The 115343-nt window shown below is 52.7% G+C and carries 97 protein-coding genes, 1 tRNA gene and 2 riboswitches (2 of these 100 cut by a window edge); of the genes, 49 read left to right on the top strand and 49 right to left on the bottom strand.

What is annotated here, in order from left to right; translation table 11 throughout:
• On the top strand, positions 1–636 hold the end of the coding sequence (locus WCK51_05730; GenBank protein ID MEI7576373.1) for a hypothetical protein. 1122 nt of this gene lie to the left of the window's left edge; 636 of the gene's 1758 nt are visible here — the last part of the coding sequence; the start codon falls outside the window, past its left edge; it ends in the stop codon at positions 634–636.
• Positions 637–782: 146 nt separating this feature from the next.
• Here the strand turns inward: WCK51_05730 and WCK51_05735 are convergent, their stop codons facing one another.
• Positions 783–1544, bottom strand: a complete 762-nt coding sequence (locus WCK51_05735) for a prepilin-type N-terminal cleavage/methylation domain-containing protein (protein MEI7576374.1) — start codon at positions 1542–1544, stop codon at positions 783–785.
• A gap of 61 nt (positions 1545–1605) precedes the next feature.
• Positions 1606–1710: riboswitch (TPP riboswitch) on the bottom strand.
• 110 nt (positions 1711–1820) lie between these two features.
• Between WCK51_05735 and WCK51_05740 the strand changes: the two genes are divergently transcribed.
• Entirely contained in the window at positions 1821–3500 is a 1680-nt protein-coding gene (locus WCK51_05740) for a hypothetical protein (GenBank protein MEI7576375.1), read from the top strand.
• Between the two features lie 385 nt (positions 3501–3885).
• On the opposite strand, the gene WCK51_05745 is transcribed toward WCK51_05740, so the two are convergent.
• From WCK51_05745 to WCK51_05755, 3 genes are read right to left on the bottom strand one after another with little or no spacing between them, the layout of a single operon-like run.
• Positions 3886–5877, bottom strand: coding sequence for a DUF4965 domain-containing protein (locus WCK51_05745; GenBank protein ID MEI7576376.1), 1992 nt, complete (start codon positions 5875–5877; stop codon positions 3886–3888).
• Between the two features lie 59 nt (positions 5878–5936).
• On the bottom strand, positions 5937–6548 hold the full coding sequence (locus WCK51_05750; protein MEI7576377.1) for a DUF4230 domain-containing protein: 612 nt from the start codon (positions 6546–6548) through the stop codon (positions 5937–5939).
• 38 nt (positions 6549–6586) lie between these two features.
• Positions 6587–8077 (bottom strand): DUF1800 domain-containing protein, encoded by a 1491-nt coding sequence (locus WCK51_05755; GenBank protein MEI7576378.1) that lies wholly within the window; start codon positions 8075–8077, stop codon positions 6587–6589.
• 94 nt (positions 8078–8171) lie between these two features.
• On the opposite strand from WCK51_05755, the gene WCK51_05760 reads away from it, so the two are divergent.
• A complete protein-coding gene (locus WCK51_05760; protein MEI7576379.1) occupies positions 8172–9047 on the top strand; it encodes a hypothetical protein in 876 nt (291 codons plus the stop codon).
• A gap of 239 nt (positions 9048–9286) precedes the next feature.
• Positions 9287–9796 (top strand): hypothetical protein, encoded by a 510-nt coding sequence (locus WCK51_05765; protein MEI7576380.1) that lies wholly within the window; start codon positions 9287–9289, stop codon positions 9794–9796.
• Positions 9797–9908: 112 nt separating this feature from the next.
• Here WCK51_05765 and WCK51_05770 read toward each other — a convergent pair whose 3' ends face one another.
• Both WCK51_05770 and WCK51_05775 read right to left on the bottom strand, forming a co-directional pair.
• Positions 9909–10190: a hypothetical protein gene (locus tag WCK51_05770; protein ID MEI7576381.1), complete on the bottom strand. Its 282-nt coding sequence runs from the start codon at positions 10188–10190 to the stop codon at positions 9909–9911.
• Positions 10191–10871: 681 nt separating this feature from the next.
• On the bottom strand, positions 10872–11171 hold the full coding sequence (locus WCK51_05775) for a hypothetical protein (GenBank protein MEI7576382.1): 300 nt from the start codon (positions 11169–11171) through the stop codon (positions 10872–10874).
• Between the two features lie 442 nt (positions 11172–11613).
• On the opposite strand from WCK51_05775, the gene WCK51_05780 reads away from it, so the two are divergent.
• The 7 genes from WCK51_05780 to WCK51_05810 all read left to right on the top strand — a co-directional run bounded on the left by WCK51_05780 (position 11614) and on the right by WCK51_05810 (position 21344).
• Positions 11614–12495: a hypothetical protein gene (locus WCK51_05780; GenBank protein ID MEI7576383.1), complete on the top strand. Its 882-nt coding sequence runs from the start codon at positions 11614–11616 to the stop codon at positions 12493–12495.
• Positions 12496–13635, top strand: a complete 1140-nt coding sequence (locus tag WCK51_05785; protein ID MEI7576384.1) for a hypothetical protein — start codon at positions 12496–12498, stop codon at positions 13633–13635.
• Between the two features lie 43 nt (positions 13636–13678).
• Positions 13679–14545 carry a type II secretion system protein gene (locus tag WCK51_05790; GenBank protein MEI7576385.1) on the top strand — a complete coding sequence of 289 codons (867 nt, stop codon included), beginning with the start codon at positions 13679–13681 and terminating at the stop codon, positions 14543–14545.
• A 2354-nt stretch (positions 14546–16899) separates the two neighbouring features.
• The gene (locus tag WCK51_05795; protein ID MEI7576386.1) at positions 16900–17793 is read left to right on the top strand and encodes a hypothetical protein; all 894 of its coding nucleotides are present in this window, start codon (positions 16900–16902) and stop codon (positions 17791–17793) included.
• Positions 17786–18448 carry a thioredoxin domain-containing protein gene (locus tag WCK51_05800; GenBank protein ID MEI7576387.1) on the top strand — a complete coding sequence of 221 codons (663 nt, stop codon included), beginning with the start codon at positions 17786–17788 and terminating at the stop codon, positions 18446–18448. The genes WCK51_05795 and WCK51_05800 overlap by 8 nt, the downstream gene beginning before the upstream one ends.
• A 423-nt stretch (positions 18449–18871) precedes the next feature.
• Positions 18872–19969 (top strand): MauE/DoxX family redox-associated membrane protein, encoded by a 1098-nt coding sequence (locus WCK51_05805; protein MEI7576388.1) that lies wholly within the window; start codon positions 18872–18874, stop codon positions 19967–19969.
• Positions 19970–20432: 463 nt separating this feature from the next.
• Positions 20433–21344, top strand: coding sequence for a hypothetical protein (locus WCK51_05810; protein ID MEI7576389.1), 912 nt, complete (start codon positions 20433–20435; stop codon positions 21342–21344).
• A 1660-nt stretch (positions 21345–23004) separates the two neighbouring features.
• On the opposite strand, the gene WCK51_05815 is transcribed toward WCK51_05810, so the two are convergent.
• Entirely contained in the window at positions 23005–23142 is a 138-nt protein-coding gene (locus tag WCK51_05815; GenBank protein ID MEI7576390.1) for a hypothetical protein, read from the bottom strand.
• Between the two features lie 226 nt (positions 23143–23368).
• Here WCK51_05815 and WCK51_05820 point away from each other — a divergent pair, with 226 nt between their 5' ends.
• Complete coding sequence (locus WCK51_05820) at positions 23369–23506, top strand: hypothetical protein (protein ID MEI7576391.1); 138 nt, start codon at positions 23369–23371, stop codon at positions 23504–23506.
• A 37-nt stretch (positions 23507–23543) separates the two neighbouring features.
• Here WCK51_05820 and WCK51_05825 read toward each other — a convergent pair whose 3' ends face one another.
• Positions 23544–23684, bottom strand: coding sequence for a hypothetical protein (locus tag WCK51_05825; protein MEI7576392.1), 141 nt, complete (start codon positions 23682–23684; stop codon positions 23544–23546).
• A gap of 1133 nt (positions 23685–24817) precedes the next feature.
• On the opposite strand from WCK51_05825, the gene WCK51_05830 reads away from it, so the two are divergent.
• The 4 genes from WCK51_05830 (at position 24818) to WCK51_05845 (ending at position 28689) form a co-directional block, all read left to right on the top strand.
• Positions 24818–25729, top strand: coding sequence for a hypothetical protein (locus WCK51_05830; GenBank protein ID MEI7576393.1), 912 nt, complete (start codon positions 24818–24820; stop codon positions 25727–25729).
• A gap of 144 nt (positions 25730–25873) precedes the next feature.
• Positions 25874–26239, top strand: coding sequence for a tyrosine-type recombinase/integrase (locus WCK51_05835; protein MEI7576394.1), 366 nt, complete (start codon positions 25874–25876; stop codon positions 26237–26239).
• Between the two features lie 669 nt (positions 26240–26908).
• Complete coding sequence (locus WCK51_05840; GenBank protein ID MEI7576395.1) at positions 26909–28228, top strand: hypothetical protein; 1320 nt, start codon at positions 26909–26911, stop codon at positions 28226–28228.
• Positions 28228–28689, top strand: coding sequence for a hypothetical protein (locus WCK51_05845; protein MEI7576396.1), 462 nt, complete (start codon positions 28228–28230; stop codon positions 28687–28689). Before WCK51_05840 ends, WCK51_05845 begins: the two co-directional genes overlap by 1 nt.
• Before the next feature lie 429 nt (positions 28690–29118).
• Here the strand turns inward: WCK51_05845 and WCK51_05850 are convergent, their stop codons facing one another.
• The 4 genes from WCK51_05850 to WCK51_05865 form a co-directional block, all read right to left on the bottom strand.
• The gene (locus WCK51_05850) at positions 29119–29535 is read right to left on the bottom strand and encodes a hypothetical protein (GenBank protein ID MEI7576397.1); all 417 of its coding nucleotides are present in this window, start codon (positions 29533–29535) and stop codon (positions 29119–29121) included.
• Between the two features lie 332 nt (positions 29536–29867).
• On the bottom strand, positions 29868–30626 hold the full coding sequence (locus tag WCK51_05855) for a hypothetical protein (protein MEI7576398.1): 759 nt from the start codon (positions 30624–30626) through the stop codon (positions 29868–29870).
• A gap of 68 nt (positions 30627–30694) precedes the next feature.
• Entirely contained in the window at positions 30695–33700 is a 3006-nt protein-coding gene (locus WCK51_05860; GenBank protein ID MEI7576399.1) for a lantibiotic dehydratase, read from the bottom strand.
• Positions 33697–34950, bottom strand: a complete 1254-nt coding sequence (locus tag WCK51_05865; GenBank protein MEI7576400.1) for a lanthionine synthetase C family protein — start codon at positions 34948–34950, stop codon at positions 33697–33699. Before WCK51_05865 ends, WCK51_05860 begins: the two co-directional genes overlap by 4 nt.
• A 329-nt stretch (positions 34951–35279) precedes the next feature.
• Here WCK51_05865 and WCK51_05870 point away from each other — a divergent pair, with 329 nt between their 5' ends.
• Entirely contained in the window at positions 35280–36149 is an 870-nt protein-coding gene (locus tag WCK51_05870; protein ID MEI7576401.1) for an LLM class flavin-dependent oxidoreductase, read from the top strand.
• A 998-nt stretch (positions 36150–37147) separates the two neighbouring features.
• Here the strand turns inward: WCK51_05870 and WCK51_05875 are convergent.
• Both WCK51_05875 and WCK51_05880 read right to left on the bottom strand, forming a co-directional pair.
• The gene (locus WCK51_05875; GenBank protein ID MEI7576402.1) at positions 37148–37519 is read right to left on the bottom strand and encodes a hypothetical protein; all 372 of its coding nucleotides are present in this window, start codon (positions 37517–37519) and stop codon (positions 37148–37150) included.
• A 90-nt stretch (positions 37520–37609) separates the two neighbouring features.
• Positions 37610–39178 carry a recombinase family protein gene (locus WCK51_05880; protein MEI7576403.1) on the bottom strand — a complete coding sequence of 523 codons (1569 nt, stop codon included), beginning with the start codon at positions 39176–39178 and terminating at the stop codon, positions 37610–37612.
• Positions 39179–39433: 255 nt separating this feature from the next.
• On the opposite strand from WCK51_05880, the gene WCK51_05885 reads away from it, so the two are divergent.
• Genes WCK51_05885 through WCK51_05895 form a run of 3 tightly spaced genes read left to right on the top strand, consistent with a single transcriptional unit; the run spans position 39434 to position 40783 of the window.
• Entirely contained in the window at positions 39434–39862 is a 429-nt protein-coding gene (locus WCK51_05885; protein MEI7576404.1) for a hypothetical protein, read from the top strand.
• The gene (locus WCK51_05890; protein MEI7576405.1) at positions 39859–40374 is read left to right on the top strand and encodes a hypothetical protein; all 516 of its coding nucleotides are present in this window, start codon (positions 39859–39861) and stop codon (positions 40372–40374) included. Before WCK51_05885 ends, WCK51_05890 begins: the two co-directional genes overlap by 4 nt.
• On the top strand, positions 40364–40783 hold the full coding sequence (locus WCK51_05895; protein ID MEI7576406.1) for a hypothetical protein: 420 nt from the start codon (positions 40364–40366) through the stop codon (positions 40781–40783). Before WCK51_05890 ends, WCK51_05895 begins: the two co-directional genes overlap by 11 nt.
• A 225-nt stretch (positions 40784–41008) precedes the next feature.
• Here the strand turns inward: WCK51_05895 and WCK51_05900 are convergent, their stop codons facing one another.
• The gene (locus WCK51_05900) at positions 41009–43318 is read right to left on the bottom strand and encodes a hypothetical protein (protein MEI7576407.1); all 2310 of its coding nucleotides are present in this window, start codon (positions 43316–43318) and stop codon (positions 41009–41011) included.
• Positions 43319–45142: 1824 nt separating this feature from the next.
• Here WCK51_05900 and WCK51_05905 point away from each other — a divergent pair.
• A complete protein-coding gene (locus tag WCK51_05905) occupies positions 45143–45301 on the top strand; it encodes a hypothetical protein (protein MEI7576408.1) in 159 nt (52 codons plus the stop codon).
• Positions 45302–45817: 516 nt separating this feature from the next.
• Here the strand turns inward: WCK51_05905 and WCK51_05910 are convergent.
• Positions 45818–46972: a hypothetical protein gene (locus tag WCK51_05910; protein MEI7576409.1), complete on the bottom strand. Its 1155-nt coding sequence runs from the start codon at positions 46970–46972 to the stop codon at positions 45818–45820.
• 25 nt (positions 46973–46997) lie between these two features.
• On the opposite strand from WCK51_05910, the gene WCK51_05915 reads away from it, so the two are divergent.
• Genes WCK51_05915 through WCK51_05935 form a run of 5 tightly spaced genes read left to right on the top strand, consistent with a single transcriptional unit; the run spans position 46998 to position 50763 of the window.
• On the top strand, positions 46998–48353 hold the full coding sequence (locus WCK51_05915) for a type IV secretion system DNA-binding domain-containing protein (GenBank protein MEI7576410.1): 1356 nt from the start codon (positions 46998–47000) through the stop codon (positions 48351–48353).
• On the top strand, positions 48350–49018 hold the full coding sequence (locus WCK51_05920; GenBank protein MEI7576411.1) for a replication-relaxation family protein: 669 nt from the start codon (positions 48350–48352) through the stop codon (positions 49016–49018). The genes WCK51_05915 and WCK51_05920 overlap by 4 nt, the downstream gene beginning before the upstream one ends.
• Positions 49019–49020: 2 nt before the next feature.
• Positions 49021–49371, top strand: a complete 351-nt coding sequence (locus WCK51_05925; protein MEI7576412.1) for a hypothetical protein — start codon at positions 49021–49023, stop codon at positions 49369–49371.
• 4 nt (positions 49372–49375) lie between these two features.
• Positions 49376–49579 (top strand): helix-turn-helix domain-containing protein, encoded by a 204-nt coding sequence (locus WCK51_05930; protein ID MEI7576413.1) that lies wholly within the window; start codon positions 49376–49378, stop codon positions 49577–49579.
• 47 nt (positions 49580–49626) lie between these two features.
• The gene (locus tag WCK51_05935) at positions 49627–50763 is read left to right on the top strand and encodes a tyrosine-type recombinase/integrase (protein ID MEI7576414.1); all 1137 of its coding nucleotides are present in this window, start codon (positions 49627–49629) and stop codon (positions 50761–50763) included.
• Positions 50764–50810: 47 nt separating this feature from the next.
• On the opposite strand, the gene WCK51_05940 is transcribed toward WCK51_05935, so the two are convergent.
• Entirely contained in the window at positions 50811–52454 is a 1644-nt protein-coding gene (locus WCK51_05940) for a hypothetical protein (protein MEI7576415.1), read from the bottom strand.
• Between the two features lie 438 nt (positions 52455–52892).
• On the opposite strand from WCK51_05940, the gene WCK51_05945 reads away from it, so the two are divergent.
• Positions 52893–53504, top strand: coding sequence for a hypothetical protein (locus WCK51_05945; GenBank protein ID MEI7576416.1), 612 nt, complete (start codon positions 52893–52895; stop codon positions 53502–53504).
• A gap of 220 nt (positions 53505–53724) precedes the next feature.
• Here the strand turns inward: WCK51_05945 and WCK51_05950 are convergent.
• Positions 53725–53799 (bottom strand) — tRNA-Val (locus WCK51_05950).
• 191 nt (positions 53800–53990) lie between these two features.
• On the opposite strand from WCK51_05950, the gene WCK51_05955 reads away from it, so the two are divergent.
• Positions 53991–55007: an NF038122 family metalloprotease gene (locus WCK51_05955; GenBank protein ID MEI7576417.1), complete on the top strand. Its 1017-nt coding sequence runs from the start codon at positions 53991–53993 to the stop codon at positions 55005–55007.
• Here WCK51_05955 and WCK51_05960 read toward each other — a convergent pair.
• Genes WCK51_05960 through WCK51_05970 form a run of 3 tightly spaced genes read right to left on the bottom strand, consistent with a single transcriptional unit; the run spans position 55004 to position 57143 of the window.
• Positions 55004–55759 (bottom strand): prolyl oligopeptidase family serine peptidase, encoded by a 756-nt coding sequence (locus tag WCK51_05960; protein MEI7576418.1) that lies wholly within the window; start codon positions 55757–55759, stop codon positions 55004–55006. The genes WCK51_05955 and WCK51_05960 overlap by 4 nt on opposite strands.
• A 57-nt stretch (positions 55760–55816) precedes the next feature.
• Complete coding sequence (locus WCK51_05965; protein ID MEI7576419.1) at positions 55817–56383, bottom strand: PEP-CTERM sorting domain-containing protein; 567 nt, start codon at positions 56381–56383, stop codon at positions 55817–55819.
• Between the two features lies 1 nt (position 56384).
• Entirely contained in the window at positions 56385–57143 is a 759-nt protein-coding gene (locus WCK51_05970) for a type II secretion system protein (protein MEI7576420.1), read from the bottom strand.
• 89 nt (positions 57144–57232) lie between these two features.
• Positions 57233–57373: riboswitch (cobalamin riboswitch) on the bottom strand.
• A gap of 52 nt (positions 57374–57425) precedes the next feature.
• On the opposite strand from WCK51_05970, the gene WCK51_05975 reads away from it, so the two are divergent.
• From WCK51_05975 to WCK51_05990, 4 genes are all read left to right on the top strand, one after another.
• Entirely contained in the window at positions 57426–60530 is a 3105-nt protein-coding gene (locus WCK51_05975; GenBank protein MEI7576421.1) for a S41 family peptidase, read from the top strand.
• Positions 60531–60594: 64 nt separating this feature from the next.
• Entirely contained in the window at positions 60595–61047 is a 453-nt protein-coding gene (locus WCK51_05980; GenBank protein MEI7576422.1) for a DinB family protein, read from the top strand.
• A 12-nt stretch (positions 61048–61059) separates the two neighbouring features.
• Positions 61060–63285: a prolyl oligopeptidase family serine peptidase gene (locus WCK51_05985; GenBank protein MEI7576423.1), complete on the top strand. Its 2226-nt coding sequence runs from the start codon at positions 61060–61062 to the stop codon at positions 63283–63285.
• Complete coding sequence (locus WCK51_05990; GenBank protein MEI7576424.1) at positions 63282–63986, top strand: carbohydrate-binding family 9-like protein; 705 nt, start codon at positions 63282–63284, stop codon at positions 63984–63986. The genes WCK51_05985 and WCK51_05990 overlap by 4 nt, the downstream gene beginning before the upstream one ends.
• On the opposite strand, the gene dapB is transcribed toward WCK51_05990, so the two are convergent.
• Positions 63983–64732, bottom strand: a complete 750-nt coding sequence (gene dapB / locus WCK51_05995) for a 4-hydroxy-tetrahydrodipicolinate reductase (protein MEI7576425.1) — start codon at positions 64730–64732, stop codon at positions 63983–63985. The two genes, WCK51_05990 and dapB, sit on opposite strands and share 4 nt — an antisense overlap.
• 82 nt (positions 64733–64814) lie before the next feature.
• On the opposite strand from dapB, the gene WCK51_06000 reads away from it, so the two are divergent.
• Together WCK51_06000 and WCK51_06005 are read left to right on the top strand one after the other, a co-directional pair.
• The gene (locus tag WCK51_06000) at positions 64815–66146 is read left to right on the top strand and encodes a Gfo/Idh/MocA family oxidoreductase (protein MEI7576426.1); all 1332 of its coding nucleotides are present in this window, start codon (positions 64815–64817) and stop codon (positions 66144–66146) included.
• Positions 66143–67348 carry a Gfo/Idh/MocA family oxidoreductase gene (locus WCK51_06005; GenBank protein MEI7576427.1) on the top strand — a complete coding sequence of 402 codons (1206 nt, stop codon included), beginning with the start codon at positions 66143–66145 and terminating at the stop codon, positions 67346–67348. The genes WCK51_06000 and WCK51_06005 overlap by 4 nt, the downstream gene beginning before the upstream one ends.
• A gap of 56 nt (positions 67349–67404) precedes the next feature.
• Here WCK51_06005 and WCK51_06010 read toward each other — a convergent pair whose 3' ends face one another.
• Genes WCK51_06010 through WCK51_06040 form a run of 7 tightly spaced genes read right to left on the bottom strand, consistent with a single transcriptional unit; the run spans position 67405 to position 74132 of the window.
• A complete protein-coding gene (locus WCK51_06010) occupies positions 67405–68565 on the bottom strand; it encodes an FtsW/RodA/SpoVE family cell cycle protein (protein ID MEI7576428.1) in 1161 nt (386 codons plus the stop codon).
• Positions 68566–68568: 3 nt separating this feature from the next.
• A complete protein-coding gene (locus WCK51_06015; protein ID MEI7576429.1) occupies positions 68569–69132 on the bottom strand; it encodes a hypothetical protein in 564 nt (187 codons plus the stop codon).
• A gap of 16 nt (positions 69133–69148) precedes the next feature.
• Positions 69149–69844 (bottom strand): hypothetical protein, encoded by a 696-nt coding sequence (locus WCK51_06020; GenBank protein ID MEI7576430.1) that lies wholly within the window; start codon positions 69842–69844, stop codon positions 69149–69151.
• Positions 69844–70548 carry a hypothetical protein gene (locus WCK51_06025; GenBank protein MEI7576431.1) on the bottom strand — a complete coding sequence of 235 codons (705 nt, stop codon included), beginning with the start codon at positions 70546–70548 and terminating at the stop codon, positions 69844–69846. Before WCK51_06025 ends, WCK51_06020 begins: the two co-directional genes overlap by 1 nt.
• A gap of 27 nt (positions 70549–70575) precedes the next feature.
• On the bottom strand, positions 70576–71673 hold the full coding sequence (locus WCK51_06030; GenBank protein ID MEI7576432.1) for a hypothetical protein: 1098 nt from the start codon (positions 71671–71673) through the stop codon (positions 70576–70578).
• Positions 71674–71724: 51 nt separating this feature from the next.
• On the bottom strand, positions 71725–73407 hold the full coding sequence (locus WCK51_06035) for a putative ABC exporter domain-containing protein (GenBank protein MEI7576433.1): 1683 nt from the start codon (positions 73405–73407) through the stop codon (positions 71725–71727).
• Positions 73407–74132, bottom strand: a complete 726-nt coding sequence (locus WCK51_06040; GenBank protein MEI7576434.1) for an ABC transporter ATP-binding protein — start codon at positions 74130–74132, stop codon at positions 73407–73409. The genes WCK51_06035 and WCK51_06040 overlap by 1 nt, the downstream gene beginning before the upstream one ends.
• 79 nt (positions 74133–74211) lie before the next feature.
• On the opposite strand from WCK51_06040, the gene WCK51_06045 reads away from it, so the two are divergent.
• The 12 genes from WCK51_06045 to WCK51_06100 all read left to right on the top strand — a co-directional run bounded on the left by WCK51_06045 (position 74212) and on the right by WCK51_06100 (position 90171).
• Positions 74212–75159 carry a MoxR family ATPase gene (locus WCK51_06045; protein ID MEI7576435.1) on the top strand — a complete coding sequence of 316 codons (948 nt, stop codon included), beginning with the start codon at positions 74212–74214 and terminating at the stop codon, positions 75157–75159.
• Between the two features lie 53 nt (positions 75160–75212).
• Entirely contained in the window at positions 75213–76091 is an 879-nt protein-coding gene (locus tag WCK51_06050) for a peptidylprolyl isomerase (protein MEI7576436.1), read from the top strand.
• 10 nt (positions 76092–76101) lie between these two features.
• Entirely contained in the window at positions 76102–76725 is a 624-nt protein-coding gene (locus WCK51_06055) for a nitroreductase family protein (GenBank protein MEI7576437.1), read from the top strand.
• A 58-nt stretch (positions 76726–76783) separates the two neighbouring features.
• Complete coding sequence (locus WCK51_06060; GenBank protein ID MEI7576438.1) at positions 76784–78610, top strand: hypothetical protein; 1827 nt, start codon at positions 76784–76786, stop codon at positions 78608–78610.
• A complete protein-coding gene (locus WCK51_06065; protein MEI7576439.1) occupies positions 78607–79473 on the top strand; it encodes an ABC transporter permease in 867 nt (288 codons plus the stop codon). The genes WCK51_06060 and WCK51_06065 overlap by 4 nt, the downstream gene beginning before the upstream one ends.
• Positions 79466–80386, top strand: a complete 921-nt coding sequence (locus tag WCK51_06070; protein MEI7576440.1) for an ABC transporter ATP-binding protein — start codon at positions 79466–79468, stop codon at positions 80384–80386. The genes WCK51_06065 and WCK51_06070 overlap by 8 nt, the downstream gene beginning before the upstream one ends.
• Before the next feature lie 6 nt (positions 80387–80392).
• Entirely contained in the window at positions 80393–82024 is a 1632-nt protein-coding gene (locus WCK51_06075) for an ABC transporter permease (GenBank protein ID MEI7576441.1), read from the top strand.
• Positions 82021–83721, top strand: a complete 1701-nt coding sequence (locus WCK51_06080) for a hypothetical protein (GenBank protein ID MEI7576442.1) — start codon at positions 82021–82023, stop codon at positions 83719–83721. The genes WCK51_06075 and WCK51_06080 overlap by 4 nt, the downstream gene beginning before the upstream one ends.
• Positions 83722–83727: 6 nt before the next feature.
• Complete coding sequence (locus tag WCK51_06085) at positions 83728–84717, top strand: AAA family ATPase (GenBank protein ID MEI7576443.1); 990 nt, start codon at positions 83728–83730, stop codon at positions 84715–84717.
• A gap of 5 nt (positions 84718–84722) precedes the next feature.
• The gene (locus tag WCK51_06090) at positions 84723–85583 is read left to right on the top strand and encodes a DUF58 domain-containing protein (GenBank protein MEI7576444.1); all 861 of its coding nucleotides are present in this window, start codon (positions 84723–84725) and stop codon (positions 85581–85583) included.
• On the top strand, positions 85580–87358 hold the full coding sequence (locus WCK51_06095) for a BatA and WFA domain-containing protein (GenBank protein MEI7576445.1): 1779 nt from the start codon (positions 85580–85582) through the stop codon (positions 87356–87358). Before WCK51_06090 ends, WCK51_06095 begins: the two co-directional genes overlap by 4 nt.
• An 83-nt stretch (positions 87359–87441) precedes the next feature.
• On the top strand, positions 87442–90171 hold the full coding sequence (locus WCK51_06100; GenBank protein ID MEI7576446.1) for a VWA domain-containing protein: 2730 nt from the start codon (positions 87442–87444) through the stop codon (positions 90169–90171).
• Here WCK51_06100 and WCK51_06105 read toward each other — a convergent pair.
• From WCK51_06105 to WCK51_06120, 4 genes are all read right to left on the bottom strand, one after another.
• Positions 90163–91002 carry an ATP-binding cassette domain-containing protein gene (locus tag WCK51_06105; GenBank protein ID MEI7576447.1) on the bottom strand — a complete coding sequence of 280 codons (840 nt, stop codon included), beginning with the start codon at positions 91000–91002 and terminating at the stop codon, positions 90163–90165. The two genes, WCK51_06100 and WCK51_06105, sit on opposite strands and share 9 nt — an antisense overlap.
• Entirely contained in the window at positions 90999–92075 is a 1077-nt protein-coding gene (locus tag WCK51_06110; protein MEI7576448.1) for a Xaa-Pro peptidase family protein, read from the bottom strand. Before WCK51_06110 ends, WCK51_06105 begins: the two co-directional genes overlap by 4 nt.
• On the bottom strand, positions 92075–92530 hold the full coding sequence (gene aroQ, locus WCK51_06115) for a type II 3-dehydroquinate dehydratase (protein MEI7576449.1): 456 nt from the start codon (positions 92528–92530) through the stop codon (positions 92075–92077). The genes WCK51_06110 and aroQ overlap by 1 nt, the downstream gene beginning before the upstream one ends.
• Positions 92531–92674: 144 nt before the next feature.
• A complete protein-coding gene (locus WCK51_06120) occupies positions 92675–93751 on the bottom strand; it encodes a glycosyltransferase family 1 protein (GenBank protein ID MEI7576450.1) in 1077 nt (358 codons plus the stop codon).
• An 83-nt stretch (positions 93752–93834) separates the two neighbouring features.
• On the opposite strand from WCK51_06120, the gene WCK51_06125 reads away from it, so the two are divergent.
• Complete coding sequence (locus tag WCK51_06125) at positions 93835–94215, top strand: hypothetical protein (protein ID MEI7576451.1); 381 nt, start codon at positions 93835–93837, stop codon at positions 94213–94215.
• On the opposite strand, the gene WCK51_06130 is transcribed toward WCK51_06125, so the two are convergent.
• The 7 genes from WCK51_06130 to WCK51_06160 form a co-directional block, all read right to left on the bottom strand.
• Positions 94187–94960, bottom strand: a complete 774-nt coding sequence (locus WCK51_06130; protein MEI7576452.1) for an ABC transporter ATP-binding protein — start codon at positions 94958–94960, stop codon at positions 94187–94189. The two genes, WCK51_06125 and WCK51_06130, sit on opposite strands and share 29 nt — an antisense overlap.
• Positions 94953–96821, bottom strand: coding sequence for an ABC transporter ATP-binding protein (locus WCK51_06135; GenBank protein MEI7576453.1), 1869 nt, complete (start codon positions 96819–96821; stop codon positions 94953–94955). The genes WCK51_06130 and WCK51_06135 overlap by 8 nt, the downstream gene beginning before the upstream one ends.
• Entirely contained in the window at positions 96822–98213 is a 1392-nt protein-coding gene (asnS, locus tag WCK51_06140) for an asparagine--tRNA ligase (protein MEI7576454.1), read from the bottom strand.
• 60 nt (positions 98214–98273) lie between these two features.
• Positions 98274–99764, bottom strand: a complete 1491-nt coding sequence (locus tag WCK51_06145) for a sulfatase (GenBank protein MEI7576455.1) — start codon at positions 99762–99764, stop codon at positions 98274–98276.
• Between the two features lie 34 nt (positions 99765–99798).
• Positions 99799–100299 (bottom strand): uracil-DNA glycosylase family protein, encoded by a 501-nt coding sequence (locus tag WCK51_06150; GenBank protein MEI7576456.1) that lies wholly within the window; start codon positions 100297–100299, stop codon positions 99799–99801.
• An 82-nt stretch (positions 100300–100381) separates the two neighbouring features.
• Positions 100382–101212, bottom strand: a complete 831-nt coding sequence (locus tag WCK51_06155; protein ID MEI7576457.1) for a polyamine aminopropyltransferase — start codon at positions 101210–101212, stop codon at positions 100382–100384.
• Positions 101213–101242: 30 nt separating this feature from the next.
• Entirely contained in the window at positions 101243–101905 is a 663-nt protein-coding gene (locus WCK51_06160) for a TMEM175 family protein (GenBank protein ID MEI7576458.1), read from the bottom strand.
• An 88-nt stretch (positions 101906–101993) separates the two neighbouring features.
• Here WCK51_06160 and WCK51_06165 point away from each other — a divergent pair, with 88 nt between their 5' ends.
• Positions 101994–102737 (top strand): hypothetical protein, encoded by a 744-nt coding sequence (locus WCK51_06165; GenBank protein ID MEI7576459.1) that lies wholly within the window; start codon positions 101994–101996, stop codon positions 102735–102737.
• Here WCK51_06165 and WCK51_06170 read toward each other — a convergent pair.
• The 8 genes from WCK51_06170 to WCK51_06205 form a co-directional block, all read right to left on the bottom strand.
• Positions 102734–104089, bottom strand: a complete 1356-nt coding sequence (locus WCK51_06170) for a DEAD/DEAH box helicase (GenBank protein MEI7576460.1) — start codon at positions 104087–104089, stop codon at positions 102734–102736. The two genes, WCK51_06165 and WCK51_06170, sit on opposite strands and share 4 nt — an antisense overlap.
• A 63-nt stretch (positions 104090–104152) precedes the next feature.
• Positions 104153–104458 (bottom strand): hypothetical protein, encoded by a 306-nt coding sequence (locus WCK51_06175; protein ID MEI7576461.1) that lies wholly within the window; start codon positions 104456–104458, stop codon positions 104153–104155.
• A 5-nt stretch (positions 104459–104463) separates the two neighbouring features.
• A complete protein-coding gene (locus WCK51_06180) occupies positions 104464–105996 on the bottom strand; it encodes an alpha-amylase family glycosyl hydrolase (GenBank protein ID MEI7576462.1) in 1533 nt (510 codons plus the stop codon).
• Positions 105997–106061: 65 nt separating this feature from the next.
• Entirely contained in the window at positions 106062–107249 is a 1188-nt protein-coding gene (locus WCK51_06185) for a metallophosphoesterase family protein (protein MEI7576463.1), read from the bottom strand.
• A gap of 101 nt (positions 107250–107350) precedes the next feature.
• The gene (locus WCK51_06190; protein MEI7576464.1) at positions 107351–108253 is read right to left on the bottom strand and encodes a menaquinone biosynthesis protein; all 903 of its coding nucleotides are present in this window, start codon (positions 108251–108253) and stop codon (positions 107351–107353) included.
• A gap of 34 nt (positions 108254–108287) precedes the next feature.
• Positions 108288–108689 carry a DUF3052 domain-containing protein gene (locus tag WCK51_06195; GenBank protein MEI7576465.1) on the bottom strand — a complete coding sequence of 134 codons (402 nt, stop codon included), beginning with the start codon at positions 108687–108689 and terminating at the stop codon, positions 108288–108290.
• Positions 108686–109411: a class I SAM-dependent methyltransferase gene (locus WCK51_06200; GenBank protein ID MEI7576466.1), complete on the bottom strand. Its 726-nt coding sequence runs from the start codon at positions 109409–109411 to the stop codon at positions 108686–108688. The genes WCK51_06195 and WCK51_06200 overlap by 4 nt, the downstream gene beginning before the upstream one ends.
• 35 nt (positions 109412–109446) lie before the next feature.
• Positions 109447–112023 carry a M14 metallopeptidase family protein gene (locus tag WCK51_06205; protein ID MEI7576467.1) on the bottom strand — a complete coding sequence of 859 codons (2577 nt, stop codon included), beginning with the start codon at positions 112021–112023 and terminating at the stop codon, positions 109447–109449.
• Between the two features lie 100 nt (positions 112024–112123).
• Here WCK51_06205 and WCK51_06210 point away from each other — a divergent pair, with 100 nt between their 5' ends.
• On the top strand, positions 112124–114157 hold the full coding sequence (locus WCK51_06210) for a TIM-barrel domain-containing protein (GenBank protein MEI7576468.1): 2034 nt from the start codon (positions 112124–112126) through the stop codon (positions 114155–114157).
• Positions 114158–114160: 3 nt separating this feature from the next.
• On the opposite strand, the gene WCK51_06215 is transcribed toward WCK51_06210, so the two are convergent.
• A protein-coding gene (locus tag WCK51_06215) for a VIT domain-containing protein (GenBank protein ID MEI7576469.1) crosses the window boundary here: on the bottom strand, positions 114161–115343 show its 3' end. The gene runs 2588 nt beyond the window's last position; the window shows 1183 of its 3771 coding nt (coding positions 2589–3771); its start codon lies beyond the right edge, outside the window; its stop codon occupies positions 114161–114163.

Raw genomic sequence — 115343 nt, forward strand, 5'->3', positions numbered from 1 at the left:
CTCCTCAACCTCACCTCCGACTTCACCCTCCGAGTCCCCGCCTATCTCGAACTCGCCGCCCGCGCCACCGAGCGCGGCGATTACCAGCGCGCCGACACCTGCTACGAGCATGCCCTGCTCTTCAACGGCGACGACCCACTCGCCTGGTGGGCAAAGTCCGTCAATCGACGAATCGGAAACCTCGACGACGAAAACGCCGAGCGCACCGAGCTGCTCAACGCCCACTACCTCTCCCCGCTCGAACCTTGCCTCCGCGCTGAGGCGTTTCTTGCCCAGCCCCGCAACCACGGAAAAGACCCCTCACCACTCCTTGCCAGCTTCAACGACGTCCCCGAAAACTTCGTCGAAGTCGCCTGCCAGCTCATCCAAGCCCGCTTCTTCGAAGAAGCCGCCTACTTCATCGACGAAGCTCTCCGCCACCAAAACCTCGGCATGCTCCACTACCTCCACGCACACCTCCTAAGCCGAAAAGGCGGAATGGAAATGGAAGTCGCCAGCCGAGTCCAAATGGGAACCAAAGCCAAATTCCCACCCATGCCCTACCGCGACCTAGAACGCGAAATCCTCTCGAAGCTGGCCGAAACCCACAAACTTCCTGAGCCCATCATGGACTGGCTTAGCGACAAACTTCCTTGAGCAAAACTCCCCTGAATTAGGGAGTTTGAAAACACAAACCCCCGCTCGTCGGGGGTCGGTGAGCAAAGGCGAACCGGGGGCAGTGGTAATTGTTGAAGCCTTTGGCATCTGCAGACGGGCTGACGGCTTTAGCCTAAAGACTATCCTCAGTCACAACGCCAGTACCAAGTGTCGTCATAGGCCGCCCCAGTCCCGGTCGCTTCACCCGATCGGTGCCCTGCCGGATCGACGATCGTGTTGTCAAACTGCCCCGCAGAAGTCACCGACTTGGCGTGTCCATCCGCAAAAATCACCGAACCCCCGATAGAAGACCATTTAGCGAAGTAACCGCAGTCGTACCCATACCGAGTACAAGACGGATCATTCTTCGCCTCAAAGAACGGCATCATCTCAACCCGAATCGTCCGAGTCCCCGCCGGGTCAACGAACGAAGTCTCGGAAACCGACCAGTTCTCGGTTCGCACCGTGTCGTTCTGCATGCTAAAGCCCGCGACCTTGCTAAAGGCGCAACCGCCAAAGCGGTACGACGAGCCGTACGCGGCCCAGTAGGTTGGCGAAGGCCGTCCAGCTAGGCCGGGGTCAGACGCCAAATACGGTCCACCGTTATCAAGCGGAGATTTGAAGACATCGCGATTCTTGCAGTAGGGAAGGAGTAGCAGCTCTGTACCAAAGTGCCCGTCCACCCAAGGCGCCGGAGTCGTGTTATACGCATGAAAAATCGGCATGACATCGTCCGCATCCCCCGAATACATCTTCTGCGCCAAGCCAATCTGCCGTGCATTGGAAAGGCAAGCCGTCCTCTTTGCCGCCTCCTTGGCTTGAGCAAAAACTGGGAATAGAATCGCGGCAAGAATCGCGATAATCGCAATAACGACAAGGAGTTCGATGAGCGTGAATGCCTTCTTCATGTTGTTCTCCCAAACTGCCGCAGGTGGTTTCGCGGCAGATTTCGGAAGCCTAAAGAGGCATCCAAATCAGCTCACGCATCCCTCCGCTGGTGTTAACCAGATCAGGTTCAAAGGGTCTGTGGAAACCTCCACACTCTCAGCCACTCAGGCTCCCCTTGCGAGCAATTTGTTACACTGGATTCTACTCGAACTGAGCAAGTGTCGTTAGCCGAAGTGATTTCAATAAGCCGTTAAAGAAACACTGCTATTGGCAATGTGGCATAGTACAATAGCCCGATGAGAACCAAGACTAACTTCTGTGCCCTCGCCATACTGATTTACGCCCTACAAGGTTGTGGTGGATCTTCCGGAAGTGAGGCAGTTGGTCCATCAGTGCTGCCAAAGGTCACCATCAATTGGCCGGATACTACGAGGCAGTTTGAGGCTTCCAAGTTTGCGATGTCGGCTCGAATTGGCGTCTCCCCGGCGAGTAGTCTGGGTGCTGTTGCGAGCTGGACAGTCGATCGGCCGAGCTCGACGGCGCAAGCGATGAGAACTTACGCGGGCACTGACATCAAAGTTTCTGGCCCCGTGACGATTTCAGTGGGCTTCTACACCGGCACCGGCGCAACCGGTTCACTTGTGTCCTCGGCCGTAATCTCGGGCAGAGTCGCTTTGGATGGTTCACTCTCCGATTCCGAGGGGAACCCGATTGGCAGTATTGCCTCACAAGGAAAATTGCGAGGCATTATCGCAAGTGCTTCGAGCAGTCAGTTCGCATCGCTGGAAACGACGGTCAATAGCACAGCGCAAATATTGGTGACCGGACTAGGAGAGGCAAACTCGTTCATCGCACTCAACCAAGAGCAACTCGCGCCAAGGCTTAGTTCGCGAGTCGTCTTGGGGTCCGACATCTTTTCCGTGAATGGTGCGACGATACAAGGTCTCTCAGAAGGTTCCGGACTCGTGAGCGTTGCGCTGGATGGATTGGCTACCGATGCACAAGTTAAAGTCTCACCCCGTATTGCAACTGTACGAGCGTTAGACGTAAAAGCAAGCGCGATAGCGTTTGACGGTACAAGAAACACCTTCTGGGCCGCGTTCGGGCCGACGGGGACAAATGCGAATCGCTTTGCGAGTGTCAACCCAACGACGGGCGTGGTGAGCTCGGGAGTTTCCTTGGGCAGCGAAGCGAATCTCGTATCGGTAAGCTCCGACGGGACCGCTGCTTACGTTGGACTACCTTCGACAAGCAGCATTCGAAAGATTTCGCTAGCAAGTGGGACAATCGGTCCCGCCGTGAGCGTCGGACTCGAAGGACCGGGAGCACCATCTTCGATCGCGATCAATCCCAATAACTCTGACGAAGTAGCGGTGACGGTCCAGGGTTCAGTGTCCTCTGGGAATTGGGGTCCGGTCATCGTTCGCTCCGGAGTCGCCCTGCCGGACTATCTGCGAGGATCGTATAGCGAAATGAGTCGAGTGATCTATCTGGACGATTTCACGTTGGTTGGAGCCAGCGGGCAAACGACCCAGTTTCCCACTGCACGTGCCAGCGTAACGCCAACGGGCTGCAACCTGTTGGCGAGTGAGTCCGACGTCCTTTCGACCTTCGGGTTGACGGGATTGGTTCTCAAGAACGGACAAGTCTTCACCTCGGGCGGTACTGTATTCGATCCTGTGACGTTACGGAGAGTCGATGAGTTAAGGCACCCAGAAGATTCGAATGCTAATCTACGAACGACATTCGTCGTAGGGGATGCTTCGAGTTCAACGGTCTGGATGTTGGTTGCCGCCTCTGGTGGGAGCACCTATTTGCTCCGTTCAGTTGACTCGACAAGCCGGAGTTTTACCGGCGCAGTGACTGTTCAAAATATCCTGGGTACCGTCAAAGGACTGTATCGAGTTGGACCCACTGGCATCGCAATCCATACGGACCAATCGATCTACGTAATCGACAACGCCCCAGGATTCTGATCCACGAGCCAGTTACGTGGGCGGGGTAAGAAGAAGTAGCTTGGGTGGCACTGGTAAGCCCGTCAAGAGATGGTATGAAGATTCTAAGGATTTGCTTACCAGTGAACCAATTTGGAGATATGTGTACCTACGAATCATGCAAGAGGCTGACAGGTCAGGAGAATGCGATTCGTAGCATCCACTTTAACCCAGTTCGCAACGGACTTTTTTCAGCCCCGCAGCCCCGCGCGGCTCCCGCCAAGACACTGTCACCGCGCGGCCTAAACGGTTCGCTGGAAAAATTCCCCAGCGAATTGACACACGAAATCCAGTTTTGGGGCTGATTTGTACCTAGAAATGACACATCTTTTGGCGGACGTCTCCCCAAAGATGTGTCACAAACCGTTCACCGTAGCTTTCCGCTGTCCCGGAGCAGCTTGGCAAACACACCGCCAATCACCGTCCGCGAGTTCATGCCCATCTCCTGGCCCTTCTTCGTATCGTACCAATCCGTGAATGGCACACGCGAAGTGGTCTGACCGAGCCACTTCGCCACTGGAGCGATCAATGCGTTGAATTGGTCGTTCGAACCCATCGAAGCAGCCCAAACGAGCCAGTCGGTTTTTGTGTAGTCGCGCCGAGAATCCAGTGGCACTCCGAACACATTTTGGACCTTGATGTAATAGTTCAACTCCGTATCCACCACCGAGCGAGGGAAGAGTTTGAATCCGAAAAGATCGTCCCAAAGGAGGTTGTACTTGAGGCTCCAGGTTCCCGCCTTGTCGAAGACGAGTCGGTAGTGATCGCCGTCTGCCGCCTGCTTGACCCACTCCTTCGCCCACTTCTCGGCGAGGGCCCTTCGAGTCTTGTTGCCGGTCATCTCAGCATGAGCTCGCAAAGCGACGATCGCCTTGATCGACAAGTTCGTGTTGTGCGCCAGGTGCCCGGCGAAGTCGTCGGTGCAAAGCTGAAGCTCGGGGTCAAAGCCTTTGGTCTCTAAGTAAGTCGCCCACTTTTCGAGAACCGCCGCATAAGGCTTGAAAAACTCGCGGTCCCCGCTCGCCCGCTCGTAGGCGAGAGCCAGAATCAGCATATTCGCCGACTCCTCAACCGGCATCTGGTTCTCCTCTGTCCGCTCGCCGCCACCATACACCTGGCCGTTCGCCTTCGGATACGTGCCCAAGTCATGCGGCGCAAACGGGAACTTCCAGCGGCTCGACTTCGAGTAGTCCATTAAAGGCAGCATCTGAGCCTTTAGCATCGCCGGGTTGAAGTAAAGATAGAACGGCGCCGCCGGGAACAGCACGTCAACGGTGCCGATGCACCCATTCGAAGTGTTCTCCTTGCTAAACATCAAGGTGTCGCCATTGATGTCCTCGGCAACTCCATGGCCCGCAATGGTCTGCCGGTACGCAAGGGTTCCAATTGTCTGATACTCGGCTGAGACCTTGCCAAGATCGTTCCAAAGCTTGGTGTCGAAAGCCTCGGCTTGACTCTCATAGGAAGCCTGATTCGCATCAGCTTCCTTCAAAAGCTGAGCAACCCCTTTCTCAGCGCGGTTCCAATGGGGTCGAAGCGGACGTCGGAAGTATTCCAGCCCGAGGTCTTCGTCATAGGTCACCATCAAGGTCTTCTTCGCCGGCTGCGAGCCTGCCGACAAAGAAGCTTGGAAACCAATAACCGGCCAATCATCATTTGCCGACCGAGGGAAGCGAATATCATCCGCCTCAGGCGGCTTGCCATCCGTGAAAGACTGTCGAGCCTCATCGTGCGGAAGAATCAAACTGTTCCAGCCCTCGCTCTGTCGCCCCGTGACCCAAAGGGCTCCCCAGTCGATCGTGACCCGGTCCCCGACCCGGTTCAAAGGCGAAGTTCCAGTCGCCCGCATCGAAAGGGCTTCGAGCGCCGGAAGCCGGTGGCGTGAAGCCGTCACCTGCTGGCCTGTGTTCGAAACAGACCACTCGCCAGAGAAATCGACGTGAACCTTGACGTCGTGATCGCGTCCATCGACCGATTTACTCAGGAACGAAACGTAGCTGACCGGCCGAGTCATGATGTCCAGATCGTGGGCAAGAAGTGGCGAGAAGAAGTGAACTTGGAGCGCGACGCCATCTTTCTCGAACTCGAAAACGGTTTTGGTTGCCGTGATCGTCCGAGTTGTCTGAGGCAGGTTCTCCGCCTGAACCTGTGGGTTGCCGCAGAATTTGTAGGTCTTCCCGTCGATGCGAACCAGACCCGCCATGGCTTGAATCGCCTGCGTCCAGTGGCGAGGCCATTGATCGGTAAGCTTGTCGCCCATCAGCCAAGCGCTGAAGTAAGGGGTGTGGGTGAAGAGCGGAGTCGCTGGAACTCGGCTCGTGATCCCGTTCATTGAGGCGGCGGCAATCCATTCGATCATGGTTGCCGAGAGCTTATCTGGGTCCTTGACTCAAGTCAACACTAGATTTGGTACGGCAATTACTCGACGATGATTTCTTTGGATGTCACCTTGGCCAACATCTTCCTGATGCTGTTGCTCGCGCCGACGAATGCGGTCCGCTCGATTCCCATCTGATCCGAAGAATCTGCGAAACGTCGCCTTGCTTCGCGGATCGCCCTCAGAAGGATTTCGTCGTCCTTCCAGAAGATGCCCTTTTTGTCGTCTAAAAGCTTCAGGTCGACAGATGGGCTTTGGACGACCGTCTTTGGAAGACGAACATGCACGCTATCTCGTTCGATCCGAATACTTGCCTTAGAAAGGTCAACTCCGGCAGTCACCGTCCCGCTGGCCTGGACCCAAACGGAGTTGGCGGTTGTGGCCCGAACTAACTCGTCCAGCCCCGGCACTGCCGCAACCGAATCGCTCGCGGCTTTGCTGGTAGCAAACTGGAAGGCGTCGCTCAGGTTCATTTCGGCCGACTGCAAGAAACCCAGTTCTCGAACCGAGTTGACGATGAGCGGTACTTCGTTGCTCACCCTTTCGGTCGGTTCTGCCGAAGTGCCTTTGGTTACCCAAAGGGTTCCAAAGACTCCGACCAGGATCCACGGCAACGCTCGTGAGCGGTTATCAGCCACGGATCCTTTGACCATGTTAACAGTATAAGCGTTCCGTAGTCCGGTATAAAGACCTACGCCATCTGGAACTCGGGACTCGCGAAGATCACCTTGGTGATCGCTCGCGCGACAGCCGAGGCATTCTGCTGGTTAATCCGACTTGAACCAGCTGCTTTGGAGGCAGCATCAATCAGGTTTGCGTACTTCGCTCCGGTCAGTTCGATGTCGAAGATGGAGCAGAGCGACTTAACCGCACCGTCGGGTGTTGGGTTGTCCTGGAAGAGCGGGAAGGGCTGCGCGCCTACGCTTGGCCCGGCTCGGTTGGCACCGGCATTCCCTCCCAGATTCGCGGCTGGAGCAGGTTGCCCGCCGACAAAAAGACGTTCGGCCCACTTGATCCGTTCAACCATTGTTGCGGAGGTGATCCAGTAGGAGCCGGTTCGCCAGCCGGAAACGTCTGGAGGCGACATGATCTCCATTCCCATCGAAGTAGCAGAGGCCATCATGGCAAAACACGGCCCCAGCGCTCGAACAAGTCGAACATTCACTTTGATGTCCCCAGGAGATTCGATCGGGTTGGCGCTTCCCTCGGCAATCTGATCTAGGACCCTTTGGCCAACCCCGAGCTGCCGAACGGTAGCGACCGTGAAGTCGATTGGATTCTTGATTGCTCGGCGAACGACCTTATCTGAGTAAAACTCGGGCGATTCCATAATGGCTCGTACAAGGGTTTTGATCTCGTATCTCGAGTCATAAAACTTGGCGGCGATGCGATCAATGACCTTGGGATCAAGTTCTTCGCTGGCGAACCACCTCCACGCCTTTTGCGCGATATAAATCGACGTTTGCCGTTTCTGGCAAAGTAAATCGAGCACGTCGTCGCCGTTCCAAGTTCCAGTCTGTCCAAAAATGGTCTTCTTGGTGTAGTCGTGGTCCTTCGAGCTAAAGATGAACTGATCGCGCTTCCCGGGTTCTTTATCGCGAGCAAATCTGCCGATTCCATACCTCCAACCCGTGAACGCTCGGGCAGCTTCCTGGATGTCTTTTTCCGTGTAGCCGTTATCGACTCCAAGTGTGAACAGCTCCATGACTTCTCGGGCAAAGTTCTCATTGGGCTTTCCAACATTGTTCTCTTGATTATCGAGCCAAAAGATCATGGCCGGGTTCTTGCTGATTCCAAGGAGCATTTCTCGGAAGTTTCCGAGTGCATTTGCCTTTAGTACTTCAATGTGCTCCATCATCGCAAATGAGTTCGTTACCTTCTGGCTGCTAGTGGCAAAGTGGTTGTGCCAGAAAAGGGTCATTTTTTCGAGCAGGGGTCGCTGAGTACAGACTAGTTGAGCCATCCAGATGTTCTGCATGACCTTGATGTTAACTGTGCCTTTGCTGTTTGCAAAGATCATCGGGTCCCAGTTGGTTACATCAGGGGCTTGCTCATAGTTGAGGAGCAGATTGATAGCACCGGAAAGACCGTTCTTGCCGTAGTATTCAAGTTCCGCTTCGCTTGCGCCGAGTCCAAATCGTCGAAGAAGGTGGGCTATTTTCTGCTTCTCATTGAGTTCCATGCGCGGTTCAAACGATACCGATTACGCTAGGTTCAGTTGCATGGGTCTTTTGGCTGAAACCTGCCGGTATTGCGCCCCCGTATACTTCTACAAAGTGCTTGAACAGTATTCCAGGGAACATATCCATCCTTCGATTTTTGAAGCGATCGATCAGTTGAATTCAGCCGCCATTTCGGGAGAGAACCCACAAGCGAGCGCAAACATGAAAGCGTACAACGCCTACAACTCGGCTTGGTTCTCGGCGCACTGGAAGGGGTTCACCGCCTGGATGGCGGGTCTGGTACCGACAATTGCGACGATTCCATTCCTGCGAAACGTTTTGGAAGTCCCCAAGCCAGCCAGTGCTGCACTTTTCTTTGTAGGATTATCCGTTTGGATCGGAGCGGGGATTTACGGTTGGGAACGGACAAAGAAGGACGTGACGATCAGGGAGCTAGAAGCAATAATCCCCGCCCTTGAACTGACCGAATCTCAAAAGCAGTATCTTGCTTCGGTCGTCGCGGTGCTTGGTTCAAAGATCCTCGATAGTGATCAAAAGCAGTCATGGCTCAAAGCGCTTTATCAGGCTTTGGACAATGCAGTTGGGCTAGAAAAGATTCACCGAGAAATGCGCCAGATGATTGGAGGCGCAACCCACTCCGAACTCATCACAGAGGTGGAGTCCTTGAGAGGAAGAGTAGGCTCGGCCCAAGACGAGCAGGCAAGGCTAACGTATGCCGAGAGTCTTCGATTAGCAGAAGGTCGACTCTCTCGAAGTGAAGGCATGGCCGCTCAGTCTGAGCGCATCGAAGCCCAGCTTGAGCTCACCCGCCAGACCTTCTTGCAAACCCACGAGTCTCTGAGCGGCCTGACAATCGGCGCACAGAAATCTATTCATGTATCTTTGGACCCGCTTAGAGCAAACCTGAGCAGGGTGCAAAACGAATCTGAGTCAATCTTGAGGGCGATCGAAGAGCTGAATCAAGCGTGACTCAAGGATGGTGGGCGGTACAGGACTTGAACCTGTGACCCCTACAGTGTCATGGGAGTTCAGAGGGCTGAATCGTCCTAGTTTTGAACCTAAGGACGTCCCTCCAGGTCTCTCACTTTTTAGTCAAACTGAGAGACCTTTGAGAGACCAAATAGACCGTTCAACTTGCGGGAATTGTTCTAGGTTTGTTCGTCAGTGAACATTCTGTTTGTGTGGTGCAGACGGCTATCCGTCTCATCATGTCATCACTAACCCTACTCCAACCACTCGAACTCGTGCCGTTTTCACCGGTATCACCGGTGAGAATCCCGGCTGATGCGTTCGCTCTCGACAAACCAGTTGTTCTCAAACTGAACGAACTCTACATGTATGGAAACCTGAAGCTTCTGGCATCAGACAGGTTCACACTACCAATCCCAGTCTTGGAAGAAGTCACGAGACAAGACACCTTGGAAATCCACGTTCCCGTCGCCGCTGAGATTTTGAAGGGTCGAACACTCGTAACCGGCGTTTACTCGCTGCTTCACGATCAAGCAGCCGTGTTACCGCTTCGTTGGGGTGCGCCGCGTATCCTTGTCCTCACTTCAGGGTTTCTGGAGTCTCTTGGTGCAAAGCTGGACCAGGAACTGACACCACTTTCAAGGAGGTGGTGGTACGAGTTCGACCCTCTCACAGACCTAGTCGTCTCACCATTTGCTCCTGAAGATTCAGGGGCAAATAGCCACAAAAGAATAGAGCTGGTCGAGTAAATTGTGCTGAAAATCGCAAATTCAGATTCAGATGCACTTCTCTCGGGAACAGTCAGACTCTTCCCTAGCTATACCGAATAGAAAATAGGCGATCCCATATGGGATCGCCTTCTTAGTACTCCTCTGGGAGAAGAATGGTTGTTGAGGAGCGATCGGCCTCCGTGATAATCCAGAACTTGGTCCCGGATGTAGAGACATAGCTAGAGAGGATTCTGTTTCCAACGATGACCGCATTGTTATTCAGAGCCTGGTCTTCAGAGCAGACTTCACCCCAGTCGCCTCTTAGGTGAGATGAAAGAGCTGAGCTGACGTCCTCCGCAGAGAGGACTTCACGAGCGATCATTGTGATGAGAATCGAGCCGGGAGAGAAAAGTGGGTTTGCTAGTAGTTTCATGTGTGCACCGCAAGTGGGTTCACGTCCGGGTCACTCAGGACTCCTGTTTTCTGATGACGCGAACCCACCCAGGGGCACGGGCACAATATCTCACACCCTTAACTTGGGACACAAACCCCGACGCTTTCAAGCAAGGATTGCACCAATCAGGAAGTCTTGGCCCTACCAGCGCTTAACTGCTGAAGTTGAAACATGAACTGCTATACCTGCGGGAGATACTTCCTCCCCGAAGAAGCCCATCTGAGACGCCGGGTCAAGACCGGTGAGAAGTACCGGAAGCAATACAAGTCAAACAACGTCGAACTGATTCAATCTAGCTACGGGATGCGAATCGTATGCAAGAACTGTGCGAGTTACATTGACAGACTAGAGGCAAAAAAGGAACTGATGAAACACATTGGGACGCTAACTTTTCTTTGCGCAGTTACGCTCACGGCGCTCCTGTTTCGCATCTCGCGCTAGCTAGTAGCTGTGATCCAGCGGGCTTTCCGAAAGAGACTGCAACAATGCAAGAAAGACCTAGTGGCAAGAAACATCCTCGCTTGCAACGAATACAACAAGATAGGGGGCATGCGAGGGCATGATCGACTCCTAGGATATGGTCAGAACTGGATAACAAAGAAAGTAGGGTGCGGTAGAAACCGCAAGAATCGGTAGTTAGAGTTTGAACCCTACTGGGTCTTACTCTAGCGACCCAATATAGCGGTCAAGCAAAGACTGGATGTAGGCCTCTTGCTCACGATGAAAGTGGCGATCTGCCTTATCTTGCTCAAGCTTCTGCCGGAAGGCTGTGAGGTTCTTGTCAGTAGACCTTCTCATGTCAATCAGAACGGCTTGCTCAAACGCAGCAAAAGCTCGGATCGGATCGGATTGTCTGAGGAAAAAATCGTGAAGTTCCAAGCAGGATTCGGGGTCTTGTAGGACTTCGGCCACGCGTATAAGCACTGCGACTCGCTCCAAATTTTGAGAATCCGATTTCATACGTGCTCTATAATTCACGGCGGCTAGGTCTGTGAGGAGTTCGATTTCTGAATTCGCACGCCGTTCAGATCGAGCCTGTTCCGACATTGAAGCAACTCTGGAGCTAAGGGATAGGGAAAGTAGACGCTTGTAGGTCGGACTTGAAGAAGTGAATTCGCCGTTCTCAGTCAGTTTCCGTACCGTAGCAACTAAGATATCTGCTCTCTGCTCTGCGGATAGAAACAAGGGCGTCCCCTCATTCCTCGAATCTGAAGACCAAGCCTTCGAAAGCTGCTTCTCATATTCGAGCAATAGCTGTTCTTCACTGATGTTACGAGAAGCTGATTGGAAGATACTGCCCTGCTCGGACCTACAAGCGAAGGTGGTTGACCATCCTAAACTGAGGATCACAAGTGCACGTATGTTCATAATGGTGTAAGTTTGTACGCAGTGGAGATCAAGAATGTCTGTAAAAAAACAAAACGATCCTCAAATTCAAGCTGATGCTCTACCCTCAACCTCACACCTCAGAAATTTTGGTATGGCTCTACTAACCACTGGGCTTCTCACACCGGCAGTTATTCTGGGGGTGAAATTCACGTGGTTTCGCAATGATCTCGATGCTTGCCTTTCGAACGTGCAACGGCTTGGAAACGCGTTGGCATTATATTCGGCTGACTTTGACGAGACGTACCCTGCCTCGATCCGCCTGCAACAGGGCGAGACGTGCCTCGTAGACGAGAGACGGACAAATGAGGGGGTGAACGTCTATCAGTTTAAAAAGAGCGGCTTATGGAACGTTGTCATCGGGGGATACTTGAAGGGATCCAAGCCCTTCAAGTGTCCGGGTGAGCCGACGGGTTTGTACAAGCTTTATTCCAGTCTCAGCTACACCCCGCTTGTTGGCCCAACATCGCTTATCGATCCGAACACCTGCGAGCAGCTCAACGGCATTATGGGGAGAAACTGGGGTGCACGCACATCCCAGATCACAACCCCATCCGGAACGGCTCTCCTATTTGAGATGATTAGTTCCATGAGTAAGGACTATCAGCTACCCGCCGGAACCACAGAAGATCATCCGTGGCGGGTTTACGCATCAAACACCTGGTGCGGCACCTTATCGGGAAGCGCGGTATTTCCCAGGCGTGACATCGTTTTCCATTATGACGAGGGCAACGGCTTTCAAGGTCCGCATCTTGGAAAGTTTTCAGTGGGATTCGTTGATGGGCACGTTGCAAGTCTTGGATGGGAACAGGCCACCTCGGGTGGAAGTGACAACTGTTCCAGTTTGGCGTTGAAAAGCGTGTTCGACAGGCGCTTCCCAATGGGGGATGCAAAGTAGATGAAATTTGTGACTGTTCGCATGATCTTGGGCGGATCGACGTTGGTATCTTTGTTAGTTATCCTTGCGCTCTGGCCGTATCGATCTTACACGCGTCAACGATCCCTCTGGGGCTATGAGGTTCATGATTTCGGTCGATCTCCTGGTGCTGACTATGAGGTCCTGTACCTCGGAGCACTTGGTGGGAAGCACACGGTTTATCACGGCGGATGCATCTCAAACGGGGTGGTCGGTGTTTCAATCAACCTTCCCAACAGATCAGAGGCTTATGAGCCGCGGCCTGCAATAGCTAGTTATACGGTTCTGCCTGTAAATCCTCAAGTCCTAGATATTCAAGATCAGCACATTGGAGGGATAGTGTATGGGATCAATAGCCAAGGGCAAGCGACAGGCGTTATTGGTAAGAATGCGTTGTACTTCAGCGGAGGAACGGTTACTGCACTAAAACCTCCTCCTGGATTTGAGAAAGCCGAGGCGCGAGGGATTAATGCCGGCTCTGTTGTTGCGGGCTTCTGTGATCCAAGCGGTGAAGAGGCGTATCTCCGGCAGCATGCCACTATTTGGAAGAGCGGAACTCCGACCGATATTGGTGTTCCGGAAGGATGCGTGAGTAGCCGGTGCAATGGAATAAATGACGCCGGGCAAATAGCAATCACAGCGATAACAAAGGCAAAGCGCACAAGATCTTATAGATGGCAAGACGGGAAGTTTGAAGATTTAGGCTCCCTTGGAGGAGTTGCCACAGTAGCTCAAGCGATAAACAATCGCGGCCAGATTGTTGGCACCTCCGAGGTCTCGCCGAAAATTTTCCACGCATTCTTGTGGGAAGAGGGCGCGATGGTTGATTTGGGTTCTCTGAGCAAAAATCATACGTATGTGAAAGCCACTTCGATTAACAATAAAGGTGAGGTTGTAGGCTGGTCCGGGATAGGCGAGGGTTGGAACAGCACGACCCGTCCCTTTGTCTGGGACAAAGTCAATGGAATGCGAGACTTGACAAAACTCGTCGGCTACATGTCCCCGTTTCAGCCTAGAACGGCCTACAGCATCGATGAGAACGGGGACATCCTTGTTTATGGGTACCGAAAACAGTTTTGGAACACGGTGCAGGCGTTGGCAATTTTACGAAAAACTCCCTAAATCACAGCTATTGCATATATAATGCTCTCGTTCGGAGCTAGAGGTGGTTATTAAGTCGTCGGCGTTCACACTGATAGAGTTGCTTGTCGTGATTGCGATTTTATCAATCCTTGCTGCGCTACTTTTTCCGGTGTTTGCCCGCGCGAAAGAGAGTGCGTTCAAATCAACAGATTTGTCCAATTTGCGTCAGATGGGAATGGCTACAGTCATGTACGCAGGGGATAGTGACGATACCACTCCATTCTGTGTTTGGCCTAATTTCGAAGCAACTGCTGCTCGAATACTGCCTTACGCCAAGTCAAAACAGATTTTTGTTCATCCCAAGTCTAAGTTCGAAATAGGCGCTTGGAACTACCGGAATGGGTGTGGAAATGATCCAACTTGTACAATTGGAAACACTATGTATGCGCCTGACTCTGGATGCGTGGGAAGCTTTGCAGTATCTGTGCTCGGTAAGCTGAATCTCTTTGCCGATATTTACTTTCCGTTAGACTACGAGTGGAATGATTCCCTCACCGAGTCTGGCCGAAAGTCGGTTAAGTGTCAACCTGAATCGGGACTGCCCGAGGCACTGATTGCTGACGACGGGATCAGTTTAACAAGCACGAATTTTAGCAGCGTAGCCAAAGCGGTGATGTGGGCAGACTTTCCGACGTCAGGTGGACGATGGCCAGGAGGTTGTGTGGACAGCAATTGCGACAACGGAGGCCAATCAGACTTTTGGGGTAACAATTTCAAAGGTTACTTCTCAGGTGGTAGCAACGCAGTCATGGTAGATGGTCATGCAAGGTGGTTCAACTACTCTAAAATGCACCCATGTAGGCACGAGATATGTAGAGAAGGTGGCGATGCAAAAGCAACAGATTGGAAAGCATGGGGTTTTTCATGGGCGGACTCGAGCGTTCGATAGGGCCCTTCAGAGTTTACTGATCTAGATCGCTGTGGATTCTCTACTTACTAAGTCTAGGATCTAGGCACAACAATTCTAAGACTCTAAGCTCCAGAGTCATAGATTGAGGACCTTAAGAATCTTCCTGCCATCGGGTAACTCAATAAGTAGCGAAAGAGGATTTGAGTGATTCGTTCGCATTGAGTGCCTAGAGATGGTAGTAGGCAGCATTGGCACTAGGGTGGTGTCGGGAACATCTTCCATGGAACAGGTTTCGTGCGGATGGATATGGAGGAACTTACGTGTGAATCCTAAATTGACCACAGTTACTTGCGCATCATAGGACTCACCTGATGGATCAATATGCTTTGTTGCGGAGACCAGCAGAACTCCTTCCGGAGAGTTTAGATAGAGACACCACCAAAGCATTGCAAGCGCAAGAATAGAAAACAACCTGGAAAGCCGTCGGGAGGCAAGTCGCAACGCTGCTGATCGCCCTTCAACTGCCATCTCGACTCACCCTTAGCAACAAACTTGAAAACAGACCCAGAAGTCCTGTGAGGACTTCTCGACCGACGACGAAGAATGCCGTGTCGACTAACAAAAAGACACCTAATGTTATGAATACTCCTAGCAGTCCCGGTCGATCAATTGTATCCAAGGCGCAAAGTGTTAAACAAAGCATCGCGCAATAAATAACTGCAACAATTCCACCGATGACTCCAAAGGCTGCGAAAATTTGAAGGAACTGATTCTTTGTGTCCACGGCCTGGACAATTCCGGATCTTCCGTCTGAGAGTTTCGCGGAAATGGGAAAGGAAACACCGCCCGCACCCAAACCCTCTGGTCTGGACCAAATTAGCCTTACCGCTTGTTTCCACTGTTGAATGCGGCTACTGTTTGCCCTTGAGGTCGATTGAGCGCGTTCAAAGCTTGATACTCTCATGAAGAATGGGGACGACAGACAAGATAAGACAATCAGCCCAGTCAACAACTGTTTAGGTTGCCGTATTTCTTTGAATGAACCATAAAGTGTACTAACTGCCCCGATCGCGCCAGCCAAACAAGCTATGCGAGACCAAGTCAGTATGAGTGCGGAACCAATGAACAGCACCCTAATCCATGGGAAAATCCCTTGAATCCCCTTTAACTCCGCAACAGCTAGCGAAAAACTGCACGCCAACACTAGGCTTGCCACCTGTGGCAAGCCTAGTGTCCCTCCTGGCCGCAACATATCTGCAGAATAGACTGCCCCAGTCTTGGTCACGGCTTGGTACAGAACGACCGAACTTTGGATCAACGCGAGGCCAAGAAGAAGTCTAATAGTCGATTTTCCCGAAATCAGAATGCCACAAATTATCCCAGCAAGAAGGTAGAGAGCCATAGCCACAACCGAGTCGTGTCTCACGGATGGCTTCAACAACTCAAAACTTAAACAAAACGTTGCCGCGGCCCAAGGGCAAAGCACAAGTACTAGCTCGCTTGAAAACTCTGAAACTCGTCGACGAATCAGATATAGCGACCACACGAGCATCAAAGCACAAACACAGACTTTGATCCAAGACGGACTCCGAGTCGTGAGTTCAAACTGTCGGAGAGGTACGATCAATAATCCAAGCAGAAACACGCAGATCGCTGTTTTAAGTGTATTTTCTTTGAGTGAGTTTAGGTTCATACACGACTGTCTTCAACTCTGAGGGGCAAGCACTAACTTTCCCGGTTTGCTTATCCCCTTTGCAGGATTTGATCCATGAGACTAGCACCATTCAAAGCGTAATTGTCAAAAGAAATGACAAATTCAAAACTCCTATTGACAAGTTTGCTTCGAGAGGAGTAATTTTGACTCGTGGCTGAATTGCACGCAGGTAAGAGAAGCAGCATTCGCGCCAATAAAGGAATCGCAAAATGAAATCTCGTCTAGCCAACCCCGCCGCTTTCCTCGCCGTCCTATCGTTTATCAGCGGCAGTGTCGCTGTTGCACAGGGTTGCCCTGGGAATATGCCTCCAAGATGTGCATCAAGTGAAGGCTATTTGTGTACGGTAGAACCTTGCGGGCCAACAAATGTGATCGATGGAGCTTGCACACCCTTTGTTCCATCAAGCTACGGCCCTGCTAGCCAGAACAGCACTTTTATTGATTGTCCGATAGTGGACTGTATCGACCACGGTGTTTTTAAAGTCTGTGAAGGAAATCCCAACGCAGTCGAGCGATACTCGACATTCGATTGCTACTTGGATCATTATCCTTGTTCAGGCGGTTGGGGCGGCTAATGCTCTCCCAGGGGTTGAGCCGATTCGGAGCAGTTTTTGTAGTAACGTACTTGGGATCGTCGGCACTAGGTGGGCTTCCACCTAGTGCCCCCTCTACTTATGTTTTGAATTACCGAATAGAAATCTCCAATCCTCTAAGTGGTACCGGGAAAGCAATAGGCACTCTTCATTTCTGGGAGAAGAAGGGTTCGCTCGGTTGGCTTGTTACAATCCCGAACGAGGATCCGAAGTGCTTTATCTTTGACGGTAAGAAAAGCTTCGTGTATGCCTCAAAAAGTTCGATATGGCTAGTAGAGGGGTTTAGTTTCTATCAGGCTTACATACCTCTAGTCTTCCCATTTAACTTCGCAAGTTATAGACTGTTTATCGATGTGCCGGAAGGTGCAAAGTACTTACCTCCGGGGGTGCCTGCTTCTCAGTTAGAAGAGTTCCCCTTTGTGCTGCATAGTAGAATTGGGTCTACTGATATTGTGGATGGTGTTAGTCTTACTGAAAGAAGCGCTGCTGGGGTTCAGAGTCTAGAAATTGGGGCAAAAGATGCTCCACTTGTAAAGGCGACTTACTCTAAATTTCAACAACTTGGCACTTTGGCTATCCCCCGCGAAGTAACAATTAGTTCGATGAAGCAAATTTTTGATCACAAGACGAAAACCACTCGTTCTGAGTCACGAGGAGAATTCAAGTTAATTCTCCTAGATTGCTCGTTGAATCTTGGACCCAAGGCGGCTTTAGCACCCGAACAGTTCCTTGGTAAAGGATCGCTCATCCAGTGCTCGGATAGTCAGGCTCGTTGGTCAGTCGCGTTCGACCCAACTTCGGGTTCGCTCGACAAGCAGAGTGCTGCATTAAAACAGTCACGAATGTTATTCGAAGCTGATAAGAAGCGAGAAGGTGGGTCCGCCAAATCGTCACGACTCACGATACCGGTTATTCTGACCGTAATCTTTGGTGGACTTTCTATCTTTTTCCTCATCAAGGGACGCAAGGAAATTGAATAGTTCTTTTATCAAGCAAAAGAAGTTTCCGTCCTCCGGTGAATTGTTAGCATCGGTATTCTTGGCAGGTTCTGCCATTTGCTTAGCGCTTTTTATGTCAGGGATTCCAATCGGCACTCGCTCTCCAAAAGGTTCCGAATCGGAGCGGGTGGATATTGCGCCCAATTTTCTCATAAGACGAGAGAGCCTCTTACTTGGGAGCGAAAGTGCATCGGTGAAGTTGGTGGTTTTCGGGGACTATGAGTGTCCTCCGTGCCGCGCGGAGTGGCCTCATGTTGCCGAACTGTATGCGAAGAATCCCAACCGAATAGCTGTTTATTTCAGGCACTTCCCCCTCCGGCAAATACATCCACTTGCGCTCAGTGCGGCGTTATTGGTTGAAGCCGCAAAGAAGAAAGGAGCATTCCTTGCAATTCACGAGCAGTTATATGCTAGTCCACTTACGCAAACTGGCATGAGAAGAATAGGAGTTTCTCATCAGATTCAGGGGTTAACCAACGATGAACGTTTTGAGTATATGAAGGAAGTAGTCGCTGATTTGAATGCAGCGGAACGACTTGGGTTGACGGGCACTCCGACTATGTTCTTAGTAGAACAAGGAGCCGTTTTCCGCGTTTCGTCGACGAAAAATGTCAGTGAAGTCTTGTTTAACAAGTAGAGCATCCGTATTCATAGCTTTGAATTTCTCGGTTCGGCCGTTGCAGACGAATGCCTCAGTAGGTGTCTTTTGTTCAGAATCTAATCCAGACAATCTCCTCGATAACTTCTTCGCAGAGCTGTATCGACTCGATGCAGTCGAGAGAATACGCGGAACCCAGCTGGAAAGGAAAACACTTTGGCATGATCAGGATCCCTTTGCCCAAGTACTTTGGGAAACATTGCAATTCCGAGATCAATGGCTGTGAATGTGACAGATTGGAGCATTCCGGTGATGATAAGAGGAACGACTTGAATATTCACACGACCGTCTGATAGAATTTTGACGCTTGACACGTAAGTCAGAGGAGCAATATGCTTCGTTAGCGTGAGTATGCAAAGCGGCCCCTGTTTTCGCTTGACAATGTCCAGGAAAATTTTTGGTATGAAGTTAACTGAGAACAGCTGGAGGCATCTCTCTTCGGTAGAGAATTTATTGAACCCGCTAAGGGTTGCCGCTTGGCCCCTAGTCTGCACCTGTCTATTCGTTGCGGTCACGACGAAACTTCAGAGCTATGATCTCTTTTGTCGGTTTGTTTCAGCCTCGCTCGGACTGAACCCCGCTTTCTCTCGCCTCCTAGGCTGTGCACTGATTGTCATTGAATTGGCAATTCCGCTGGCCTCCTTGCACAAAGCAGTTGCCCCTCTAGCCTATCTGAGTGCTACAGCACTGTTCTGCTGCTTTACCGTGTTTCACTTGAGTCGGGCATTTGCAGGAAACTACTTGCCCTGTTCGTGCTTTGGCGAGCTTTTGAAGTTATCTCCATTCGCATTTGCAATGATAACGGGAATGTTGGCGTGTGCCTCCCTGCTGAGCTCTTCCGGAGTCGTTGTTCTGGCGCGCTCAGGATCAGAGCAAAAGCTCCCAGCAGTTGCTCGAGCATTCTGGCTGTGCACCGTCCTGTGCCTCATCGGTGTTGAAGCAAAGTATGTTTATCGCTTTGCCAAACCTGCACCATCGGGGCAAATTATGAAGATTTCTACCTCTTCGGCAGCCCTACTCGACGATGCTGAGCTTCTATCAGGTTCGCGATCGAGAACAAATGCAATTGTGATGTTTGGAGACTATCAATGCCCTTTTTGTCGAAATGCGGTCACAGATTATCATTCATATTCTGGAAAGAAGCCTTGCATTTTTTGGAGAGAATTGCCTCTAGAGTCGATACACCCGGGATCACGTGGATTAGCTCTCGTGAGTCAGATCGCTTCTGCCCGTGGCATACTACCAAAAGTGGCTCCCGTTATGTTTGACGCTGGCTTAGTGCGTGCAGTTCAAAGTGATATCGAGAAGCACGTTCTTGGATCATCGATAAGCCGAGAAGAAAAACAGTCTGCGTCCTTGAAACTCGATCTTCATTTTAAGTTGGCCAAACATTTGAAGGTTACCGGAACACCTGCAATATTTGTAATACAGGGCTCCAAAGTCTATCGTGCTTCGGATATGATTAGTGCAATAAAGTTTTCTCAACCGCTTCGCAACTGACCTCGATTAGAACCATGAAAAACAGATCAATATTGTCCGCGTGTGCGGCCTTCGTCATATCAGCAATCGCTCTTGCCGCTACACCTTGTGGGTATCCTGACGAACCCGTTTGGGATCCCAACGAGGGAACTTGTCAGGGGTCCTTCTCACCGAGTTGCCAGGACACAAACCTACTTACGGATGGAAAGTGTTCAGGATCAGGTAATCCAAAGGAGTGCGTTACCGTGACACGCTATAAGAGCAAAAAAACATACGTTCCTCGGTACTCTAATAGGGGTTGTGGGGCCAGTAACCCATGTGTCCTGTTGAATGAACCGCATCCGCCATTAATTACATACAAAAACCCAGGAACGACTGACTGGGACTGCATTAATCAAGAGTCTGGCACTCCGGGCTCTCCTCAATAACTCAAATCCCGACTAAGAAATTGCCGTCGAGGCATGCTCTCGACGGCAGAAGCACTATGCGCACACTATCCCTCATTATCTTTACGATCGCACCGTTCATACTGCATGCGAACCAGTTACCGTTTACCATTACGTATGAAGTAGCTGTTGATCAGCCACGATCAGCCAAGCTTGGATCAGTTTCAATCACCACAGGGGGCGGCAATACTTTAATTGCCATTACGAATTCCGGGATAAACTCCAGCGTCTTCTATTCAAAAGAACTATGTGTTATTCAGGAAGTGGAAAATCAATCTATCCTTGCCGAAATCAGACCGAGCCAGACAACAGGAAAATCAACGCTTTTGCCTCTACTTCCGTCTGAAATAATAACGCTCAATTTAGTGAAACCTGAAAAGCGATCCACTGGAACTTCTTATTCGATTGCTGACCCAAGCGTAGTTGCATACGATGATGGGATTCCTTTCGAGCCAGCCGAGATCAAGCATCAAGTACTGTTGGGCGCGAAGCGGATGACTGAGATTCGCGTTTTACACGACAAAAAGTTATCAGAAACATGGTCTTACCTAGACTACAGAATTGTAGGCGGAGTGGCTGTTCCTGGAAGAATCACTCATCATCGATTCAAAGCCGGAGGGTTGAACATTTCCGAAGATGATACTACGGAATGGCGACTAATTCAGGCAGATCAGATTCCTGCTAACAAGATTCCGACTGCGGAATCCTTTCTAATTGATGATACCACCGTCCAAGACAATCGTAACCCAGCAGAGCCATTCGCGTTTGCATTTCAAAAAGGAAGAGGTACACTCGAAGAACAATTACAACTAGCTCGTAGATTGAAGGTCAGTCGACAGGGGGATCGGAATTCTCCTGCGTCAGCGAGCCCGTTCGTTCCCATCCTGGTCGGCATCATTGGAACAGCGATAGGAGTAGCATCTTATCGTCGGCATCAGAAGCGAGCATGAAGGCTTTCAAATCATGGAGAGCAAAACCTTTCTCACTTGTACTAATCATAAGTCTCTTGCTAGCATTCGGAGTAAGAGTTCCATCGACAATATCATTGTCTCAGCTTTCCAAGTATGTGCTCTTTCTGGGGGTATTGGGGACAGTTGCCACAATCGCCCTTCGATCTAGAGGGGATCCTAAACGGATAATCGCAGTCACCGCTCTCTCGAGTTACCCCATCGCATTGTTGCTAAGTGTCCTCACAACAGGTAAAGTTGGTCAGAGTGTGAGCGGTAGTTTTCTTCCGCTTCTTTGGATGCTGGGCCTGATATGTGGATCCCTTATTCCAAAAACTGTTGCTGAGCTTCCACTGATATGTGGAGCATTGTTCTTGTCGGTTTTTGCTGTATATGGGTGGTTAACCAAGACGAATGTTTTCGTCTCGGGTGATCTTTATCGAGCCCAAGCACTTGACGGGGGACCCCTTTCGCTGAGTTTCTTTGCGGGAGTCGCCTGCCTGACCGCCTTTAGTGTTGTCCGAACTAAACCGGAGGCGACGTCCTACGGAATAATCGGCTGGGTGTTGTTGAGTGTCGTCATAATCACCTTTACTCGGGCCGCGCTGCTTGGACTCACGGTAGGCGGTTTGATCTTGCAACTTGGTGCGTCGAAAGGGCAAAAGCTTCTCTATTATTCAATTGTGCTTGCATTGATATCTATATCGCTTCTTCGGAGCCAAGGAACTGCAAACGGCAGAAGTGCCATGGATTCTGCTCTAAGTCGCCCTCGCATTTGGTATTCAGCCGTATGCGCATTCATAAAGAGTCCAGTCACCGGAGTCGGTGCCGGGGAGTTCACGTATGCATACACAACCGAGGTCGGGGAAACAAAAACGCAACATGGATTGGCAGAACCGAAGAGCCTATACTTGTTACCCATTGTGGAACTTGGATTAGTCGGACTCATTGCCGTATCTATTGGATCAGGCTCGCTTTACCTGCTTGCGCGTTCGCATTTGAACTTGGGAGATACCTTCGTGCCTGCGACGCTGTCATTTGTGGCTACCTATAGCTTTTTTGATACACCTGCATTTGCACTAGGAACATATCAAGGCACGGTCGTCTTAGGGTACTTGATTGGAGTCTCTTGCCAGCCGCATATCCAAGCTGAAACTTCTAACCAACAAGCCCCGCTAGTTTGATCCTTGTATCCACATGGAGAAGTGCAGGAAGTAAAACATAATCGTGAAATCTAGTCCTAACAATCTCGCTCAGCTTAAGCCTGGTTGCCCTTTGGTCATAACCTTTGGTTGTCCTGTCGTCAACGTGTCCCGCTATTCTCTGAGCTGTCTCGAGCTGACAGCCATCCTCCAGAAACGTAGTAATCCCAGTCGCCCGGAAGCTGTAGTTGGAGAACAAAAGTGGAAGCCCCGCTCGCTTCAGCCTGCGCTTCACCATCTTCAGGCACTCGTCTCACTGAATGGGCTCCGTGCTGAGCTGGTCATGAGCCGGTCCTGAGAATGCCGGAAAAAGGGGTACATTCCCTGAAAACCCGCTGACCCTAGCCGCTCATTGGGATACAATGTGAATGGAGGGTGGCAGGGGATCTCTCTCTCCACTCCGCCCTTTTCCCGCAGTCTGGGAAAAGTCTGTCTTCCAAGATCGATATAGTCAGATGCTGTCAACCGGCAAGCTGCCGCAACTTTTCAAAAGCGTACGCCATGACTCCGATAAGATCTTTGTCTCGGAGGTCAATGAGTTTCTCATTCCCAATGCACTCAAACAGAATGAATATCCGCACCGGAGAAAGCGCGGGCATTTTCCCTCAGTCCTGCGAATCGGATGCCTCTTCAATTCTCCTGCAAAGTTGTAAGTCATGGCGCCGGTCGCGACCATGTATGAAAAAAGCATCCTTGGAGCTGACAGGTGCCGCTTAATGGAGGCCGCGCTCACCCGCTCCCTCGGCAAATGGTCCCGGTAGCCAGCGACTGGCACTGGAGAAATTGCTACAAGATTCGGGTAGTTTGCTGAGTTATGAGGCCGCAATGCGAAATGCATCGCGCGTGTACGCTTTACGGGCGTTCTCGTGGCAGATCCGAGAGGCTAAGAGTTCCTCAACCGCCCTTTGGGCCATCTCGCAGATGGGAATGCACGGAACGACCTTAGCGGCTTACTCGATCTGAGTGATGTCGCGCCTGGCCCGAATATCTAGCAAGTGGCTCAGTTGGTCTGAGATACCGTGAGTGCTCCAATGTCTAAGGCGAAGTACGCCATCTGCTGAGCCCAAACATCGACCTCATTGGATGTCAGCGCGTCGATCGAGTCGTTGGCCAACCCCTTTCTGCCAATGGTCATTTGCATCGCAAGGAACTTCTTGCGAAACTCCGGCTAGAGATGCTCGGGATCTTTTCTTGAAAAGTGATCGAGCCACGCTCTTAGCAGTCTCCCTTTGAGAGGAAGATCCCCAGCCGCCAAAGTGATTAGGGCTGCAATGACTCGTTCTGCCGCCGCTCTGCTCGACGGGCCACTTTTTTCAGTACTGGTGTCTCCTCTCCTACCGGCGGCGGCTACCTTGGATTTGGCTCGCATAAATGGAGTTATGAGAGGCGGTTAGGGAGAATTTTGGAGAATGACTCCTAAATGGGGTTATGAGGCATAAAATCAAGGGTTGAATACCGAGACAAATGGTGGAGCCTCGTTAAGCACTGCCGTGAGGCGAGATCATCAACTTAAGAAGGTAAGGACCGAGTAGCTCCATGATCCAAGGATTGTTCTGGAGGATAGACCCAAAGCGTGCCAACCCGCTATGAACAAGGGTCGGCCTAGTCTCCATGGCTTATACCTCATTGACCAGTTCATGAAGTTGCTCTGTGTCCTGGCGCCTCTAATCGATCTCAGCATGAAGAGATGCAGGATCAAAACTGATAAACTGAGTCGCACTTGATTGGTTTCCGACGATGCTTTGCGATACAGGAGTTTTAAAGGTGTAATTCGTAACGGGTGATACCGTTGCACCTGCACTCGCGTAGTAGGCATCTTTGCCAACGGTCTGCTGTCGAAAAACGGCTATTTCAACATTCTCGATCCGAAACCGCTTACCTGTTAACTCTGCCGTTAAAAGATCTCAAGAAAGCACGTCTGCTCCAGAAGGCAGCAGCAGACAGGATTCTTCTTTGTGATCACGTTCAAGTACGGAACCAACCACTTGTCGTTCTCGGACAATGGTGTGCTCGATTCCATGATGTTGGAGTGTCATTGAGAGTGGATTCATAGAACTCCTGACTTGTCGTTGGGAGAAGAACTCGCTCGCTCCAAAGACCAAGCCTGCAATCTTAAGATTATAAATATTGAAGATCGATAGCCTTAATCCATGACTGCAACTAATGAGCTATCTGTACGGTCTTCTTTGTCTACACTTCTATCGAACACATAGTAGACCTAAGGCGTCATACTATCTAACCGGGATCAATCAGAAAAACTTGGTGCTCAGTCAAATGAAATTATCGAAGAAGCGAATCCGAACTCTTGAAGCCAACATTCCGGCTCAATTAACCAACGATCAGGTTGTCATCGTTAGCGATCCGCTCAGTGCCGAAGCATTGCACAAACTGGGATTCCCCAACGCAGTTCAGCCTGGGATGTCTCTGCTGCCGGCGATTGTCGGCCCAGTCTCTCGCTACAACGCAGAAGGCAAGTGGGATATCCATCGAGACCAACCAAAAGAAACCTGCTACCGACAGGTCGAGTGGAAATGGATTGAAAAGCATGGCCAAGATGAAGTCGAGCAAAGTCGAACTGTTGATGTGCCCTATCAACGGTATCCGAGAACTCTTATCCCTCCACCTTGTCTCGCAGTCACATTAATTGAGCTTGAAGAGGGCATGGCGGCCGCCCTACAGCCACTCAAGGTTGACTTCCAGAATGGAACAACGTTGAAACATGCTCTGAACTTGTTCCTTGAGATGTTTGGCTCATGTACGCTTTTAAGGCTGTCCTTAGAGCCGGTTCAAGTAGCAGTAACTCACCAGCTCAACTGGTCGATTCTGCCTCCAGGGGAAATGCCGTGGGGAAATCTCAAGAAACATCTCGCGCCTCTCTACGAAGGGCAATCTAAAGGGCGAAAGCCGATTACCCAGGAGCGTCTCGAATTCATTGCGAAGTTCACTCCGTCATTCACGGCCGTTGGAACGGGAGGCTTCTCCGGCTACATTGTCTTCGGGTTCCCAGATAGAAATCTCTACATTGTTGAGTGCACCAACTACGGGAATGCAACCTACGTCTTTAGACAAAATTGGGAGACTCTTTCACAGCTGACCAAGGCCGAAATCTTGGTTGGCGAACTTCAAGAGGCGCGGTACATCCATCGAGAAAAGTGGCACGACCACGTCCGAGACCTGTTCAAATAACTTTCCACTAGCGCAACAGTTAGGAAGCCTGAATGAAACAGCATGGTCATCACAAAGAGAAGGTGAGAGTGAGAGATCAGTGGCGATGTAGTCGGCTCGAAGCTCGTGCTCAAGCCCCTTGAAATGTAGAAGAGCGCTTGCTCGATGCCTGTTATCGGACATTCGTTGGAGGCGATCCTGGCAGAACGAGCGCGTCAAGAGTCGGGCGAATTGGACAACGAAATGAACCTGGTCTTCCTGAACCCTTGGGGACGCCCATTTGACGGCAAGTGCGTAAGCGACCGTCTGCACGCAGCTCTCGAGGTGGTTGGACAACCAAAAACCGGAATGCACTCGCTCAGTCACTCTGCCGCTACGTTCATGCTCATGGCCGGGCTTAACCTTCACCAGGTCAGTCGATACCTTGGACATAGCCAAATCGCGTTGACCTCCAACTTGTACGGACATGTGTTGGAAGGGGCAATGCGCGATGCCGCCCAGAAACTTCAAGATGCTTACTTAACACTGTGAAGTTGACTGCGCGGTTTTTCAAACCAGCTGGAAAGAAGACGGTCGAAGCCAAATCATGTTCAACTTCGGCGGTAAAGACTAACATTACAAAGGTACTTGGACGCTCCTGATGTAGTTTCTTGTCCTCGAGGCGGAGTTCCAGCAACTTTTGAAGCGGCGGGGAGAACAATCAATTCACCTGTAGCTAGCCGACTTGATTGAGAAGGCGCCCAAGGCGAGAATCTCGGCGTTAACAACTTTGCAGACGACTTTGAAATAGAGGTGAATATTTTGCAGAACGCCCTAACGTGGATTATCTCTGCGACTTTCATGTGTGACAACCGAACACTGACATTTCAGCGCTCTTAGGTGATGAGTCATTGGAGTCGAGGTAAATCGCAAAGATCACTCTTCGTTGATGGCTCACCATTGGAGAATTAACTAGTATTTCAATCGAGAACCACTCAGATTAGCATTGGTTTGCTCTAGAGAACCCATAGCATGTCACCCGCCCGTCGAGACGAAAAGTCCACCAGCACCAAAGCTTTTCATGAGCTGCCCTTCAATGGAGTCTCATGCTCCCGCGCCCCAGGATTCACATCTTTTTAGAAGCGATTCTGCAATGAGTTTTCCCACAACCTATTGTTTCAAGAGCAATAATTCAATCCTTTCAGGCATTATTATGTAACTATGCTCGCGGCCACACTCGTATTGGTTTGTTGCCTTGGTCAACCTTTGGAGATCGGTCCGCTTGCTATGGGGATGAGCCCGTTAAAAGTTGAGAGTGCGATTGGCCCGCTTGATTTAGATGTTTCGGGCACGATCCAATACCTTCAGGGCTATAGGATCTTCAGACAACCAGACGGGGCAGATACGTTATTCATTTTGGGTTTCTACAACGATAAATTGGTTTTTCTACGAAAGCAAGATGAGTTCCCGGAATCGTCGGTGTTTATGAAACCTAGAGGTGGGATCCGAAACTCAGATACCCAACTCAGTTCTCCTATCGACAGTAGTGGGAATCGTTATGAAGACACAGAGATAGCTGGCTTTGGTCCAGTTTCACTTTTTGCGGAAAGAATGAATGCCAATCCGTTCCAGTTTCGAAGCAGATCCTTCGGCAGTTATAAGCAATATGTTTCAACCCTGACAGTTCCCGAAGATCTCAAAAGTAACCTGTTGAGAACCACGCCCACGTTAGACATCGCGAGCATCACAAACGGACCTTATACCGTCACAGCCCAACTTCCGGGATCTCTTATCGTCTACGATCAAAGCGCTCGCGCTGAGATCGAAAGGGAACTTGATGAATTAAATCTCAAGCATCAAACAAATGCTGCCATGTCCAATAGTACGAACATATGGTCATTAGCTCCACTTGACGCAAGTTCACCCCGGTTGGCACTATATGTTCGACCAGGAACTAACGTCCAAGAAATCGTTGACGATGTAAAAGCAATGGGGGCCGTCGTTCTTTATTCTGGAAACTCGGCTAGGGGTGGGGTAGTACTAATCGCTGTCCCCGCAAAGTGGTTGGATGCTTACAGAGGCTCGTTTTCCAAGCTCTCTTCAATCTTGCAGGTGATAAGAGTCAACCCCATAACAGCCAGTACTGACCCGACCACAATTTACTTTCCGCCACAATCAAACGGCAAACAAATCGCCGTCCAGTCGAATGTCGATAAGCTTCAGAAGTTCCTAAAGAACTACTACCAAAAACCTGCTTTGACGATTACTCTTCTTGGTCGGCAATGTGTGCGCGCCCAAATCTCCAAATTCAGGGGAGTCGTTATAGAGAACCGTAATTACTGGGAAAAACTTGACATTACGTTCTTTATTGAAACAGGGAGCATAGTTATGCTTCCGCAAGGCGAATATGCAACCGGGGCTGGCACAAAGCCCCCGTCTGATGATGGCTATCATCCAATTACGGAGGAATATCCCAGAGCTTTTGCAAATTACCAGAATAAGCTTGTATCTGCGATTCAAAACTACATGAGGCATAACTAATGAACGAATATAAACTGCGAAATGGAACTTGTGGAATCCTCGTCCTAGGTCACGTTGCGACTTGCCTTGCGTTGATTGTAATGTTTGCTCAGAGTGGCTTTACAGAAAGTGAATTCACGACGAGCTTAGCACTTATCACTCCAGTGACCGGAACCCATGTTGCGGCCGGGATCCAATTTATTGTAAGGAACCGCCATAGAATTTCAATTCCCAAAAAACGGATTTCAAAGGCATTTGCGGCTTTGACCCTCTGTTTAGTTTTTGCCGTAACGGCATGTCTCATTTTACTGGTACTTGCAAAAGGCGCGAATATAGTCCCCATGAAATTCGAAACTTTTAAAAACATTTTGCTGGCCTTTGAGACAACTTTTGGAGTCTATTTGACAACGGTAATCACAGGGCTCTATGATCTACCCGAACCTCAAATCGTAGCCCATGGCAGTGAGAACAACGTACTGTAGAGACAATGGCTAAATCTGACTAGCTACTCACGGCATAAGCTAAGTTTCTACCACTTTCCGTCGGTCGTCATGTTCTCTTGCCGAAAGTTACAGACAAGGTCGCTTAAACGCCGCAGACTTGCATTTCCTACATGTCCAGTCTATTCTGTCTGCATCCGGTTCCGGATCGAGAGTTATTCGTACCTCTTCGAAATCTTATGCTACTCTGACTTACTAGAATCCGAACTCGCGCGGCTTCTGCTCATTATCATTGGTTACGTTGATCGAAGTGCAATCACTGAAACTTATTCAACTTCGAGAAACATCTCCTGCACTCGAGTTCGCATCTCCATCGTCAAATCTTGTCTGAATCCGGCCTATGGATTTGAATACATGTCTTTTCTCTGTGAACCCTTTTCAGCAAACGACTGTTGGAAACCTAACCTGCACTCACTGCTTGCCGCCAGTGAAGTTAAGAACACCAAAGCTTTCCATCAAACCTCGCTGACGAGACAAGAAGTGCAAAATGTTTACCCCTTTCTCCTGAGCCTCCGCAATAGAGTGAAAAGCTCTTGGCCTGGCGTTCCATACATATGGCAATTCAGCAACTTTAACTCGCTGACTTGCCAGTGCTCTCACAAGTGCTAGTTGGTCTTCGGCTCCAAACTTTTGCCACTCAGAATGCCATGCACGAAACAGGCGTTCTATCTTCTTACTTTTTTTAAAATAGAGAACCCCGCTGTTATAGTAGGGGTGTTCCAGCAAATTCAATTCCTTGGTGTAACGATACTCTGGCTCTCTACGCACGGGATCATTTGAGCTGTACTCAAGCACATGAGCTACCGTCGGATGGAGATCAATTGCCATTGCGATATCCGTGTACCACTTGATCGGAAGAGTCGCTACATTTGCAAGCGGTACTGTGTCACTATCTAGGAAGAGCGTCCTCCTAAATCCATATGTGTATAGTGATGTCTTAAATGTGCGCGACTCGAAGCTACCAGCTCCACAAGAACTGTTGACGACTTCTATGCTCAAAGACTTCAGTTCCACATTGCAATTGGTAACTAATCTGACAGGGCCGGTATAGCCTGCTTTTCTAAGGTACGAAATACTATTCAAGCACAGATCAGTGTATTCGGCACCTATGCCAAGATAGAGCACCCCAAACCCAGCTGTACTTTGTTTAAGTAGTGTGTTCATTTTGATCGCGTAAACATAGGCTTCCAACCGAGAGTAGAAACATGGCTTATTGCGGCATTTCTTCGATCCAAATGATCAATTCGTCGCGAAAGCGCGAAGTCTGCTGGTAACTCTTCTTTATCGACCCGGGTCTCTGGATCGTCCGAAGAGGGCGTGAGAAAACATCCAAGTTGGTTGTACATCTGCATCGCTGCCGCCAACAGTATATCGTCCTCAGAATCTGCTTGAGAGGGAATCCCCATGCGCCAACGCAACTGCCCCAAGGCAAAGAGCATCTCAGTTCGTACAAAATATGCGCGAATTACGACGTCAACTTCCTCGAAGTGGCTGGTGCGTGCTACTCTTCGGGGACGATACTCGCCATCGGTGTCCAACCGGCGACCAAGCTGACCCAGCACTCCGAATTCTTGCCTTGCCGACATCTCAAGGAAGTGCTCTATGCACCGCTTCCCGGGGAGTAGGTCGTCATCCAGGAAAAACGTGTACTCTCGATCAAAGGCGAATGTAGGGACGTAACGGCTGTATGCTCCCAAGTTTTGATTCCAACGAAAGACCCGCCTGACCGAATCAATCACCGAATCTCTTATTGCGTATTCCGGTTCGGGGTGGCAGTCGCAAAGAGTGATATCGCAAGCTACTGACTGGTCTTGAAGTGCCGAAATAATTGCCTCTACGTTTCGGGGCCTCTTCCAGTTGATTATCACGGCCTCAACTCGCGTCGTCGAAGTACTACATGTCTGATTAGAGGGTTTCATTGGTTCTGTTCACAAAGATGTCTCTCAGTCGGTCCTAGCATGTGCAGCTTTTCGCACGATGCGGAAGTTTAAGAAAATTGCATTAATTTTAGCAGAGCAAGAGTTCTCCTGCATAGCCGTAGGTAACTCTCCTCTGTTGACCGAGTGGGTCCAAGAATCCGATTGAAGTGCATATGCAACAAAGATTGAATAATGGCCGAATGATCTCTTGTCAATGAGGGACTTGGATCTAGCTGGCAGGCCTGTATAAGTTGATCTCTTCTTTCAATGGCTGCCAAGATCTGTTTGGTCTCATCGGTGAGATCCCGTTTCAGAATTAGCTTCGTGATCCTTGCGTTAACTCTCCTAAACATCTTCCCATCTTGAACACCTGGCGTGGGTAGAGCGCTGATAGCTGAGCTTATCGAGGAACCACATAGAGCGCACAAAAATAGAGCCGCACTCAGACATCTGACTGCAAGGGCGTCAGCGTAGCTGGCCTGTTTTGTGTATGAGTTAATGCTGATAGCACATAAACTGTCCAAGTGAAAAATCTCAAAGATCTTCTCACTGATGGCCTGGCCACCATATCTAAATGTTTCTTCATGGAAAGTCGTCAAATCAAAAAATGTTGCGCTCTCCTGCAAACACATTTCATGAGCCCAATTGATTCCGATCTCTTTGGCCGACTGTTCATCACTCTTCAGCATCGATCTAAAGCGTAGCCTGATATGAGGTTTGGGATCAAAGTAGCGAACATAGAACCATTGACAGCCAGTTGGAAACCGCTTGGCAAGTTCAACAAGTTCCTCAATTAGGTTATCGATTGCGTACGCTGCACAATACAAATGAATCGATGTCCAATCGGTACTTGGAAGATGCGAATTCCCCAGATCAGCTTCTGAAGGTAACTCCTTGTTGATCGGTACGTAAACAGGGGGTGAGTAATCCGAACGAAGTACAATAGGTACTACTAACTCGGCAGCATAGCTAAGACCATCTCGTCGTAACCAGCAGTTGGCAGAATTCTGGACGACTTCTTCTATATGGGCAATCTTATTTTTGCGAAGGACTCTTCTTAACTCTCGACACCCTCGAGGGGTCTCTAGATTGACTTGAAGTCGGCGATCTCCATCTATCAGAGTAACTGTACTCGGGACTGACATATCTTGCCGCCAAAGCTCCACCGAAGATAGACACTCTGTACACGTCTTGTGCCGCAAGATTTCGGGCGTGATTGTCCAGCGAGCAAGCGACAGAATTGTTCTGCCATACACTATGCGAGGTAGGTAAGGAAACCCACGTGCCGTACCCCAATCAAAGGCTTTTAATTGAGCCCGATCGTACATCGACAATTCGAGGAGCAACCTAGCGAGGACGTCAAGCCCATCGGGGCTAAGGACGTGGGTTGCATGAACAACAACTTCTTGGAGCTTGGCTTCATAGTAGCGCACAAGGCGTAGCCTGTGCCCATCGTGCAGGAAAAAGAGATCTCTAAGCTTAACTACGTTCCGACCTTCACCAAACTGCGGTTCCAGGTATAGCGATCCTTCGTATTGACAAGGGCGTACTAAAACGTTCGCCATTCTTGGTTCAAGTGGTTCAGAGAACATCTCCAAGTGCAAAGAGTCCTGCGATTCGAATCCGACTTTCCTTGAGATTTCTTGGAGCGCTTCAAAGCCTCCATTCAGGGTAAAGGCGAAGCGTCCAATTTGCCTACCCGCCTCAATTGCCCCGGTACCTGGGCCCACCAAAAGCTGGAAGTCACCATCATCTAGAGCTGCAGTATCTGCAGCCAGAACGGAGACGTTAATCTCGCATGAGTTTGACCAGAATCGCAGGTGAGAACCAGAGCTCAAAATCTCAATGTCTGCCTCATCGAGTATCACTGGATGGTTTCTGCCTCTGCGCAATGCTAAATCCTGGAGATGGCGCTGTCGATCGCCAAAGTTGGACTCAGACCTTTGCAACGTCGCTTCCCTTCGATCGAGGATCTCTATGCCAGTGTGCGGATCCACGGCCTGACAGACAGGCACGGGCCGATCGCACCCGAAGTGCTCCAGGAAGCGCGATTGGTATGATTGTACTAAAGTAGTGTGATCTGAGCGGCTCATCTTGACAAGAGCTGTTGCAGCACGTGCTGCTTCTTCAGCAATCGATTCAGGTAACTCGATGACAAGGGGCCAAGCGGCGTCCACTTGAATTGAATCCAAAACAACGCTGGGCGGAAGGCGAAGTGGCCCACCTGGGTTCGACAGGCACTCTTTGACTTGGACAAGATCGAGGCCAATCTGATGGATTTTGCCCTTAATCTCATCAGCAAAAATATCACCGAACGTTCTGATTGTTTCTTCGAATGTTTTATCTACATCTAGAGTTGGGAAGGCATCAGGAATTAGAAGACCAAAATCTATCAGGCTGTTCAAAGTTGCTTCTACGCGGCTTTTCTCGATATGTGGGAACCTTTTCGTCGTCTCGTCAATGAGTTTCGGGAGTCCGATCTCGTGACGACACAGATCCAGCACGAAGTCGATTGCTTGTGTACGCTTCAGTGATCGTGCCTCCAGTCCAGCACCTGGGGGCACGATAAAGATCCTACGACCACGCGAAACAGCCCAGGAGGATACACGGTATCGACGCCCGAGTCGAAAACCAGGATCCGTAGAAACTAACGCAAACAGGCGCCTGATTGCCCCGCCATCTACTCGGACTCGTCCAATCGGAGTCGGCTCGTCCCATTGGACTTTTGTTGCAGAGTGCCACGAGCCGAGACACACTCCAGACCAGAAACCAAAAGGAGTACATCGACTCGACGCCCTCACCAAGTAATTCGTAAGCGATGAAACAACTTGTTCCTCCAGCCGTTTTTTGTTCCCACTCAGATAGTCTGTTATTTCCCCCATGAGTGCAGGTGAAGAAAGTCCGAGAGCCATTTGTACGATGGAAGTTGACAAAAGATCATAAAATTCTTTGCACTGTGCAGGATCTTCGGCGGTCGCAAGTGTTTCGGCAATTTCTATTGGCAATAGCGGCACTCGCGTCAGAAAAGGGCCAGAAACAGCAACATATTCAGGTCCGGGAGTGGCGTTATTCATTGAAGGCAGAATAGGCGCGCGGTCGGCGACCGGAGTACTGAAAGGCTTGATTCGATGGAAAGAAGTATCCCTGACAGACCGTCCAGGAGTCCGATTCCCGCCGGATCTCCAGATTCATCCCGATAACAGAATGGTTGGCTGGCATCAATGAATGTTAAAATGCGCTCAAGTTCGAGGTGTAAGCCGCCTTGAAGACTTTCATCATCCCATCGTTCGGACAGTTGCTTCAGGATCAAGAGAAATCCAGAGTAACCATGGCAGAACGTTGGAGATGGTGTGCGTCGTTCACACAAACTACGCAGAAGAATCGCTTTTAAAGTTGTGCGGGCGAGATTTTCTAGAGCTCGATCGCCAGTTACTATGGAGGCGTTTAGCAGAACCGCTGCGATTCCCGCCGGGCCATAACACCAGGCTGATCTAGTCGGGATTGTAGTTTCTTCCGCTGGTTCGAGGTGCACCGCACTCGGCCAAGAGGGACCATAAGAATCATAGATCACTTGCCCTGCAAGCCAATTAGCAAGTTTATCGATGGCTCGATCCATGCCAATTAGCTCGTACCCCGCAACTCGGGCGATGGACAAAGTTCCGAGCATGCCTGCTACTCCATGAGCGAGTCCGCAGTTCAGAAGCCCGGATGGAAAACTCTCTCGCAGATACGCATCCGGAGTCTGAAAGGGATAACACTTCCAAGAAGGACTACTACCGTCGCTCTCGGCGAGTTTTACCATAAGCGTAAGCCACCCGACAAGTTCGTCTTGCTGTTCTCCACGGAGGTTACGACCGATTCGAGAGAGCGCAATGCCAGATAGCCCTGAAATGAGGTCCCACATTTCAGCTCTTAATCCATCGCTTCCTACCTCAGCAATCGCCTGCATCTGTTTACCTGCAAGTGCCCCAACTCTACGATCGAGTTGTTCAAGGAGAGAAGTATTATTGCAGTAGAAGGGCGTCTTAGACGCACAGAAAGCAACACCGGCCAGTCCGTCGAAGAGGCCCGATAGTCTCCATTGCCGAAGAGAAGTTGAACTTAAAATGAACCGGAGCAGCTTAGCGGCAAGTTCCCCAAGACTGGGATCTTCTCGTAGTTCCGCACATTGTCCGATTGTGAAGGCAACTCCGGTGAGCCCCCTTGACATCGAACAGTCTAGGAACTGCACTTTATCTGCGTCGCCGATGACACAATTGGCATAGTCTGCAATTCTTTCAACCAAAATATTGCGAACGCTCCTGAAAGCACCGTCTGAGAGCATCACTTTAAAAAATGCCCGCTCTCAGCCACACCCACAGGTATCACAACTCCGTGTACAGCCACAGGTATCACAACTCCGTGTACATCCGCAGGTATCACAACTGCGTGTACATCCGCAGGTATCCCCGCTAGCATTCAAAGCCGCACCTGGCCTGCCAAGATCCTCTTCTTCCCACCAAATAGATACGTCGAATTCATCCTTTTCGTTAAGATCGGCCATTGAAAATATCTCCACTCTGTTGTCTTTGTTCTAACCATCCCACTTGTAAGGCATTGCCTTGCGGGATCAAGGATAATATACTATGAGAAGTGTGAACGAAGGGGGTATCCATGGAGATTTTCTTGCTTGATCTTGGGCAGCCCCTTGAAGGAATTGGGGCAAGCGATAGAGTCCGTCTAGCCGTCTCGACTGCCCTCCAAATGGAGGAGATCAATGTCGACGGGTTTTGGGTAGGAGAACACCACGGCGAAGCAGCCTTTTCCGCTCCCGAAGTCATGATCTCGTCAATTGCTAGCGCAACTAGTCGGTTAAGAGTGGGGTCTGGTGGAGTGTTGATTAGCATCCATAGCGTTTATGCCACTGCCGAGCGGTTCCGATTGCTTAGCGCTCTCTTCCCAAACCGGATCGAGATAGGAGTCGCTCGCGGAAAACCGCCTGACAACCTAATTAGTCAGTTCGGAGACTTCTCTAATGAAACTTACGAACAGCGAGTTAGGGGGCTCAGAACCGCTCTACTAGAGTCGCGTTCGGGTCCGCAGCCGAACGATTGCCAGGCTCCACCAATATGGCTTTTGGGAATGGGTTCAAGGTCGGCATCCCTTGCTGGAGAACTTGGTGTCAACTACTGCCACGGCCTTTTTCTCAAAGGCGCGGAACCGTTGACTGCCGCTTATGAAACATACACTCGGGCGCTACCTGTAGGTTGCAATGGCTGCTTTGGCGTAGCGATGTCTGTTGCAATGTCTGGAGAGCAACCTGCTAGAATCTTTGCAGGCACTTATGCCAGGGTCAACCTTACAATTGACGAAGACCAAGTGATCGAAAACGCAATGTGCCTCGCCAGTGGCGTCGTTCTGTCGCGGACTGTATTCGTCTCCGCCGCAGCAAGCGCAAAGGCATATGCGTCAATCGCCAGTCACCTTCCAGGTGTTGCGGCAACTTTGGGTTGTTTCAAAAGCTCCGCTGTCACATGTAAATGATAGCGCGCGCAATGCTGGAGATGATCTTTGAATTTCAATTTGCGATTTTCTGGTTGCGAAGTCTAAGGGTGATTTTCACAGTTTCTTTGAAAAGCGAGGCCACGCAACTCAGGAACACGTGAAAATGGGCGAGGCCAAATCTAAGAGCGGCACAGCCAAAGCTAATTTGGGTTAAGCTGCATTTTGCCGGAGATTGCGTATGTTACTTGGAAAAGCTCACCACCCCAAGGCAAGCGCATTCTAAAAACAGACACCGAAAGGAGTTCTGTTATTGTGACTGACGTGTTCAGGGTCGTGGTGTGTGGAGAAGTCAAATTTTATAAGTTTCGCTCCACGGTGGCGAGACGAAATCGGTTTGACTTATGTACGTAAACCGATTTCAGCGGTTGCTACGGTCGTAGTGATGTCTCTGTCGTTAAAAACGCAACAAGTACGACTAGGTGCTTTCAGCAGATTTACTTTGCCCAATCTACGCAAAGAGAAATCTTCATCTTGAAGGGGCACGTAAGGTCGATTCAATGCTTGTTCCGGCGGAGTAGTTACTGTTTACACATAGACATTTTGTCCTAAAACTTGCTCTGGACTAGCTTTTGGGCGTTTCTGCTCGTCTCAAGACAATCAGGTTTTTTTGAATACGAAGAGAAACGTGAGCAGCCCGGGTAGTTTCGGACTCATCGTTACTGTTTAGCAAACGTGCAGCGACTGTACTTTGGCGAAAGACCGACTTCGAGACTGCTAAGTGGCCAAACTGGTCTTTCGCGTTGCGCGATCTACTTTTGGATTGTTCGCCAGTAGATAGTGAGTTTTTATGATAGAGACGGTTCTCCGTCTTGTCATGTCATCACTAACCTTATCCCAACCAATAGAACTTGTGCCTTTCTCTCGGGTCTCACCGGTGAGAATTCCGCCCAACACCTTCGCCCTGGATAAACCTGTCGTTCTTCAGCTGAACCACCTCTACATGTATGGAAATTTGAAGCTGCTGGCGTCAGATCGCTTCACTGTACCAATCCCAATTTTTCAGGTAGCAAGCAGACAAGATATCTTGAACGTTCACGTTCCTTAGCCCCAGCGAGTTCGACCTGGAGTTCTGCGCGAATAGCTTCACGTTGTGATTTGGCCGCTTCGTTGAGTTTGCTTGTAAGTTGTTTGGTGACTTCGGACTGAATCTCTGCCTTTGCTACTTCAATCTCTTGGCGTTCTTTTGCTAGGAGCTGCTCAGTTTCCTGTTTGGCTTCAATTGCTTCACGAAGCTTTTTCTCGGATTCACGCTTTGCTTCAGCGATCAGTGGAGCGGCGATCGTCTCAGAAAGCGGAATCTCAGTCCCACATTTCGGGCGAGTTAGAGCTGGGGTTTGCATATCATTCACGTTTGTTGCTTCAGTCTTACCATAGCATGTTGTGCTTTAAGTACGCATGAAACCAGATATCAGTAGTCCATTTACGGAAACTACGCAGTATCAATCTGTTGTGAGGTCGGGTTCAGTAAGCAATGCGGTTCGGATTTTGTCCACCAAGGGCAGCCAAACATTAAATTCTCGAACTGGATGCCCTTCTTTGTAGCTCTGGAAGCTACTCTTCAGAGGTTCGAAAGCGATGATTTGTCCGATGATTGGATCGGGCTCAATTTCCACGTTTTCCAGAGTGAGAAAGTAACTTCTGGCTAGTTGTCGCAACATGACTTGTCGCATCTGCGATGACAAGTCTTCGAGGCATTGGGCTTGTTCGAGAAGAGCAAGTCTGTTTTCTATCTGCCTAGCGAGGGAGTTTTTAATAGTCGCTTCACGAGCGCTAGCTGTTTTCAGTTCTGTCAATTCGCTTTCGATCTGAGTCTTCAGTTCTTTGTACTCTGCTGCCTCGATCTCATCATCGAGGCGCATTTGATGAAGCCGCTTAAGGCGTCGCCCGAGCTTGGAGACCTTTTCTTTGGTTAGGTTCACAGATTGACCTTCCGCAGATTCAATTTTTTCGATGTATTTCTTGAATTCGGTCCCAGCCCAGGGGAGTAATTCGGGAGGTAGCTTAAACTGCATGATCGCTTGCCCAAGTCGGCGATCTAGTTCGGTCTCGGATACGCTACATTTCCTACAACCTCTCGCGCCCGTGCAGTGATAGTAAACGTAGTTTGCGACCCGGTTGGTGGTCTTATAGTGCTTCGTCTTGCGTTCCGCAGTAATTGAGCATCCACAATAGCGGCACTTCAGTAGTCCAGCGTACGTGAAGTTGTGCTTAGAACGGTTCGATCTGAGTCTCCCTGATAGGATGTCATGGGCCCTATCGAACTCAGCTTTAGAGATCATTGGCTGGTGAGCGCCTTGGTATGTCTTTCCTCGAAACTCAAATTTGCCGTAGTAGAACGGATCAGCGAAGGCTTTGTATAGTTTGCTCCGTGGTACGTGACCACTTTGAAACAGATGTCGCATACCTAGCTCTTCTGCATATTTGACGGCTCTTGCTACGGTCGCATTGCCAGTAAGGATCAGCTCCCAACATTGGCGAAGGATTGCGAACTTGGCCGGATCGATCACAATTTCATGGGTCTCTTTGTTGTATCGATAGCCAATCGGTGGATGGGTCGGTTTCCAGCCACGCTCGGCCTTACCAATCATTCCGCGAATCGTGTTACGACGAAGATCTTGGATAAAGCTTGTCGCCATTCCGTTCTCGATGGAGATGAGGAGCGCACTATCATCCGGGTAGTAGGTTCGCTCAGGAGTTTTGATGAACTCAAGCCTCCCGCAATGCAGGAGGTGAGCAATTTGTCCGCCCTCCAACATGTTCCGGCTAAGGCGGTTCATGTGCCATACCAATAGACCAGCGATCCCGCCTGATTCAATCTTTTGAATCAGCTGCGAAAAGACTGGGCGAGTTCCCGGCTGTTTAGCCGACTTGGACTCTTCGAGAATCTCGGTAACGTGAATCCCATTTCGCTTGGCGAACTCTAGCAGGACCTTCTTCTGATCTTCAAGACTCTGAACTTGACGATCCTCGCTCTCGCTGGATTTGCGGATGTAGATAGCGACTTGCATAGAGTTGGATAAAAGCTATTTGTAAGATTCTTGTTGCGGCGTCTTGGGACTCTTCCAAAGTCAATTCTAGTTGGAATTCGTTTTTCATCAATGCCTGAAAGTCTTTGACGCCTTGGGGTGAAGGGTGTGGGAGGAACATGCCCTCAAAACTACTCGGGGCTAACGGAGGCGAAAATTCGCTTTCACCTCGCGCAAACTTTGCGTAAATGCGAATGCACTTGATCTCCCTTGGACTCGGTATGAGATCTTGGTGGCATGTTACATCCACCACCACAGCAGGGTTACGGCCCGGTCATCAACCGCATCGCGGACGTGATGGCTCACCTCAACAGATACATGTTCAAGGGAACGACCAGGCTTGCCGAAGATGCAAGGGTTAATCCCTCCACCATTTCCAGAGTCCTTAACAACCAGCTCAACCCCTCGTTCGCGCTCGTAGCGCGTATCACGGCCGCTATTGAATCCGAATTTGGCATCCAAATCGATCCACGTAACCTGGTTGCTGAAAACGGCGACTTTCTGACTCCATTTACCTGCGACCTAATGGCATGCAAAGGTTGCTTGCCTGAATCTCCGCTTGATGAGTTTGGCGACCTCAAGCCCGCATTCACCGATGTTTCAAAAGGCAAATGGGTTACATCTCGTTATCCAAAAGGCTTTATCCCGGGAAGGAACTCCCGATGACCAACACCGCAATCATGAAAATGCTGCAGACAGCTTCACTTCATTCTCTTTTGATGATGACCAGCAAGGCACTCAGCCGATCTGGGTTTGGAGATGTTCAGATTCTAGATCGCAGGGAAGCGAAGCAGAAATCCCGCCACGGTGGGCATGAGCTGCTCTGTGTCACCACGATCGGTGGTGTCCCGCTTCGAGTTGTCGTCAAAGTGATTCGCGACTCATTTAGAGTCCGCATGTTTGATGAACTGGCTGGGGTCGTTCTTAGGCAGAACGCCGACATGGGGATTCTCATCTCGCCTCAGCAGGGTAACGAATTAGGGGTGAAATGGCAACCGAAATATCGACCGCTTAAGATCTACTCGATGGACGGCCATGCCCTCTCTCGCATGATCTCACGTTCTAGGATCGGAACGAAAGACGGTCTCACTCCGGACTACGCTTTTCTAGAAGAGCTGGAAGAAATGGGGGCACGTGTTCGGTCCTTCATGAACGCAAAGGAGGCTCATGTCGCATGATCCAGCTGTTGAACTGGCCAAGGAGCTGCACCTGCTTGGTATCAGTCACGTCGGCATTGTCGAGGTGATGTCCCAGTACTCGCACGAGCGGATTCGTCAGCAGCTTGCATACCTTCCATATCGCCGCGCCAAGCGCCCCGAAGCTTTTCTCATCGAGGCCGTCCGCAACAACTATTCACCACCCAAGGAGTACTTCCATGCCCAAGCTGAGATTAGGCGTTCCGCTTCTGAGCAACTCGTGGACCAAGGTTCCGAACATCGTGCTCGACAAACTGATGCCAACTCTGAAAGATACGGAGCTGAGGGTGCTCCTGGTCCTGATCCGCTCGACGGCGGGTTGGAACCGGACTGGGAGTCCCGTGATCTTGCCATACCGTCAGCTAATGAAGAGAACAGGTCGGGGGTCTGAGGCAATCGCCTCTGCCATCGCCGGACTCTCCGCACTCGGACTTATCCACAAGCGGCAAACGATAGCGCAAACAACCACAAGGAAATCGAAGCACGAACGATGGGAAATCGAAGAGCAACAATACAAAGAATGAGATTAAAAAGAACAACGATCCCCGGCTGAGATTTCCACAGCAGAGCAGAACACACAAGCCAGGGTGGGAGGGCGGGTTACTTCACCTCAGGGTTACCCAAGAAACTGGGTTCCCAAGAGTTCATCAGGGTCACGAATGCTCGCCGATTTACATAGTGTATCGATGATATTCAGGCAACGAATTCGGACATTTGGACTTGAGGTTTGCTCGTACAGCCTTACAACTGCTTCAGTGTTGCGCTCCATAAATCTACCTGTACGTTGGTTTTCCGTTGGATCGGAGGCCGCGACCAGCTGGCTCGTTCTTTCAAATGCGTCTAAGACCACCTCCGGCAACCTACCTGATGTGGCTTTTAGTAACTCGAAGAAGCCGAAAGCATCATCCTCGAATGCTCGACTTTTGATGTAAGCAGAGATCATTTCTGTGACTTGCTCAAACGTCGCCGAGTCCATGTCAGTAAAGCACCGCCCGGCCGCTCTTCGCACCGACGAGTCTTCATCATCAAAGGCCAATACGAGAAGCTTCGAACATTCGCCTAAAAATCGCTCGTCGGAAATCCAGTCGCTGGCAACATCTGCGATGCCTAGGCGCGCTAAAGCACCAGAACGCTTTGCTTTAGCCATAAGCTCTCCATCGTCCTTGCCGGTTAGGTAAAGAAAAGTCGATAACTGCCCTCCGTGGCTGACCGCGTCTTTATCTTCTGACGTCAACATTCGCACTATCACGTCCCTCAGTAGCTCAAGATGAGTTTCCATCGCATAGCGAAGGAAAAATGAAACGTACCTTGAACCCAGCAGCTGATCTGAATCGATGGAAATGAGCTGGAAAAACAGTTCAACGGCTTGATCTCGATCTACGTTTAGGATACGTATCAATATGCTTGCAGCCTGAGTTCGCACAGCTGGTGACGGATCAGTTACAAGCGACTCAATCGTGGCTTTTAGTTCTACGTATAATCCGGGGACATTCCGAATCACGTTTTGAACTGCGGTTGCAATCGCTCCTCTGTCTGAATTCAAGCCTACATTATCAAGATCTGTCTCAGAGCCCTCCTCCGGTAGTTTGATATTTTCGCCGGTTTCTCTCTCGAGTTTGATTAAGAACGCCAAGATATCCTGAGGAACACCTTCGAATTCCATAGAGTCAAAACTGTGGCAAATTGCGCGACTTGCCTCTGAGCTACCGTACTTGCAGGCGATGCGTATCAGCCCCCAAAGAATATCTTCATCTACGTCTTTGATCGATTTCACTTTGTAAAGAGCTTCTACAACGTAGCAACATGGTGCGCTTGCTGGAAGTCTGGCAAGCACAGATACGAGTCTGTAGGGATCATCCTGCAACTCTTCAACCATGTGGCGCGCCAACTCTCGTTCCCCGCCCCGATCCCACCTTCGATCCTTTCTCTCGGGTAGCGAACACTTCTCGATTGCTCTTAACCACTGTTCATCTGAAAGGATGCCGGGATTTGCGTTAACTGGCGAGGTCGTGAAACGAGCCACAACTACCCCCTTTGGTCCAGCGGTTTCGGGGATTCCAAACTTACGCTCCAACTCCTGCCATCGCCTAATCACATTAGGCGGATAAAGTGAAGTATCGATAGCCGAAAGCAATTGAAATTGAGAGAATCCAAGTGCTGACCCTCTCAAGCTGCTTAGTCGCCCCCGAGGATCATCCTTCTGCAGATATTCCCAAGACTCGTAGTGCTCGAGAACTGCTTCAAACAATCTTCCCAACTGTACTTCAGTCAGGAAAGGCGTTATAGATGCGATCAGAAGCCTTGACTCCCAATTGTAGCAGTCTGACCAGGACTGTGACCTGGACGCGGGTACGGATGTTAACAGCTCAACGGCCTGATTCGCGAATGCTTCTCCATTGCTATGCAACATGCGAACAAGAATCCAACAACAAACATCGAGATCAAGATTTGCTATCAGCTGATTGATATAGTCTGAACAAGTTTCTGGAGACTCTGCCCCAAGCTGTTGAAGCGAGAGAACTAGGCCCTCCAGAATATCATCTGACAAATCCAAGTGGGAACCGTACGACTTGATACACCAGATTGAGTCGGTAAGTAGTTCGTTTTTATACCGCTCCTGAACGTTCTCTCGGGCCAACGAAATGACAGTAGGTAGAAAGTAATTCGCAAAGCCACCAGGGCAACCCTCAGCAATTTTTAGTACATCCTCAGAGCTACCAAAACGGTAGGAAGAATAGACTTCTGGATCACTTTTGAACGGGTTTACGACATCTTTTGAACGCGCCTCATCTAGCACTCGTTTAAACCACCCCTCGAACACTTGCATTGCTTTAGCAGGTGAGCGTGTCGCCAATTCAAAAGTCATCATTCTGGTTTGTGAACCAAAGGGCATCTCATCGAGAGGAAGGAGTGCACGGTCAAGCATCTTCAGGTAGAGCTCGGCAAGTCCTTCCGCCTCGTCGAGTTCAAGGTAATGCAAAATCTTAGCTGCGTGGCTTGGTATCGGTTCTCTCAGGTCTAGCCAGGACTCCAAAATTGACGGCACGGCACTCGCGCGTTCTCTTGCCACACTCCAAACTAGATTTACAGCCAAATCTGCCGTTGTCTCGCTGTCCCCTTCTATCCATTTTTGCAATAACCCCTGTCCGTGTAGCAAATCGAACCAAGCCGGAGAGCGAAGAGCGGTCTCGCTCCAATGAGTCAGTGACCTATCGCCACTGTTCCGGCATTCCATGAGGACGTCCAGCTCCTCATCGCTTGGATCTGGCAGACTGCGTAGCCAATCAAAGATGCTCCGCTTGAGATGAAAGCGCACATTCTGGGTGCTGAGCAGCTTCTTAAGTGTCGTGATGTACCTTCCGAAGTCTTCAGACCTCAAGAATGTAAGCACTTGACGTACCACGCCTCTGCTATGGAGCATTTGATCTTGATCTAGGATGTATCCGTAAAGATCTTCTCCAGAGTCGACAAAGTTCAGTGCAAAAACATAGTCGAAAAGGGATTCATGAAAGAACCCAATCATGCCTCTGGTATGACTCAGAATGCGCTCAGAGAGGAGAATATCAACCTCCATGCTGTATCGAGCTCTTAATGAGCTTTCCGACACTGACAGTGATTTGTTTGCCCGAAGAGTGCTCAAGAGAAGACCCACACATTGTTCGACCCTCGCTCGAACCCCGTTCTGCGAGAGTTCCTTGCGCTTCGCGGACCAAAATGCTCCCAGCAACTCGTGCTCCGACCTAAAGGAGGTCGTTTCAGGCAAATCTGTGAAGATTTTCAAAAAGATTGGAGTTTTGAGGATGTTTAGCTGATTGGCGGACAGCCCACCTGACTCCTTTCCGGTCCGAGCAAGTGCGGCATTTACCTGGTCCCCGGTGAGTGTCCCGAGCTTGAGCTGAACCCCGATTCCACTCTTTTCATCAACGATTTTCCGTAGCCTGTCATCATTGGTCAAATCGAATTCTCTACATGCCAAAACTATAAAACAATCTTCACGTCCCTTGACGTCCCGTAGTACCTGCTGTACAGATTCAAAAGCTCGAGGTAACCGACCAGACGTGGTGCTCAATGCGTCTAACTGATCGATCAAAAGCAGTTTTTTTCGGCTGCTTCCCAATCCGTCCAATACTCGAAGTGGAGAATCAGGAAAGCCAAACTCCTCACCGAGTTGCTTTTGAGTGTTGGGAGGCGCGTTTAGCCGATCCAGTCTGAGTCCCAATGCGAGCCAGCCTTCCTGAGTAGCAGATTCTAAAATTTGCGCACATACATTTGACTTGCCGCTGCCTGCTCCACCAGTGATGACAATAACCGATTTTTCGGATTGGGCTTTGAGTTTATCCAGCACCTCGCTGGCCTCGACTCGGTCGATACGCTCATCACCAATCATCATTTGGTGGATGGACTCTAAGTATTGCGAGTTTTGTTCGCTAATCGCAGCGAGAAGAGATTTCGGAAAGCTCCTCGTGGAGAGTTCGATTCCTAACTCATCCAGTTTCTGGTGCAACGAGACCAAGTCCCAATCTTGGTGCATTTCAGTTTGGGAAAGTTCCCTTAGCTTTAGCTCGAGCGATTGAGCAAAAGAACTATTCATCGTCAGAAGGTGACACCTGTCGCGGAGCATCTCACGCACCAACCTGTCAGGTCCACCGCGCACAGATATTGCCCGCAGAAGTTGATAAGTTCTTTCGGCACTCAGCGCTGTCTTAGCGGCTATTTTGTTGAATTGCTCAGCTCGGCGTTTCACATTCAGATGGAAGCGTTTAAATTCGTCATAATTCGGAACGCTCCGAGCTTCTTCAGTCAGATTCCGAAGCTCATCCGACTCTCCCTGGCTGACAAAGACAAACTTTACTTCTGGCTCATTCTCAATAACGGTGGCAAACCCTTGAAAAACCCCTTCTTCAAGTAGTCTGGAAACATTCCAAGCACCCCTTGAGTGCTGCCTCTTGACCTGGTGATATTCAACTCCGCCCTCATTGCCTGTGAGTCTAAACTCAACAACACTATAGATGTCGCCCAGAGGTTCGAAGTGAATCGACTTGGCCTTCTCACTCAGAACCTGAAGCAAGCACAGGGCGGTCCATGTGTTTTCATAGTGATTACCAAGCTTTTCTGATTCTCCCCCAGAGAGTGCCATGTACTTTAATCCTCCGCTTGAATGAGTTTACTGTAGCGAAAGTGTTGTTACTGACCTAGCCCCTTCCCTGGGGCCGAGTGGTTCGAGAGATCGAGTGATAGTAAGCCATTTACTGAGTTGAAGACGATGAGTGAGATGAACGGCTTTAGATGAGTGAATCGAATGAAGAGTCTGAAACGAAGTGAAGGATGATAGAACCGACTGAGAATCAGGAGGGTTGAGTCTGATATCTGCCCATTTGAACCTAAAACCCCCCAACCAGTGCTGGTTGGGGGTTTGGTTGTAATTCTAGTCGGGGGTTGATCTAATCACTGTGTCAGCAAGTTCCACTTCAGCGAGCCATCCGTGATAGAAATCTTCGGCGTCGAAACAGTTGTCCGAAAGCACTCGAAGATGCCTAGTCGCCTTATCCAGATTTCCCGACTGGATCATGATTCTCGCCTCGACTATGCCGCACGATTCTAGTCCTTGTAGGTTCTTGACGTCTCCAGCCCGAAATGCCTTGATGAGCATCTCCTCGGCGGCAAACGTATCTCCAAGCCGGATGAGAACTCTTGCCAACAGAAATTGAATACCGAATCTCTTTTGATAACTCTTAGCTGGCACGAGCTCCTGACTCAACGTATCATGAAATGTTGCGAGTTCAGCCTCCTCAATTAGCACAACTCCTCGCTCGTCTAGTGTTAGACGTGTTGCAATCAGCGATCTTCTCGCAAACGCGTGAGTAGCCGTGGCGTACTTCGCCTCATTTCGCTCCTCAATCAAGTGTAGGGCGGACTCTATCCAAGCCATTATTCTGGTGACGCTGGCAACCTCAACATCTGGGAGGTGAACTAGTACTCTGAGCGTCTGAAGCCTTGCAAACACCATTCTTGGGTAGTCCCGATTTACTTCTGCCTCGGCAAAGATCGTCTCGGCAATCTGGGCGGCCGAACCCGGTCTGTTCAACTTGTGATAGAGCCAGAACGCCCTGTCAAGGATCAGTTGCCGGAATTCACCCTCCTTGACCACTTCGACCCCAACCTGGATCAACTCAGTGGCTTGTATGAGCCTCTCTTCACGGATCAACCGGTCAACTCGTTTCAGGCTTGCGACAGTGAACTTAGCTGGCACTGTACCGCGCAACTTCTTGCCTCCTAGCTCAAGTCCGAAGCACTCGCGGTTCCATGCAATCAAGATTTGACGCTTCGCTTCTTTGCTCGGGATGAACTCTAAGAGCGTAGCCACTGTTTCTGGCTTCAGGAGCTCCGGCTTGCCCAGGATTTGCGAGATTCTGCCCTTTGTAACACCAAGGGTATCTGCGATGTCACCGTCCTGGAGACAGTCGTGGTGAACCTGAAAAGCCTCTCGAACTAGGTTTGCAAATGAACCTGGATCATGGGGCAGTTTAGCCCGGGCTAAAAAATCGGGGTCTTCACCTTTGGGGATTCTGGACGCTGCCATACGCTCTTACTCAAGGATAGACGACATGGTAGTTAGAGCAGACGGAAAACCCCTCGGGCACTGGATCGGAATACGAAAAGGATGGCAGGAGATGGGCTTGCCACTGGGCGAAGTGCTGGTTCCACTCCCGATCTCCTTGATGAGAACCCACAGCCTACTGATTGGTGCTACAGGTTCAGGAAAGTCCACCGCCATCCACCACTTAATTGCGCAGGACGTACTCACTGGACACCCATTTATCGTCCTCGACATGCGCGGGGACCTCGTTAATGCAGCTCTTGAAATCTGTGCTGGTTACGTTCCGCCATCCAGCATTGCCCTCTTCGACCTGAGAGAAAAAGAGAGACCTCTCGGATTTAACCCACTCTTTGGATCTGGGGAACCGCACTTCCGGGCACTGGGCGTCCTAGACGTGGTTGCGAGTGAATCTGACTCATGGGGAGTGCAACTCGCAGAAAGTTTACGCATGGCGGTTATGCTTCTCGCGGAAACTGTTTGCTCACTCACCGACATTGAGAAGCTGTTTTTCAACGCTGGCTTTCGAGAACTCCTCATCTCAAAGTGCCAGAACGAACAAGTCGTAGGATTCTGGAATCGCTATGGCGCACTGAACACGGATCGTCAGCTCGCAATGGCGACGCCGGTGCTCAACAAGGTCAGCATCCTCTTTGCTTCGGAGTCTCTGCGACGAACACTTGGGAACCCCAAGCCTCTTGATCTCGGTCGTCATCTCAATCAGCCAGGCAGCGTGACCCTCATCTCCCTTGCCGCTGATGAACTCCACTCAGCAGGGCGCATGTTCGGCTCCATGATGCTCTCCAGCATCACCAGAGAGGTTTTCAGCCGCGTAAACATCCCCGAAGGCAAGCGGAATCCAGTTCACCTTTATGTCGATGAATTTGAGCATTTTGGAACGAAGGAGTTTGAGAACATCCTCGCTGAAGGTCGCCGCTTTGGACTGAGCCTCATTCTCGCTCACCAGACTCTCAGTCAGTTGAATCCGAAAATCCGGTCGATGATTCTCAACAATGTGGGGGTCAAGTTGGTGTTCCGCACCGGGCGCGAAGATGCCCAGGTTTTGAGCAAAGACCTCTGCGGCGATCCAAAGGCTTTGGATCTCACACAGCTTGCCACGGGTGAAGCAATTCTCTCGACAAGGCATGAGGGTCCAACCGTCATCGAAATCAACGCCCCGCTCTTCAAAGATGTTGGACGCAGAAGTTACGAGGCCGAAGAGTTCAGTAGGACGATCAAGGCACGTAATCCGGACTGGACCACCCATGCTCCCATCATCGTCCCTCAACCGAAATCGGAGTCGGCCCCGGTCGTCCAGCCCGCACCCGACGCTGGGCACAAGGCTGACCTAGGAGACTGGCTATGATCCTTCAGCCCCGTGATATCTCGCTCGTGAAAGACGTGTCGCTCTCGCACGTTTTGAGCCGGAATCAGGTTATCAACCTTGGCTATTTCTCAACGGTGACCCGGGCAAATACCCGCTTGCGTGAACTCGTGAAACTTGGCTACCTCGCCAAGCTCGCCACTCCATTCATGACCCAGCACTTGTACGTTCCGGGCAAAAAGGCTCCTGAGATCGTCGACTACAGGATTGCAAACCTTATTCGCAATCGAGGCGAGTCACCTAGATTCATTCAGCACGCGCTCAACACTACAAACGTCCGAATCTCTCTCATCGCCAAGGGCGCAACCGACTGGCGGTTTGAACAACAGCTTTGGCGAAAGCTCGAAGGGCTGGAGGTGCGCCCGGACGGACTTGCCATCACAACCAAGCTCCCGATGTTCATCGAGATTGATCTCGGACACGTCTCGCCCCAAAAATTCAAATCTAAGCTCCTCAGCTACGAAGCTCTAGCCGTTTCCGGGCAATGCCAATCCCTGTATGGCTTCGACAAGTTCCGGCTCCTCACCATCACCACCGGATCTAAGAGGGCCAAATCGCTTTCCCGTCTCCTTCCGAACCCTTCCTATGACCACTTGGTGCAAACCTTTGCGGACTTAGGCGTTGTTCCGGTAGGAGCGTGGAGTTAACCATGAAGGAAATTCAAACCCTACCCCAGAGTCTCCAGACTCAAATTCAGAAAGCCCAGAACCTCCTCGCGAGAAGTGAACAGCACAGCGAGGAAGGTTATCACTCCCTCGCTGTCCAAGAAGCTCGGCAAGGCATGAACGCTCTCGTCGAGATTGCTCAGCGCAGTCCAGAACTCGCAGTTTTGGTGTTAGGCGCGATGCAGGGCTACGGCGGCATCGAGTTCACGACCACTGAGCGAAACACCTACTACGAGAAGGTTGAAAAGCTCGTTTTCGGCATCCCGGTCGGAACCAAATACGTTCCGATGACCACCACGAAAACCACGACCAGAACCATCCGGTTCACGAAATAGGACCATGAATACACCACAGAAGCTCGCTTACACAGTTAAGGAGGCATCCAGCCTGCTCTCGCTCTCCCGTGCTCAGCTCTACCGACTCATGGATCAGGGCGATATCAAGTTCGTCAAGATTGGCCGAAGTCGGCGGATCACTGCTGAACAACTCCAAGCATTCGTATCACTTGCTACGAACTACGGAAAACTGGAGGTGATTGCGTAAAGGTCTGAGAACTTTTCTCGATTGACCGGAACCCGCATGTTGGAATCATGGCTAACCGAGCTGATAATAACGACGGTTCCTGCCGTGAAATCTTAACAGGAAAACACAAAGGAAAGTGGAGGGTGCAGCACATCCTCTACTTCCCGGACGGAACACAAAAACGAATATCCAAACTCTTTAGAACAAAAACCGAAGGCAAAGAATATCTTCGGTCTCTCGTCCGCGGAGACAAGCAGGTAGATGTGCAGTCCAACCGGGAGATGACCCTCGGGGATTGGTTTGATTGGCTCGTTGAAAATGACTGGCCAGAAAGTCTTGCGGAAGTTACGATTGAACAGCGTAAGCGGCGATTCAGAAAATACGTGGCAAAACAGTTTGGTGAGCTACCACTTTCAAAGATTGATCCGCTGAAGGTGCGCATGTTTTACAAGACGCTCAGAGAGAACGGTGCAAGTGAATCGCTTGTAGCTTCCGTCAAGGCTGACCTCGTTCGAGCCTTCAACCTAGCGGTTTCGCCGTACGGAAAGGTTCCAGTGACGATTGCAAATCCGTTTCGACTCACAATTCCCGCCCCCAGACTTCGAACTGCAGTTGCTCTGAACCCAGACCAAGTACGAGTTGCGGTTCACTCACCAAATATAGAACTGCCTCAACGAGCAATGCTCGCAGTCCTTCTGCTTGCCGGTCTCAGACTTGGCGAAATGATGGCACTAACTAAGAGGCAGCTCAAGTTCGAAGATGATCAAATCCTGATTGATCAAGCAGTGAGAGTCGAGTTTTGCGGAAAGCAATCCGTGGGATTGCCCAAAGGCAAAAAGATTCGGCATGCGGTGATGTGCAATGCCTTGAAATCAATTCTTCGTGAATACACAAAGAATATGTCGGACGATATGTTTCTGTGGTCGGCTCAAAACGAGAATCAGCCGCGCATGAAAAAGCGGATCTATGACACATGGCGCAGTATTATCAAAACGACAGGGCTACCTTCGGACATGTCACCACACGACTGTCGGCTGACGCATATCAACATTATCGAGAAGTTGATGCCAGAAGTTTCAGCGACGACGCTAAAAGAGCATGTTGGCCACTCTGCCGAAGGGGTAACTCAGGTGAGCTACACGAGGCCACTAAACTCTGCGCAAATCATCCTTCGAGATGCACTAGGATGTGTCTTTCGACTTTAATCTTCTCCGAGCCCACAGCACATAGCTTGGGCTTTTTCTTTCTTGGCTTAAGATGGACACTCAAGATTGTACCTAGAGTGTCTGAGGAGACTCCTAAAAAATGCCCACTCAGGAATATCATCCTCTGATGCGTCTATGAAACGTGGAGTTAACACCTTTCTAAGCTCATCGTTGTGCCAGAAACAGTCTGAAATTCTGGCGGCACTGAACGAGTCCGTGGCATCAATTATAAGTTCGACACACTCCTCGGAGAGGATCGTCAATCTAACGTGCCAAACAAATCTAGGGAGTGGCTTACGCAAATGGTCGATGATATCTCCTCTATGTTTAAGCCGGGTCTTCAAGTCTCGCTTAAGATCTCCTGATGCCCAAAGCTTAATATCCCATTCAACCGATTCGTTGGGAACCGTGGCTACTTCCTTAACTAGCTGATCTAGGAATTCGACCCATTCAACGATGTGCACGAAATTGAGACGAATTTTGTGATAGACGGGAACAATAATCATGTCTGGAATGTAATGATCATCAAACCCACTTTTTTTAGTCGGCGCACGGTGTTGGAGGAGAGCAGCTTGCTCAGGATCCCTTGGGTTGAGGTAGAGACGTGAAAACGGCCCAACCCCATCATCGTGAGCGTACAATTCTGTTAAATTACTGCCTACCAGGTTGAGTTCGGGTTCTGTTTGATCAACAAGCTGCTTTTTGGTGCGTGTACTTCTCTTAACTTTGGCTGGTTGATTAGTTAAATCGATCCGGTATCCGGCTACCGTAATAGCATGCTTATCTTCCGTCTCTCCATTTGAGAAGCATTCAACACCAAGAAAAACAGGTAGCTTTGCATTCAAGTAAGCGTAAATTAGAGCGAGCCAGAAGCTTCGACCTTTTTCTTCGATTGCATGTACTTCGAAAAGTTCAGGTTCTAGACCTGCTTCCCGTATAGCGGAGCAAACTTCTTCAGCGAGTAGCCCCGTTGAGGGAATTGTCCTGCCGCGTCTTGGCAGCGATGAGGTCATCGTGATTTGAGCTGGTTTTGCCGCGCGGATTCCAAACAATCGTGCTGCGTGTACCAGGCAAGACCAAAGAGCTACTGTGGCACAAGCAGAGACTACAGAGTCTTGCTCTTGGAAGGGCAAAGATTCGATAGATAGTTCGATTCCGAGTAAGTTTACGGGGTACTTTTGCGTTGCAGGATAATCTCTTTTTCCTTCTGTGCTCGGCCCATACGGCTTTAGGAGTGTGCGTCCTACTACTGCCTGAGTAAGAGGGCGGACTACAAGGAAGCCAAGATATGCCTTTCGAAACCTTTCCACTTCGTCGCTGTCATCCGGGCACAGAAGCAACTTGTTCAGGCTAGCTTCCGATAATCTTACTCCGTCACTACCGGAGAAGAAGTGCACTCGCTTGCACTTTCTTCGGTAGTCCTGGTGGCAGCGAGCATAAAAGGAGATATAGTCATCTAAGTAGTCTCCATCGATATATTCGTACTCGATGATTATCCATTTTGCATTCAGGCTGCGGTTGGTAAGGTACTCGTGATAGAATTTAACCCTATCGTTGAGGAGCGTGCTGTCAGCCTCGATATATAATTCTGATCTTTGCTCGGAGATCCCCAAAGAAGAGAGCGCCTCTCGGAGACGCTTTCTTGAATACTTGAAGACGGCTACGGCCGCCGGTACTGTGGATTGAGTCACGACTATCTCGTAAATCTAGAACGAAGAGTCGTGTCAGAGATAGTCAATGCCCTTTTTGTTTTTCGACGACGTAGTTTCATACGCTCTGCAACCCTTGCGTACGAAGCCTTTCCATCCGCATCTGAAAGGATGCGAAATGTTGAATTTTTTCTCATTTTCATTTCTATTGCTCCTCCCGGTACGCTGTAAAACCCAGAGGCTTGAGACAGTCCACCTGGGATGTCTCAAGCCTACGGCAAAACGGCATGCCCATCAAGTGAGCAGAGGCAGATATGCTGTAGTACCTGTTGCAAAAATGCGCCCTTGCTGAGGGCGCAATCGAGAACATATTGTACCAGACGTTTTCTTCACCTATTTCGCCTCATTCATTTTGAAGATCGGCGAAGCTTGAGAATATCCTCACGGATATTCTCAGGCAAATGCTTATAATGAGCAATCATGCCTGAAGAGAAACCGTTCCGAGTTTTGGTTGAGTTTGCAAAGAGTCCGCCCAGCTCAGCCAAACCTTTGCAAGATCTCGCTCCCTGGATTGCCGCTTTCATCGCAGCCTGCGCCCTGCTATGGTCAGTTTGGGTGCGTCTCGTGGATCTTAAGTGGAAACGAGCAGAGACAGTGAGAACTCTGTTTACAACTGCTAGGGCAGAGGATCAGTTCAAAAATGCGGTGGCTATGCTTGATGTCAGTGGATACGAGCTACGGAACGATGCAAGTGATAAGGTGATTGCAACGATCGAGCACAAAGACATTTTGCCGGCCCTAGCCAAACTCTCGAATAACTATGAGGATGACGACCCAGATTGGGAGAGAGATCTGCGGATAAGAGAATGCTTCGACGGCCTTTTTGAGTTTATGACTGAATTGGAATTCGGACTTCGGGCGAATCTCTTCGGCTTTGGGCTTGTCGAAGACAGGTCAAAGTATTGGATTGAGTGCATTCTCCGCCTCGACCCAACGGCTCCAGTCGTAGTCAAGCAATATTGTAATTCGACCGGTTTCCACTTGGCACTCGCGTTCATGTCCAGGTTTTCGGATTTCAAGAAGAGCTTGTAGCACCTGGTGCGGACAGAAGAGTCCTTTGTGATATGACTTTCACTTACTCTTACTGACCGCAAATCTGTTCAACGAAACAAGAAGTAACAAGATGCAAACCCCATGTTCGATCAGGACAAGATTTCAACCAAATGTGACGGGCTGAGAGACCAACTGAGAGACTTGAATTTTCTTTGTTCGCCTACCGAACCTTGGAGATTGGTTTTTGAACCTGAAAAGATGGTGGGCGGTACAGGACTTGAACCTGTGACCCCTACAGTGTCATTGTAGTGCTCTACCACTGAGCTAACCGCCCCCGGGTCACTGAGGCTATGTGCCTACAGGAAACTACTATTATCCTGATTCGGACGAGGCGGTGCAAGCCGGAGCGTGCCATAGGATTTACCAGAATTGGAAATCTTGCCAAATCACTCCAGGTTTTTCGTTGCTGACTGCTAGAATATCAATTGACCAGCGGTAGATTCGCCGTAGTGGGATGGAGTTATTTTGAAGCGCTTTGGAACAATCTGCGGGATCGCGACCCTTGCTCTACTTTCGACAAAGTCGGAAGCTTTGACATTTAACATTAACTGGACGGGCTCGACTACAGCTGGCTCACCGACTGCCATAGCATTCCAAAATGCAGCCAACCAGTGGGCGAGTCTCTTCACCGATTCGGTTACCGTCAATCTAAACCTGGGTACCGCTGCTCTTTCAAGCGGAGTTTTAGCGCAAGCCGGTAGCTCTTCGGTGAATGTTAGCTACACGAATTTCCGAAACGCCCTTAACGCCGATAAGACAACTGCAGACGACATTTTGGCGGTAAACAGCTTGCCGACCGGTTCGTCGTTCAGTGCAGTTTCAAACTACTGGAGTGGTGTCGGAGCGACGCCAACTACGTTTAGCGGAATCAATACCGTCAACGTTAATCTGGCCAACGCCAGGGCACTCGGTCTCTGGACGGCGAATGACGGAAACACGGACGCTTCGATCACATTCAGTACGGCTTTCAACTGGGATTTGGACCAGTCCAACGGGATCACCCCCGGTCAATATGACTTCACGGGAATTGCGGTTCACGAAATCGGACATGCGCTCGGATTCGTGAGCGGAGTTGATGACGTTGACTTTAACGCGGTTGGTAATACCGGTTCACCCACGACTGGAGGTTGGGTCAACCCACTTGACTTGTTCCGTTTCAAGAGCGGGACTAACATCCCTTACTTGGCCGCAGACAACACCGCTAAGTATTTCTCGCTCGATTTGGGTGCGACGGGAGGAAGCCAACTGTTTTCCAATGGCGTTCAACGAGGCGATGGCCGGCAAGCAAGCCACTGGAAAGATAATTTGGGGCTTGGTGCCCTTGACCCGACTGCCGCGGCAGGAGAGTTGATTAGCATCTCAAACCTCGACAGGCGAGCGTTCGACGTGATTGGTTGGACTCCTGTCCCGGAACCAGCGACCATGGTTGCTTTGGGTCTCGGCATCGCCGGGCTCGCCCGACGACGCCGAAAGTCGGTCTAACTCTTCGAAGCCAAGTCTTTGAAGAACTGTGTAAGCTGCCCGAGGGCTTCCTCGGGTAGCTCGTGCCCCCCGTCGGTCACATACCAGACGGAGGGAGCGTTGCCCTCCCAGATTGTTGAGTTGGGACCGTAGGGTTTTCCGTCGCCCGTGCCACCGTTATGGCGTTTCGCTCCATTAAACGAAATCTGCTGGCCTGCGAACTTGACGATCGGATCATTCCTACCGGAAACAGAAAAGATTGCCGTTGGCTTGTTCTCAGGCATCGTCCGCCCACCAGCGCAACACACTCCGAGACCCTTGAACAGCGATGGGTGGGAGTTCCAAGCGACCATCGTCATTGCGCCACCGTTGGAATGACCCATCGAGAAGATGTTTTTCTCGTCGAGTTTGTGGTTCTTCTTGACCCAATCCAACATAGCATCGAAGAACTTTTCATCTCGGCTGCCTTCAGTGTTCACTCGTTGTTGCCAGCCGTTTTTCTTTCCCTCTGGATCGGTCATCCCCTTCGTGGGCAAGCCCTGAGGGTAGAGAGAGATCGCTTGAGGCCACGTCTGATTAAACTTGAATCTCCTCAACGAGTAGTTCATGTTGCCGCCATGACCGTGGAAGGCGAACACCAAGGGCCTTGGGCGAGCATCCTTGGTGAGCGGAGTGTATGCAATGAACTGGCGTTCAACGCCGTCTACATTCAAAGTGACGGTCTGAGTTCCGAGGTCTTGTCCGGCGGCAAGTGCAATAAGGCTTGTGAGCATGTTTAGCCGAACGCTTCGGTGTGCCCGTGGTTCAGTGAACCACGGGCACAATAGGACTTAGTTCCTTCGCCGCCGCCCTGCGGCTAGCCCTGCCAGGCCGACGCCGAGAATTCCGATGGACAGCGGTTCGGGAACCGCGGCAACAAGGTTCGTCGATGGAGGTGTTGCGTTGAAGTTTGCTGCCCAGCCCCAGCCATCCCATGAGTTGTTGCTGAGCTGGCGTCCTCCCATACCAACCGGAGAGTCCGTCCATGAAGCCGGAGCCGAAGATGATCCCTCGGCTAGGTAGTACGAGAGATACCCGGCGGAACCTGGGTTGAACCCACCGACATTATTTCCTTTGAAGGAGAACCCGGTGAGGGCGTCGCCGAAAGAGTAATTGGTGATTTGAATTGAGATTCCCGTCGCTGCGTCAGCGGCGAGGGCTTGGATCATGTCCTGACCGGTTTTGGATCCACTAAACTGGTAGCCCCATACGTACGAGGGACCGCCGTTCTTGAAGTCAATAACGAGAGCAGCCCGGTTTGAACCGGAGCCTGTCCAGTAGCTGATGTCGCTGAATGCGAACTGGGCAAAGGATGCGGAGGAGAGAATGGCGAGAGCGAGAGTTGCAAGTGTTTTCATTTCAATTGAGGTCGAAAAGTTCGTCGGTGGCAAAGTTGCCGTCATTGTCGATTTCGCCGAGGTTATTGGACGTGAAAGACGCGGTCTGAAAGATGCTGAACGGGGAGGTACGTAGCATCGGCCGTCGAGTCTTTGCGTGCCCATCTACCCAGGCGATTACGCCATGTCCGTTTGCTCGGCCGTGGAAGGTCGAATAGTTTGAGCTTGGGGCTTCGAGGTAGGTGTTGCCTTGGAGTGCGCGACTGGAACCCCAGTCGATCTGGGCGCTACTCGCGAAAGCTACAGTGCTTGCCGGGTCGGCAGCGGAAGTCTGTGTGACTTGGCCGTTGCCCAGGTAGCGATAGTTGTAGCCGTACCCAGTGAGGCCCGTTGCCGCCCTCAATCGGTTGGGAAACAAAGGATCAGCCTGAATTCCTTTCCCTTTTGTGTAGGGATATAGCAAGCTCTCTTCTTCCACGAGCCTGGTGGTTGCCGAGTCGTAGCTTGCCCACCAGTAGCTGAATTTTGATCCTCCCATCCATGATCGCGGGATCATCATCATGTCGTCAGCATCGCCGGAGTACAAGATCCAGGAAATGCCGATTTGCTTTAGGTTTGAAATGGACTGCGTCTGCTTTGCAGCGGTCTTTGCCTGAGCAAAAACGGGGAAAAGGATGGCGGCCAAGATCGCAGTGATTGCAACGACGACGAGGAGCTCGATGAGCGTGAATGCACGCACTCTGCCGGGAACTTTCCGGCGATTGTTGAGATGTTTTTTCATGTAGCCTCTTTTGTTGAGGCCATCGATAATGAGGGTGCCGAACACGCCCCAGAAGGGGTGTTTGCGCGACCAATGCTCGTTGGCGACAGCTTCGATTTTCCATTCAGAGCGGGCATTCGGGCTCAGACATTTCTGCCTTGACCGTTGCGGCACAGCGCCGGACTTTCACCGGACTTTCCCCGTTCTTTCAGCGGCTCCACGACGGAACCGCCCCTGAGATGTGTTCAGGAGGATACATCAAAACCCAACAGTTTTGCCGGCAATGGCGGTAGGGTTAAGAGAATGAAATCTTTGGGAAGATTTGGTGTGATTGCACTTGCGATGGTGGTCTCCTCGGCTGCCTTTGCGGACGAACTGATCGGCGCGCGTTGGCTCTCGTTGAATCCAGACGGATCGCGCCTTGCGTTCAGTTATCAAGGCGATATCTGGGTAGCTCCTTCTGCGGGTGGAAGGGCAATTCGGATCACAGATAATGTGGAAATGGATGACCGTCCGGTATGGAGTCCTGATGGTTCAAAGCTAGCCTTCCAGAGCGACCGTTTTGGAAACTTTGACGTCTTTGTGGTAGACGCCGACGGTGGAAAACCGAAGCGGGTCACTTGGTTTACCGGAAACGACTTGCCGTATTCATGGGACGCGGACGGCAAGTCGGTCAACATCATTCGAACGTTTGACAATGGCTATCGGACTGTGATGTCGCTGAACACAGAGACCTTGGCACTGACCAGCCTCTTTAGCGACCAAATGCCGATAGATGCTCCGATGACATCACCCGAGGGCGACAAAGTCTTGTATTCCCGGCACGGATTTGCTTGGCAACGGGCACGTTACCAAGGATCAGGAGCGGCCCAGCTTTGGATGTTCGATAAAAAGACGGGCAAACGAACCGAGGTTCGCAACAACGGCTACCAACACCTGTGGCCAAACATCAGTCAATCGGGCATTTATGCCGTCACCATGACGGAGCCGGTAGCGAGCTCCAGCACATTGACCAAAAGCGTGGGGAAAGTGAGTTTTCCGGTCGGTGGAACCCCCAACGTGTACAAGATTGACGCAAAAGGCGGGGCAAAGCGGCTGACGAATTTTGCCGGAGACGGAGTTCGGTTCCTAGCCGCCTCTCGTGACGGTTCGACGCTCGCATTTGAGCGTGATGGCTCGGTTTACACCCTGAAACCAGGTGGACAACCGGTCAAGATTAGTCTGACAGCGAATCTGGACGACAAGATTTCGACAGAAGAATCCGTCGTTCTGACCGACGGAGCAGACTCAGTCAGCCTGAGCCCGGACGGCTCAACTGCAGTGTTCTCGGCCGGAAGCGAGATCTGGTCGGTTCCGATCAAAAAGGGCGAGGGTCCGAATAAGGATGATGCGACAAGATGGACAGAATGGGAAGGACTGGATACCGGACCGGTCTACAGTCCCGACGGAAAAGCAGTCTTCTTCATCAGCGACCGAGATGGCGCTTCGATGGTCTACCGGCTCGATCTGGCGACCAAGAAGGCAACCAAAATTTCTACTGAATCGGCTAGTGTCGACAACATTCAGGTGACCCCTGACAAGAAGTCGATCGCGTACCAACAGTACGGAGCGAAGGGTGGTATCTACACTGTGCCGATTGAGGGCGGAAAGCCAGCATTGGCGGTGTCTCGCCCCGGTCGGGCAAACCTGGAGTACAGCTTCTCGCCAGATGGAAAGTATGTCGCTTACGTTGAGACGCTCAATGGAAGCGGGCTCTATCCTTGGGATTCGGGCAACAACGTGTTCATCGCTGAACTTGCGACTGGGGTCAAAACGAACGTGACGCAAACGAATATTGAGCACCACTCGCCTGCCTGGACACCCGACGGAAAGTATCTCTACTATCTTCGTGCCGGAGTCATGACAGCTTTGCCTCTCAAGCAGGATGAGCTACGGCCCAACGAGCTGACGATGAAGTATGAGAAGCCAAAGGATGCGGTCACAGTTGAGATTGACTTCGAGGATATCGAGACTCGCGGTAGAAGGCTAGGCAACGCAAACGGTGGAATCGTCGCTTTCGATAAAGAAGATGGCTCGTTCTATTACCTTGCTCCTGACGCGGTATACAAGGCAGATTACAATGGCGAGAATATTCGTCGAGTGACGGACTGGTCGAACTGGTTCGAGCTGAGCGAGGACGGAAAGACGCTTACGGTAACCCAACGGGGACGTATCCTGAACATCAACACGAAAGCCCCGGGCTTCCCGGCAACTCCGGTTGCATTCCGGGCTGAATTCACTCGTGATCTCGGAAAAGTCCGAGCTGCGGCCTATCAGCAGTTTTGGAGAGCCTATAACGACTCGTTCTATGACCCGAACTTCCACGGACGAGACTGGGCGGCGATTGGCGAGAAGTATCGCAAGTTCCTTCCATCAGTTGGTCATCGTCGAGAAATGGCAACTCTGCTCGCTCAACTCACGGGTGAGCTCGAAGCATCTCACGCCGAAGTTTCCCCAGCAGGTGGTGGAGCGAAATCAGCGACTTCGGCGGTCCCTGGTTTTGTGATTGATTACACCCACACAGGCCCCGGAATCAAGGTTCTCGAGGTTCCGAAGCGAACTCCGGGAGCGTATGTCAAGACGAAGCTCAATCCAGGCGACGTGATCACAAAAATCAACGGTAAGGATGTCGTAGTCAGTGAGGCCCTGTTCCGAGACGTGCTCAACGACCAAGTCGGTCGTGAACTCAACATGACGGTGAAGGGCGCCGACGGAAAGGAGCGGGACGTCAAAACTCGCGGCCTTTCGGCTGGAGAATACAGCGGAATCATTCGTCAAAACAAACTAGAAGCAAATCGCAAGTGGGTCGAAGCAAACTCGAAAGGCGACTTCACTTACGTTCAGATTGCCGGAATGGATGGCGGCTCGCTCGAACGTTTCACTCAACAGATCTGGCAGTACGCCCAAGGAAAGAAGGGAGTGATTATCGACGTACGAGGTAACGGCGGCGGGAACACGGCTGACCGAATCATTGACGTTCTTGAACGACGGCAAAACATGAACTACGTGCCTCGCGACGAGCAGGTGATCACTGGCCCAGGGACGTTACTCAACATGCCTATCGTGGTGATGTGCGACGAGACGAGCTTCTCGAACGCAGAAATGTTCCCCGAAGCGATGAAAGTAAGGAAACTTGCCAAAATTGTTGGCTCGACGACCAGCGGGTATGTGATCTACACCTACGGACTCCCCCTCGTTGATGGAACGCAAGGGCGTATGCCGAGTACGGGTGTCTTCCGAGTCGATGGGACCCCGATGGAAAACATGGGGGTCAAGCCTGACTTTATCGTCGACATCACCCCCGAGCAGTATCTCAGCGGAAACGACCCTCAGCTTGCAAAGGCCATCGAGGTTCTGAGAAAAGGGTGAATCTATTCACTCCGCATGACAACCATCGCGGCTGTCATGCGGGGTTCGGTACGCTAGAGAGTACATGGCAAACAACTACTTCTTCCAGATCGCCCACACCCCAGACACCTTGATCCGAATGGTAGACGCCATCCGACCAGAGCAATTTGATGTGGCGCTGGCGGCGGATAAGTTCACCTTACGTGAGGTCATCGCCCACTTGGCAGATCTAGAGGAAACTTGGTTGAATAGGATCACCTCTGCTGTGGAGTACCCAGGGAAGGAAGTAGAGAACTTCGACGAGGATCAGCGAGCGATCGATCATAAGTATTCGTCGAAAGATATCCACCACGAGCTTGAAGTCTTCGATAATCGTCGCCGAGACACCGTTGCCTACCTAAGCGGCCTAGCTGAGGACGATTGGTCCTGCACCATCACCCACCCGACCCACGGATCAATGAGCGTGCTCGACATCGTGATGTACATCGTTGGGCACGATATGTATCACGTGCACCAAGTTAGCCAATATCTCAAGTAATCTGCATCGCAAATGCGATTCGGATTTTTGCCCGTGTTTCTCCTGCCAACGGTTGCAGTGGCGGGAGAAATTCAGTTTAGTGAGGGCGTTGCTCGCCCGATTAACTCCAACCCTCGTACGGTTCTACGAGTCGATTCCGTTGAAGCAGATCTGATTGCCGGGCGGCTGGACACCTCTTCCTGGAAGCCAGTTGCCGCTGGCCAAAACGGGGTGTTTTCAGGGCAACCGTTTGGATCAGGCTACGCGCTTTTCAAGATTGAGTCTGATTCCGAGAAGTTTATGCTTCTTGAGGCTAAAGGCAACGGGGTCGTTTATGCAAACGGCGTTCCCAGGGCGGGAGATGTCTATTCGTTCGGCTACCTATCTCTCCCTGTGAAGCTGAAAAAGGGGACGAACGAGTTTCTGTTTACGGTCGCGCGAGGTTCCTTTTCGGCCAAGCTCGTCGATCCTTCGGTGCCGGTTTCGCTTGATGCTCGAGATGCGACGCTTCCCGACATTGTTCGAGGCGAGAAAGAGACTCTCTTAGGAGCTTTGGTGGTGAGGAATGCGACAGGCGAAGACCTCGGGGATCTGGTTCTGGAAGCGAATGGCTCCAAACGTTCTGTGGGCTCCGTGATGGCGGAATCCAGCCGCAAAGTATGGTTTTCCTTCAAACCCAACTCGACCGGTGACTACACGATCAAGCTCCTACGCAAAGGAAAGTTGCTTGACCAAACTAAGCTCAAACTCCGACTAAGAGAAGCGAATCAAGTTCACAAACGAACGTTTTTAAGCAGGATTGATGACAGCGTTCAGTACTACGCTGTTAACCCAGCCCAATCTGGCCCCGCGGGGCGGGCAATGGCCCTTTCGCTCCATGGAGCGAGTGTTGAGGCTCTCGGTCAGTGCGAGGCTTATGGACCGAAGCAGAACTTCACGGTGGTTTGCCCGACGAATCGTCGGCCATTCGGTTTTGACTGGGAGGATGTGGGGCGGCTCGATGCGCTTGAAGTCCTCGAACAAGCACAAGCAAGGTTCAAACCCGACCCACAGCAGATGTACCTGACCGGACACTCGATGGGTGGGCACGGCACTTGGAACATCGGTGCCCTATTCCCGGATCGCTTTGCGGCGATTGCTCCCTGTGCAGGCTGGATCAGCTTTAATACATACGCAGGCGGAGCAACCTACCCAGATTCTCCCATCGGAGACATGTTCCGACGCGCAGGACTGTCGAGCGACACCCTTGCAATGAAATCAAACTTGCTGAGTAAGCCAATCTTCATCAACCATGGAGACGCCGACGATAATGTCCCGGTGACTGAGGCGAGGCGTATGCGCCAAGAGCTTGCGGAGAACAAACAACTCCAATGGTACGAAGAGAAAGGTGGTGGCCACTGGTACGACTCTGATCCTGAGCCGGGAGCAAGTGTTGAGGATTTCGCGCCGATTTTCAGTCTATTCGCCCAGGCTAGAATTCCAGCAGCGAATTCGGTCCGCTCGATCAACTTCACCACTCCCAATCCGTACATTTCTTCTCGGTGCCACTGGCTTATGGTGAACTCGCAGGAGAACATTGGCTCGGCTTCCAATGTACAAGCCTTGAGCTACCCGGGGCTGAGGAAGTTCGTGGTTGACTCAACCAATATTGCTAGCCTTAGCTTGGATGCCAGCGTTCTGCTCGGCACCGGTCCTGTCGAAGTTGTATGGAATGGGAAGACGTTGAAGCATGAACCCATCAATAACATGATCAAACTGGGCGTAGATGCTCAGATCGGAAAGGGATTCAAGGCAAGCTTGGATAACCGCGTCGTCCTGGTTTACGGCACGAAAGGCACTCAGTCCGAGAACGCCTGGATTCGAAACAAGGCTCGCTTCGACGCCGAGCAGTTCTGGTACCGAGGAAACTCCGGTGTTAGCGTCATGTCCGACTCCGAGTACGCAAAATCGGGAACGGGAAGAAATGCGCTTTGCTATTCGATTGGCAAGGGCAACAGCGTCTTTAACTCAGCTATCGACTTGCCGGAGCGCTCTGCGGATTCGCTCTTGCTGAGAAGAGTTGACGAGGGCGGAACCTCGGTCAGCTTCTTCCATGCCTCGAACTTGCAAGCAGCGCGGCTGAGCGAGCGAATCCCGTTGTTCAGCGCAGGTGTTGCGATCCCGGATATCCTCGTCATCAATCCAAGCATGCTGAAGGACGGAATCAAGGGAGTCGAAGCAATCGGCTTCACAGCTAAGGACTTGATTTGGAGCAAGTGAAGACCTACCGGGCGACTCATAAACCTGGCATCGAAACGCTGGATGGGCGACTGGACAAGCTGCCCTGGATGGCGTGTGACTGGTCAGACGACTTTGTCGATATTGAAGGAGACATCAAACCAAATCCTCGCCACCGAACGCGCATGAAGATGTTCTGGGCCGAAGATGGCCTGTATATCGGAGCCGAGATGGAGGAGCCGCACCTCTGGGCGACCCTCACCGAGCACGACTCAGTGATCTTTCACGATAACGACTTCGAGGTATTTCTCGATCCTGATAACGACGGGCTTGCCTACGCCGAACTCGAGATCAACGCACTGAACACGACTTGGGATCTCCTACTTATCCGACCATACCGTGAACAGGGCCGAGGTGTGGATGGTTGGGAGATTCAAGGTCTCAGGACGGCAGTTCACCTGAAAGGCACACTGAACAACCCCAATGTTGCTGACCAAGGTTGGAGTCTAGAAATTCACATTCCATGGCACGCGCTCTGGGAAATCTCGAAGAGCGATGTGCCACCGAACGCCGGAGACAAATGGAAAATCAACTTTTCACGAGTGCAATGGCACCTGGATGTTGTCGATGGAAAATATCAAAAACGCCCCGGGCTTCCAGAGGACAACTGGGTATGGTCTCCCCAGGGCGTGATCGATATGCACCAGCCCGAACGATGGGGCTGGGTTGAATTCGTGGACTAAAACATCACGGACTCGAGACCGACAACGAACCCGTTCATTTCCATCACCTTCTCACAAGCCAGGCAGATCCCTGATTCAAAAGAAGACCGGTCCAACGAATCGTGTCGAATTGTGAGAACCTCGCCTTGCCCGCCGAAGAGCACCTCTTGGTGAGCCAGCATTCCTCTAAGACGAACCGAGTGGACAGGTACTTCATTGACCGATGCACCGCGGGCACCCTCTGCCTTCAGAAGTGGATTAGGCAGGGCTAGCGGCGCGGAAAGACGAGATTCTTGTATGATTTGCGCCGTCCTCATCGCGGTTCCGCTCGGCGCATCCACCTTTTTCTCATGGTGAAGCTCGATGATTTCCGCGTCTGGGAGCCATTCCGCTGCAAGGCCCGCGAAGTGCATCATCAGCACTGCTCCGACGGCAAAGTTTGGTACGAGAAAGGCAGCGGAGCCCTCGACGGCCCCAGAAATCTGCTTTAGCTCAGAGTCTGGCAGCCCAGTTGCTCCGATCACGACGCGAATCCCTTTCCCCAAGGCCATCAGGCTGTGGCCGCCCGCGGTTCGTCCGGTTGTAAGTTCCAATAGAACATCTGGCTTGGTTTGATCTAGACACGACTCCAAATCAGTTTCGACTCCTTCTGCTGTCACGCGGCCGACTCGCCCAACCACTTCAAACCGAGGGTCAGTCGCCAGGCAACGAGAACCCACTGTTCCCATTCGACCCGAAGCACCAATAATCACAACTTTGATCGGCATAAGACCGATTCAACATACCTTTTTGAGCCGCAAAGTGATAACATCCACGAAGCTAGCGGACGGGCTGGTGACAAGGTAGTCAATGGGTTCCAACAATTTTTCTCGACGCGATTTCATGAAGGCGACCTCCGCAACCGCGGTCGGTCTCGGACTTGGTCTCGGCGGTGCTATCGTAGAAGCTGCTCCAGCTAAGAAGCGGTCCAAATCCGCAAACGAAAAAGTCGTGTTTGGTTTGATCGGGTGCGGCGGCATGGGCGCGAGCAACATGCGGACGTTTATGGGCTATGAGGATGTCGAGATCGGTGCTCTGTGCGATGTTGACAAAAATCGTATGCCGAACGACATCGCGGATGTCACCAAGAAATACGGTCGGGAGCCCAAGATTTATGACGACTATCGCAAGATGCTCGAGAACAAGGACATCAATGCGATTATTGTTGGATCACCGGACCACTGGCACGCTCTCAACTTGATCCACGCTTGCGAGGCGGGTAAGGACGTTTATTGCGAGAAGCCGATTAGTCACAACATTGTTGAGGCGAAGGCGATGGTCGGGGCAAAGCGACATTTTAAGAGAGTCGTGCAGGTCGGCACCTGGCAGAGGAGCACCAAGGAGTTTCACAACGCGATCGAGTACATCCGCGCGGGCAAGCTTGGAAAGATCGTCCACTGCCGAGCATGGATCTCGGACGGAACTCGACTTGGCAAGAAGCAACCGATTCCTGTTCCGGACGGTTTCAACTACGATATGTGGGTTGGGCCAGCGGCAATGCGACCTTACCAGGATAACATCACTCACTGGAATTGGCGCTGGATGATGAACACCGGTGGCGGATTGACCACAGACTGGGGCGTTCATATGATGGATATCGCTTTGCTCGGCATGAGCAAGGGACTAGACCTTCCGATGCCGAATCGTGTGATGTCGAGCGGAGGTCTTTGGACGATTAAGGATGACGACCGCGATGCTCCAGACACGATCGAATCGATTCTCAACTTCGGTGATCCAGAATTTGCCATGACCTGGTCGGTTCTTCGCGACCACCCAGGAAAGCCCGGACACTGCACGGAGTTCGTGTCTGCCGACGGTCGGACTCTCCGCGCCTGGCGCGGCGGTTGGGAGATTGTGGACGGAGACGGCAAGCAGCTCCCGAAGGAAAATGCCGATCCACAGGAGTCAGGCCACTGGGAGAACTTCCTGGACTGTGTCAAGTCCCGACAAGCGCCTCGCGCTGATCTTGACTCGGTAGCTCAGACGACGATCGTCTGTCACTTGGTTAACGCTTCCTTGCAGGCCGGAGAGATGGTCCGTTGGGACAAGGCGAAGATGGACATCGTTGGTAAGGCCGGCAGGAACACCGCCGCTTACAGTCGCCAGTATCGCAAGGGCTATAAGTTGCCGATCTACAAATGAGCGCGAACAACAAAGTCACCATTGGCGTGATCGGAACCGGAATCATGGGTCCGAGCGACATGACGAACTTGCTCAACGTCGAGGACGTCGAGGTCGCGGCTCTGTGCGATGTTGACGACGCGCAATTGGCTCCGGCTCTGGCTACCGCTGAGAAGCGTCAGTCCAAGATGCCGGACGCGTACAAGGACTACCGAAAGCTCCTTGAGCGAAAAGACATCGACGCAGTTGTGATTGCGACGCCGGACCACTGGCATGCGATCCAGTTCATCCACTCCGCTCAGGCTGGTAAGGATATCTACATCGAAAAGCCACTGAGCCACCATATCGTGGAGACTCAGGCGATGGTTAGGGCGCATCGACGTTACAAGCGGGTCGTTCAGGTTGGTACTTGGCAGCGGAGTACCGGAGAGTTCGTTCAGGCGATTGAACTGGTCCGTGGCGGAACGCTTGGCAAAGTCGTTCACATTCGCACTTGGACAACCGACTCTCGGAACGTTGGTCGAAAGCCAATTACCGAGCCGCCGAAGGGGCTCGACTACGACGCTTGGCTCGGCCCGGCCCAGCCTCAGCCGTACCAATCGAATGTCGTCCATTGGGGATGGCGGATGCGGAAGAACACCGGTGGTGCGAGAACCACTGATTGGGGCGTTCACATGATCGACATAGCTTTGCTGGCGATGTCGAAGGACCAAGACATCGTGATGCCTCACAAGGTTGTGGCTAGCGGCGGTAAGTGGTCGGCCGTGAATGATGATCGAGACGCCCCCGATAGTATCGACGCGATCATGACATTTCCTGAGCATGAGTTTGCGATGACTTGGTCGGTCTTGCGCGATCACCCTGGTAAGCCGGAACATGGCATCGAATGGGTCTTTGCCGATGGCAAGACTCTTCGAGCTTGGCGAGGCGGAATCAAGCTACTTGACCCGGACGGGAAGGACCTTGGAGTGAAGAAGGAGCCTTACGGAGAGACCGGGCACTGGCAGAACTTTGTGGATTGCATCAAGTCGAAAGAGCTTCCGAGGTCTTCGCTCGAGTCGATGGCTCGGACGACGGATGTTTGTCACCTGGCAAACGTTGCGGTTTACTCAGGCGAGCAGATCGTTTGGGACAGCAAGAAGATGGACATCGTTGGCAAAGAAGGGAAGGACACCTGGGCTTATCGGCGCCCTTATCGCAAGGGGTATTCGCTTCCTTCATAGTCGGAAAATTGAAGGCCGGAGTTGGGACGACTCTCAGCTTCGACCAGCTTAAACCTCTAAAACAGCACAGCTCGTTCTCTCGTTCGCACATTCACTGCCAGACCTACCAGCGACATACAGAGCCAAATGGCTGTGCCGCCTTTGCTTAGGAACGGGCACCAGAGACCAACGACGGGGAAGATTTTGAGCACCATTCCGACGTTCACAAAGAAGTGGAACGCGAAAACGGTCAGGATTCCGGCCAGAACCATTTGGTAGTAAAAGTCGGATGCGGCGAGCATGCCGAGCCATAGCCGATAGAAGAGAAGGGCGAACAGCCCGAGTAGCGCAACGCTTCCGAGAAGTCCAAACTCCTCGCTGAACACGGTGAAGATGAAGTCAGTCTCTTGCTCAGGAACGTTGAGCTTTTGGGTTCCTTTCAGGAAGCCGGTGCCGGCAAGGCCGCCGTTCGCGATTGCGTAAAACCCTTGTTGGACTTGGTAGTCATCGCCTTTAACAACTCCCCGCTTCTTCTCGTCCGCGGTCTTTGTGCCTCCTTGAATCAACGCAAGGACGCGCTCTTCCTGATAGGGTTTAAGGACGGCTTTCCTCACTGGAGTGACGAAGAGGACTAGACCCGCGAGAGCGACAACGACTCCAACGACGAGAGCAAGGAATTTTGGCGGCACGCCAGCGACCAATGAGAGAGCCACCCAAACGGCCACGAGCAAGAGGGACGCGCCTAGGTGAGGTTGGATGAAGACAAAGACGATTGGAACAGCCATGTGCAACAGGCCGATCGCAAATGTGCTGAACTCCTTCATTCGCTCCTGCCTAGACGCATAAAATGCCGCTAGCGTAATTACCAGCAGGATCTTCGCCATCTCGCTAGGTTGAAGCTGAATCGGACCAACTTTGACCCATCGCTCTGCACCGTTAACGGTTTTTCCCATGAACTTAACCGCAACGAGCGCGAGCAGGTTTAGCCCGTATACGAGCGGCATTATCTTCGCCCAAACTCTTGGGTGGATGAAGGCAAAGATGCTCAGTGGAACGACTCCAACCCCGATGTTCATCAGTTGATCTTTGAAGAACTTCGTCGTCTCACCGTAGTGTGAACTATAAATGACCCCGAGGCCGACCAAGGTAAGCGCTACTGCTGAGACAATCAACCACCAGTCGATCCCCACGCTGGAGGAGCGGCTTTCACTGGTCGGCCGGAGGGTGATCGAAGCCATGAACTACTCTTTGGGTTGGCGGATCGAGGTGCCAAATTCGCGCTTGATGATTCCGTAATCCTTCGTGACCCAGAATTTCATTGTACGAGATCGTGGATTTGGGGTGTCGGTGTAGATCTCCAAATCCACCGTGGTAAGGACCGCGCGAACGGACTTGCCTTGGTACGGGACTTGAGCATCCTCGGTGGAGATTTTCGCTTCCGCCGGGATCGGCTTAGATGGTGAAATCAGATTTCCCTTCCAAGTCCAGGAATCGCCGGCATACATGGGAACGCGGATGATGTCAATGGGAGGATCGTAAACTTCGTCACCCGCCTCGCGAACGAGGAGAGCCTTTTCGCCAATCTCGTACTGCTCGCGTTCGATGGTGACATCTTGATCTTTGATCTCGATTACCCTTGTTTCGCCTTTAGATTCGGTCCCGAGTTTGCTAGGGAGAATCGTCCCGTCGACGCAGAAGGATGTTTCGTTGCCAGGCGGACAAACTCGTCCGATGTCGGCGACCGAGCCGAGATAGGTTCCTTTCTTCGGCGTATGAATGGAAACCTGGTCGCAACCCCAAATCAATGCCAGTAGGAAGAGGCTACTTAACCTCTTCCATGACAATTTTATTGGTGGTTTTGCCTTCAATGGAATCAATCTCCGTCTTTACGGTCCCACGTCCCTTGACGAGCCAAAGTTTCGAGTTCAGTTTGAACGACCGTCCGCCTTGGGTTCCGGAAGCACTGACCGTGATGAGCAGCGCGTCCTTGTAGGTAGCAACGGGAGTCTTGACCTCTTGAGTTCCCACGACCTTATTTGTCCCGGTCATTTGCATGACGCTTTCCTTCGTTGTCTTGATGTCCCAAGTTTTCCCAGGGGTGAGTCCGGCTGGGAGCTCCCAAGTGGTTTGATCCGAGGTAATGGTGGCGTTGGAGGCAGCGCGGATGCCGCCTTTTTCGACTTTAAATGTTGCGGTGTCGAGGCCGACAAGCTCGTCGGAGGATTCGAGGTTATACTCTGCAATTCCGTTTTCGACTTTGACGAGCTTAAAGGTCTGAGTTCCGACTTTGTCGGCTTGCCCGGACTGCTTGATCGCCAGCTTCATCGGCTCGGTGCGACCGAGACCGTAGTAGTCAAACGCATCCGTCTTGAGGTCGGCGGGTACTTCGGGGGTTTGAAGGGCTTTGACTGGCGTATTCGACTCGGGCTTGTTGGTGGCCGAGTTGGCAGCAGACGCGGGATCGCCACAGCCAACGACTATGGCGAGAGCAAACGGCAACAGGAAAACTCGATTCATTACTTGATAGTGTAGCTCTTAAGGCGTAGCGTGAGCGAGCTTCGTCCGCCCTTGATCTGAACCACCTGTTTGAATCGGGCGAGACCCACGCCAGGGACGAACCAACTGTTGTTGCCGACGACGCCTTCCGACTTTGACGTCTTGAAGGTTCCGCTTGACTCAATGAAAAGCCCGCTCATTCTTCCACTATCGGTATCAACTTGCTGCATATCGTGAGTCGAGAACTTGTAATCCATAGTGCCGGTCTCTCCGAGCGGCGTTATTCCCGTGCCCTTGTAGCTGGTGACCTCGTCCATCTTGATTGGGAACCTGACGATGGTTTGTTTTGGAGAAAAAGTGATTGGGGTTTTGCCAACGCTGATCTGGTGAACTCCGGTCGAGTCAGTCTCCCACACCTGCTCGTCCTTTTCTTTGCCTTCTTCGGTCATGGTAAGCACACCACGAGTCACGCCCGTGGCAGGATTGGAGACCGACTTCACTTCGTATCCAATCTCAACCGTTCCGCTCTCCGCAGGTTTGCCTTCGAGTTCGCGAGTGATTTCGAGCGCATAGGTCCACTTGTTTCCCACCTTTAGCGGATAGATCTGCTCAGGGGTGACTTTGTCGGCGACTTCGACCTTAGCCTCCTTGACAGGGACGGGCTTGTATTCGCCCTTTCCGCACCCAGTTGCTATGAGAGCGAGTGTTCCAACGGCTAGCTTCAATTTGTAATTCAATAGAATCTCCAAAAGTTATCTTGTTTTGACTAAGTCTACAGCTTCCTGAACAAGCGTCTTATCTGCAATCTGTTTAATCACCAGTTCTTTGCTATTGAGCTGTGATCCGACGGTCGCGGCCGCAATAGGAACGCTCTTGCTGACGACGATGATCTTCGTATTGGGATGTTCGCTGGAGTATTTCCAGAGCCGTGCGGCCCCCTCTTCTGACAGCTGAAGCTTTAGATCGTATGAGGTCTCTTTTTCGGTCTTGACTTCCTCAACGCTTGCTTTTTCGATCATCTTGAGATTGGTAATGACGAGGGAGTGTTTCAGGATATTGAGGGCCTTCGCGTAGCCTTCTCCTCGTTCACCTTGCTTGAGCAGGTTGTCGATGAGTTCGGCTGGTTTTTCCTTCGAGATACCATCGTTCTTTGCGACGAACTCTTGGTAGAAGCGGTCAAGAGCTTGGGGGTCAAGGAACTTCGACTCGAGTTCTTTGTACAACGTGCTCATCGCTTTGGACTTGACGGGCACTGTGTTGAAGCCAATGACGGGCTTGCCGGAGGCATTTGGGACGTCAAAGGTGACCGGCACCTGGAGGCGGATACCGTTGTAAAACGCAATTCGGTTCAGCTTGCTGGGGAGCTTTCCGTCGATGCCGACGCCAAGATCATTCTCAAGCTTGGCTTTGAGGACCGGATCGCCAGAGATCGCTTTTTTGGCCTCATCAGTTGTCCAAAGGGGAGCTTCTTCGCTGACTTCTTCAGCGTTCTCTTTCTTGCCGAGCTTGTACAGAATCCCGGTGATTCCCGAGGCGTCGCCGTCAAGAATTCCGAGCAGTTCTTTCATCGGGACTCTCGCTTTGATCGAACCCGAACTTGCGCCGCCGCTGTCGTTGCCGCCCGATTTGAAGTCGTCGGACGCTTCGACGACTTGAACCATGCGGTTGACGGAGAGGATTTTGACTTTCGCTTCCTCGCTAATTGCGACCAAGCAGAGATCTTCGGCGACGATTGGATCGAGTTTGACTCCGCTCAGCTTGATCTGGGTATACAACTTTGAACCGCCGATGCCGACCGCGAGGAGAGCGGCAAAGCCGAGTGCGATCTTGGTCGAAGGGCGAATTCTCATATCCTTTAGGGCAACGAACTAGACGATCCGCCTAGTTCCAGCTAAACCAGTTTACTCGGAAGGGTTGTAGTCAACATAGAACCTCCCGGCCAGCGAGGTGAAGAGCGCGACGATCCCGCACATGACACCGGCAGTGAGCACAGCGGGAACGAGTGGTGAGGTATGGATCAGTCCAATGAAGAGCAGGAAAAGGCCGATGGCCGGCGCCATAACGAACACCATTGCCAGGAGCTGCATGAGACCCCGAAAGGAGCGCTGAGTTGGGTCGTCGAAATCAGGGAACAGAACGACGACCAAGAAGACCGCGCTGACCATTCCGACGCCGATCGCTGGGGAGGCAATGAGTCCGGCGAGGTGGAATTGCCAGAGTCCCGGCTTGTAGATCAGGCCGATTGTGTACGGAACAAGTGCCAGGAGAATCGCGACAAATGACTTTGCTGCGACTTCATAGAACGCAATCTGACGAGACGTGAGTGGGAGCGGTTTGATGACTTCGACCCGGCGAAGGGTTTCTTGGAATCCATTGAGAGCGGCGATTGAGCCAAAGTTTGCAGTCATGAAACCGACAAGGCCCAGGTAGACGAATGGCAATACGCGCTCGCGCTTTTCCGGGATGCTGAGGAACATGACCGCCATAAACCCGAGGATGAGCATGAACACAAAACTCATTCCGATCCCGGTGCGAGCCTGGATCAGCCACTCCTTGTAAATCAATGCCCAGCCATTCAGGAGCTTTACGTCCTGGATTTTTTGGGCGATCCGACCTCGCTTGACCTTCCCAGAGCGGGCATGTTCGGCCATCATGCCAGACATGTCGCCTTTGCGCTGCATGTCGCGCATTGTTTGGCCTTGGAATCCGCGGGTCGCGGCTTGATCGTACATCCAGCCGCTGAGGTTGGAAGCGTAGCGGAGTGAGACCGCGATCAGGAGGCCGAGTGCCAAAACAGCCACCACTGTACTCATCAACGAACCACCGAAGGAGCCAACGGCAATCACAGTAGAGAGGTACGGAATGATCATGATCGCCCGGACGTGGGGCATCTGGGTGGTTGCCACGATTGTCTTCCATGAGGGGTCGATATACATTTTCGCACCGAAGGTGGCGAGAACGATTGCGACGGCAAGGGCGATTGTCCACCCAGATATTCGGAGAATCTTCCTGGAGTGCTTTTCGTTTTTGGCGAGATAGAACGAAAGCGCGTAGCTCAGCGCCACCCACACCGCCGCCATGAGCAGCCAAGAGAGAACCATCCCTCGAATCGCCAGATCAAACCCCTGGGGATCGCCTTTCTTGAGACCAGCGGCAAGACTGGAGAGCGGTTTGAATCCGAAGAACAGGATGATGAGAGGGAAGAAAAGTGTTAGGAAGTATTCGCGGAACAACCGGAAATACATCACGAGTCGGGATGAAACCGGGGTAGGAAACAAGACATCGACGTCGGCGGGCTTAAAGGTGTTTTTCATCGCGAAGACGCCAGCCGCCATAAGGATGCTGATGTTCATGAAGATGAGGAATACGACGGGCTCAACATTCGCTAAATCGAAGGTGATTCCTTTGGGAAGGAGTGGGCCACCCTTTTTGGTGAAGTCGGTTGGCTTTTCCCAGGGTCGCAGGAAGAAGCCAATGTAGTAGCCCAAACCTACTAGGACGGAGATGAGCCGCTTTGGCGAGCTCACGGCGCGCTTGATCCCGTTGAGAATCTGCCTCGCCCAGAGGAAGAAGAGTGGCTTCATCAAGCGACCTCGTTCGTGAGCTGGAGGAAGACTTCTTCGAGCGATTGCCCTTGCATGCCGTAGTGCTCGCGAAGCTGTTCGGGGCTACCCTCGGCGAGGAGCTTGCCTCTCGCCATGATCAGTACCCGGTCGCAGAGCTTTTCGGCGGTATCTAGCAGGTGTGTAGAAATGAGGACGGCGGCACCGCCTTCCTTCATTCGAACAATCTCTTGTTTGAGCTCATGAGCTCCGGCGGGGTCGATGCCGATGAGGGGTTCGTCGAGGAGAAAGACGTTCGCTTCGTGAACCAGCGCGCAGGCGACCGACAACTTTTGCCGCATACCTTTACTAAGCGTTGCGACGAGGTCGTTGCGCTTGTCCAGCAGGTGGTAGCGTGCGAGGAGTTCTTCGTGTTTGGCTTCAAATATCGGAAGGGTGTCGAAGCACATCGCAATGAAGCGCAGGTGCTCATAAACTGTTAGGAGCTCGTATAGGGACGGAACTTCGGGGACAAATGCGAGGCCGCGTTTGGCTTTTGCCTGTTGTTCGTTGATCTCGTAGCCGTTGATGAGCACTCGGCCGCTGGTTGCCCGCAGGATGCCGGCCATGCACCGCATCCCGGTGGTCTTCCCAGCTCCATTGGGGCCGATGAGGCCGACGATTTCGCCAGGATTGATCCTAAAGGAGAGCTCGTTGACTGCTCTGTACTCTTTATATTCCTTTACCAAACCCTGAACTTCAAGCATTTCTAACCCTCTGTTTCTACCTTAACGGGGCGGGAATGGGTTGCAGAAACGCGGCTTCTGTGCCAAGCTAGGAGAGTTTATGAGCATTGAAGCCAAGGTCCAAAGTGTGCGATCCGAGATTAGTAAGGTCATCTCGGGGCAGCACGACGTGATCGACCAGATCATTGCGTCGACGTTGGCAAATGGACATGTTCTGCTCGAAGGCGTTCCAGGGCTTGGCAAGACACTTTTGGTTCGGACATTGGGGCATGTTTTCGGCCTTGAGTTTGGACGAGTCCAGTTCACCCCTGACCTCATGCCTTCGGACGTCACGGGAACGATGATTTATGATGCCTCTACGGGCAAGTTCTCGTTTCGGCAGGGACCGGCGTTTGTTGGGCTTTTGCTTGCGGATGAGGTGAACCGAACCCCGCCAAAGACCCAGGCTGCTCTGCTCGAAGCGATGGAAGAGCGCAAGGTGACGGTTGACGGCACCTCCTACCAACTCCCATCGCCGTTTATTGTCATTGCGACTCAGAACCCGATTGAGTTTGAGGGCACTTATCCTCTTCCAGAAGCCCAGCAGGATCGCTTCTTGCTGAAGGTTTTGTTGCGCTATCCAACTCCGGAAGAAGAGATGGGGGTTCTCAAGATCCACCACGCCGGCTTCTCTCCGCAAAATCTAGAGCAGGCCGGGGTTCAGCAAGTAGTTTCTCAGGCCGAGCTGCTTGAGCTGCAACGGGAAGTCAGGACGGCAACGGTTGAGGATAAGATTTTCAATTACATCTATCAGATCGTTCATGCCACGCGGGACAACCGAGACGTGATGGTTGGGGCATCACCTCGAGCGGGGATTGCACTGATGAATATCAGCAAAGCGTTTGCATTCATGCGCGGCCGGAACTTTGTGACTCCGGATGACGTGAAGGAAATCGCTCCGGCGGTTCTGCGGCACCGGGTTTCGTTGCGGCCAGAAGCCGAGATTGAGGGGCAGACAGCGGATGACGTCATCAAGCGACTTCTTGACTCGGTTGCGGTTCCTCGGTAAATCCGGTTGGCATGATCCTTTTTCGTCGAAGCGTCGTCTAATTCCGTGAAACTATGAGCCTTGTTGCCGCAATCGCTGGACTTCAAATCGCCCTCCAAACTGGGGGTGTTCAATTGGGGATTCCAAACCTCAAGCCTGCGCCCGAGAAAGACCAAGTACTGGTGAAGGTGAACGGGCAAGAAATCAAGGCGAGCGATATCGCAGCCTTGCTGTGGGATGTCAAGTCCGAAGAAATTCTTAACGAGGTTGTCTATTTCCAGCTCGCTAAGGCCGAGGCCGACAAGCTAGGGGTCTTCCTCACCGGAAAAGAGATTGATGACGGCGTCCAACGAGAGATCGATGGGATGAAGGCGAATCTGGCACCAGGGCAGACCATCGAGCAGGCGATGGCTTCTTCGGGCCAGACAAGGGCGCGGCTCTACCTTGCCGTGAAGACCTCGCTTCTTCTCACTAAGATCGCGTTTGCCGAATTCGATCCGAAGCTTTATGTCAAGGTTTCGACGATTATCATTAAGCCAGCATCCAGCTCGGCGACTGACCTGGCCAGCGCGATCAAAATCGCCCAAGGCGCCTATGACCGGCTCCAAAAGGGAGACGCTTGGGAAGCGGTGGTTGATGATGTCGTGACCGATGAGGCCGGGCGAGAGTCGCGTGGTCGGCTCGGTTGGCGGCTCCTTTCAGCATTCCCCGATGACGTCCGATCTGACATCGGATTGCTGCGGGCGAACCAGTACAGCAAGCCTGCGCAGATTCAAAATGGGATTCAATTCTTTCGGATCGAGCGATTTGGCAAAGACCTGGCGAAAGAGGAGCTTGACCAGATGCGGCTTGAAATGACAGACGCCTTGCGAATTCAGGCCGTGAACAAAATTCGTCGAACAATGAATATTGAGCGAGTCTGGCCCCCGCAACCGAAGAAGCCGGGCGTATAGACTCTTACGTATGAATGTTCGCGAAACCATCGAAACCCGCCGCTCGATCCCGTTTTTTGATCCCTCGGTGAAGATTCCCAAAGAAGAAATTCTTCGGCTCTGCAATCTCGCAAACCTCTCGCCAAGTTCGATGAATCTCCAGCCGTGGGAGTTTATCGTCTGCACCACTCCGGAATCGAAGCAAAAACTTCGCGAAGTGAGCTACAACCAGCCCAAGATCACCGATGCCAGCGCAATGATTATCCTGTTGGGAAATCTTGAGCATCACCTTCACGCCGCTGATGTTGTCGAGAGCCAAATCCGAAACGGCTACTTTGGCGAGGAGCGTCGCGAAAGCTGGATCCAGTCGGCGCTCGGCGCCTACGCCGACAATGCTCAGAAACAACGCGATGAAGCATTTCGCGGAGGATCGCTTTGGGCAATGACCTTGATGCTGGCTGCCCATGAAGCTGGCTGGGATAGTGCGCCTCTTGGCGGCTTCGTTCCCGAGCAGGTGAGTGAAGTGTTCAGCATCCCCGAGACGCATATCCCGGTTCTGCTCATCGCACTCGGAAAACGCCCTGAAGGAGCTAACATCCTTCCTAGAAATGATCGGATTTCCGCCGAAGAACTGACTCACTGGGAAACTTGGTAAAAAAAGTTAACTTTTTCTGAACGAAGTCCTGAGTTCATTGCGTCCACTCTATCAACTAATGCAGTGGCAACGGATGCAGTGGCGCGGAATCTTTGGGGGGATAGGCCTGGCAATCGCGGCGTTTGGCGGTGCGCAGACCGCAAGGATCAACTTGCAACTCCGACCGGTTTGGACGGGAATCTCCATGTCGCAACACATGCCCTGCTACGCCGACATTGAGAACAACGGAGTTGATACGACGGGTGTACTTTCGGAAGTTGCGGAGTACGGTGGGATCAACATAGAATATCCGGTCGAACTTCCTAGCGGAGCCCGCAAGCGAGTGCTACTTTTTTCTACTGGATACGGTACTGCCACTTTCCGACTCATGACTCGGCTTGGTGAAGTGAAGGAGCGGTTGGAAACACCCTATGGGAGTGCCGCCGCAAGCTACGGTCTGATCAGCGATAACCCTGATGACCTTGTGTTTATGCGCGGTAACTCGCGGGATTCCAGTGATCTGGGAGGCGTCCAGACCGGCGGCTGCAAACCAGAGGACGCTCCTGATCGGATCTCTGCTTACACTTGCCTGGACGTGGTTGTCTTGGGAGAGGGCACCGAACGACTAAGCGATTCTCAAGTCTACGCGATTAAGCTGTACGTCAAAAGCGGCGGTGGCTTAATCTTTATCGGGGGTGTCGCCAAGAGCGCATCGACGGACTCACGCTGGAACGATATTCGTCCGGTCACAAATCTTGCGCTCGCCAATCGAGTTGTGAATGGGAACACGCTCACCGAGCTCAACGGCTCAGTGGCACCCTGGGGAAAGCCGATTGAGTTTGAATTCGGACGAGGGTGGACGACCGATTACGGGTTCGGATCGGTAGGAATGTTGTCCGTGAATCCGTTTGAAAGTCCCGTGCGAACCTACTCGGGCCGAAGATCGATGCTCCTGAAAATTGCCCAGAGAAACCGAGGGCAGGCTGCCGGCGGATTTGTTGGCCCGTATCTCCAAACCTCGGCGAACCCCGGTTACGCAAAAAGCGGTATCGCGATTGATCCTTTCGAGATCCAAGCACCCTCCTCAGGGAGCCTCGCGTGGGTTGTGTTGGGTTACATCGTCGCAGTCATTCCGGTTAACTTTTTGATCTTGCGAAAACTGAATCGAGTTGAGCTTGCCTGGGTTACAGTGCCCATCATAAGCGTGCTGTTTAGTCTGCTTCTTCTTCGCTCGACAGTTGGACTCTACAAGTCCTCGGCGGCAACACGGACTAGGGCGGTCGTCTCGCTCGACGGACGCGGCGGCGAAGGAGTCGTTATGGGAAGAAGCGAGATGTTCTTTCCGAACGCCGACGCTCACGACCTCAAGCTGGCGAAGATGGACGGAACCTATCGAGCGCGAATGGAAAATGATTACGCCTACTATGGCAACAATCAAGCAGCGGCTCTAAACTTTGTGGACAATGGTCGCAACCTCATCGCTCCCGCTTGTGACACCACGAATCTGGCGTTTCGGGAGTTCACATACTTGCAGACGACCGACACGCTGAAGGGCATTCGGTGCGTTGCAACCAAGACGAGCGATGGCTACCGCGTTTCACTTAGAAATGAATCGCCGTTTGCACTCGAAGCGGTGAACGGATTTAGCCAAGGGTTCCGTCATCAGCCAATCAACAAGGTCGCTCCGGGACAAACCGTCGAGCTGAATTTTTCCCAGACGCAGTTCATCGCTAATCCGCCGCAGAATGGCGACCAGACCCTTCGAATCGCCAACAATCAAGCTTTGCCACTTTACGTGCAATTCGTGGTTGTTGGACCGAGATTGGGACCCGGTTGGGGATCAGCGCATCCTGGTTCGCAAATCGTCGCCGTCATCCACCCCGTCGTCACTGGAGGTCAACAATGAGTCACGCGAAAGAATGGTGGAGATACAACATCTCTCAGAACCCAATGCTCGCCGAAATTGAGCGGTTCCGGCGGAAGTTCTTCAGCTTCCGAGGACCGAATGTTCAGGCGAACGGGGGGCTGGGGCTGATCGTTGTGCTGTTCCTGTTCTACAGCATCATATGTATCTACAACCGGGGTGATATCGAGCCAATAGCGCAGCTCTCGGTCTATCTGGGTTTTGCGCTGTTTGTGATCCCGTTCATGCTCCACGCGACCATCGCAGGAGAGCGAGAACGGCGAAGCTGGGACATGCTGCTGGTCGCGCCAATTTCGCCTTCGCAGATTGTGATGGGCAAGTTTGTGGCGGCGTTTCTGGGGCTTTTGCTGACCTTCGCCCTCTTCATGGTTCCCGTGCTCATCTTGGCTGTTTACTATCCAACCATGCACTGGGATAACCTACTGTGGGGAATTGTGGTCGTGATGTGCCAGTTGCTCTCGCTGACGGCGCTGACGATTCTTATATCTGCTCGAGTGAAACGTCCGCTTATAGCGCTAGCGGTGACGATTGGCGTAGTGCTTGTGTTTTTCTTCTTTGCGCCCATGTTTCTGTCCATCGTGGATTCATTCACGAGCAAGTATCTGACGAGTGCGGTGTACCCATTTAGCGTGATTGCCGAGCTTGCCCGAGTCAACCAGCCTCCCAGAGCGTATATGGCAGGTGACGATATCGGGTCCTTCGTCAATCCGGTCCTCACGAGTCTGACGTGTGTTGTCAGCCAGCTCGTCCTCACTTTCGTCTTGCTCGCATGGGCGATCAGAACGCTCCACTTTGCCGACAACGAAGTCCGCTTCATCAACCAAAAGAAGAAGAACCATGCTTGAAGTCAAAAACCTCCGCAAAACCTACGGCGATTTCACCGCCGTCCAGGGGATTTCGTTTTCGCTGAAACCGGGCGATATCTTCGGCTTCATAGGCAGTAACGGTGCTGGCAAAACCACCACGATTCGGATGCTCGCCACCCTGCTGGAGCCAACCAGCGGGACCGCCACGCTGAACGGCGTTGACGTGGTTGAGCAGCCGATGGAAATCCGACGAATGATCGGCTACATGCCGGACTTCTTTGGGTTGTACGACGATGTCAAGGTTTGGGAATATCTCGACTTCTTCGCTAGTATCTACGGGGTTTCTCAGCGAGACAAGGTGATTGATGAGGTTCTTGAACTCACTGACCTGACGATCAAAAAGGAGGCGTTTGTGCAGTCACTGTCGCGCGGAATGCAACAACGGCTCTGCTTGGCGCGCTGCCTTGTTCACGACCCCAAACTGCTGCTTTTAGACGAGCCGGCTTCCGGCCTCGACCCTCGGGCCCGGGCCGAGCTGAAAGAGTTGATTGCTGAGCTGGGGCGAATGGGAAAGATCATTATCATCTCTTCTCACATCCTGCCCGAGCTCTCAGATTTCTGTAACAGCGTCGGCATCATTGAGCGCGGAAACCTGTTGGCTTTCGGCGATGTGGCTTCGGTTGTGCGCAGCATCCGGCCCACGAAGCTCATCAAGATTGAAGTGATGGGTGACCTTGATCCTGCCACGAAGTTCTTCTCGAACCAACCCAACACACGCCTTGGCGATGCTGCCGGTAACAACCTGGCAATCGAGTTCGACGGAGATGACTCTGCGCAGGTAGAGCTTCTTAAGAAGGCACTTGCGGCGGACATCAAAATCCTCAGTTTTAGTGAAGACACCGCAAACCTTGAGGATGTGTTTATGAAGCTAACAACCGGCGCGGTGAGCTAGGAGCTGATGCAAATCATTGACCTGAACCGCCTCCGCCGAACCTATTTCGGGAATCCGACCGCCACGCGCGATCAGCGCGTTCAGTTGCGCGGGAGCAAAGCGGTCGTCCTGTTCACGCTCTACCTGGTGATCATGGCATTGGTTTTGTACGTCGCGTATGACAGCGCGATGGGCGCGTCATCCCGCAGCCTTGCCACAGCTCAGCAGAACCTGCAGGGCTTCTACTGGGCCACGATTGGGTGTTTGGGGGTGGTCATCACGATTGTTGCTCCAGCAGTTGGGGCGTTCGCGATTGTCACCGAGAAGCAACGCCGGTCCCTCGATCTCGTCTTTTCGGCTCCGGTCGAACCGAAGTTTTATCTTGTTGGAAAGCTAATCTCGGCCTACCGATATGTCTGGCTGTTGCTCATTCTAGCGCTGCCATTTTGCGCCGTCAGCGTCACGTTGGGCGGAACAACCTGGATTCAGCTCTTCATCGCGTTCCTTCTGTTCTCGTTCTACGGCCTGGTCTGCGTAGCGTTTGGGTTGCTTCTATCAGCGATGAGCACCAAGCCGATTCCCGCACTGTGTTGGACGTACTGCGCGATTGGGGCGTACTGGTTCTTCACCTTTTACATGATGATGATGGGTATCGCTGGCGGGGCGGGAGGACGCGGCGCGTCGCCTTTCAGCAGCGTGTCACCCATCATGGCGATCTGTCCGATGACGTTTCCTTTTCAGGGCGGACAGTCAGCGATGGTGTTTGGGAAAGAAATTCCTGTCTGGCTCATCTCGATTGCGGAGCACTTGCTCGCAATCAAGGTCATCATCCTCGGCGCCGGATCAATCATGTCGCCCTCGGACGGGCGAGAAATCAAGTCGCTGCGGATTCATGGCCTGATCTACTTCGCCGCACTTGCCGCGTTAGTGGGTTGGGGCATGGCCGCCGGCACTAGTTCTAGCCTCGGTTCCTCAACGACTGGAATCTCAAGCACGGAACAGTCAGCATCCATGTTCGGTAGAGGATTGGCGGGGATGCTGTCCATCACAGGAATCTGTCTCGTGCCCTATTTGAGCACCTTTGGCGTCAACGAGTATCGACGCTTCCGGTTCAATGGACTCTTCGATTTGCGGAAGTTGCTCGGCGGCACGGTGGCCGGAAACCTCCCTTACCTTCTGCTGTTTGCTTTCAGCGGGATTGCGGGCTACGTCTTCGGTACGACTTTAGACGTGAGTACGGCGATTCTTTCTATGGGGGGGCGCGGGGTCAAGAAAATGGCAACAGGACTGGAGTTGTTCACCGAGCCCATGTTCTTGATGTACATCCTCCTCGCTGCGGGAATATGGACGTTGATGTGGGTGAGCGGGATTCTCTCTGCAGCCAAGCATCAGAACATTTCCCGAGCTCGAACAATGAGCCTGTTCTCTTTGGTTGGACTAGCCTTAGTTCCGACGTTTTTCCTAAGTATTGTCGCCCCCGAGTCGCTCGCGCGAGTTGAGGGTCTCTGGGCCTTCAACATCATCGCGAGCATCTTTTGCAACATCGAACACTCCTACTTCGCCGTGATCCACGGCGCGGTTTTGATGCTTGTTAGCCTTGTCCTCATCGTTTCGCTCAATAAGCGACTCAAACTGTTGAAAGGAGAAACTCCGTCATGATCGCCCCCGAACATCTCTCGCCGTTCCGCCGCCGCATCCGCCTGCTCTATGCGCTGCGTGGAATGTGGTTTGGCGTACTGGTCAGCGGGGCAGTTGCGGTCCTTTGGAGTTTGCTGGATTTTAAGGGAGTTTTGTACGCAGAGTGGCCGTGGATGATCGGGCTGGTTCTCTGCGGAGGCGCACTTGGCTTGTTGATCGGTTGGTTTGCACGGGTCAGCGATCAAGCTGTGGCGATGAGCATCGACCGGCGGGCGGCTCTGAAGGATCGATTGAGTACCGCGATGGAGCTTGACGAGACCGACGAGTATGCGAACGAAGTACGGCAAGACGCGCTGAAGAAGATCGAGACCACGGACCCAAAGACAATATTCCCGGCCCGCTGGGGCTGGTTGCAGAACTCGGGAATCGGAACTGCGAGCGTGGCGTTCTTGATCTTCGCACTCAGTTCTAGTTCGATTATCTCTTTGTCCGTGAGTCCGACTGACCAAGCGGAAATGAAGAAGGAAGCCGCCCGTCTCGAAAACCTAAAGAAGGCGATTTTTGATGACGGCTCGAAAAAGAAAGCAATCTCCCCCGACCTTCAGGCTCTCCAGAAGGACTTGATGAGGCTACAGAGGGATTACGAAAAGGCTCGGATCGATCCGAAGCAGGCGATGATCAAGAAGGAAGAGCTGGCCAAGGAGGCTGCGGAGCTTGCGAAACAAAAGGCAACGGAAGCCCTTGACGACATCAAGAAGGGAGAAAGCGCTCTAGAGAAGATGGAAAGGGCGGAGCTTGAGAAAGCTGGGCTGAAGGATGTGAACATGTCGGACGTTCACATGGAACCGAACGAGTTTGACCAGAAGATGCAGGATGCTCAGCAGAAAGCAGAGACTGCGAAGCAGAAAGTTGGTGATTTACAGCAGAAGCTCGACTCCTTGAATCAAAAAATGCAGAACCCAAATCTGAGTGAGGCAGAGAAGAAGGAGCTTGAGAAGCAGATGGCTGACGCCAAGAAGGCGATGGACGATGCCAAGAAACAGCTGTCCGAAGCCGAAAAGCAACTTGCGAATATGAAGCTCTCGCAGGAGGCTCGCGATGTTCTGTCCAAGCTCCAGAACGACCCACTGATGAAGGAGATTCAGAAGGAACTTGAGCGATTGCGCAAGAAGTTGAAAGAGGCCGCCAAAGGCGATGAAGACACCATGTGGAAGCCCAAGCTGACCAAAGAGCAGATGGCCGAAATGCGGAAGAAGATTGAAGACTTCTTGAAAAGCCTTAAGGACGACAAAGCTCGCGAGGAGTATTTGAAGCAGCTTTTGGAAGCACTGAAGAAAGCTGAGGAGATGGGGCAGTGCAATGGCGTTGGAATGGGATTGGGTCTAGGAATAGGAATAGGAATGGGCGGACCAGGACCTGGGCCAGACAACGACCAAATGCTCTTCGACAGTGGAGTTGTGAACAAGAGCGATCCGATCCAAGGGAAAGGAAAGGGAACTCCAACCTTTGCACCGACCGAGCGCGATCCGCTTCGACCAGGGCCCGAGATGACTTTTGAGATCAAAGCCCCGACGTTTAAGGGCACGCGTTCGAGCGTCCCGTATGAGAAGGTTCTGCCCAGCTACAAGCAGAAAGCCGAATCAGCCCTCAAGAAGCAAGACATCCCCAAGCAGCACCAAGCGCGAGTCAAGCGCTATTTCGATAGCCTGAGTAAGTAGGAAAACATGGCAGAACAAGAGGCAATCTGGTTTCGAGAAACCTTCAACCGCATCCGAACCGAGGTCGGCAAAGCAGTTGTCGGGCAGGACAACATCGTTGAACACGTCCTTATTGGCCTGGCGGCAAATGGGCACGTACTGCTGGAAGGCATGCCGGGTCTCGGGAAGACGTTGCTTGTCCGTACCTTAGCGAGCGTTTTATCGCTCGACTTTTCTCGCGTCCAGTTCACGCCAGACATGATGCCAGCGGACGTGACCGGAACGAACATTTTGGGAGAGAATCGTTCGTTCGAGTTCCGACGCGGACCGATCTTTGCGAACATCGTGCTTGCGGATGAAATCAACCGCGCGACGCCGAAGACGCAGTCGGCGCTGCTAGAGGCGATGCAAGAAAGGTCGGTCACGGTTGGCGGAAAGCGCCACGATCTGGCAGAACCGTTCCTGGTGATGGCAACCCAGAACCCGGTGGAGCAAGAAGGAACTTATCCGCTCCCCGAGGCTCAGCTTGACCGGTTCTTCTTCAAGCTAATCGTCCCATATCCTACAAAGGAAGAGTTAAAGAATGTGGTTTTGCGTACCACGGGGACCGAATCTGCGACGTTGCAGGCGGTAGCCAGTGGCGAGGATGTGATTCGAATGCGACAAGTTTCGCGAGAGGTTCCGATGTCGGAGGCTGTGTTGGACTTCGCCTTGGAGCTTTCACTATCTACCCATCCCGATTCGCCTGGAGCAGGGAAGTTAGTGCAGAAGTATGTACGTTATGGGACTTCGCCTCGCGGCGCGCAATGTCTCTGCTCGGCAGGAAAAGTGATGGCTCTGCTGGACGGTCGGTTCAACGTTGCGAAAGACGACATTAAGAAAGCCGCAGTTGCGGTGCTACGACATCGACTGATTCTGAACTACGAAGCGGAGGCGGATGGAGTGACTGCGGATCAAATCGTCGCAGATGCGCTGAGTCACCTCGAAAGCCGAGATCGCGATACGATTCGAGTCTGAAACCGATGCTCAGTCCGCGCGAAACCCGCCTGCTCGAAAGCCTGCGGCTCAACCCGAGTCGCGCCTTTCGGGGCGCGACGAAGGGCGAACGGGTGAGTAAGCGGAAGGGGATCAGCATCGAGTTTGCCGATTTCCGTAACTACTCGGATGGCGACGACCTGAGGCATCTGGACTGGAACGTCCTTGCTCGCCTCGAAACTCCTGTTTTGAGAACCTATCAAGACGAGGAGGATCTGATCTTGTACCTGGTGGTTGATAACTCGGCAAGCATGAAGTTTGGAGAACCGGAAAAGGCAGAAGTCGCGGCCAAAGTTGGTGCCGCACTTGGAACCATCGCCCTCATCGGCGGGGACGCCGTTCGGTTAGTGAATGGCTCCCATTCGGCTCCGCCTCAACAGCCGCTTCGGGGGCGATCAAATGCCAGGAACCTGTTTTCACGCCTCGAAATGCTTGAGGCTGGAGAGAAATCAGTTAGCCAGGCCATCCAGTCCTTGCTCAAAGGATCGGTGAAGAACGGCTTGGTGATTCTTGTATCAGATGGCCTTGATGAAGCCCTTCCACAAGCAATACGTGCACTTGGTGGCAGAGGGTTCGAAGTATGGATGGCACATGTTTTGGACGACGGCGAGATCGATCCCGATCTCGAAGGAGACCTTCGACTGATCGATTCGGAGAATGATCAGATCGCCGAGATCACTGTCAATCGAGATACCTTGCTCGCTTACAAAACCAACCTCCAGACTCACATCGAGGCAATCCGCCAATCCGTTCAGCGCACGGGTGGTAAGTACACCCTGGTCCAGACGAGCGAAAGCTTGGAGCACACCATCAGCCGCCGAATGAAGCCGGAGAGGTGGTTCGCATGAGTTTCCAGAATCCAGCTTTGTTATGGCTGTTTGCGCCGCTCGGCGGAACGATACTGGCGCTCTACTTGCTCCGGATGCGTCGCCAGGACGTGCGAATCCCCGCCAGCTTTTTGTGGCCGAGCCACACCGAGGAGATTCGGGCGAACAGCCTCTTTCAAAAACTACGGTTCAACTGGCTCTTGGTGCTTCAACTGCTCATCGCGGCCCTGGCCTGCGTCGCTCTTGCCCGGCCCCAGTTCAAACAAAAGGGCTTGCTGGGAACGACGACAGTCATAATCATCGACAATTCTGCTTCGATGAGAGCGACCGATGTGTCGCCAAATCGGCTTGAGCAAGCCAAGAGCCTCGCAAACGAGGCGGTTTCGTCTGCGGGGATCGGAGATCAGATCGCTATTTTGACAGCGGCAAATGTCCCGAAAGTGGTCAGTCCACTCTCTAATGACCCGGGAGCCCACCGAGCGGCTTTGAGTCAGCTGAAACCGACCGACACCGAGGGTGACATGGCGGAGGCCTTGCGGCTAGCGGCGGCTTTGGTGAGCGGGATCGACGGGGCAAGGATTCTTATCCTTTCCGACGGCTGTTTTACAAAGATCTCAGACTTCTCTCCTGGAAAAGCTGCCGTGGTGTACAAGAGTATTGGAGTACGTCAAGAGAATCTAGCGATTCAGTCGCTAGGCGCAACCAAGAGCCCGAAGGGGACGGAAGTCTACTGCGGCGTCAAGAACTTTGGCTTGAACGAAGCGAAAACCGAGGTGGCGATCTACGCGGACAACAAGCTCATCCAAGCGCAAAAGATCACGATCCCAAGTCTTAAGTCAGCCGGAATCCGCTGTTTCGCGCCCGCTGGAACAAAGGTGCTGCGAGCCGAGATCTCGACGAACGACCTCTTGCAAGCCGATAACAGGCTGACGACTCTCGTTGATCCCAATGCGAATCTATCCGTCCTGCTTGTCGCAAAAGGTGACCCGTTTCTTGAGCGTGCTCTGTTGCTCGATACCAGGGTGAGCCTAGACACAGCGAAAGAACTTCCTCTTAGCGAGGGCAAGGGGAAGCCTTCAAAGTACGATCTGATCATCTTCGATGGTGTCCCGGTTCAGCCGGTCGAAAGCCGAGGTGTGGTCTCGCTAGGAAACGGGGCTGTAAAGATCGACGGACCTAAGGCCGACGATGTCAAAGCTCACCCGCTGCTAGCGGAAACTGGCTTAGAAACTCTCTACATCGACTCCTCAAAAAAGCTCGATTTTCCCGCTGAAGCGGTCGTCATCGCATCGAGCAAAGACCGCCCTCTCGTCGCGATCCAGGAAGGCGAGCAGAAGCGGGTTTGGGTCGGGTTTGAGCCGATGAACAGCGATTTCCCATTGCAAGTCGGGTTTCCGATCTTTGTTTCCAACCTGCTTGACTTCGTCGGATCAGGTTCTCAGGAAGGCGAAATGGTGGCTTCAACGGGGCGAAGCTTCTTGTACCGAACGAATACCAAAATCGCGCTGAAAACTCCAAAGGAATGGACGCGAGAGCTTGAGCCAACAGATGGGGTGATCACGCTTCCCGGGCTCCAGGAGGCGGGCCAGTACAGCCTTGGTGACAAGAAACTCACCGTCAATTTGCGATCTGACATTGAATCCGATATTGCGGTGAAGCCCGATCTTGTGCTCGGCCAAAGTCCGGTCAAGACCACTCAAACTCCTTACCGCCTTGCCGACATCTGGCGTTTCCTCGCCCTCGCCGCCCTTGGGCTTCTCGCCTTTGAGTGGTGGTTCTATGCGAGGAAGAGTTGATCCGGTTCGCGTCGCCGGAATATGCTCTTTTGCTTCTGCCCTTAGGGCTGAGTCTGTGGCTTGGGCATCGCATGATTCGCGGGATGGCAAAGCGACGCAAGCGGCTGGCCTTTGTCTTGCGGTCATTGTTGTATCTGATCGCCACCATGTCTCTGATGGGGCCGATACTTTACCGTCAAAACCAGGGGGCATGTACAATATTCCTGGTCGACAGATCAGACTCGATACGAGACGCCGACCGCCAGAAGCAAGAGGAATTCATTTCTCAGGCGGTCGCCAAGATGCCAGATGGCGACCAGGCCGCGGTGGTTGCCTTTGGAGCGAACGCGCTCATCGAATCCGCACCGGCGGGTCGCCGCGAAGTGCGTCGAATTGAGTCGCGAGTCGAAGCAAGCAACTCCGACCTTGCCGGGGCTGTGCGGCTGGCAAGTGCCATGTTCCCGACCGGAAAAGCTCGCCGAGTCGTGATCCTCAGCGATGGGAACGAGACTCGCGGTGAGGTGCGGGCGGCGGCGGCAGCGGCAAAGTCAGACAAGATTTCCATCGACTTCGTTGCTATGGGTGGCGAGAAATCGGGTGCCGAGGCCCTGGTGAGCAGTCTCGAACTTCCGGATTCAGGGAAAGAGGACCAACCATTTGATCTAACGGTCAAGATCGACTCTCAGGGCATCGGCTCGGGAGTTCTCAGCATTGATAGAGATGGCACCATTGTCGACCGAAAGCAGGTCGCACTCCAGGATGGACGCAACTCGATCATTGTCAGGCAGGTTGTCAAAAACGTTGGGCTGGTTCGCTACCGGGCCACGCTCCAGGCGCCTGGCGACAGCGATCCGCGAAACAATGTCGGAGCTGGGTTTATCAACATCAGGGGGCGTCCGAAGCTACTGATTGTTCAAGCGAATGAGAAGGACAAATCCCTTTTCGACGCACTGCTGAAATCCGGCCTCAGCGCCGATCTTGCCTTCCCCGGCTCCCTTCCTAGCCGCCCCGAGCAGCTTCAGTCTTACGACAGTGTCATTCTGAACGACATCAATGCTACGTTAGTGCCCCCCAGTTTTCAGGAATCGCTAGTCGGAGCCACGAGGGATAGCGGCGTCGGACTTGCGATGGTCGGCGGCGAAGATTCGTTTCTGCCTGGCGGTTGGTACGGTTCACCAGTGATCGAAGCCCTGCCGGTTGACCTAAACATTCGGCAAAAGAAGTCATTGGCGGCGGCATCGGTCTTCATTTTGGCCGACTGCTCAGGTTCCATGGGCGCGACTGAGGATGGGGTTCCCAAGGTCAAACTCGCCTCTCGAGCGGCGGAGGAAACGATCAAGATGCTCGGGCCGATGGACCGAGTAGGGGTAGCGGGAAGTAGCGATGGGATCGAAATCGTGGCTCCGATGCAGAGTGCCGCCAACAAAGAGAATGCGATCATCGGAGCTCGAAAATTAGCAGTAACGGGGGGAGGAATCTACGTTCGCCCGAGCATTCTGAAAGCAGAAGAGGTTCTGAAAAACGAACCCAGCAAGACTCGGCACTTCATCCTTCTCGCCGACGGAGGAGATTCGACGGACTGGGAGGGAGTTTTTGAAACTGCCTTACGGATGCGAGCCCAGAAGATCACGACTTCGGTCGTTGCGATTGGTGATGGAAAGGACGTCGCGAACCTGCGAAAGCTCGCCGCGCTCGGCGGGGGGCGTTACTACCTTGCTCTGAAGGCAAACCAACTTCCGGCAATCTTTACGCAGGACACTTCGATCATGTCGCGAAGCGCGATTGAGGAAGGTGCATTTTTGCCGAAGGTCACGCAGCTTGATGAGTCGATTCAAGGCGTGCTTGACGCAGGAACGCCACCTCTACTTGCTTATGATTTGGTGGAAGCAAAGCCGCTGGCGAAGACCATTCTGAAGACGAAAAAGGATGATCCACTACTACTTCACGGACGAGCCGGTTTAGCTCAGACAATGGCATTCACCAGCGATGCAAAGGCTCGCTGGGCGAAGAGTTGGGTGGGTTGGGACGGATTCGCAACGTTCTGGTCTCAACAGGTTCGGGCGATTGGGCGTCAAGCACCGCAAAACAACTATCAAGTCTCGGTCACGGAGTCCGGCGGGAAGTCAAAGGTGACGGTCGTTGGGCGAGACAAGACCGGGAATCTCTTGGACGCGCCCGAGACCCCGGTCAGGGTGGCTTCGCCGGACGGCAAGAGCCAGGAACTGTCCCTGCTCCAATCCGCTCCCGGAACCTACGAAGGCGAGTTTGATGTTGGAGCGACGGGTAGCTACATCGTCAGCGTGGTCGAGTCAGACGGAAAGGGCGGTAATCGGGTTCAGACGGCGGGAGTCTCGGTTGCTTATCCCGCCGAGTACCGGGTTCTGAAAACAAACTCCAGCTTGCTGAACGAGATAGCAAGGGCGACAGGAGGCAAAAAACTCGAACGGCCCGAAGAAGTCCATCGAAAGGTGACAATCCCCGGGGAATCGCTCACGGAGATTTGGCCGACATTGCTGATGATCGCCCTCATAATCTTGCCATTGGACATCGCCAATCGCCGCATTTCCGTACCGTTTTGGAAGCTTTTTGAGCGAAAGCCCAAGCAAAAAGAGAATGTGGAAGTGGCTCGTTTGAGGAACCTGAAGCGGGTGAGAAGAGTGGCGGAGCCTGCCGAGGCACGGGTCGTTCTGCCGAGCCAACCCAGCTCAGCGGGGAGCGTCACTAAGATGGAATCGCCGCCCGTCAGCCCGATCGTAGAGGAACAAGCCTCGAATCCTGATAGCGCTGGCTCCGCCTTGCTGGAAGCGAAGCGAAAGCGTAATCGATCAGAGTAACGTGACGAGCACGTCTGCGAGGGATGGGCGGCGGACGAGGGTGCAACGAACGTCTCCGTAACCTTCGATGAGGAGCTTTTGAGCGAGCTCTTGACCTTCAAACGTCTCGACTCGCAGACCTTCAGGAATCTCGGTGACCTTAATCGCAAACGGCTCGATCATCGACCGAATTGCGTGAGACCGTGTGGTTTCAATCACTACCTCGCCCGGCACTGTTCTCGCTCGGAGGGCTTCAATGGACGAAGATGCTCTGAAACTAGAGTCCTTCATGACAACAACTCCGTCGCATTGGTCGATGATGTCGACTTGGTTGGTAGTGATAATGTGGATGGTTCCCTCCTCTTGTCTTCGCTTCTGCAGACCGTTGAGAATATCGCGACGAGTCTTGAGGTCGACCAAATCGACGAGCATGTCGATCATGACGATCTGGTTGTGTTCGCAAAAAGCGGGCAAGAGGCACATTGCGGCGAGTTGGCCGGGGCTGGCATCTGAAACTGAACTCGCTCGCGCTTCCCAAAGCCCACAAATAGTGAGCGCATCGCTTGCCCGGGAGGCCGCAGACGCGCCTCCCTTTAGACGGGCAAGAGAGTCGATTCGTCCACGCTTGGGGATCTGGCGTTCGTCTAGCAAACGCAGATCTGAGTTTGCAGAAAAGGAGCCGAGGGCTGGTCGTAACTGCCCGGCCAAGACCCTGAGTAGCGCAGTCTTACCAGACCCTGCAGCGCCGACAATTGCCACCGCTTGTCCGGGCGCAACCTCAAGACTCAGGCTCGTCCCGCCTTTGACGAGGGCGAGGTTCTCGATCCTGAGTCCGGAGGGCACGGTGCTCATGCCAAGGGCAGTTCGAGGAGCTCTTTGGTGCTTCCAGTGAGGTTGATCACGCCGGTTTCGGTGACGACTACGTTGTCCTCAATACGGCAGCCGCCCCACCCTTCCAGATAGACGCCAGGTTCGACCGTCCACACTTGACCGGGTTCGAGGACGGTTTTGCTACCTACGCCGAGGCGTCCGGTGTCATGAACGAGAATTCCGAGGCCGTGTCCGAGGCCATGGCCAAAGTGCTTCGCAAGTCCGATTTCGTCGAAGACTTCGCGGGCTTTTGCATCTACAGTTTCTGCAACGACTCCCGCTTTCATCATTTTGATGGATTCAAGCTGAGCTTTTAGAACTTGGTTGTAGACTTCGCGAGTTCGCTCATCGGCCTTTCCGACGACGACGGTTCTGGTCATGTCCGCGCAGTAGCCATCGAGCTGCGCACCGAAGTCCATGGTCAGAAATTCGCCGTTTTCGACTTGCTTGTCTGTCGCCTTGCCGTGTGGGCGTGCACTGTTGGGGCCAGAGACAACGATTGGCTCGAAAGACATATGTCCACCTTGGCGACGGATGAAGAACTCCATCTCAAGTTGAATCTCGTGCTCGGAGAGTCCCGGCTGGATGATTCGAATGAGATGACTGAAACAGGCGTCCGTCAGCTCACACGCACGTTTTAGCTTCGCGATTTCCGCTTCGGACTTGACCATGCGCAAGTTTTCGATGATATCGCCAAGTGGCTTGAGCAAGATGCCCTCCAGCTTTTCACCCCAGGTGAGATATTGGCCATAGGTCGTATTGACTGACTCGAATCCGACTTCTTTAATTCCGAGTTCCGTGAAGATTTCCGATAGAGCCTGGAAACTGGTTTTGGGAGTTGCGAAGCTCCGTATGTCCATCCCGGAAACTTGCTCCTGAGCTTGAATCGTGTATCGACTGTCCGTCAAGAAAACCACTGCGTTGGAGGTGACGATCACATAACCAAATGTCCCTGTGAATCCGGTCAGCCAAAACACATTGGTAGGAGCAGAGATGAGGGCGGCGGAGTAGCCACCTTCGGCAAGGGCAGCGCGTAGGCGAACAAGATTTGACATTAAACGACTTCCTTTTGGAGATTCAGCAAGGCTTGGATTCCGAGAATATATCCGAACCCGCCGAATCCGATAACTTGACCAACACATACGGGAGCGATCACGCTTTTGTGCCGGAATTCTTCGCGGGCGTGGACATTGGACAGGTGAACTTCGATGACGGGGAGGCGAACGCTGGAAAGTGCATCGCGCAAAGCGATGGAATAGTGGGTCAGTCCTCCGGGGTTAATGATGATCCCATCCGCCCATTTGCGGTGCTCCTGAATCGTGTCGATGAGAATGCCTTCGGAGTTCGATTGGATGATTCTCGACTCGATGCTCAGCCTCGCGCACTCGGCTTTGATGTCATCGTCAATGTCGTCAAGTGGCTTCTTTCCGTAAACATCTGGCTCGCGAAAGCCAGTGAGGTTCAGGTTCGGGCCGTGAAGCACGAGGATTTTGAAAATCGATTCACTCATCAGTGCCTACGATTCTATCCTCTGGAAGCAACTGGGGAATGCCTTCGACGATGGGATATCGGTCTCCGGTCACGGTGCAGACCAAAAACTCTCCTTCACGCTTGAAAGGGGGCCGATCCGGGTGATTTGGATTTCCAAGAATATCTAAGAGTCGTTCGTCGAACGTTGGCATGCTTCCTCATAGGCCCGGATGTGCTGCCGAGCCGACTCCGACCAAGTGAACTGCTTCTCGCGAATGAGGCCCCTCTGGCTGAATTCAGCTAGTTTACTTGGCTCGTTGAGGAGCTCTGCGATTGCGGTGGTCCACTCTGAAGCCGCATAGGAGTTCATGACCTTGGCAGCGTTTCCAGCGACTTCGGGCATCGCACCTCCGATCCCGCACATGACCGGACACCCGCAGCCGAATGCCTCGACAATGGGAATTCCATACCCTTCGTGGAGGCTGGGGGCTAGGTAAAGGGCCGCCGCCGAGTAGAGCGCGGAAAGCTGCTTTTCTGATACGTATCCAACGGACTGAATGCGGCGCGAAGCAAGCTTCTGGGTTGCTTTCCCCGTCACGATCAGCTTGTGGGGGAGGGCGTCTGGTAGGCCATTGACGGCCGCAACGGCAAGTTCCTGGTTCTTCCGGGCCCAGTTGGTTCCGACAGTCAGCAAGAACGGCTCTCTTACGCCAAGCTCTTTGAGGATTCTCTCCCGTTCGAGTATTTCCACAGGAGCGATCCACGGGGGACGGGCGTTATACGCAACCACGACTTTTCCTTTTGATGCAGGGATGAACCGTTCAATTTCGGCTTTTGAGGAGTTGCTAACGGTCAGAATTCGCTTCGCCACTTTTGCGGCGAGTGGGATTGAGCGACGCAGCGAGCGAAGGTCTCCGGCTGAAAACCATTCGGGTCCGATGTAGAACGAGGTGTCGTGGATGGTCGTGACACCGTTTTTTGCAAGAGGACTCAGAGAATATTGAACGTGTAGCACGTCAGCTTTCAGCTTCCTGGCAGCCATCGGGAGCTTCACAAGGCTCCAGAGGCGACCTCCACCAGGAATTACTTCCCATTGGCAATTTGGTCCGAACGGAACTTCCCGCGACCGGGGCTTGTTAGAGAAGAAGATAATCTCGTGTTCGGAATGTTCGCGGATCAAAGTGTCGACGAGGCAAGTCCAATAGGTGCTGTCGCCGGTATTTGTTCCGCTGATCAACCGGGCATCAATCGCAATTCTCAATTCAGGACTCTCCTTGGCAAGAAACTTGCGAGCGTCAACATCTTCTACAATAGTCTAACGGATCGCCATTATTCCAAAACGCCATGAAACAACGTAAATCCCCTGTCGCCCTCATTATCGTCGCCGTCTTCGCCGGAGTCGGACTGATGATCGCCGCTAAGCCCTTCCGCGAAGAGAACCTCTCAATGGAAGAAAAGATGAAACTTGCTCAGGAACGAGCTCAAGCTGAAGCCGCCTCGAAGATGGCGAACGCTCCGGCGCCCAAGGCAGATCTTAAGGCAGAATCAGCAGCATTGTCTACAGAAATTCAAAAGTCGGTCAATGTAGCTAAGCGCCCGGGTGCTCCTGCCGAAGAGGGAGGATTGCCGGAAGCACCGGTCATCATCAAGCCAGAAGACAAGGTTTACATCCCCAAGCCAAACTCGGCTTCCACTTCTAGTCAGTGGTACGACACAAAGAAGTAACAGCGACGACCGTTTCTGAGTCAATGACTCGGAAGTCTGTGTCATAGGTACGCTTCAAAACGTTTGAAGCGTGAATCTCACCAAGCGACTCGAATACTTCGAGTCGCTTCTCATTGATGAATCCCCATTTTGCAGGAAGCCTCAGGCCTTGATTCACGTCGTGCACGGTAAGCAGGATCGTCTTTCCGGTTTCGGCGAGATTGACAACTAACTCTAACACGCTCAAAACATGGGCGACATCAAGCTGGCTAGCGGGTTCGTCGAGAACCAGAATGTCGGCATCTTGAGCGATGGCCCTGGCGATCCGTACCCGCTGTTTTTCGCCACCACTTAGCTCAAGCAACGGACGATCAGCCAAGTGAGCCGCATCGCAAACCGCGAGCGCGCGCATGGTCACGTCGACGTCGAACTTCGATTCGAAGACCGAGTCCGATAAAGCAGCCCTGCCAAGTGCTGTGAATTCTTTAGCCGTCCAGCCAAATTCAACAAACTCTTCCTGAGGAACCCAAGCGATCTTTTGGCATCGCTGTGACAGCGGCAAAGTTGTAACATCTGTCTGATCGATCTCGACTCTTCCGGTCCGCGGACGGATCATGCCACATACGGTCTGCAGGAACGTGGATTTTCCCGAGCCATTCGGGCCCAGCAGGACGAAAATCTCTCCGGAGCGAAGGTCAAGGGAAAACGGCTCGATCAAGACATCCGTTCTCCCAACCTCCAGGTCTCGGATGGACAGGTCAGCCAAGGTTGTCCTCCAACAAGCCGTCGCTAAACGCTTTGAATAATAGGGAGTACTGACCGTTCTTCGCCATCAGATCGGTATGCGAGCCTTGTTCAATGACTTCGCCGCGTTTAAGAAACAGAATCGAATCTGCTCTTGCAGCGGTCGTAAGACGGTGGGCGATGAACATTGTCGTGCGGGTCTCCATGACCTCTTGGAGAGCGGCGGTGACTGCCTTCTCACTCTCGGCATCCAGGGCACTAGTTGCTTCGTCAAGCAGAAGAATCGAGGGGTCCCGGACCAGTGCTCGTGCGATGGCAATGCGTTGCATTTGCCCGCCGCTCAGGCGAACGCCTCGTTCGCCAAGCACAGGAACGTTCCGTTCTCGGAACTCACGTGAGAAGTCTTCGGCGTGAGCCATTTGAAGGGCTTTTGTAAGCTGTTCGTCCGAGGCGTCTGGAGTGCCGAGGCGTAGGTTCTCGTCAATTCCACCCGCGAACAAAAAGGTGTGCTGAGGGACCACGCCAATCTGGCTGCGGAGCCAGTTCACATCAAGATGCTTGATATCAGTTCCGTCAAGATAGATTGCTCCACTGGTCGGCTCATAGAATCTTTGCAGCAGGTCAGCGATCGTAGATTTTCCGGCTCCACTAGGGCCAACAAGGGCAAGTGAGGTGCCGGGTTGAATGGAGAACGAGACGTTTCGAAGCGCCCAAGTTCCGTCAGGGTAGACGAAGGAGACATCGCGGAACTCAATCAGTCCGCTAATTGCATCAAGCGTCTGACGACCGGTGTGCTCGGGCGGAAGGGGCACATCAAGGATTTCTGAATAAATCCGATCAGCGGCACCTTGGACGGAGGAGTAGGTTGATGACAGGTTAGTGATGCCACGAAACCCCTGATTGATGGCATCGAGAGCAAACGCCAGTGCTCCCATACTGGCCACCGTCATGTTTCCCCTGAGAGCCAAATAGCCGCCAATCAGAAAGGCTAAGGCCAAACCAAAAGCTCCTAGCATTTCGACCATCGGTCGCAGGCGAGCAACGAGTTCTGCCGAGCGGAGCTGGCTCTTCAAGCTCTTGTTTAGAAGGGACGCATAATCCTGTTCCACATTCTGTTCAGCGCCAAACGCTTTGACGACTCGGACGCCTTGTAGCACCTCCTGGGTGACAGCGCCTACTTCGGCAAAATCGCTTTGCACTTGCTTCTGGGCAAGACGCATTTTTTTTGCGTTTCGTTGCACGATGTAAGCGATAATCGGGAGCATTAGCAGGGTGACAACCGCCATTTGCCACTGCAAAATCAGAATCGCGATCAGGGCAATGATGGCTTTGAGCGGGGCTTCGATTGAGTCTCGAAGCACTTGAACCGCCGATTGAAAGACGTTGACATCGTTCGTGAGAATGCTCTGAATCGAGCCCGCCCGCTTCTCGTTAAAGTAGGTGACAGGCATTTTGAGGAGCTTTGAAACGAGTCGTTGTCGGAGCCCATTTGTCAGACGAGCAACTGCTTCCGCCAGGAAGTAGGTTTGACCTCGAGTGAAAAAGTAGCGGAGCAAGAACACGACGACGATCAGCAGTGTGCTAATCTTCATCGCCTCGAATGCCTGTTCGGCACTTGCCCCGTACCTATCCGCGATCTGCGTCAGTTGAACACGCTTTGCGGGATCGACCTCGGCAGCTAAATCCTTCAGAAAACCGATCTGAAGCTTGTGAGTGGATCCGATTACGGACAGGTCTTCCAGGAGCCGATTCAGTAACCCAATGATGCTTCCGTAAAGAGCGGAACTGATCGCAGTGCATCCCAGACCGATGCGGATTAGTCGCTTTTGACCGATGAGCTCGCGTTGGATGCGCGGGTCCATTTGGAAGCGACTTTTTGCCATTTAGAAATCCGCGTTGCCGGGAGTGCGGAAGTAAGGGATCACGTCCCGAATATTTTTCATTCCCGTCACGTACATCATCAACCGCTCAAAGCCGAGCCCGAAGCCCGCGTGGGGCACTGAGCCGAAACGGCGCAGATCAAGGTACCACCAGTAGGCTTCAATCGGCAGACCTGCTTCCAAGATACGCCGCTCAAGCACATCCAGTCGCTCTTCGCGCTGCGATCCGCCAATGATCTCTCCGATTCGCGGAGCAAGAACGTCCATCGCGCGGACGGTCTTTCCGTCGTCGTTGAGACGCATGTAGAACGCTTTAATCTCCGCGGGATAATCGGTCAGGATCATTGGTCGTCCAACTTTAACTTCGGTGAGCCATCGTTCGTGCTCGCTCTGCAAGTCAGTTCCCCAGCTAACGGGGTACTCGAAGTTCTCACCGCTTGCCTCGAGGTGCTTGACCGCTTCCGTGTATGTCATCCGCTCGAACCCGCTTTCTACGACGTGGTTGAGAGTCTTCAGTAGCTCTGGCTCGATGCGTTGGTTGAAGAACTCCAGATCGGGCATACAGTTGTCAAGCGCGTGTTGGATCGTCTCCTTCAGAAACTCTTCCGCAAGGTTCATGTTGCCTTCAAGCGAGCAGAAGGCCATCTCTGGCTCGATCATCCAGAACTCGGCGAGGTGTCGGCTCGTGCTCGAGTTCTCGGCTCGGAACGTGGGGCCAAACGTGTACACGTTGGTCAGTCCAAGTGCCAACGTTTCGGCATCCAACTGACCACTTACGGTCAAATAAGAAGGCTTGCCAAAGAAATCGTCCGCTGGGTCTTTACGCGCCAGCTTGTATCCATCTTCGGCGTGTTCCAGAGCGGTCGTGACTTGGAACATCGCTCCAGCACCTTCGCAGTCACTGGCAGTGATGATCGGAGTGTGAATGTAGTGGAAACCGCGCTTATCGAAGAACTGGTGTACGGCCTGCGACAACTGGTTCCGAACCCGGAAAACCGCGCCAAAGGTGTTCCCACGAACGCGAAGGTGAGCCTTCTCTCGAAGGAACTCCATGGTCGCTCCCTTCTTCTGCAATGGGTAGGTTAGTGGGTCGGCCTCCCCAAAAATTTCGAGGGAAGAGGCCTTGAGCTCGACCGCCTGACCCGCAGCCGGAGACTCCACAATCAGTCCAGAAAATGCCACGCACGAACCGGTTGTAACTTTTTTCAAAAGCTCGGCGTCAACAACGCCTTCATCGACGATGATCTGCAAGTCCTTGAACGTCGAGCCGTCATTAAGCTGAACAAACGATAGACCTTTGCTGTCCCGCCGAGTCTTGACCCAGCCGAAAGCGGTCGCCTCCGTGCCAGGAGCGAGTTCAAAAAGCTGCTTGATGTAACTACGTCGATAATCCATGTGAAACTGCTAGGTTCAGGATACCGGAGCGTGAGGTTTGAACGGCAGTTGGCCGGGAATCTATCGATGGACGACCGTTGCACATTCCCGCACTTTCTGGATGACTTCAACTTCCTCTCGAACCTGCCGCATCTTCGACATTAACGACTGATACATTCGAGTCTTGAGCTCGGCTGGAGTGGGCATACCAACCCATAGATTCTTCGACTCCTCGGGATCAGCTTTCAGATCAAACAACTCGAACTCTTGCAACTCATAGTAGCAAATCAACTTGTACCGCTCACCGACAATTGAAACGTATTTCGGCACCTTGTGCTCGCCATCGTTGTTCTCGTAGAAGTGCCCATAGGCGAACTCTTTCTCACCCTTCCCGGACAGCATTGTGGGAACTAGACTGCTTCCTTGCATCCAGGGATCCGGAGCACACTTGGCGAAATCTAACAGAGTCGGCGCAATGTCGACGTTTTCGCTAAGGCTGTTGATCCGCCGAGCTTTCACTCCGGGGGCAGAGATTACGAGCGGTGTGCCCGCCGAGGGTTCGTAGTACCACCGCTTATCAAACCAGCCCTTCTCGCCAAGAAAGAAGCCTTGGTCAGACGCATAGATCACGATGGTGTTCTTGTCCAGCTTAGCTTCTTTAAGGGCATCCATCAGTTGCCCGACGCTGGTGTCGACATCTTGGACACACCGCAAATATTGCCTCATGTACCGCTGGTAGTTGGCACCGACCAAGTCGCCCTTCTTGAGTGACTCTGTATACTCCGCGTCTTCGCGCGAATAAGTTTTTCGCCAAAGATCGAGGTAACTTGTGACCGAAGTTGCCGGGGCTCGGCCAACATACAGATCGCTCGTCGGATTCAGATTCGAGCCGACTCCCATGCCGACAGTTTTTGCGCCTGAGGCAAGCGTCGCATAATCGGTCCTCAGGGTTTTCGGCTCAGGGAACACCGTATTCTTGAACATCTCCAGGCTCTTCGGTCCAGGAATCCAGGGTCGGTGAGGAGCCTTGTGCCCGACAACCATGAAGAACGGTTTGTCGTGTTGCTTTCTTAGAAATCCCAGTGCCTTTTCGGTGCTGACTTCTGTGGTGTAACCAGTCGCCTTTGAAGTTCCCGAAGCGGACAAGATTGTTGGGTCATAGTATTCGCCCTGGCCGCGCAAGATTTCCCAGTGATCGAAGCCGGTCGGTTCAGAAACGAGGTGCCACTTACCGATCCAGGCCGTCTCGTAGCCGCTGGCTTGTAGGAGTTTCGCGACGTTGGACTGTTTGCCGTCGAAGGCTGATGCATTATCTTTATGTCCGTTGAGGTGGCTGTATTTTCCCGTAAGGAGGGTCGCTCGGCTAGGAGCACAGATCGGATTTGAAGTGTAATGCCGCTCGAACAGCGCGCCGTTCCTAGCTAGTCGGTCAATGTTCGGCGTCCGATTCACCTTTGAACCGTAAGCGGAAATCGCCCGCCGAGCGTGATCGTCCGAAAAGATCAGAACGATGTTGGGCCGTTGACCGAGAGTTCCGATCGAAGCCATCATCCCCAGCACAGCAGTCAGCATGGGCGCAGATTACCAAACCTCTCGCTTTTGCCGCCTAGGAGCTGGATTCGATCAACGCGGCGCGAACCCGCTCCTTGATTGTAGGCAAAACATCGCTGACAAACCACGGATTTTTTGCCAGCCAGATGTTGTTCCGAGGGGAAGGGTGGGGAATGAGTATCAGCGATTCATATTGAGAAGAATCATCCTTCACTGCTTCGGTCAAGGATCGGCGCTCATCGGACATATGGTAAGCCTGTGCGTATTGGCCGATGACAATCGTCAGCCGCAACTCCCTCATCTGGTCAGTCAATCGCTGTCGCCACGCCTCGGCGCACTCCGGACGTGGTGGCAAATCGCCTGATTTCCCAGTTCCTGGGTAGCAGAAACCCATGGGAAGGATCGCGACTTTGCTGGCATCATAGAACTCTTCGCGGCTTAGTCCGAGCCAGTCCCGCAATCGCTCTCCGCTAGCGTCGTCAAACGGAATTCCGGACTCGTGAACTTTTCGGCCCGGTGCTTGCCCCGCGATCAATACGCGCGCTGAAGATGACATCTGGAAGACCGGTCTGGCACCAAGCGGCAGACTTGCCGCACAGATCTGGCAGGCTCGAACTTCTTGTATCAGTGACTCAAGATCATGCAAATGCTAGCTCACTGAACGCTAAATTATAAGTCGATTCATTCAGCGTTGACCATCCTTTGTCAAACTCAACCGACCATTTCGGCGCTGGTGCTGCGCCCTTCGATCCCCAAACGAATCCCGAAAAACCGCCAAAGGAAGGAACGAGCGCGAAATAGAAGCCTTTCGACGGGAAAACTGATCCGAAGAGCTCAAGGACGTCTTCAGACGAATACGGGCAATAGACATGGTTGTCCGCCTGTGTCACCACAAAGCCATCGGGTGACAACAACCGAAGTAGGTCAGTGTAGAACCCCGAAGTCCAAAGCATTTCGCTGATTTCTCCCTCTTCGTCCTCGTAGGTGTCGGTCGAATCCACAACGATCAAGTCATACTGGTCCGAAGCTGACTTCACCCAGGCAAAGGCGTCGGTGAGATGCAACCGAACTCGCGGGTCGTCAAAAGCTCCGTTCGAAAGGGAAGGCATGTGCTCTTTGCAGGCAGCAACGACACCCTTATCAATTTCGACCATGTCGATCTGAGTCACCGACGCGTGTCTGCAAAGCTCTCGAATAACTCCACCGTCGCCGCCGCCGATTACCAATGCCTTCGCAAACGAGGGCAGATTGAGAGCAGGAATCTGAACCAACGCTTCGTGATAAGCCTTCTCGTCAAAATCAGTGAGCTGGATGTGGCCATCCAATAAAAGCGCCTTACCATACACTTCCGTGTCCAGAATCGTGACTCGCTGAAACTCCGTTTGAGCGTCGAAAACCGTGGAAGTGACCGAGCAGGTCATGGTTAGCTTGTCCGAGCGAATAGGGAAAGTGAAGTGCGATTCCGACACCTTGTTAGTTTACTGGAGCAGCACGCGCGCTCAAGCCGCGATGTCCAAGTGAATCACGTTTGAATCAGCCCGGCGCTCGAAGAATTTGTGAACAACCCACGAGACCAGCGGGACGGCTAACGGCACCCACTGTGCGACAATCACATTTTGGAACGAAACCAAGATTGAGACGAGAAACACGAGCGGGATCGTCGCAAGCCTCCAGATATAAAACGCTTGCACAACGTGGTCCACCGTGCTGTCCAGAAGCGAATCTCTGGATGCTCGTAGCCACAGCCCGAGAAGACCGAGTCCGGCAACTGTGACGTTTCCGGCATACAGCCACCACCCAATCCGAAGCTCATGGTTGCCAGAATGAATGGAAGTTGTGAGAGGCAAAATAGAAAGGAAGAAGAGGAACTGCAAGTTCAGCCAATACAGTTCGCGGTTGAACTTCGACAGGTGACGAAAAACCCGTTGATGCATCATCCAGAAGCCGCCAATGATGAAGAAACTCAAGATGTAGCCGAGCAGAGGAGCGGCTTGCTCTTTGATGGCATTGATGATCTCGCGGTCCGACCCCGCGTCGCTGAGTTTTGCGATATCGAGTCGAAAAATGAGGAACGTGAGAACGATGGCAAAGACGCCGTCGCTGAGCGCACGAACACGCGCCGAGTTTGACCCTTCATCCTTCAGCTCCCTACTCAATGACATGCAACTGGTCTAGTTTTCGGTTCGTCCTCGCTCTAGGCAGATACTAGGATAAGGCAAGAATAGGTTCAAAGGTGCCAAACTAGTAGTCGTGCGGGGAACAAACGGTTACGGGATGTTGGCGATCGTTGGCGTCGCGGGCGCGCTGCTCGTGCTATTTGATCGCCGTTCGAGTGCCTCGAATGTCGCGAAACATGTCGAGTTTCCTCAAAGTCCATCCGCACGAGCTTCTGGGTTCAATGTCAAAGGCGAAGCCAAGGTGGCCGATGGAAAGCTAAAAACTATGTTAAGCGCCGGCGGGCAGATGCACTCCAATGAGGTTATTCGCTTCGAAGCCCAGTCATTCGTCCGCAAAGCGGATGGAACGCTAGTTCCGATTTCACAGCCAAGATCGACATTTAGCGAAAAGCTTATCGAAGAAGTGCCTGCGAAGAAGCTCGGTCAAGGAGACAAGGTCGTGATTCGGGGTCGCGTGTTTGTCTATCGTCGTGAGGATGTCAAAGTCGAGCGCGAGATGCAACCTGACGGCTTCCCCAAGCTTTACCTGAATACGGGATACGTTACTTTCAAACGCGCACAGACCCCCAGCGGGCCGCGGGTGATGGTGACCTGCACGAATCTAAAGTCTGTACACGAGCACGGAATGGAGTTCTTGACAAAAGACAAAAAAATGGTCTCTGCGCGAATCATGTTCACGCCAGGAGACCAGATTATGGATCGAGAGAACATCCCGTTCATGTCGAAGTTTCAAGGGCTTGAGCCGATTACGATTAATCAGCTCATTCCCAAGCGAACGGAGCCCATTGAGCTAACCGTTCCAATCAGCGGACTCTAGCGTCCGCTTCCGCCGCGCCAAGCACCAGTCTTCCGACCGCGATTTCGGCTTGGGCGGTTTCCGCCTTGGCCTGGTCGTCCGCCGTGGGTGCGCGGAGCGGGCAGCGAACACTCAGAATCTTCGGAGATTGCAAGTTGCATTCCCATCAGCTTCTCGATGTCTCGCACATCTCGGTGCTGGTCCGGCGATGCAAGCATCACGGCTCGGCCTTTGGCACCAGCTCGACCGGTTCGACCGATTCGGTGAACGTAATCCTCAGGATTCTCCGGCACGTCGTAGTTGACGACCAAGGAGATTCCCTTGACGTCAATTCCACGAGCGGCGATGTCGGTCGCAACCATGACTCGGTACTCGCCAGTCTTGAAGCCCTTGAGGGCACTCATGCGCTGGGCAAGGGTTCGGTCAGAGTGCAGTTCGGCAGCCGTGTGGCCGTCGTTCCGCATCGCCTTCGCGAGTTTGGTCGCCCCGTGTCGAGTTCGAGAGAACACCAAAATGGTGCCCTTTTCTTCGTAAACGATTCGGCGAAGCATCTCCGGCTTAGAGTCTTTCTGCAGAACCAACAGCTCCTGGGTAACCAGGTCAATCGCGGTGCCCTGTTTGGCAACCTCGATTCGCTGAGGGTCTCGCATGAACTCCGAGGCCAATCGCTCAATCTCTTGAGGGAAGGTCGCTGAGAACAACAGAGTCTGTCGGTCTGTAGGAGTCTTGCCGAGGATGTCTCGAATCGGTCCGATGAAACCCATATCGAGCATTCGATCGGCTTCGTCAAGTACCGCAACCCGAACGTCGCGGAGATTAACCGTTCGCTGAGCCAGGTGATCGGCAAGCCGACCTGGGGTCGCAACGATGACCTTAGGATTCGAACGAAGCTGGCTAACTTGACGACCCATTGGCGCGCCGCCGATGAGAAGCGCTGTTCGCACTCCGAGTTTCTGGAACGTCTCTTGAATCTGAGCGGCAAGCTCACGAGTTGGTGCAAGCACCAGCCCTTGGTCGTACTGACCAAGCTTCACAAGCATTGGCAGGCCAAACGCAAGCGTTTTGCCCGTTCCCGTCTGAGCAAGGCCAACAACATCAACACCAGTCAAAGCGACCGGAATGGCTGCTCCTTGGATCTCTGTAGGCTCAGAAATGCCCATCGGCGTCAGCCGACTAGCAAGCCAGTTAGGGAGTCCAAGTGCAGTGAAGGCCATCGGGGCGATGGCAGTCTCCACAACCGCAGTGGACTCGTGTCGCGGTCGTGAAGGTCGATCCGAATTTCGCGCCGTGATCGTTGTCGAAGCGGCGTATTTTCGGAATCGTTTGGGTGAGGCATCGCCACGCGATGCACCCCGGTTTTGGGTATTTGGCATAGAAAAAGCCGCACGCAAAGGAATGTGTAAAGTTCGGCGGCACTACCATGATACCATAAGTGCCTACCAGGTTCCTTGAACCGCCGCCTCGCGACCCATCTTGGCCAGCACTTCTCGCAAAGTTGCCTGTACATCTTCCGCGCTTAGTGTCGCCAAAAGGGGAACCGTCAGCACATGGGTTACCTGCTGATCGCTCGGAGCCGCAATCTCTTGATAGCTCTTATCGACGCTGAAGACGACGCCTTCTGGAGTCCGAGCAAACACCACGTCGATCATCGATTCCAACTCGGTCCGCAACTCTTCCAACGAACTCGCCGAAGAAGTCGCCACCGAAAGGTTGCCAAAGTTATCCGTTGATTCCCAGTTCATGCCGGTTAGTTTAGCGGATCAATCCGGTGGTAGCGGCTGATGCCGTCGGTCGCCGACGTGATCGGCCGCAACACTTGAACCGACTTCGGGGGCACTGTCACCGTCAACATCCCGTTCACGCTCCGGTACTTCGTCCCGCTCAGCGCATCTTCCAGCTCACCCCAGCTCATAATCCGCCCGACCCGGCTAGGAAACGTCTCCGTCACCGCTTTGCTCGTCGGATTCGCAACCACAATCACCGCCTCCCGAACCTTGTCTGTCGTCCGCACAAACCCCAACAACTTCTCCGTCGCCAAACCCAAGCAATCCCCATAACGCAAAGCCGGAGATTCCTTTCGCAAGGCTACCAATTTCCGAGTCGAAGCCAAATCCGGATTCGAATCACTCACCAAGTCCCAACGCATCGGGGCTCGGTTCATCGGGTCATCCTTACCCTCCATCCCTAGTTCAGAGCCGTAATACAAAACCGGCGACCCGGGCACCAGGAACTGAATTGCCCGAACAAAATTCCGATCTTCGAAACCAGGCACCACACTCGCCAGCCGCGCTGTATCGTGGTTATCGGTATGCACCCAACTTCGGAGTAAGTTCTCGATCCCTGCGTCCTCGACCATATGCTGCAAAGCCAAGCTCGCCTGTCCGCCAGACATCTTGCCGTCGAGCATCGCCCGTCCGATGGCAAATGGAGTGAAGTTGTACGTTCCATCAAGCTGCGGGAACCAGTCCGACGGATACCCGGCAACCTCTCCCACAACCCACGATCCATTTTTCTCTTTGTGCGCCGCCTTGGTGATTTCGTCGCACCACTGAGGACCGACTTCAAACGCCACATCCAGCCGCCAGCCATCGACGCCGTCCTTGAGATACTGCCGGATAATCGAGGACTTCGCATTCCAAAGATAATCCCGAACCGACTTGTTCTCTAGGTTCCACGCCGGCATGTTCCGAACGTTGGCGTATGCCCGATAAGCGCCCTTGTCGTCAAAGAAAAACCAATCCCGACGAGCGTCCGTCGCATCCGCCCGAGCTGCCGTGAATATCGGCGCATACTGGCTGAGATGGTTAAAGACGCCATCCAGCATCACCTTCATCCCGTCACGATGGAGCCCCTTCACCACACGCCGTAAATCTTCCCGTGTACCGTACTGGGGGTCGATCTTGGTGTAATCCATCGTGTCGTACTTGTGGTTGGTAAACCCCTCAAAGATCGGCAGGAAGTACACAACATCCGCCCCGAGCTCCTTGATGTAGCTCTGCTTCGACTCGAACGAGGCCAAATCCCCGCCCCAAAAATCGATCTCGTGCGACCACATCCCCAGCTTCTCGTTGTTCTTCCCCTGCTTGGGTTCAGTGGTCCACGGCAAGAGTCGCTTCGGAGAAGCGTACAAAGCTTTCTTCGCCTCAAGGTTCACCGAAGGCGCAAAGCGGTCCACCATTACCTGGTAAACCACCGCCCCATTCCGCCAATCCGCCGCCCGGCGGGCAAAATCCTTTGAGGTAGTCAACGTCGACATCAGCACCAAAGCTCCAGTGAGCATGATGTGATTCTAATCCAAATTTCTCTGAATAACCGAGAATCAATCAGATCGTCGGCAGCTTGCCATTACTCGCTGATCTCGTACTTCTCGATGAGTGACCGATCCAGCCGCTTCGCCTCAAGCGAAATCGACTTCTTCGTCACCTTCACCCGCAGGTATCCATTCGTCTTCTCGCGCAGAGCGCACTTCTCCGGCATCGGGTCGCTGAAGTCGTACATCGGCCGTCCGCCGCCGCCCTCGATCACATAAAGAGTTCCAACGCCCTTCTTGTACTTGCTCTTGTCTTTGCTGGCAATCGCGTTGGAGCGCATGGGGTACTGCCGCTCGTAGTGGTGGTCGTGGCCCTGCAGAACCAAGTCAACCTTGTACTTATCGTAGATCGGAGCCACGTTATCGATCAGCCCTTGGTTATCGCCGCGTCCTTTCGAGGTTCCGTAGACCGGGTGGTGCTGCATTACCACGATCCACTTCACTGACGGGTCTTTCCGAGCCGTCGCCAACGTCGCATCGAGCCACTCCAGGTGCCCCGGAGCTTTGTAGGCGTCGGAATTGATGGAGACAAAGCGGGCGCAGCCGTAGTCGAACGTGTACCAATTCTCGGCCCCCGGCATCGCAAATCGGGCGAGCGTCGACATATACCCGATCTTGGTCGAGGCACCATCAATCTTGATGTCCTCGTTCTCGTGATTACCCAAAGTGAGCATGTAGGGGATGACGCTGGTCATTGGCTCGATCTGCTGCAGGTACTTGTCCCAAATCGGCTGATCTCCGTTGGCATAAGAGATGTCGCCGAGCATCAGATGGAAAGCCGGCTTCTCGAAAAGAACGTTCTCAACATTCTTCGCCGCATCCGACGAGACACCGTGATCGCCGTAAGCAGTAAAAACGAACTCCTTAGGATCTGGCTCCGCCGTCATGAACTCGCGCACCGGGCTGAATCCACCTTCCTTGCTACCAACTCTGTAGAAGTACTTCGTCTTAGGCTTCAGGTTGTAAAGCGTCGCCTCACAAATCGCGCCGGTTTGGTAAGGATAAGTCGGCTGAATCCCCGGGGCAACCATCCCAAGCTCCTTAGTCTCTCCGTACTCAACCGTGCGAGTCCCAGTTGGACTCGCCGTCTGCCACATAACCCGCATCATCCGAGTCGGGTCCTCGCCATAGGAGATGTGAACCTGGCTGGGTGTCGTATCCTGCGGAGCAACTCCGACACCGCCAATCAAACCGAACGCGACAAGAGCAATACCAATCTTCATATAACCTGTTAAGAATAATAGCCCTAAGTTAAGGTTTGGTTAGCTTAGGCGGGTTTCAGTTTTTTGGCTGTCCGTCTGCTTGCTCGATGTGGTCTCGTTCCCTAGACTTGGGAATACAGCTTGGCCACCGCCAAGATTCGCTCAAACGGTCCGATACCGATTTCTCTTGAGCTCGACAGGAGGTTGTGGCCCTGTAGTCGCGCCTGAAATGCGGCAAGGCTGCGATGCATTTCTCCAGCGTAACGTACGTTATGGGTGAGATAGTCCTCTACTTTCTCGAAAGACCAACCCGATCTAGATGCGGCTTCCGAGAACACCCAGGTGAGCGCTGGTCCACGGTCTTCAATAGTGGTGTTCTCGACGTTGTCTGAAGCGAGATCTAGGGTGCAATGGATTCGGACAATGCCGCTAAAAGTGTTCGCATGTTTTAGGTAGTCACGAAGTTCGTTGTAGTCGAAACTCTGACCTCGCTTCGCCAGCCAAAGTGCCCAGACGAACTGCTCCCCCGTCAACTCCGTCCAAGCCGCCCCCAAATCAATGTCGACCAACCCTGTCCCATCGGCCTCCAGCCCCTTATCCCCAATCAAAACGCAAGCATCACAAGCTGCCAACATCGCCGTCTGGTCCGGCTCCATCGTCAGCAACGAAGGTCGAACCCCCTGCTCCGCCAGAATAATCTGAGCCAGCATATTGCTCGTCATCGAGCTTTCATCTAGAGCCAAAGTCCGAATCTCCTCCAAAGGAACCTTCGACAGCATCCGAACCGACGCCACCGGCCCATTGCTCATAATCCCCACGTCCGCCGCGATCACCAAGTCCTCCCGGCGCAGATACTCGATGGAGGACACCAAAATCGCATCCACCTCCCCCGAATCCAGCAACGCCGGAAGCCGAGACGGCACGTCATAAACCACCTCAACAAACTCATTCGGCTGGTCAAAACACGCCACCAACGGCCTCGCGTTCACATAAGGAACGCATCCCACCCGAAACCTAGCTTTCATATCACTATTCTACGTTTCAAGAATCTCTGAAAGCTCACCGAAGCTCTTTTCGAACCACCAACTTCAGCCCGCTCCACACGTCACTCACCGCACACACCTTCACGTCCACCCACCCCATCGGCAGGCAAACATCTCGAATCACCTGCTCGTCGACGTCCGTCGGAACCTTAGACGCTTTCTTTGGCCAGCTCACCCATACAACCACCGTGCGCGTGCACTCCTGCCACAGGCGATCCAGTTCAAGCTCCAAGGTTGATCGCTCGACGGCAAAGAGATGCACTAGCTCGGCATCCTTAGGCAACGTGGACAAAACTTCAAAGTCCAACCCAACTAAGGGCGCATACTCGACGTCCTGACCCAGAACCGAAACCCGGAGTCCCGGTTTCAGTCCGAGCTTTTCCCAAACCGCCTTGCCAGAGTAACCAACGGCGCTCAACTCGGCTTCCTTGCGACGATCACCACCGAGCTTCCCCAAGGCAGGTTGATCCTCTTCAGCAGTGAAAGCTCGAGACGCATCACCCAACCGAGGTACCGTTGGAACCATGCCGGAAGCTCGGGGAGTTTCGCCGACGGTTCTCCACCCTTTAGCTTACTGAGGACTCTTGAGGCAAGCACCATCGGAAACAACAGGAAGACGCTGTAGGTCGCACGCTCCACTTCCAGTCCGGCCGCCAAAACCGCTCGGCGAGCCGAGGCGGTGGTGTACCGCCGCTGATGCATCAGCGCGATATCGTGCGGCCCCCAAAGAAACATGAACGCGGGGACGTTCATCAGGAGCAGTCCCCCAGGTTTGAGGACTCGCGCGATTTCTTTCAGGGCTGCCCGGTCATCCGGAACGTGCTCAATGGTATCTAAAGTTACAACAGCATCGACCGAACTTGTACGAATTGGGAGCTTTTCCGCGTCAGCCTTCGCCAGCAAAGTGAGGCCCCGGGAACCCGAAAACTCTAGCGCTTCCTGGCTAAAGTCAACGCCATAAACCGTCCCAAACTCCGCAAAAGCCGACTGGCCTGCGCCTGTTCCGCAACCGACGTCCAGCAACGTAGCACCGGACAAACCCGCCCCGTGTAGCACCGAGAGCGCCAGTTCCCGGCGAGCAACGAACCACCAATAGGTGTCCTCCAGCTCATACATCCGGGCGTATTCTGCGCTTTGCACTCAGCCAAGATTCTAGCTCATTCGGGCTTCTGGCCCTAAGGCTTCTCAGACAAGGCATTGAAGAGGAGTTTGAACCCGGCGTCGCTCTGCGCCCGGAAGTTCACCTCCGGCCCAATCAGGACCACTTCACCTTTCCCTAGTGGGCAGAGTGCCACCGCCGTTGTATCCTTCAGCTTGTCCTGACCCAGCGCCCAACCTGACCGAAGCGGCGAAGCCGAGTCAAACCAAGCGATCCGTGTCGCACCCTCCTTCAGCTTGTAAACCGGCGAGTTGTCGAACATCACATCCACGTACTCTTCATAACCGCGCGTCAGCCAGCTCGGCTCAACTCGCATCCGCAGGACCGAAGAAGGAACGTAGTACTCCGTCCCCTTTACGCCGTCAAGGGCATCCTCAACCGGCAATGAGAAGCGCGTAGCCAGGTTCTTTCCCGCCGATCCAATCGCCACGACCCGCCCGCCATCCTTCACGAACTTCTCCAGATTCTTGATCCGCTCCGCGTTCATGTCGCCCATGATCGCCTTCAGCTCAGCCGAAACCGTCGGGTCATTTAGCAGGTCGTTACTACCCCGTCGATCCCCCGTCGGAATCGCGCCATCTGGGAACAGGATCACGTCAAACTTCTCCCCCAAATCCTCGCCAAACTGGGGCGGGTAAATCACCTTAAAATCAAAGTGATACTTCTCCAACGTGTACCGCAACCACCCCGAATCCATCGACCCGCCGTAGGTATCCCAGAGTCCGATGCGGAGACGTTTGTAGGGGACGGCCGTATGAGGAGCTCCTGTGTACTTCGTCATTCCGTATCGGAGTTGAACGAGCAAAGGGGTTAAGTTCTTCGGGAGCGCGATAACAAAATCTCCCTTGTCGGTTCGAGTGACTTTCCCACCCGCTTCGCTAACCACGTTTGCCCAAGCAAACGACATTCCTGCATCTACTGGAAACAATCCCGTTGTTTCCGTCCATCCGCCAATTCCATCCCCCTGCTTTGCGCCAGCCTTCTCGGTCCAGAACAATTGAGGCTCAATGAGCTTGAACCAATTCATTGGCCAAGTGAGTTCTTTGTTTGAACGCAGGAAGTTGTCGTCAAGTATTCGCTCAAACTTGACGCCCATCTGCATCGCCAACGTCCACCCCGCTGAGTCGTACGGGCGATTTGGTGGGCCTCCCGGGTACGACAGATCGTTGGGGTGATCCTGCGGCTCGAACATGTCAATAATGTGCGGACGGAAAGCTTGATTTGCCCTAATCAAGTACCCCTTTTCGCATCGTTCAATCTCCACGCCACAAATTGCCAGGCGATCTAAGAGCTTTTGAGCAGCGGGGAAGTCGGGCTGGTTAGACGGAATCAAATACGCCCGCGCATCCCGCAATTCCGGATCAGAAAGCGCCTTCTCCCCGTACTGGGCGATCTTCGACGGATACTTTGTCCAGCTATCCTTCGACCCCTTCTCAATTGAGTTCTGGGCCGCCCGGTACATGTTGTAAACCAGAGTCTCTCGCTGGCGCGAAGCGTAGTCGAGCAGGGCGTAGTTAGCCGTGATCTCGTACTCCAGCGAGTCCCGCGCATGCCACATCCCCGGATCCGCTGGCAAAGGTAAGTCACCCGTAGGAACCTGGCGCGCTGCCACAAACGGAATAGGACCCGGATTCGGCGAGCCCCAAAGCTCCGTCAAAATCCCAATCATGTTGTGGAAGTAAGTCGTGGTGCGAAGCCCGCCGTTCCACCAAGCCGAATACCCCGCGCCGTTGCGCATCACCGAGCCCTTCTTGCCCTCGGCAATCAGTCGCTGGTGAATCAGCGTCCCCGCCAAATCCGTGCTGATCTGCACCAATGCGTCCACGTTATGGTTGAATGGCGAACGGAAAGGCGGCACAAACATGATCGCTCCCGATGGGGCCGTCTGGTGGTGATTGTAAACAATCTGCGGGAACCACTCGTGATACAAAATCCGGTTCATGTTCCGCGTCTCGGCAAGGTTTGAAGCATAGAAGTCCCGGTTGTTATCGTGCCCCGCGTACTTCTCATAAAGCCGGGGCAATCCCGCCAAGGAGCGCTCCTCCGGCTTGGACCGACGCATGTACCACTTGGAAACCAGGTCCATCCCGTCCGGGTTAGCGTGAACCAGCAGGATGATGCAGTCCTTCAGGATTCGCTTCGTCTCTTCATCGTCCTTGCTCGAAAGCCGGTAAGCGGTTTCGATCAGAGATTGCGTCGAAATCGTCTCGTTCGAGTGCAGCCCACCGTCGATCCAAACGACCGCCTTGGCTCCTTTCGCCAACTTCCGAGCCTCGGCTTCGTTGCCAATCGACTTCGCCAAAACAATCCTGCGGTTGATCTCCTGATACTTCTTCAGGTTCTTGTAGTTTGCCGGGTCAGTGACGATTGCCATGTACTGATCGCGTCCTTCCTCGGTCTTCCCCATCGACTGGACGTGAAGTCGCCCTGACTCTTTTTCAAGCAGCTTCCAGTAAGCCGAAAGCTGCCCGTAATCGGCCAGTTGATAGTCGGCGCAAACATCAAACCCCAGGAATTGCTTCGGCGTCGTCACGTCTTTTGCAGATGCCAATCCACAACCCAAAGCCAACCCAAAAACCGCCCAGTACCGCATTCCCAGATGTTATCCCAAACGCGTTATCTCAAACTGAGCAGAGCCTGCGGTACGATTGCCAAGTCCTCTGACGGCAGGGGGTCTCGGCAAGGAAAAGCGAATGCAGTTTCTACTCGGAGTCATCATGACGAGCGCAGGCAATCAACCAAAAACGAACTGGACGGAGATTCAGCCAGGAATCTGGCGAGCCCAAATCGGCTCGGCAGATAAGCCGACGCTGACCGATGCAGGTCGAACAAAAGCGAAAACCGAGCGGCTCGCCGCCATGCCGAAAGGAAGGCTGCCGTTCGCGCTCGAATCGGTTGGTCTGAAAAAATCCAAGAACTTCGCCACGGTCCACATCCCGCTCGGGAAAGGCGAGAAAATCTTCGGCCTAGGTCTCCAGATGAAAGGGGCAGATCGGCGGAAAGGGATTTACCACCTGCGCGTCGACCACTACGACCAAGGTAACGACCGCCTCCACGTCCCGACTCCGCTCTACGTCAGTAGCGCTGGCTATGCGGTCTTCCTCAACACAAGCCGCCCAACCAACTTCTACGTCGGGATCGGAAACCGGCTAGACGACGCGAACCGCCCGCCGTTCCGAGATCGCAACACCGACCGAAAGTGGGACGACCAGCCACCCAGCGAGTGGGTCGAAGCCAGCGTCGAAGCGCCGGGTCTCGAAGTGATCGTGCTGACCGGACCAACCGCGATGGACGCGATCCGGAGGTACAACTTGCTTTGCGGCGGCGGAGCGATGCCCCCAATGTGGGCGCTCGGATTCTGGCACCGAACCCCTTCGCTGGCAACCGCCCAGCAGGTACTCGACGAAGCGAACGAGTTCGAAAAGCGAGGATTCCCGCTCGATGTGATCGGCCTCGAACCGGGCTGGCAAACCCGGTCGTACCCCGGCTCGATGGAGTGGAGCAAGGAGCGATTCCCTGATCCGCCAGGGTTCCTCACGAAACTAGGCGAGAAAGGTATCAAGGTCAACCTTTGGGAGAACCCCTACGTCGCACCACAGACTGAGCTTTTTACGGCTCTCGGTGACAAGTTCGGCTCGCACACCGTCTGGCTCGGTGGAGCCCCCGATGTTCTCGACAAGAAAGCCCGAAAGACGGTCCAAGACTTTCACGCCGCAAAGCATCCTGGAGTCAGCGGCTACAAAATTGACGAAGTGGACGGCTTCGATGTCTGGCTCTGGCCCGATCATGCAGAGTTCAAATCCGGCCCAGACGGCCTCCAAATGCGCCAAATTTACGGTGTCCTTTGGCAAGAGCTGCTGCTCGACATGTACAAGAAAAAGAACGAGCGAACCTTTGGCCTCGTCCGAGCCTCAAACGGCGGCGCAAGCCACCTCCCGTTTGCGATCTACAGCGACACGTATGATCACCGCCAATACGTCACCGCGCTCACGAGTTCATCCCTCGCCGGCACCCTCTGGTGTGCTGAAATCCGAAGTGCCAGCAGCCCCGAAGAGTGGGTCCGGCGGATGCAATCTGCCTGTCTGTCACCCATCGCCCAATTAAACGCTTGGGCAGACGGAACCAAGCCCTGGAGCTTCCCGACAGTCAACGAAAACGTGAAGGAAGCAATGCTCCTTCGCGAGTCATTAGTGCCCTATCTATACACCGCCTTCGCTCAGTACGCGATGGACGGCACCCCGCCGATTCGCCCAATGAGCCTCGTCGATGGCGGAACCGAAACCGACCAGTACATGATCGGCGACTCCTTGCTGGCCGCTCCGATGTTCACCGGCGAGACCTCACGTACAGTAAGGTTGCCGAAAGGGAAGTGGTACGAATATGCGAATGGGAAACTCGTCGGCGAAAACGAAAAGATCACCGTCAAACCCGGTCTCAGCGAGATCCCGCTTTACGTTAGAGAAGGCAGCGCAATTCCGACTTTTGCGAAGGCAAAAAACGTCGCCCAGGCCCTCACGGCCGGAAAGTTGACCCTCAGATGTTACGGTTTAGGACCAATCGAGGGAAGGGTTTACGAGGATGACGGGAAAAGCTTCGGCTACGAGAAGGGAGACTTCGGCTTGTTCCGGGTCGTTGTCCGCGACGAAGCTCCGGATGCACAATCCATTGGCGGCCTCCGAAAGGAGCTTCGAAGCAAACTCGAAGTCCTTTCGGTCGGCAGGAACTAGCTCTTAATCAGCGATCCGGAGCACGCCCTTCCGGGTCGCCAAGAGGGTTCCCTGATCCGTTTTACAAATGCCCTGAACCTCGTCTCGTCCCTCAAGATCGAGCTTTCGCACCGATCCGTCCTGAAGCATAAACACCCCGGTTCGAGTGGCAATCAGATTCCCCGAGATTCCCGTGACCTGCATTCCGCTCGTTTCCGAAATGGCCGATAGCTTTCCGTCGCGGAAGAAGTAAGCCCCTCCGCCGAACGTTCCCACAACCCCGGTGCCAAAGCCAGTCACCCAGTCGTCAGTAAGCCCTTGTGGTTCTGCCATAGCGGTGATCCCTCGCGATGAGAGATCGACCGAGAAGAACCCGCGACCTTGGATCCCGATCTCAACTCTGCCTTTGGCAATCGAAATCGCAGAAGGCGCTCCGCCAGCGAGTTCCGGGAGATCGAACCAGTTGGAGTTCGAGTCCCCGAGAAGGGTGAATCCGCCGGTCTGGGCAACCGCGAGCGTCTTCCCATCCGATGCAATCGCTAGGGCCGCCCGCCTCGGCAGCTGTGAGTTGATCGACCGGAACGTGAAATCTTCGCTGAGCAGAACCAAGTCTCCGCTGCCGAACCGGATCGCGAGTTCGTTCCCAAAAGGTACAAACTGGCGTGCTGCTTGGCTGGGTAGTCCTCCCAAAAGTGCCCACTGCCCGCCGGGACGGCGGTAGTAGAGCCCTTCATCAAGCGTCCCCGCGAAGTCAATTCCGCGCCAATGTCCGACGGCTTGGATGTTCATCCCCGCGAGTTCGTGGGTCAGGGTTTGAACCTTCGCAAGTTTGGCGATCCCTGGCTCTGACCTAACAACGTCAGAACCCAAATACTGGGCCACATTATGGGCTCCGTCAAAAGCGAACACTCGCACGCCTTCGACCCCTTCGACGCCACCAACAGAGACCCATTCAAAAGAACCTCGTGCCGCCAAAGCAATCGCTTCACCGTCCGATCCGAACGCCTTTACTCGAACCGCTTGTTTGGTTGTATCTCGGATCACCAGTCGGCCATTCGCAACCGAAATCGCCAGGGCTGGAGCCGTCATGTCAACTGTCAGCGGAGCCGAATGCACACGCGGAACTCCGCTGTATCCAAAGCTCAGCACAACAATCTGCCCTGGCCCCTCGCTGGCGGTTGGCGGAATGTCAAATCGAACCTGATAC

It is taken from the genome of Armatimonadota bacterium (assembly GCA_037138755.1).
In the GTDB taxonomy this organism is placed as follows: domain Bacteria; phylum Armatimonadota; class Fimbriimonadia; order Fimbriimonadales; family Fimbriimonadaceae; genus Fimbriimonas.

Bases quoted from the DNA above. Each gene is read 5' to 3' on its own strand.
- WCK51_05735 (MEI7576374.1), bottom strand. From the start codon at position 1,544: ATGAAGAAGGCATTCACGCTCATCGAACTCCTTGTCGTTATTGCGATT.
- WCK51_05740 (MEI7576375.1), top strand. From the start codon at position 1,821: ATGAGAACCAAGACTAACTTCTGTGCCCTCGCCATACTGATTTACGCC.
- WCK51_05745 (MEI7576376.1), bottom strand. From the start codon at position 5,877: ATGATCGAATGGATTGCCGCCGCCTCAATGAACGGGATCACGAGCCGA.
- WCK51_05750 (MEI7576377.1), bottom strand. From the start codon at position 6,548: ATGGTCAAAGGATCCGTGGCTGATAACCGCTCACGAGCGTTGCCGTGG.
- WCK51_05755 (MEI7576378.1), bottom strand. From the start codon at position 8,077: ATGGAACTCAATGAGAAGCAGAAAATAGCCCACCTTCTTCGACGATTT.
- WCK51_05765 (MEI7576380.1), top strand. From the start codon at position 9,287: ATGTCATCACTAACCCTACTCCAACCACTCGAACTCGTGCCGTTTTCA.
- WCK51_05770 (MEI7576381.1), bottom strand. From the start codon at position 10,190: ATGAAACTACTAGCAAACCCACTTTTCTCTCCCGGCTCGATTCTCATC.
- WCK51_05775 (MEI7576382.1), bottom strand. From the start codon at position 11,171: ATGAAATCGGATTCTCAAAATTTGGAGCGAGTCGCAGTGCTTATACGC.
- WCK51_05780 (MEI7576383.1), top strand. From the start codon at position 11,614: ATGTCTGTAAAAAAACAAAACGATCCTCAAATTCAAGCTGATGCTCTA.
- WCK51_05785 (MEI7576384.1), top strand. From the start codon at position 12,496: ATGAAATTTGTGACTGTTCGCATGATCTTGGGCGGATCGACGTTGGTA.
- WCK51_05805 (MEI7576388.1), top strand. From the start codon at position 18,872: ATGAAGTTAACTGAGAACAGCTGGAGGCATCTCTCTTCGGTAGAGAAT.
- WCK51_05810 (MEI7576389.1), top strand. From the start codon at position 20,433: ATGCGCACACTATCCCTCATTATCTTTACGATCGCACCGTTCATACTG.
- WCK51_05815 (MEI7576390.1), bottom strand. From the start codon at position 23,142: ATGCCCGCGCTTTCTCCGGTGCGGATATTCATTCTGTTTGAGTGCATT.
- WCK51_05820 (MEI7576391.1), top strand. From the start codon at position 23,369: ATGCGAAATGCATCGCGCGTGTACGCTTTACGGGCGTTCTCGTGGCAG.
- WCK51_05825 (MEI7576392.1), bottom strand. From the start codon at position 23,684: ATGCAAATGACCATTGGCAGAAAGGGGTTGGCCAACGACTCGATCGAC.
- WCK51_05830 (MEI7576393.1), top strand. From the start codon at position 24,818: ATGAAATTATCGAAGAAGCGAATCCGAACTCTTGAAGCCAACATTCCG.
- WCK51_05835 (MEI7576394.1), top strand. From the start codon at position 25,874: ATGCCTGTTATCGGACATTCGTTGGAGGCGATCCTGGCAGAACGAGCG.
- WCK51_05840 (MEI7576395.1), top strand. From the start codon at position 26,909: ATGCTCGCGGCCACACTCGTATTGGTTTGTTGCCTTGGTCAACCTTTG.
- WCK51_05845 (MEI7576396.1), top strand. From the start codon at position 28,228: ATGAACGAATATAAACTGCGAAATGGAACTTGTGGAATCCTCGTCCTA.
- WCK51_05850 (MEI7576397.1), bottom strand. From the start codon at position 29,535: ATGGCAATTGATCTCCATCCGACGGTAGCTCATGTGCTTGAGTACAGC.
- WCK51_05855 (MEI7576398.1), bottom strand. From the start codon at position 30,626: ATGAAACCCTCTAATCAGACATGTAGTACTTCGACGACGCGAGTTGAG.
- WCK51_05860 (MEI7576399.1), bottom strand. From the start codon at position 33,700: ATGAATAACGCCACTCCCGGACCTGAATATGTTGCTGTTTCTGGCCCT.
- WCK51_05865 (MEI7576400.1), bottom strand. From the start codon at position 34,950: ATGCTCTCAGACGGTGCTTTCAGGAGCGTTCGCAATATTTTGGTTGAA.
- WCK51_05870 (MEI7576401.1), top strand. From the start codon at position 35,280: ATGGAGATTTTCTTGCTTGATCTTGGGCAGCCCCTTGAAGGAATTGGG.
- WCK51_05880 (MEI7576403.1), bottom strand. From the start codon at position 39,178: ATGCAAGTCGCTATCTACATCCGCAAATCCAGCGAGAGCGAGGATCGT.
- WCK51_05885 (MEI7576404.1), top strand. From the start codon at position 39,434: ATGTTACATCCACCACCACAGCAGGGTTACGGCCCGGTCATCAACCGC.
- WCK51_05890 (MEI7576405.1), top strand. From the start codon at position 39,859: ATGACCAACACCGCAATCATGAAAATGCTGCAGACAGCTTCACTTCAT.
- WCK51_05895 (MEI7576406.1), top strand. From the start codon at position 40,364: ATGTCGCATGATCCAGCTGTTGAACTGGCCAAGGAGCTGCACCTGCTT.
- WCK51_05900 (MEI7576407.1), bottom strand. From the start codon at position 43,318: ATGCTTGACCGTGCACTCCTTCCTCTCGATGAGATGCCCTTTGGTTCA.
- WCK51_05905 (MEI7576408.1), top strand. From the start codon at position 45,143: ATGGAAGCGTTTAAATTCGTCATAATTCGGAACGCTCCGAGCTTCTTC.
- WCK51_05910 (MEI7576409.1), bottom strand. From the start codon at position 46,972: ATGGCAGCGTCCAGAATCCCCAAAGGTGAAGACCCCGATTTTTTAGCC.
- WCK51_05915 (MEI7576410.1), top strand. From the start codon at position 46,998: ATGGTAGTTAGAGCAGACGGAAAACCCCTCGGGCACTGGATCGGAATA.
- WCK51_05920 (MEI7576411.1), top strand. From the start codon at position 48,350: ATGATCCTTCAGCCCCGTGATATCTCGCTCGTGAAAGACGTGTCGCTC.
- WCK51_05925 (MEI7576412.1), top strand. From the start codon at position 49,021: ATGAAGGAAATTCAAACCCTACCCCAGAGTCTCCAGACTCAAATTCAG.
- WCK51_05930 (MEI7576413.1), top strand. From the start codon at position 49,376: ATGAATACACCACAGAAGCTCGCTTACACAGTTAAGGAGGCATCCAGC.
- WCK51_05935 (MEI7576414.1), top strand. From the start codon at position 49,627: ATGGCTAACCGAGCTGATAATAACGACGGTTCCTGCCGTGAAATCTTA.
- WCK51_05945 (MEI7576416.1), top strand. From the start codon at position 52,893: ATGCCTGAAGAGAAACCGTTCCGAGTTTTGGTTGAGTTTGCAAAGAGT.
- WCK51_05960 (MEI7576418.1), bottom strand. From the start codon at position 55,759: ATGCTCACAAGCCTTATTGCACTTGCCGCCGGACAAGACCTCGGAACT.
- WCK51_05965 (MEI7576419.1), bottom strand. From the start codon at position 56,383: ATGAAAACACTTGCAACTCTCGCTCTCGCCATTCTCTCCTCCGCATCC.
- WCK51_05970 (MEI7576420.1), bottom strand. From the start codon at position 57,143: ATGAAAAAACATCTCAACAATCGCCGGAAAGTTCCCGGCAGAGTGCGT.
- WCK51_05975 (MEI7576421.1), top strand. From the start codon at position 57,426: ATGAAATCTTTGGGAAGATTTGGTGTGATTGCACTTGCGATGGTGGTC.
- WCK51_05980 (MEI7576422.1), top strand. From the start codon at position 60,595: ATGGCAAACAACTACTTCTTCCAGATCGCCCACACCCCAGACACCTTG.
- WCK51_05985 (MEI7576423.1), top strand. From the start codon at position 61,060: ATGCGATTCGGATTTTTGCCCGTGTTTCTCCTGCCAACGGTTGCAGTG.
- dapB (MEI7576425.1), bottom strand. From the start codon at position 64,732: ATGCCGATCAAAGTTGTGATTATTGGTGCTTCGGGTCGAATGGGAACA.
- WCK51_06000 (MEI7576426.1), top strand. From the start codon at position 64,815: ATGGGTTCCAACAATTTTTCTCGACGCGATTTCATGAAGGCGACCTCC.
- WCK51_06005 (MEI7576427.1), top strand. From the start codon at position 66,143: ATGAGCGCGAACAACAAAGTCACCATTGGCGTGATCGGAACCGGAATC.
- WCK51_06010 (MEI7576428.1), bottom strand. From the start codon at position 68,565: ATGGCTTCGATCACCCTCCGGCCGACCAGTGAAAGCCGCTCCTCCAGC.
- WCK51_06020 (MEI7576430.1), bottom strand. From the start codon at position 69,844: ATGAATCGAGTTTTCCTGTTGCCGTTTGCTCTCGCCATAGTCGTTGGC.
- WCK51_06030 (MEI7576432.1), bottom strand. From the start codon at position 71,673: ATGAGAATTCGCCCTTCGACCAAGATCGCACTCGGCTTTGCCGCTCTC.
- WCK51_06035 (MEI7576433.1), bottom strand. From the start codon at position 73,407: ATGAAGCCACTCTTCTTCCTCTGGGCGAGGCAGATTCTCAACGGGATC.
- WCK51_06040 (MEI7576434.1), bottom strand. From the start codon at position 74,132: ATGCTTGAAGTTCAGGGTTTGGTAAAGGAATATAAAGAGTACAGAGCA.
- WCK51_06045 (MEI7576435.1), top strand. From the start codon at position 74,212: ATGAGCATTGAAGCCAAGGTCCAAAGTGTGCGATCCGAGATTAGTAAG.
- WCK51_06050 (MEI7576436.1), top strand. From the start codon at position 75,213: ATGAGCCTTGTTGCCGCAATCGCTGGACTTCAAATCGCCCTCCAAACT.
- WCK51_06055 (MEI7576437.1), top strand. From the start codon at position 76,102: ATGAATGTTCGCGAAACCATCGAAACCCGCCGCTCGATCCCGTTTTTT.
- WCK51_06060 (MEI7576438.1), top strand. From the start codon at position 76,784: ATGCAGTGGCAACGGATGCAGTGGCGCGGAATCTTTGGGGGGATAGGC.
- WCK51_06065 (MEI7576439.1), top strand. From the start codon at position 78,607: ATGAGTCACGCGAAAGAATGGTGGAGATACAACATCTCTCAGAACCCA.
- WCK51_06070 (MEI7576440.1), top strand. From the start codon at position 79,466: ATGCTTGAAGTCAAAAACCTCCGCAAAACCTACGGCGATTTCACCGCC.
- WCK51_06075 (MEI7576441.1), top strand. From the start codon at position 80,393: ATGCAAATCATTGACCTGAACCGCCTCCGCCGAACCTATTTCGGGAAT.
- WCK51_06080 (MEI7576442.1), top strand. From the start codon at position 82,021: ATGATCGCCCCCGAACATCTCTCGCCGTTCCGCCGCCGCATCCGCCTG.
- WCK51_06085 (MEI7576443.1), top strand. From the start codon at position 83,728: ATGGCAGAACAAGAGGCAATCTGGTTTCGAGAAACCTTCAACCGCATC.
- WCK51_06090 (MEI7576444.1), top strand. From the start codon at position 84,723: ATGCTCAGTCCGCGCGAAACCCGCCTGCTCGAAAGCCTGCGGCTCAAC.
- WCK51_06095 (MEI7576445.1), top strand. From the start codon at position 85,580: ATGAGTTTCCAGAATCCAGCTTTGTTATGGCTGTTTGCGCCGCTCGGC.
- WCK51_06100 (MEI7576446.1), top strand. From the start codon at position 87,442: ATGGCAAAGCGACGCAAGCGGCTGGCCTTTGTCTTGCGGTCATTGTTG.
- WCK51_06105 (MEI7576447.1), bottom strand. From the start codon at position 91,002: ATGAGCACCGTGCCCTCCGGACTCAGGATCGAGAACCTCGCCCTCGTC.
- WCK51_06110 (MEI7576448.1), bottom strand. From the start codon at position 92,075: ATGTCAAATCTTGTTCGCCTACGCGCTGCCCTTGCCGAAGGTGGCTAC.
- aroQ (MEI7576449.1), bottom strand. From the start codon at position 92,530: ATGAGTGAATCGATTTTCAAAATCCTCGTGCTTCACGGCCCGAACCTG.
- WCK51_06125 (MEI7576451.1), top strand. From the start codon at position 93,835: ATGAAACAACGTAAATCCCCTGTCGCCCTCATTATCGTCGCCGTCTTC.
- WCK51_06135 (MEI7576453.1), bottom strand. From the start codon at position 96,821: ATGGCAAAAAGTCGCTTCCAAATGGACCCGCGCATCCAACGCGAGCTC.
- asnS (MEI7576454.1), bottom strand. From the start codon at position 98,213: ATGGATTATCGACGTAGTTACATCAAGCAGCTTTTTGAACTCGCTCCT.
- WCK51_06145 (MEI7576455.1), bottom strand. From the start codon at position 99,764: ATGCTGACTGCTGTGCTGGGGATGATGGCTTCGATCGGAACTCTCGGT.
- WCK51_06150 (MEI7576456.1), bottom strand. From the start codon at position 100,299: ATGTCATCTTCAGCGCGCGTATTGATCGCGGGGCAAGCACCGGGCCGA.
- WCK51_06160 (MEI7576458.1), bottom strand. From the start codon at position 101,905: ATGTCATTGAGTAGGGAGCTGAAGGATGAAGGGTCAAACTCGGCGCGT.
- WCK51_06170 (MEI7576460.1), bottom strand. From the start codon at position 104,089: ATGCCAAATACCCAAAACCGGGGTGCATCGCGTGGCGATGCCTCACCC.
- WCK51_06175 (MEI7576461.1), bottom strand. From the start codon at position 104,458: ATGAACTGGGAATCAACGGATAACTTTGGCAACCTTTCGGTGGCGACT.
- WCK51_06180 (MEI7576462.1), bottom strand. From the start codon at position 105,996: ATGCTCACTGGAGCTTTGGTGCTGATGTCGACGTTGACTACCTCAAAG.
- WCK51_06185 (MEI7576463.1), bottom strand. From the start codon at position 107,249: ATGAAGATTGGTATTGCTCTTGTCGCGTTCGGTTTGATTGGCGGTGTC.
- WCK51_06190 (MEI7576464.1), bottom strand. From the start codon at position 108,253: ATGAAAGCTAGGTTTCGGGTGGGATGCGTTCCTTATGTGAACGCGAGG.
- WCK51_06205 (MEI7576467.1), bottom strand. From the start codon at position 112,023: ATGCGGTACTGGGCGGTTTTTGGGTTGGCTTTGGGTTGTGGATTGGCA.
- WCK51_06210 (MEI7576468.1), top strand. From the start codon at position 112,124: ATGCAGTTTCTACTCGGAGTCATCATGACGAGCGCAGGCAATCAACCA.